We start from the raw sequence: 96,825 nt of genomic DNA on the forward strand, positions 1-96,825 counted from the left end.
CGCCAGCAGCTTCAGCAACAGATCGCCGCCATTCCCACGCAGCCGGTTGCTAAGCGGGTGCTGTTTATTCTCAGCCACGGCGGAATGAATACCCTGGTGGCCGGACAGCACACCGCGGCCGATGGCGCCATTCGCGCCGCCGGGCTGCAGAACGCGATGCAGGGCTTCGACCACTATCGCGCCATGTCGCAGGAAGGGGTCGCCGCCAGCCAGGCGGATCTGGTGGTGATCTCCGCCGATGGTCTCAAAGGGATGGGCGGCGAAGCCGGGCTGTGGAAACTGCCCGGTCTGGCACAGACCCCGGCGGGGCGTCATAAACAGCTGCTGACGATCGACGATATGGCCCTGCTGGGCTTCGGGCCGCGCACACCGCAGGCGATAATCGCGCTGCGAAACAAAGCGGAGCAGTTGCCCTGATGCGCCCTGCCCTCGCCCGCCGTTTGCTGTTGATGACGCTGCTGCTGGTCTCCCTGACGCTGTTTGCCACCACCCTCGGTGCCATGCGCTTGCCGCTGGTCAACCTGCTGCCTTCCGGGGATGAGATGCTGCGCCACATCTGGCTGACCATCCGTCTGCCGCGGGTGCTGCTGGCCCTGCTGGTGGGCGCGGCGCTGGCCCTCTCCGGCTGCGTGATGCAGGGGCTGTTTCGCAACCCGCTTGCCGACCCGGGCCTGCTGGGCATCAGCAGCGGCGCCGCGCTGGCGGTGGCCAGCTGGCTGGTGCTTCCGTTCTCCGCTACGGGGCTGATCGCCCTGTACATGCCGATGCTGGCGGCGTTTATTGGCAGCCTGGCAGTGATGGTGGTGATTTTCATCCTCAGCCGGGCGGAGGAGGGTTCGCTGTCGCGCCTGCTGCTGGTGGGGATCGCCATCAACGCGCTGTGCGGCGCGCTGGTCGGCGTCCTGTCCTGGCTGAGCAATGACGCCCAGCTGCGCCAGCTGTCGCTGTGGGGCATGGGCAGTCTGGGGCAGGCCGAATGGCCGACGCTGCTGGTGGCCGCGACCTTGATTATCCCGGCGGCGCTGGCGGTGTGGTGGATGGCGTCCCGCCTCAATCTGCTGCAGCTTGGCGATGAAGAGGCACACTATCTCGGGGTCAACGTGCAGGCGCTACAGCGCTGGCTGCTGCTGTGCAGCGCGGTGCTGGTGGCCGCCGCGGTGGCCATCAGCGGAGTCATCGGCTTTATCGGCCTGGTGGTGCCGCACCTGATGCGCCTGTGGCTGGGACCGGACCATCGCGGACTGATCCCCGGCTCGCTGCTGGCCGGCGCGATCCTGCTTCTGCTGGCCGACACCCTGGCCCGCACCGTGGCGGCGCCGGCGGAGATACCGGTCGGTCTGCTCACCAGCCTGCTGGGCGCCCCCTGGTTTCTGTGGCTGGTCTTTCGTCGGGAGAACTCCAGACATGGTTAATGAATATTGCGCCCAGGGGCTGTCACTTCACCTTGGTAAACGACAGATTATCGACAACGTCTCCGTCGCGCTGCGCGGCGGCGAGATGACGGCGCTTATCGGGCCGAACGGCGCCGGGAAATCCACTCTGCTGCGGCTGTTGACCGGCTATCTGACTCCGGACAGCGGCACCCGCCGCCTTGCAGGCAAGCCGCTGGAGGCCTGGTCCCCCGAGGCGCTGTCGCGCCGGCGGGCGGTCATGCTGCAGCGAACGGCCCTGCAGGCCGACTGGACGGTGGAAACGGTCATTGCCATGGGACGCGCACCGTGGGGCGCGACGGCAGATCCAGCGGTGCTGGCGGCGGTGATGGCCGTCACCGGCTGCGATGGCCTTGCCGGTCGCCGCTATCCCGGCCTCTCCGGCGGCGAGCAGCAGCGGGTACAGCTGGCCCGCTGTCTGGCGCAGCTGTGGCGCGACGGCGCGCCGCAGGGCTGGCTGTTTCTTGATGAGCCCACCTCGGCGCTGGATCTTTACTATCAGCAGCATCTGCTGCGCTTGCTCAAACGGCTCACCGCCGGCGGGCAACTGCATGTCTGCGTGGTGCTGCATGACCTTAACCTCGCCGCCCTGTGGGCCGACCGCATTCTGCTGCTCCACCAGGGCCATCTGGTCGCCCAGGGCACGCCGCAGGAGGTGATCCAGCAGCCGGTTATCCATCGCTGGTACGGGGCGGATGTCCGCCTCGTCCAGCACCCGGACAACGCGGTCCCCCAGGTTTATCTGGCGCCGTAACTCCCGCGCGGCGCAACTGGAATCCGGATCGCGCCGCGCGCTTTCGGTATTACACCGCATAAGTTAATGGGCGTTATACTTTCATATCTCTCAGCGCTCCCTTTTGAGGGTCCCCATGAACCGATACACGGTAGCTGGCAGCGAAGGCCAATTTGAGAAAAATTCAGATGAACGGGTTTTGGCTAATAAACTCGGGATCGCTGACGCAAATGAGATTGATAGCGTAGAACTGGTGCTTCTGGAACAACTTTATCGCTCAGTTTTTGAGGAGCACTTTCCAACTGGATTACTCAGCGTCGACATCCTGAAAAAGTGGCACTATCGCTGGTTAGGCAATATCTATGCATGGGCAGGCCAGGAAAGAACGGTCAATATCAGCAAAGGCGATTTTATGTTCGCCCCTTCAGCGCAGTTGGCGAAACTGCTAAACGATTTTGATAAGAAATACCTTGCACATTATACGCCTTGTTCAGGCATGAATGAATTGCAGCTCATAGAAGCTATCGCAGTCACCCATGTTGAATTGATCCTCATCCATCCATTCAGAGAGGGTAACGGGCGTTTATCACGATTATTAGCCGATGTGATGGCTGTGCAGGCTGGCTATAAACCGCTGGATTATCAAAGCTGGGAACAAAACAAAACCCAGTATATATCGGCTATCCATGCGGGTTTGACTCTGGACTATCGACCGATGAAACACTGGGTCAGTAAGGCCTTAAGAAGAGATTAGGCAAGACGAAGATGCGCATATTTTTTGCGTGCCGCTTCAAGACTCACTTCAACTCTGGCTGATGGTTGCCCTGTCTCGACCGCGGTTGATGTCGCAACAGAACGCGCGATGTCAGCGCGGGAAGGTCTGGCGTATGCGGCCTGAACTTTTTTGTTGTAACTCATGGCATCTCCCGTTTCATTCACCTGATGGTTTCAGTATATCAAGGATCGTCGCTAACTGCTGCCATTACGTATACCAGGGGAATATCGGATATGTCTTTTTCTGACCGGTAACCACACATCCCGATGCTGGCTTGTTATGTCTCAACCCCCTCTGCAACTGGAATCCGGATCGCGCCGCGCGCTTTCGTCGGTTTCCCTCACCTGCCCATCTCCGTTATCATGTCTCATCCATGTGATAACGACGACAACTACAAAATCGCAGCCATTTCAAATCAGGGATCTGGATAACACCCCATGAGCACAATTGACAATCTCGACGCCCACACGCCGATGATGCAGCAGTATCTCAAGCTGAAGGCGCAACATCCTGACATTCTACTGTTTTACCGGATGGGGGATTTTTACGAGCTATTTTATGACGATGCGAAACGCGCGTCGCAGCTGCTCGATATCTCGCTGACCAAGCGCGGCGCCTCCGCGGGCGAACCCATCCCGATGGCCGGCATCCCCCACCACGCCGTGGAGAACTACCTCGCCAAACTGGTCAATCAGGGCGAGTCGGTGGCCATTTGCGAGCAGATTGGCGATCCGGCCACCACCAAGGGACCGGTCGAGCGTAAAGTGGTGCGTATCGTTACGCCGGGCACCATCAGCGATGAAGCGCTGCTGCAGGAGCGCCAGGACAACCTGCTGGCCGCCATCTGGCAGGACAGCAAGGGCTTTGGCTACGCGACGCTGGATATCAGCTCCGGGCGCTTTCGCCTGAGTGAACCGGCCGACCGCGAAACCATGGCGGCAGAGCTGCAGCGTACTAATCCGGCGGAACTGCTGTATGCGGAAGATTTTGCCGAATCGTCGCTGATCGAGGGCCGCCGCGGTCTGCGCCGTCGCCCGCTGTGGGAATTTGAAATCGACACCGCGCGCCAGCAGCTTAACCTGCAGTTCGGCACCCGCGATCTGGTCGGCTTCGGCGTGGAAAACGCCCCACGCGGCCTGTGCGCCGCCGGCTGCCTGCTGCAGTATGTCAAAGACACTCAGCGCACCTCGCTGCCGCACATCCGTTCCATCACCATGGAACGCCAGCAGGACAGCATCATTATGGATGCCGCCACCCGCCGTAACCTCGAGATCACCCAGAATCTGGCCGGCGGCACCGACAACACCCTGGCCTCGGTACTCGACTGTACGGTGACGCCGATGGGCAGCCGGATGCTCAAGCGCTGGCTGCATATGCCGGTCCGCGATACCGCCGTGCTGGTGGAGCGCCAGCAGACCATCGGCGCGCTGCAGGAGCGCTATACCGAGCTGCAGCCGGTGCTGCGCCAGGTCGGCGATCTGGAACGTATTCTGGCGCGCCTGGCGCTGCGTACCGCCCGTCCACGCGATTTAGCCCGCATGCGTCATGCCCTGCAGCAGTTGCCGCTGCTGCGTGAGCTGCTGGCCGACGTTGACCGTCAGCCGGTGCAAAAATTGCGCGAGAAAATGGGCGAGTTCACCGAACTGCGCGAACTGCTGGAGCGCGCGGTGATTGACGCGCCGCCGGTGCTGGTCCGCGACGGCGGAGTCATCGCTCCGGGCTATAGCGAAGAGCTGGACGAGTGGCGTGCGCTGGCCGATGGCGCCACCGATTATCTCGATAAGCTGGAGATCCGCGAGCGCGAGCGGCTGGGCCTCGATACCCTGAAAGTCGGCTACAACGCCGTCCACGGCTACTACATCCAGATTAGCCGCGGCCAGAGCCACCTCGCGCCGATCCACTACGTGCGCCGCCAGACGCTGAAGAACGCCGAACGCTACATTATTCCTGAGCTGAAGGAATACGAAGATAAAGTGCTGACCTCCAAGGGCAAAGCGCTGGCACTGGAAAAACAGCTTTATGACGAACTGTTCGACCTGCTGCTGCCGCATCTCGCCGACCTGCAAACCAGCGCCAGCGCGCTGGCCGAGCTGGACGTGCTGGTCAACCTGGCGGAACGTGCGGAAACCCTGAACTATTGCTGCCCGACCTTTAGCGATAAGCCGGGCATTCGCATCAGCGAAGGCCGCCATCCGGTGGTCGAGCAGGTGCTGAAAGAGCCGTTTATCGCCAACCCGCTGCAGCTGGCGCCGCAGCGGCGGATGCTGATCATCACCGGGCCGAACATGGGCGGTAAAAGTACCTATATGCGCCAGACCGCGCTGATTGCGCTGCTGGCCTATATCGGCAGCTACGTCCCGGCGCAGAAGGTGGAGATCGGGCCCATCGATCGCATCTTTACCCGCGTCGGCGCGGCGGATGACCTGGCCAGCGGCCGCTCGACCTTTATGGTGGAGATGACTGAAACCGCCAATATTCTGCACAACGCCACCGAGCATAGCCTGGTGCTGATGGATGAGATTGGCCGCGGCACGTCCACCTACGACGGGCTATCGCTGGCGTGGGCCTGTGCGGAAAATCTGGCCAACAAAATCAAGGCGCTGACGCTGTTCGCCACCCACTACTTCGAGCTCACTCAGCTGCCGGAGAAAATGGAAGGCGTCGCCAACGTCCACCTCGACGCGCTGGAGCACGGCGATACCATCGCCTTTATGCACAGCGTGCAGGATGGCGCGGCCAGCAAGAGCTATGGCCTGGCGGTCGCCGCGCTGGCCGGGGTGCCGAAAGAGGTGATCAAGCGCGCGCGGCAGAAACTGCGCGAGCTGGAGAGCATCTCGCCCAACGCGGCGGCGACCCAGGTCGACGGCACGCAGATGTCGCTGCTCGCCGCCCCGGAAGAGACCTCGCCTGCGGTTGAGGCACTGGAGAATCTTGATCCCGACTCCCTGACCCCGCGTCAGGCGCTGGAGTGGATCTACCGTCTGAAAAGCCTGGTTTAGCCACCCATTAAGGTGAAAAACGGCAGCGCCGCTCAGCGCTGCCGTTTTAACAAACTAAAAATGGGTGCTAGAGGATGCGTCCTGACAACCCATACGCGGGGTTGCCCCCGCGCGGATGCTACTTCTTCGATTCGTAAGCGAGAACAGCTTTAAACTCAATATTACGCTCTTTAATACTCAGCTCGCATAGTGAGCTGTGCACCAACAGCGTAAATCCCAGTACTGTAATACAGAGTACGATGATTGCCACAAGGGCATATTTTGTCAGCATATCTTGCCTCCCTGCAAAGAAGAGACTAACATCTGAATTGTCGATGTTCATTCGCTAGCCTCAGTTGATAGAAATATCTCCTGGGGCTTTCGTCTGTCTGGGGTCCTGGTAATGCTCAAGGCCAGACAGCCTCAAGCACCCGCCGCTATTCTATACTCGTCAGGGCGTGAAATTTATCTGCAAGGAATTAATCAGACGGATTTTATAATAATCTGGAAGCAGGCTCGCAAAGTCATCCCAGTATATTAACCCCTCACGTAATTTTTTAATTTAATGAAAAAATAGCTTCCATAATTGTACTAAATATAAAAAAGGCCCGACTTAGCGGGCCCTTTTTATTAACGCTTATCTTCCGGCAATAGCGGCGGTACGTGTGGCACCTGCGGTGCCTCATCAATATCTTTCTGCGTCATGCGGAACGCTTCCGGATAGTGTTCGCGACTGGTGCGGCGCAGCGGCTCGGTATCTCGCCAGGTGTAAAGACAGTGCTGGCACTGATACACGGTCCAGACCCCTTTCACCGGCGAGGTTGCCATCACTTCAATCTTTTCATCGGCGCAACGTGGACAAATCATCTTTTTCTCCTTATTTACGGTTGGCCAGCATAGCGGTCAGTTTTTCAGCCCAGGCTTTAGTTTCCGGCAGATCCTGCACCGGCTGGCTGTAGTGGCCGCGAAGGTCCGGCGCAACCGGGGTGGTGGCGTCGATAATCAGTTTGTCGGTGATGCCTGCCGGGCTGGAGCCTGGGTCAAGTTCAAGGACCGACATGTTCGGCAACTGCACCAGGTCTCCCGCCGGGTTAACCTTCGAGGAGAGCGCCCACATCACCTGTGGCAGGTTGAACGGGTCGACGTCTTCATCAACCATGATCACCATCTTCACATAGCCGAGGCCGTGCGGAGTGGTCATCGCCCGCAGGCCCACCGCGCGGGCAAAACCGCCGTAGCGTTTTTTGGTGGAGATGATCGCCAGCAGACCATGGGTGTACATGGCGTTGACCGCCTGCACTTCCGGGAACTCTGCCTTCAACTGCTGATACAGCGGCACGCAGGTCGCCGGCCCCATCAGATAGTCAATTTCGGTCCACGGCATACCGAGATAGAGCGATTCAAAAATCGGTTTGCTGCGATACGAGACTTTGTCGATACGCACTACCGTCATGTTACGACCGCCGGAGTAGTGACCGGTAAACTCACCGAACGGCCCCTCGATCTCACGCTTACGCCCTTCAATGACCCCTTCGAGGATCACTTCCGAGCCCCAGGGCACATCAAAGCCGGTCAGCGGCGCGGTGGCGATGGGATACGGGCTCTCGCGCAGCGCGCCAGCCATTTCATATTCTGACTGATCGTATTTCAGCGGCGTGGCGCCCATCAGGGTAATAATCGGGTCGTTACCGAGGGTGATAGCAATCGGCAGATCTTCCCCACGCTCTTCCGCTTTGTGCAGATGCAGCGCAATATCGTGCATCGGCACCGGCTGCAGACCGAGTTTGCGCTTGCCTTTCACTTCCATGCGGTAGATACCGACGTTTTGCTTACCGAAATTGTCAGGATCAAGCGGATCGCGCGAAACGACACAGGCTTTATCGAGGTAGAAACCGCCGTCACCATCGTTGAGGCGGAACAGTGGCAGAATATCGAACAGGTTGATATCGTCGCCATCCACGGTGTTTTCCGCCCACGCCGGGTTGGCGCGGCGCTCTGGCGTCACCGGGAAGTTATCCCAGCGGCGAATGAATTCATCAATCTGCTTTTTCACCGGCGTGTTGGGCGGCAGGCCCAGCGAGATGGCATGGTTCTGCCACGAGCCGATGGTGTTCATCGTCACGCGGGCGTCGGTAAAGCCGCGAATATTATCGAACCACAGCGCCGGGGCGCCGTCGCCGATGCGTCCGGTGGCATTGGCGGCCGCCGCCAGATCGGGCTCAGCGTTCACCTCTTCACTGATTTTCAGCAGTTGTCCCTGGTCATCCAGCGCCTGCAAAAAGCTGCGCAAATCATCAAAAGCCATTATTCGATCTCCTGTGCAAATTGTTCTGCCGTGCGCAAGCCGTTCCAGCGGCGCGCTTTGTGATAGTCGAGGCCAAACTGATCCAGCACCCGGGTGACGATATGATTGGTGATATCGTCAACCGTCTCCGGGTGGTTGTAGTAAGCCGGCATCGGCGGCACCATCGCCACGCCCATGCGCGACAGCGCCAGCATGTTCTCCAGATGGATCGTGCTGAGCGGCATTTCCCGCGGGACCAGCACCAGCTTGCGCCCCTCTTTGAGCACCACGTCCGCCGCGCGGCCCACCAGCCCTTCGGCATAACCCGCGCGAATGCCTGCCAGCGTTTTCATACTGCAGGGAATAACGATCATGCCGTCGGTACGAAATGAACCGGAAGAGATGGTGGCGGCCTGGTCTGCCGGGCTGTGGGAAAAGTCCGCCAGCGCGGCCACTTCGCGCGCTGTCCAGGGCGTTTCCAGCTCGATGGTGGTTTTGGCCCATTTCGACATCACCAGGTGGGTTTCCACCTCCGGCATATCACGTAGCGCCTGCAGCAATGCCACCCCAAGCGGAGCCCCGGTGGCCCCCGTCATCCCAATAATCAGTTTCATTCCAGACCTCATTCACTTTGTTCGTACACGAACTTTATATTTAAATTACCCTCTCCGGACGGGGATGACAAGATCGTTCGTATACGTGCGCATTTTTAATCAAAAACGCAGAAAGGGTATAAAATGGCGTACGAACGGCTATCATAGAGGTGACAGTTTTGTTACGGAGTATTCATGGAGTTACGAAACGAAGCATTCCACCTGCTGCGCCAGCTTTTTCAACAACATACCGCCCGCTGGCAGCAGGCGTTACCGGACCTGACTAAACCTCAGTATGCGGTGATGCGCTCGGTAGCGGAGCAGCCGGGTATTGAGCAGGTCGTGCTGATTGAAGCGGCGGTCAGTACCAAGGCCACGCTGGCGGAGATGCTCAGCCGGATGGAGGCGCGCGGCCTGGTGCGCCGGGAACACGATCCCGCCGATAAACGCCGCCGTTTTGTCTATCTGACCGAACAAGGCGAGGCGTTGCTTAACCGTTCGATTCCGCAGGGCAATGAGATCGATGACGAGTTTCTCGGCCGCCTGAGCGATGGCGAACGTGAACAGTTCACCCGGCTGGTGCGCAAAATGATGGCGCCCTGAACGGGCGCTTAACCGACCTTCTCGCGCAGGAAGTCAATAAACGCCCGCACCCGGGTCGGCATATGCTGCGCATCGGGATAAAGGGCATACACGCCCTGCTGTGGGAAATGGTATTCCGACAGGAGCGGCACCAGCTCCCGCTGCGCCACTTTTTCGGCTACCAGCCATGCCGGCAGCAAGGCGATGCCGCACCCGGCCAGGGCAAAGCTCATCAGCGCCGTAGCGCTGTCGGCTGAAAAGCGCGGCGCGCTGGCGATGGCGAAATCCACCTCTGTCTGTTGATCCGTGCGCAGCTGCCAGCGCAGCGGCGCCGACAGACGCTCATGAATAATCCAGTCAGCTTGCGCCAGATCGGACAGCGTCTGCACCGGATGGCTTGCCAGCCAGGCCGGAGAGGCGACGGGCAGGATCGCGAAACTGGCTATCCGCGTCGCCCGATAGCGGGAATCGGCCAGCGTACCGAGGCGTATCGCCACATCAAATCGTTCTGAAATGAGGTCCGCATGATGGGAGGACGAAACGTGGCGCACCCGCAGCGCCGGGTGACGACGGGCAAACGCGGCCAGCGCCGGAATGATAACCTGCGCGCCATACTCCGGCGTGGTGGTGATCCGCAGCTCGCCACTTAAGCCGGTATGGCTGGCCCGCACCTCATCCTGCAGATTTTCCGCCGCTTTCAGCAGCGCCACCCCGCGCTGATAGAACAGCGCCCCGGCGTCAGTGAGCCGCAGACGACGCGTAGAGCGCAGCAGCAGGGTCACCCCCAGCTCATTTTCCAGTTGCCGCACGTTAAAGCTGACCACCGCCTTGGTCTGCCCCAGCGCCGCAGCGGCCAGGGTGAAGCTGCCGGCATCCACCACGGCGATAAACATGGTCACACGCTGAAGATTAAGCATCGTCGTCCGGATGATTGTCAAAAATATTCAGACAGTATATCCCGACTAGCCCCGTTTATCCCCCATGGCACCGGGTTTACAGTAACCGCCTGTCTGAGGGAGTGAACCATGACCTATCGCCACCGCGTTGCCACCGTTTTTCTGTTCGGCTTTTTTCTCGATTTAATCAATATGTTTATCGCCAGCATCGCCTTCCCGGCCATCAGCCGCGCGCTGGCGGTTTCCGTCTCTCAGCTGGCGTGGGTCAGCAATGCCTATATTCTCGGTCTGACGGTCGTCGTACCGTTCAGTGCCTGGCTTAGTCAGCGCTGGGGGGCGAAACGACTGTTTTTACTCTCGCTGGGGCTGTTCAGCCTCGGCGCGCTGGCGGCAGGGCTTGCCAGCAGTCTCGGCGAGCTGATTTTCTGGCGGACGCTGCAGGGGATGGGCGGCGGGATGTTAATCCCCCTTGGCCAGGCATTGACGTGGCCGCTGTTTCAGCCGCATGAGCGGGCGAAACTCTCGGCGGCGGTGATGCTGGTCGGCCTGCTGGCGCCAGCCTGCTCGCCGGCGATCGGCGGCCTGTTAGTCGAGGCCTTCAGCTGGCGCTGGGTCTTTTTCGCCAGCCTGCCTGTGGCTCTGCTAACCTTTGTGCTGGCGGTGCGATGGCTGAACGACAGCCCCGGCCCGGTTCGCCCAACTCGCTTTCTTCCGCTGTCGTTGCTGGCCGATCCCCTGCTGCGCTTCGCGATGCTGATCTACCTCTGCGTACCGGGGATGTTCATTGGCGTCAACGTGGTCGGGATGTTCTACCTGCAACGCGTCACCGGGATGGCGCCGGGGGCCATCGGTGCCCTGATGGTGCCCTGGTCGCTGGCCTCGTTTGCCGCCATCACTTTTACCGGCAGGTATTTCAACCGCTTCGGGCCCCGGCCGCTGATCGTCATCGGCTGCCTGCTTCAGGCGGCGGGGATCCTGCTGCTGCTGAAGATCGATGCGCACAGCCCGCTGGCGCTGTTGATTCTGGCCTTTACGCTGATGGGCGGCGGAGGCAGCTTATGCAGCAGTACTGCGCAAAGCAGCGCCTTCCTGCATATGCCTGCCGAAGAGATGCCTGACGCCAGCGCGCTGTGGAATCTGAACCGCCAGCTCAGCTTCTTTGCCGGCAGCGCGCTGCTCGCCCTGCTGCTGAGGGTGTTCCCGCCGGTCTACGCCTGGCAGGGGGTGTTTATTAGCGCCGCCGCCATCACCCTGTTGCCGCTGCTGTTTTGCCTGCGGCTGAACAATCGGGCGATTATCCATCGCCTGCACACCACTCTGGAGAAGTCATGAACCCTTATCTGCAGGAAGTCCTCGACGCCCATGTCCTTATTGAACGCTGGTTAAGCCAGGGGGAAGGAAGCGCTGAGGCGCTGATGACACGTTTTGCCGCCGAATTCATCATGATCCCTCCGGGCGGCGAGAAGATGGACTACCCGGCGGTGAGCCGTTTTTTCCACCATGCGGGGGCAACCCGTCCGGGATTACACATCGTGGTGGATCAGGCGAAAATCATTAGCGAGTGGCACGACGGCGCCGCAGTGCTATACCGTGAAAGCCAAACGCTGACGGATGGCAGTGAGAACGTACGCTGGTCGACGGCGATTTTTCAGCAAGCGGAAGGAAAAATGATCTGGCGTCATCTGCAGGAAACCCGACTCGGCTAGCGCAAAGAAAAAGGCCCCGACTGTCGAGGGGGCCTTTTTGAGAGAAAAGATCTTATTCGCGGAAGAGCGCTTCGATATTCAGCCCCTGCCCCTGCAGAATTTCCCGCAGGCGACGCAGACCTTCCACCTGGATCTGCCGCACACGCTCGCGGGTGAGGCCAATTTCACGGCCCACATCTTCCAGCGTGGCTGCTTCATAACCCAGCAGACCGAAACGACGCGCCAGAACTTCACGCTGCTTGGCGTTCAGTTCGAACAGCCATTTGACGATGCTTTGCTTCATATCATCGTCCTGCGTGGTGTCTTCCGGGCCGTTCTCTTTCTCATCGGCCAGAATATCCAGCAGCGCTTTTTCTGAATCGCCACCCAGCGGAGTATCCACGGAGGTGATGCGCTCGTTCAGACGCAGCATACGGCTGACGTCATCGACCGGTTTGTCCAGCTGTTCGGCTATCTCTTCCGCACTTGGCTCGTGGTCCAGCTTATGGGACAACTCGCGCGCGGTACGCAGATAGACGTTCAGCTCTTTAACAATGTGGATCGGCAAACGGATCGTACGGGTTTGGTTCATGATCGCCCGTTCAATGGTCTGGCGGATCCACCAGGTCGCATAGGTCGAAAAACGGAACCCACGTTCCGGGTCAAACTTCTCAACGGCGCGGATCAGGCCGAGGTTACCTTCTTCAATCAGATCCAGCAGCGCTAGACCACGATTGCTGTAACGACGGGCAATCTTCACCACCAGACGCAGGTTGCTTTCAATCATGCGACGGCGTGAAGCGACATCACCACGCAGTGCGCGACGCGCGAAATAGACTTCCTCTTCCGCGGTCAGCAGTGGGGAATAACCAATCTCTCCAAGATAAAGCTGAGTGGCGTCAAGTACGCGTTGTGTTGCGCCTTGCGACAGTAGCTCTTCCTCAGCCAGATCGCTATCACTGGGTTCCTCTTCTACTAAGGCCTTCTCGTCGAAAACCTCAATTCCGTTCTCATCAAATTCCGCGTCTTCATTTAAATCATGAACTTTCAGCGTATTCTGACTCATAAAGGTGGCTCCTACCCGTGATCCCTGAGCAAAGCACCTTCCACGGCACATCAACAAACGACGCCTGGACGATTTCCCCTGCCCTCTCTGTGAGAGAGGACGTAGACACCGCCCTGGCGCCTGTTAGCTGATGCTTCGCTTATCCGTACTTTGCCAAATTATCGCTGCGGTAAGTACTGCAGCGGGTTGACGGATTTCCCCTTGTAACGAATTTCAAAATGTAATCTTGTTGAGCTGGTTCCGGTGCTACCCATGGTAGCGATTTTCTGCCCCGCTTTGACTTCCTGTTGCTCCCGAACCAGCATGGTATCGTTATGAGCGTAGGCACTCAGGTAATCATCGTTGTGTTTGATGATAATAAGATTACCGTAGCCGCGCAGTGCGTTACCGGCATAGACGACACGCCCATCGGCGGTCGCGACAATAGCCTGTCCCTTACTGCCTGCAATGTCGATACCTTTATTGCCGCCTTCCGCGCCGCTAAAGTTCTCGATAACCTTGCCATCAGTCGGCCAGCGCCATGATGAGATCGGCGAACTGGTTGACGTACTGCTTGCAGTCGGCTGGGTTGTGCTCACCGTTGTTGGTGCCGTCACCGGCGCGACAACCGTTGTGGTCGTGGACGCTGGTTTATTATTAGGCAACATCTTGGTAGCACTCTGTTCACCTGAAGATTCAGAATACGTAATAGTCGGTTGTGAAGCAACCACCGCGGTCGATTTTTGTGCAGAAGTTGTGGTGGCTGTCGCACCGCCGCTCGCCCTTGCGCTGGCCTGAGAAACGGCGTTTTCACCGGTGATCGGCTGGCCTGAGGCGTTGCCGACCTGCAGCACCTGACCCACGTTCAGCGCGTACGGGGCCGGGACATTGTTGCGTTGCGCCAGGTCACGGAAATCGTTGCCGGTGACCCACGCGATATAGAACAGCGTGTCGCCGCGTTTGACCGTATAGGTACTGCCGCCGGTGTAGCTACCTTTCGGAATATCGCCATATTTGCGGTTGTAAACGATCTTACCGTTCACCGTCTGCACCGGCTCCTGCGCCATCGGCGTCGGCTGCGGCTGAATGGTCTGGGTCTGTACCGGCTGGATCGGCTGCGCCTGAGGAGCAGACTTGACGCCGGAGGATGGCGGCGTAATCAGCATGCCGGAGTTGGTGCTGGAAGAGGCGGCACCGCCGGCAGAGCTAACCGGCGCTGGCGGATTATTGGTGTTGGTACACCCGGCCAGCCAGAGTGAAACCAGTGAAAGAGCCGCAATACGGCTGACGGTAAATTTGGTGCTTCCCGCGCTCATTTATCCCCCAGGAATATGTTAACTGCCAATATCTTGCTTACCGGGCGGCGCCCGGCCAGGACACTGAAAAATGCGTCCACCCTACGCCTAAAGTCAGGCAAAAAAAACCTGGAATAATCCGGGTCTCAGGCCAGCTCCCCCTTCACCAGGGGAACAAAGCGAACGGCCTCGACGGTATCAATGATAAATTCGTTGCCCCGGCGACGGATCCGTTTGAGAAACTGATGCTCTTCGCCAACCGGCAGCACCAGCACGCCTTCGTCATCCAGCTGCGCCAGCAGCGCGGTTGGAATCTCCGGCGGCGCCGCCGTCACAATAATGGCATCAAATGGCGCCCGTGCCTGCCAACCTTGCCACCCATCGCCATGACGGGTTGAAACATTATGTAAATCAAGTTGTTTCAGGCGACGACGCGCCTGCCACTGTAAACTCTTAATCCGCTCCACCGAGCAAACGTGATGCACCAGGTGCGCCAGGATGGCCGTCTGGTAGCCGGAACCAGTGCCGATCTCCAGCACGCGCGACTCCGGCGTCAGCGTCAGCAACTCGGTCATCCGCGCCACCATGTAAGGCTGGGAGATGGTCTGCCCCTGGCCAATCGGCAGCGCGGTGTTTTCCCACGCTTTATGTTCAAAGGCTTCATCAACAAATTTTTCGCGCGGAACCCGCGCGATCGCCTCGAGGACACGCTCATCGACGATGCCCTGCGTGCGCAGTTGATTCAACAAACTTTCAACACGTTTACTTACCATTGCCCGTCAACCCCGACACGTTCCAGCCAATCGCTGACTACCTCATGCGCCTGATGGGCGGTTAAATCGACGTGCAATGGCGTCACGGAAACATAGCCTTCATCCACTGCCGCAAAATCGGTGCCCGGCCCGGCATCGCGCTTATCGCCCGGCGGGCCAATCCAGTACAGGGTGTTGCCGCGCGGATCTTTTTGCGGGATCACCTGGTCGGCCGGATGGCGGTTGCCGCAGCGGGTCACGCGAATGCCCTGGATTTGATCAAGCGGGAGATCCGGCACGTTGATGTTAAGGATCCGCCCGGTACGCAGCGGCTCGCGGCTTAAGGCGCGCAGAATGGTGCAGGTTACCGCCGCGGCGGTATCGTAATGCTGATAGCCGTTCAGCGACACGGCCAGCGCGGGGAACCCCAGATGGCGACCTTCCATCGCTGCGGCCACGGTGCCGGAATAGATGACGTCATCGCCCAGGTTGGGACCCGCGTTAATGCCGGAAACGACGATGTCCGGACGCGGGCGCATCAGCGCGTTCACGCCGAGATAGACACAGTCGGTCGGGGTGCCCATCTGGACGGCGATGTCGCCATTTTCAAAGGTAAACGTACGCAGGGATGATTCCAGCGTCAGCGAATTCGAGGCTCCGCTGCGGTTACGATCGGGTGCAACAACCTGGACCTCGGCAAACTCCCTTAAGGCCTTTGCCAGGGTCTGTATCCCCGGCGCATGGATCCCGTCATCGTTACTCAGCAATATTCGCATAGTCACCCGTTGTATTGATAAGCTCCCTGACCACGCTGGTGGCGAAGCTGCCCGCCGGCAGCCAGAAACGCAGTTCAACGGTTACGTCATCCCACCAGTTCCAGCTAAGCTGCTGCGGATAGAGGAGCATCGCCCGGCGCGCCGCCTCAACTTTCTCCCGCACCAACAGCGCCTGCAGCGACGTTTCTTCGGCGATGGCGGCCTGCTCGGCGGCCAGAGCGTCGCGCTGGCTTCCCCAGTCGCCGCTGCCCGGCAGCGCAGCCGTGTTCATCAGTTCGCGGTTGTGCACCCGTGCCTGCGAAACCTCGAGTTCTTCCGGTGTGACGACAAACCAGCTCCCACGCCCCGCTAATTGTAGCGCATCGCCATCAACAACCTGATTAAATTCCGTTTTTTTTAATCTAATACTGACTTGCTGATTAAACAACGCACTGCGGGCCGCCGACAACCAAAAACTGCGCTTATTGCGATCGCGCACCGGCGCGTCGCTTTCCGCCCAGCGCAACGCGCCCTGCAGATTACTGCCGCCAATGCCAAAGCGCTGCGCGCCGAAATAGTTCGGTACGCCCCGTTCAGCGATGGCCTGCAGACGCGTCTCCACGTCCTGGCGATGGCTAATCTCGCGCAGGATCACGGTAAACTGGTTGCCTTTCAGCGCGCCTAAACGCAGCTTACGCTTATGGCGGGCATATTCCAGTACCTGGCAGCCCTCGAGCTGAAATTTGCTCAGGTCCGGCATCTCTTTGCCGGGCACCCGCGCGCACAGCCACTGCTCGGTGACGGCGTGCTTATCCTTTTGCCCGGCGAAGCTCACTTCACGGGCATGGATCTTGAGGAATTTCGCCAGCGCGTCGGCGACAAAGCGCGTATTGCAGCCGTTTTTCAGGATCCGCACCAGCACATGTTCGCCTTCGCCGTCCGGCGCAAAGCCCAGATCCTCCACTACCAGAAAATCTTCCGGATTGGCTTTCAGCAGCCCGCTGCTCTGCGGCTTGCCGTGCAGCCAGGTCAGTTGGTCAAAGGCGATCATTTTTCGGCCTTACGCAGCAGCGCGACCGCTTCGCAGGCGATCCCTTCCCCGCGGCCGGTGAAGCCCAGCTTCTCGGTGGTGGTCGCTTTCACGTTGACGTCGTCCATATGGCAGCCGAGATCTTCCGCGATAAAGACGCGCATCTGCGGAATATGCGGCAGCATCTTCGGCGCCTGGGCGATAATGGTGACGTCGACGTTGCCGAGCGTATAGCCTTTGGCCTGAATACGACGCCACGCTTCGCGCAGCAGTTCGCGGCTATCGGCGCCTTTAAACGCCGGATCGGTATCGGGGAACAGTTTGCCGATATCGCCGAGCGCCGCGGCGCCCAGCAGCGCGTCGGTCAGCGCATGCAGCGCGACGTCGCCGTCGGAGTGGGCCAGCAGCCCTTTTTCATAAGGAATGCGTACCCCGCCAATAATGATTGGGCCTTCACCGCCAAAAGCGTGTACGTCAAAACCATGTCCAATTCGCATTAAGCTTTCTCCTGGTGTCGGGAACGGGTGAGGTAAAATTCAGCCAGCGCCAGGTCTTCCGGGCGCGTCACTTTAATATTATCCGCGCGACCGGCGACCAGTTGCGGATGGAAGCCGCAGTACTCCAGCGCCGAGGCTTCATCAGTGATGGTCGCCCCCTCGTTCAGCGCCCGGGTGAGGCAATCCACCAGCAGCTCGCGAGGGAAAAATTGCGGGGTGAGCGCATGCCACAGGTCATTACGATCGACGGTATGGGCGATAGCGGTTTTGCCCGGCTCGGCGCGCTTCATGGTGTCGCGCACCGGCGCCGCGAGGATCCCCCCGACACGGCTGGTTTCGCTGAGCGCCAGCAGACGGCTGAGGTCGTCCTGATGCAGGCAGGGGCGCGCGGCGTCATGCACCAGCACCCACTGCGCCTCCGGCAACGCCTTCAGGCCCGCGAGCACGGAATCGGCGCGCTCGGCGCCGCCATCCACGACGGTAATTTGCGGGTGCTGCGCCAGCGGTAGCTGGCTGAAGCGCCGATCGCCGGGGCTGACGGCAATCACCACGCGCTGGACGCACGCATTCGCCAGCAGTGCGGCGACGGCATGTTCGAGAATCGTTTTGTTACCGATTGAGAGATATTGTTTCGGGCATTCCGTTTGCATGCGGCGGCCAAAACCGGCTGCCGGCACCACGGCGCAAACGCCCGGAAAAGTGGCTGCCATGTCGTAATCCTGGGCCTGGTTATCGATTGTTCTGCTGTTGCCCCGATGCCTGGTTGCGTTTAGACGCATCCGGTACCAGACGATAGAAGGTTTCGCCCGGGCGGGTCATACTGAGTTCATTGCGCGCGCGCTCCTCGATCGCTTCCTGCCCGCCGTTGAGGTCGTCAATTTCGGCAAATAGCTGATCGTTGCGTGCTTTTAATTTGGCGTTAGTCGCCTGCTGGGCGGTGACGTCGTCATTAACCCGCGTGTAGTCGTGCAGGCCGTTTTTACCGAACCACAGTGAATACTGTAGCCAGACCAGCAAAGCTAATAATAGCAGCGTTAGTTTACCCATCCTGCCCCCTGAAAAACGGCATCATCATCCCAAAACTCGCCCGGGTACGCTACCGGGGCGCGCGGACGATGCCGCGTAACGCGGGGACTGTACCATATTTTTGCTGCCGATACCCATGCTTGATTCATCCCGGAAACGGGTTATCCCAACAGCCAGAGGAAGAGTAGCGCAAACATCAGCCCGACGGTCAGGATAGTCGCGCTGGCGCTATAGAGCAGTTTGCCATTGAGCAGAGAGTGCAGCGCAATACCGACCACTACCGCCACCGGCATCAACGCAAGGAAGAACGGCCAGGTGTAAAGGAGGAAGAAGAGCGTATTACTGCCATAGAGAAGGAAGGGAATACCCAGCGCCAGCAGCCATGAAATAAAGCCCACGGCAGCGCCCGACAGAGACCAGGTGGTCTCGTCGCCGATCGCCGGAGGCGGTTCTGAACGAATAATACTGAGGTTCTGGGTATTGCGCATATCGAATCCTGTAGACCGGGCAACCGGCACCCCTCGATGCCGCTGCCGTTTCAGGATCTGATAATATCGCTCTGTTGCAGCAGGTCTAATAGTTGGTGCACCAAATTTGTTACCAATTGTTCACCATCCAGATGAATTTCCGCCTTTTCCGGTGCCTCATAGACCGAGTCTATGCCGGTGAAATTGCGTAATTCCCCTGCCCGCGCCTTCTTGTATAATCCTTTCGGATCCCGCGCCTCGCAGATGGCCAGCGGGGTATCGACGAACACTTCGATAAAGCGTCCCTCCCCCACGCGCTCGCGCACCATCTGCCGTTCCGCGCGGTGTGGTGATATAAATGCCGTCAATACCACCAGCCCGGCATCGACCATTAGCCTGGCCACTTCGCCGACGCGGCGAATGTTCTCTTTGCGATCCTCATCACTGAATCCCAGATCGCTGCACAGACCATGGCGCACGTTGTCGCCGTCCAGCAGATAGGTGCTGACGCCACGCTCATGCAGCGCCTCTTCCAGCGCCCCGGCGACGGTGGATTTACCCGACCCCGAAAGGCCGGTAAACCACAGCACCACGCCGCGATGGCCGTGATGCTGTTCCCGCTGCTGCTGAGTCACAGGATGGGCATGCCAGACGACGTTTTCGTCATGCTGGGCCATTATTGGCCTCCCAGCAGGTCGCGGGCGTCCCAGTGTGGGAAGTGTTTACGGATCAGCTGGTTCAGCTCCAGCTCGAAGGCGCTGTACTGCGATGCCGAGGTCGACGCCTGCAGGTGCGGCTCGTTGACCATCCCGGCGCCCACGGTGACGTTGGTCAGGCGATCGATAAAGATAAGCCCGCCGGTCACCGGGTTTTGCTGATACGGATCCAGCACTAAAGGTTCGTCAAAGGTCAGCTCCACCAGCCCAATGCCGTTCAGCGGGAGAGACTCGACTTCACGCTGGGTCAGGTTGTTAATATCGACCTGGTAGCGGATAGCGTCGACGCGAGCGCGGGTCTTCTTGCCGGCGATTTTGATGTCGTAGCTCTGGCCCGGGGTCAGCGGCTGCTCGGCCATCCACACCACGTCGATGCTGGCGCTTTGCACCGCCGGCAGCGAGGCTTGCGCGTCAACCAGCAGGTCGCCGCGGCTGATGTCGATTTCATCTTTCAGCACAAGGGTAATGGCTTCGCCGGCGGCGGCTTCCTGCAGGTCGCCGTCGAAGGTGACGATACGCGCCACGCTCGATTCGACGCCCGACGGCAGCACCTTCAGACGCTGGCCAACGGTAACCGTGCCAGAGGCGACCGTGCCGGAGAAGCCGCGGAAATCGAGGTTCGGACGGTTAACATACTGCACCGGGAAGCGCAGCGGCTGGCTCTCGACCACCCGCTGGATCTCCACGGTTTCGAGGACTTCCAGCAGGGTCGGGCCGCTGTACCACGGTATATTCGCGCTCTGGCTGGCGACGTTATCGCCTTCCAGCGCCGACAGCGGTACAAAGCGGATATCGAGGTTGCCCGGCAGCTGCTCGGCGAAAGTCAGATAATCTTCCCGGATCTCGTTGAAGCGCGCTTCGCTAAACTCGACGAGATCCATTTTGTTGACCGCTACCACCAGGTGCTTAATGCCCAGCAGCGTAGAGATAAAGCTGTGACGGCGGGTCTGGTCGAGCACGCCTTTGCGCGCATCGATCAGCAGGATCGCCAGGTCGCAGGTTGACGCGCCGGTGGCCATATTGCGCGTGTACTGCTCGTGCCCCGGGGTGTCGGCGATGATAAATTTGCGTTTTTCGGTCGAGAAGTAGCGGTAAGCGACATCGATGGTGATGCCCTGCTCACGCTCAGCCTGCAGGCCGTCCACCAGCAGCGCCAGGTCCAGTTTTTCGCCCTGGGTACCGTGACGCTTGCTGTCGTTGTGCAGAGACGACAGCTGGTCTTCATAGATCTGGCGCGTATCATGCAGCAGACGGCCAATTAAGGTGCTTTTGCCGTCATCTACGCTGCCGCAGGTCAGAAAACGCAGCAGGCTCTTGTGCTGTTGCGCGTGCAGGTAAGCTTCTACGCCGCCTTCATTAGCAATTTGTTGGGCAATTGTGGTGTTCATGGCGGCTCCTTAGAAATACCCCTGACGTTTCTTCAGCTCCATCGAGCCGGCCTGGTCGCGGTCAATCACGCGGCCCTGACGTTCACTGGTGGTCGATACCAGCATCTCTTCAATAATTTCCGGCAGCGTCTGCGCTTCAGACTCCACTGCGCCGGTCAGCGGCCAGCAGCCAAGGGTACGGAAACGCACCATCCGTTTTTCAATCACTTCGCCCGGCTGCAGATCGATACGGTCGTCATCGATCATCATCAGCATACCGTCGCGCTCCAACACCGGGCGCTCAGCGGCCAGATACAGCGGCACGATTTCAATATTTTCCAGATAGATGTACTGCCAGATATCCAGCTCAGTCCAGTTGGAGAGCGGGAAGACGCGGATGCTTTCGCCTTTGTTAATCTGGCCGTTGTAGTTGTGCCACAGCTCCGGACGCTGATTTTTCGGGTCCCAGCGGTGGAAGCGGTCGCGGAAGGAGTAGATGCGCTCTTTCGCGCGGGATTTCTCTTCGTCGCGACGCGCGCCGCCGAACGCGGCGTCAAAGCCGTATTTGTTCAGCGCCTGCTTCAGGCCTTCCGTTTTCATGATATCGGTATGCTTAGCGCTGCCGTGGACAAACGGGTTGATGCCCATCGCCACCCCTTCCGGGTTTTTATGCACCAGCAGCTCACAGCCGTAGGCTTTAGCAGTACGGTCGCGGAACTCATACATCTCACGGAATTTCCAGCCGGTATCGACGTGCAGCAGCGGGAACGGCAGGGTTCCCGGATAAAACGCTTTGCGCGCCAGATGCAGCATTACGCTGGAATCTTTCCCGATGGAGTACATCATCACCGGGTTAGAAAATTCGGCGGCCACCTCACGAATAATATGGATGCTTTCCGCCTCCAGTTGCCGCAGGTGAGTGAGTCGTTTTTGGTCCATAACCGTTCCTTAAGCCAGATTGACCACCGAAGCGTTAAACCCTTCGGCGGATGATGTATGTTGAAACCAGGCGAGCTGCTGATGCAGCTGCACCACTTCGCCGACCACCAGCAGGGCGGGCATCGGGGCGTCTTTCGCCAGGTGTTCGAGTTGTTGCAATGTGCCGGTTATCGTCTGCTGATCGTCGCGGGTACCGCGGGAAATCACCGCGACCGGCGTAGCGCTGTCGCGACCGTGGGCGATCAGCTGGGCGCTGATTTCCGCCGCCTTCATGGTGCCCATGTAGATCGCCAGCGTTTGTTGGCTCTTCGCCAGCAGCGACCAGTCGAAGGGGGCGCTGTCCGGCTTGTAGTGGCCGGTGACAAAGACGGCGCTTTGCGCATAGTCGCGATGGGTCAGCGGAATACCGGCGTAGGCCGTCGCCCCGGCAGCAGCAGTGACGCCAGGCACCACCTGGAACGGGATCCCCGCTTCGGCGGCAGCCTGCAGCTCTTCTGCGCCGCGGCCAAAAATAAACGGATCCCCGCCCTTCAGACGCACGACGGTTTTCCCCGCCTTCGCCGCCGCCACCAGCAGCTGATTGGTTTCATGCTGCGGCACCGAGTGCTCGCCGGCGCGTTTGCCGACACAGATCAGCTCGGCATCACGGCGCACCAGCTCGAGAACCGGCGGGGTCACCAGATGGTCGTGGAAAACCACGTCCGCCTGCTGGATCGCCTGCAGACCACGAAGGGTCAGCAGCCCGGCATCGCCCGGCCCGGCGCCCACCAGAATAATTTCTCCCGTCTCGCGTTCGGGCTTATCCAGCTCATCCTGCAGCGCCTTTTCCGCCTCCGCATGATTGCCCGCCACCATCAGGCTGGCAAAGCGGCCGGTAAAGACGCGTTCCCAGAAGCGGCGACGCGCTTCGGTGGTCGTCAGACGGGTTTTCAGATGGTTGCGCCAGTAGCTCGCCGATTCCGCCAGCCGCCCGAGGTTCGTCGGCAGCAGCGCTTCAATTTTCTCGCGCAGAATACGCGACAGCACCGGCGCTTTGCCGCTGGAGGAGATCGCCACCAGCAGCGGCGAACGGTCGACGATAGAAGGGAAGACAAACGAGCACAGCGCCTGGTTATCCACCACGTTGACCAGCCGGTAGCGCGCGTTAGCCGCCGCAAACACCCGCTGATTAAGCGCCTCATCCTCCGTGGCCGCAATCACCAGAAAGACATCATCCACCAGCGACTCGCTAAATTCCGTCGCCCGCCAGCTAAGCGCCTGGCGCGCCGCCAGATCGGCCAGCGCCGGAGAGAGCGTCCCGGCGACCACCTGCACCTGCGCCTGAGCGCGCAGCAGGAATTTAATCTTGCGTTCAGCAATCTCATCGCCGCCGATCACCAGCACGGGCCTTTGTTTCAGTTCGGCAAAAAGGGGCAAGTAATCCACGGCGCAACAACTCTCTTACAATCAGCGATACTGCGACTATAGGGTGCGCCTGAGAGCAAATGAAATTACGAAATGGAATGAGTTGTGACGCAAAGGAATAACGCTGTGGAAATACAAATATCAAAAAGTGCTTAACGCGCTATTTTTCCGCTATTTAAGAGCAATTGAAATTGTTTAACCGCGGTCACAGTTTCATACTGTACGCGTCAAATTGTCTTGTTCGTGTAAGGACCCCTTATGTTTTCCGCGTTGTGCCGCCGTCTGCTTCCTCTGGCGCTCGGCACCGGTTTTGTTTTCGCCGCCGCCCCCGCTTTCAGCGCGCTGGGCGACACCGCCAGTAGCCAGGCCCGTCATATCGCCACCGTCTTCCCGGGACGAATGACCGGAACACCAGCCGAGATGTTGTCAGCCGAGTACCTCCGCCAGCAGTTCGCCCAGATGGGTTATCAGAGCGACGTGCGCAGCTTCAATACCCGCTACATCTATACCGATAACAATCAGCGTAAGAACTGGCATAACGCCACCGGCAGTACGGTGATCGCCGCCCATGAAGGCCAGTCCCGCCAGCAAATCATTATTATGGCGCATCTCGATACCTACGCGCCGCAGAGCGATAAAGACGTGGAGAACAACCTTGGCGGCCTGACGCTGCAGGGAATCGACGACAACGCGATGGGGCTCGGCGTGATGCTGGAGCTGGCGGATCATTTAAAGAATATCCCCACCCGCTATGGCATTCGCTTTATCGCCACCAGCGGTGAAGAGGAAGGTCGTCTCGGGGCGCAAAATCTGCTACAGCGCATGAGTGAGGCGGAAAAGAAAAATACCCTGCTGGTGATCAACCTCGATAATCTGGTGGTGGGCGATAAGCTTTACTTCAACAGTGGCCGCCGCACGCCGGCCTCGGTGCGTAAGCTAACCCGCGACCGCGCGCTGGCTATCGCCCGCAGCAAGGGGATTGTCGCGGCGACCAATCCAGGACTGAACCCAGCATACCCAAAAGGCACCGCCTGCTGTAACGACGCCAGCGTCTTCGACAGCGCGGGGATCCCGGTGCTGTCGGTCGAGGCAACCAACTGGTCACTCGGTAAAAAGGATGGCTATCAGCAGCGCCAGAAATCCCGCGCCTTCCCGGACGGCACCAGCTGGCATAGCGTGCAGATTGATAATCAGCAGTATCTCGACCACGCGCTGCCGGGACGCATAGAACGCCGCAGCCGCGAGGTAGTGAAAGTGATGCTGCCGCTGGTGAAAGAGCTGGCGAAGGTGGAGAAGAAAAGCTGATACGCACAAAAGAACGCGCGGTATCACCCGCGTGTTCTTCTTGAATTATCACCCAAAGAAAGCGCTAACAGCTTAACCCTCGTGCAATCCGCACTCGCGTTTAAGCCCGAAGAACCGGGTCTCTTCTTCTGCCATGCCCGGCTCCCATTTGCGCGTGGTGTGGGTATCGCCTACCGACAGATAGCCCTGATCCCACAGCGGGTGGTATTTCAGCCCGTGCTTTTGCAGGTACTGATACACCGTCCGGTTATCCCAGTCGATAATCGGCAGCACCTTGAACACCCCGCGCTGGATAGCCAGCACCGGTAAGGTCGCCCGGCTACCGGACTGCTCGCGGCGCAGACCAGCGAACCAGGTCTGGGTATTGAGCTCTTTCAGCGCCCGGTTCATCGGCTCGACTTTGTTGATCTCATTGTATTTCTCAATGCCCTCAACGCCCTGCTCCCACAGCTTACCGTAACGCGCCTCCTGCCAGGCGGCGCTCTCCTGCGCCCGATAGACCTTCAGGTTCAGCTTGAGCTTGTCGGTTAACTCATCGATAAACTGATAGGTTTCCGGAAACAGATAGCCGGTATCCGTGAGGATCACCGGAATATCCGGGCGCAGCTGATTCACCAGGTGCAGACTCACCGCCGCCTGAATGCCAAAGCTGGAAGATAAAGCATACTCGCCAGGCAGATTTTCCAGCGCCCACGCTACGCGTTCTTCGGCGCTGAGCTTCTCCAGCTTCGCATTGGTCTCCGCCAGCGCCAGGATACGTTCCACTTTCGGCAATGCATTAAGCGCGTTTAGATCGAGTACGGACATATAAACCTCGTTTGCCTGTTTTACCGGGCGGCACTGCGTTTGCCCGGCCTACGGGTTTTACAGGCCCGGGTCGCTACGCGCCACCGGGCACCAGGATGTTATTCCCAGAAATCGCGGGCTGGGTCGAGCACCGGGCGAATGATGCCCGCACGCACCGTAAAGTCGCCGAAGCCTTCACCCGCTTCGCGCTCTTTCGCCCAGCGCCCTACCAGTTCGTCTAGCGAGTCGAGAATTTCCGACTCGGTAATATTCTCACGGTACATCCGCGGGATGCGGGTGCCGCTGCGGTTACCGCCAAGGTGCAGGTTGTAGCGCCCCGGCGCTTTGCCCACCAGTCCCACTTCCGCCAGCATCGCGCGGCCGCAGCCGTTCGGGCAGCCGGTGACCCGGGTGACGATATGCTCATCGCTCACGCCGTGCTTGTTCATCACCCCTTCCACCTTGTCGATAAACGACGGCAGGAAACGTTCGGCTTCCGCCATTGCCAACGGGCAGGTCGGGAAGGAGACGCAGGCCATCGAGTTTTCGCGCTGCGGAGTAACGGCATTCATCAGACCATGATCCCGCGCCAGCTTCTCGATCCGCGCCTTCTGATCTTCCGGTACGCTGGCAACGATCAGGTTCTGGTTGGCGGTGATGCGGAATTCGCCTTTATGGATCTTAGCAATCTCCAGCAGGCCAGTCTTCAGCGGACGACCCGGATAATCGAGAATGCGGCCGTTTTCAATAAACAGCGTCAGGTGCCATTTGTCATCAATCCCCTTCACCCAGCCGATGCGGTCGCCGCGGCCGGTGAATTCATACGGGCGGATCGGCTCAAACTTAATGCCGGCCCGGCGCTCCACTTCCGCCTTGAAGGTTTCGACGCCAACGCGCTCAAGGGTGTACTTGGTTTTCGCATTCTTACGGTCGGTACGGTTGCCCCAGTCGCGCTGGGTAGTCACGACCGCTTCCGCCACCGCCAGAGTATGCTCCAGCGGCAGATAACCGAATTCGCTCGCCGTGCGGGCGTAGGTTTTCTTGTTGCCGTGTTCGATAGAGAGACCGCCGCCCACCAGCAGGTTAAAGCCCACCAGCTTGCCATTTTCGGCAATCGCCACGAAGTTCATGTCGTTAGCGTGCAGATCGATATCGTTCTGCGGCGGGATCACCACCGTGGTTTTAAACTTACGCGGCAGATAGGTCTGACCGAGGATCGGCTCTTCGTCAGTAGTGGCGACCTTTTTCTGATCCAGCCAGATCTCGGCATAAGCGCGGGTACGCGGCAGCAGATGCTCGGAGATCTTTTTCGCCCACTCATAGGCCTCAGCGTGCAGCTGCGACTCGTACGGGTTGGAGGTGCACAGCACGTTACGGTTCATATCATTGGCGGTGGCCAGCGCATCCAGCCCCACCGAGTGCAGCATCTGATGCACCGGTTTCACGTTCTTTTTCAGAATGCCGTGGAACTGGAACGTCTGCCGGTTGGTCAGACGAATACTGCCGTAAATGGTGTTGTCCGCGGCAAACTTATCGATCGCCTTCCACTGGGTGGTGGTGATCACCCCGCCCGGCAGACGGCAGCGCAGCAGCATCGCATGGCGCGGCTCCAGCTTCTGGGCGGCGCGTTCCGCGCGGATATCGCGATCGTCCTGCTGGTACATGCCGTGGAAACGGATCAGCAGGAAGTTATCGCCTTTAAAACCGCCGGTCAGACTGTCGTTTAAATCTTCCGCAATGGTGCCGCGCAGGTAGTTGCTCTCAAGCTTCATGCGCTCGGCATCGGTCAGTTTACCTTCGACCACTAAAGGCCCCGGATGTTTTTCGCTCATTAGTAGACATCTCGCTGATAACGGCGCTCAACGCGCAGCTCACTTAAAAATTCGTCCGCCGCTTCGGCGTCCATCGCGCCGTATTCGGCAATCACTTCCAGTAACGTATGCTCCACGTCTTTCGCCATACGATTGGCGTCGCCGCAGACATAAATGTGGGCGCCATCATTGATCCAGCGCCACAGCTCGGCCCCCTGCTCGCGCAGTTTGTCCTGTACATAGACTTTTTGTTGTTGATCGCGGGACCAGGCCAGGTCAATACGGGTCAGCAGACCTTCCTTCACATAGCTCTGCCACTCTACCTGATAGAGGAAATCTTCAGTGAAGTGTGGGTTGCCGAAGAACAACCAGTTCTTGCCTTGCGCCCCGTCCGCTGCGCGCTGCTGCATAAAGGCGCGGAACGGCGCAATGCCGGTGCCCGGGCCAATCATGATCACTGGCGTCTCCGGGTTAGCCGGCAGACGGAAGTTGTCGTTGTGTTCAATAAAGACGCGGACTTCGCCATCTTCTTCCACACGGTCGGCGAGGAAGCTGGAGGCACCGCCAGCCCGGGCGCGGCCTTCTATTTCATAGCGCACCACACCCACGGTGACATGCACTTCGCTCTCCACTTCCGCCTGTGAGGAGGCAATGGAGTACAGGCGCGGCGTCAGCGGACGCAGCAGACCGATTAACGCCTCGGCGTCCAGCTGTGCCGGCGAGAAACGGACCATATCGACGATCGGCGTCGCAGCAGCATACTGCTGCAGCTGAGCTTTATCGCCCACCAGCGGCAGCAGCGATTCGCTGCGGGTCAGGGTGGCGTAGTTTTCGACGATAGTCGCGGTGTTAACCGTCAGCTCAAAATGCCACTCCAGCGCTTCCGCCAGCGGCAGAGTTTTGCCATCAACGGTTACCGGCTCGTCGCCCTTCAGCCACAGCAGCTCCACCAGCTCTTTGACCAGCTGAGGATCGTTTTGATACCAGACGCCCAGCGCGTCGCCCGGCTGATAGCGCAGACCGGAATCACCGAGGTCAATTTCGATATGGCGCACATCTTTTTCGGAATCGCGGCCAGTGATTTTCTGGTTGACCGACAGGGTCGCCGACAGCGGAGCCTCTTTGGTGTACGGGCTGGTATGGATGTCGTTCACCGCGCCGCTGGTGGCCAGCTGGGCGGGCGCGGACACTGGCGCACGGGCTTTCAGCACCTCAACGACGCGCGCGCGCCATTCCGCAGCCGCGGTCTGATATTCGACGTCGGCATCGACGCGATCGAGCAGGCGTTCCGCGCCGAGCTCGGCCAGCTTGCTGTCGAAATCTTTGCCAGACTGGCAGAAGAATTCATAAGAAGTATCGCCGAGGCCAAAGACAGCGAACGCGGTCCCGTCCAGCTTCGGCGCTTTTTTCGAGAACAGGAACTTATGCAATGCGACCGCTTCTTCCGGCGGCTCACCTTCCCCCTGGGTGGACGTCACGACCACCAGCAGTTTTTCCGCAGCAATTTGTTTGAATTTATAATCGCCTGCATTCACCAGCTTCACGTTCAGCTTCGCTGCCAGCAGATCGTCGCGCAGCGCTTCGGCGACGCGGCGGGCGTTGCCGGTTTGCGAGGCGGAAATCAGCGTGATCGAGGGCACCTCAGCGGCCTGGGCAGGAACGGCCACAGCCGCGCCGGACTGCTGATTCAGCACGCCCCAGAAATAGCCAGACACCCAGGCAAGCTGAGTGGGCGTGAAGTCAGTGGTGGCCGCCTGAAGGCGCGCCAGTTGCTCCGGGTTGAGCGGCAGCAAGTTGGAAGGTGTGGCCTGTGTCGTCATGCGTCGTTTGTTCCAGTAAGCAAAGCTGTTGTTCGCGCCCTGTCAGCGCGACAAAAACAGAAGAGAATAGAAGGGTAACGGTGCTGATAGTAACAATTAAAGAAGGGATGGAAATAATAAATAACCAAATGGACTAACCTGTTTTAGTTGTAGTTATTAACAACAAAATCGATTAAATAACCACATGAAATATAACCATTTAATTCAGATAACCCAGATAAATGTGTCCATTTTCTGTTCAGGGCCGTTTTAGTTAATGCGAAAAAATGTGCTTTCCGGTACCCTACGGCGGTTTTTTTCGTCCTGTTGAGAGTCAATGATGTCCACCACGCTGTTTAAAGATTTCACCTTCGAAGCCGCCCACCACCTGCCGCACGTCCCGGAAGGACACAAATGCGGTCGCCTGCATGGCCACTCCTTTATGGTGCGTCTGGAGATCACCGGTGAAGTCGATCCCCATACCGGGTGGATCATGGATTTTGCCGAGCTGAAGGCCGCCTTCAAGCCGACATACGATCGCCTGGACCACTATTATCTGAACGATATCCCCGGTCTGGAAAACCCCACCAGCGAAGTGCTGGCGAAATGGATCTGGGATGAGATGAAACCGAGGGTACCGCTGCTGAGCGCCGTGATGGTCAAAGAGACCTGCACCGCTGGCTGCATCTATCGCGGCGAGTAAGCGAAAAAAAAGCCCAGTCAGTACGCTGCCGGGCTTTTTTTTATCAGGCAATATTCAAATATTTGTGCGTCTGCATGGAAAGGCGCCAGTTACGGGCGATGCAGGTGTCGATACACAGGCGCGTCGCGTCTTCTTTCTGACTGATCGGCTGCAGGGCGATGATCCGCGGTTTGTCATCGCTCAGCGTTTCCAGCAGTTCGTCCAGCGCTTCGATGTCGCGGACGCGCCCTACCGGATGCTTGATCTCATCCGCCCGCTGCAGAGCCTGCGACAGCACATCATACCCGCCACGCATATTAACCTTCGGGGATACCGTCACCCAGGTGTTGTGGCTGCAGCGCACTTCATGGGTGCCGCTGGTTTCAATCTGACAGCTAAAGCCGTTTTGTTCCAGAAGCGAGGTTAACGGCGTTAAATCATGAATGCAGGGTTCACCGCCGGTAATGACCACGTGGCGGGCAGTCCACCCCTGGCGCCCAATAATCGCCAGCAGATCCTCGCTGCTTGCCGGCCCCCACTTATCGCTCTCTTTGGTTTTCGCCAGGATGCTGAACAACGACACTTCCCGATCGGCCAGCTTGTCCCAGGTATGCTTAGTGTCGCACCACGCGCATCCTACCGGGCATCCCTGCAGACGAATAAAAATGGCAGGCACGCCGGTGAAGTAACCCTCGCCTTGCAGGGTCTGGAACATCTCGTTAATCGGGTACTGCATAGTCATCTCTGTTTAGGGTCATAAACGTCCATTATCGCAGATTTCAGCGCACAGGTCTTGTCCTGCGCTGCGATCCCTTTTTTACCCCTTCGTCAATATCCGTGTCGGGAATAATATTATTGATTAAAGAAACAATCTTTTCTTTTGGCTTAATTTATTAGCATGATAAGAATTAAAATAATTAATATTCTGACACGTGGACTGAAAATGTGTAACAGAAAATGTTATTCCTGTCATTCAGGATAAAATAAAAGGTCCAGACAGCAAAATAAAAAACCTTAAAATACAGTGATGTACAAACTGATACATGAAAGAGTGAATTATCTGGCCGATCTGCGAATCCAATTCAATCCGCCGGTGATAATAACCTTAAACTGGTCTTAATAAATCCCTGATCGGGCCCCTTCTTTATTTAATCGTCGTTTACTTTTGCCCGCCTAGAATCCCGCAGACCAACCATAATGAGATAGCGTTTATGACCACATTATTAATTACCGGCGTTACGGGGTTTCTGGGCGGTGCCGCGTTAGAGAAAATACTCCATCAGGAAACCCGGTTAGATCTGCTACTGCTCGTGCGTGCTGATAGCCCCGAGGCAGGCCTCGAACGGGTCAAAGAGAACATGCGTAAGTTCAACATCGCCGAGGAGAAGCTGGCGATGCTTCACCCGCAGCATATCCTGCTGGGCGATCTCGCTTCTCCGGAGCATTTTCTTAACGATCCGCGCCTCGATCAGGTGACGCATGTCCTCAACTGCGCCGCTGTCGCCTCGTTTGGCAGCAACCCGCTCATCTGGAAGGTTAACGTTGAGGGTACGCTGCGCCTGGCGCAACGGATGGCGCAGGTTGAGGGTCTGCAGCGTTTTCTGCACGTCGGCACAGCCATGTCCTGCTCACCTGAGCCGGATTCACTGGTCGCCGAAAGCGCGGAGTTTCGGGAACGCGCTGAGCACCTGGTGGAATACACCCACTCGAAATCAACCATCGAGCAGTTGATGCAGCAGCATTGCCCTACACTGCCGCTGGTCATTGCCCGCCCTTCTATCGTGGTGGGTCATACCCATCACGGCTGCCGGCCTTCCAGCAGTATTTTCTGGGTGTTCAGCATGGGGCTGATGCTGCAGAAATTTTTATGTTCCATGGAGGACCGAATCGATGTCATCCCGGTGGACTACTGCGCTGATGCCCTGCTGATGCTGCTTAACCAGCCGCTGGCTCACGGCGAAGTGGTGCACATCTCTGCCGGGGAGGAGAATAGCGTGAAGTTTGCCGAAATCGACCGGGCGATGGCTCAGGCCCTCGAACAGGCCCCGGTGGGGGATAAGTACGCCCAGGTCAGCTATGACACGCTGGTCAAAATGCGTCGTGAACTGAAAGGGATATTTGGGCCATGCAATGAACGTCTGATGCTGAAAGCCATGCGCTTATATGGCGCGTTCGCTACGTTGAATGTGCGCTTTAGTAACGACAAGCTGTTGAGCATGGGAATGCCAAAACCACCGCGTTTTACGGATTACATCGACCGCTGCGTGGAGACCACTCGCGGGCTGTCGATCCCCCAGCAAATGGCCGTCGATTTTAAATAATCGCCGACGAGGTAAAAAAAATGCCAGCCCTGAGGCTGGCATTATTATTTCACAAAGACAGGATTATGCCTGGCCTTTGATCTCTTTACGACCGTTGAACGGCGCTTGCTCACCCAGCGCTTCTTCGATACGAATCAGCTGGTTGTATTTAGCAACGCGGTCAGAACGGCTCATAGAACCGGTTTTGATCTGGCCTGCAGCGGTACCGACAGCCAGGTCAGCGATGGTCGCGTCTTCAGTTTCGCCAGAACGGTGAGAGATGACAGCGGTGTAGCCAGCGTCTTTCGCCATCTTGATGGCAGCCAGAGTTTCGGTCAGAGAACCGATCTGGTTGAATTTGATCAGGATGGAGTTAGCGATGCCTTTTTCGATGCCTTCTTTCAGGATCTTGGTGTTGGTTACGAACAGGTCGTCACCAACCAGCTGGATTTTGTCGCCCAGTACTTTGGTCTGGTATGCGAAACCGTCCCAGTCAGATTCGTCCAGGCCATCTTCGATGGAGACGATCGGGTACTGTTTGGTCAGGTCTTCCAGGAAGTGAGTGAACTCTTCAGAGGTGAACGCTTTGTTGCCTTCGCCAGCCAGAACGTATTTACCGTCTTTGTAGAATTCAGATGCTGCACAGTCCATCGCCAGGGTGATGTCTTTGCCCAGCTCGTAGCCAGCAGCTTTAACCGCTTCAGCGATAACAGCCAGTGCTTCGGCGTTAGAACCCAGGTTCGGCGCGTAGCCGCCTTCGTCACCAACGGCAGTGTTCATGCCTTTGGACTTCAGCACTTTCGCCAGGTGATGGAACACTTCAGAACCCATGCGTACGGCTTCTTTCAGGGTCGGCGCGCCAACCGGCTGAATCATGAATTCCTGGATGTCGACGTTGTTGTCAGCGTGCTCACCACCGTTGATGATGTTCATCATCGGAACCGGCATGGAGTATTTGCCCGGAGTGCCGTTCAGTTCCGCGATGTGCGCGTACAGCGGCAGGCCTTTGGACGCTGCAGCTGCTTTGGCGTTTGCCAGAGAAACTGCCAGAATAGCGTTCGCACCGAAGTTAGATTTGTTTTCAGTACCGTCCAGGTCGATCATGATCTTGTCGATGCCAGCCTGATCTTTAGCATCTTTGCCCAGGATTGCCTGAGCGATCGGGCCGTTTACCGCAGCAACAGCTTTGGTTACGCCTTTACCCAGGAAACGGGATTTGTCGCCATCGCGCAGTTCCAGCGCTTCGCGGGAACCAGTAGAAGCACCTGACGGAGCAGCTGCCATACCGACGAAACCACCTTCCAGGTGTACTTCGGCTTCAACAGTCGGGTTACCACGGGAGTCGATGATTTCACGACCGATGACTTTAACGATTTTGGACATTAGGTTTTCCTCAGTACAAGTTAAACTAAAACTCCAGACAAACAATGCACCCAGTTGGGTGCATTGCCGTTCTAACTCTTTTACTTCGCCTGACGCTTCTGGTACTCGCTCGCGGCTTTCACAAAGCCAGCAAACAGCGGGTGCCCATCACGCGGCGTCGAAGTAAACTCCGGGTGGAACTGGCAGGCAACAAACCACGGATGGTTCGGCACTTCGATGATCTCGACCAACTGATCATCCCCGGAACGGCCCGCAACGCGCAGACCAGCAGCTTCAATCGGTTTCAACAACATGTTGTTGACTTCGTAGCGGTGACGATGGCGCTCGGTGATGGTCGGCTCGCCGTACAGCTGGCGCACCAGAGATTCATCATCCAGTTGGCACTGCTGTGCGCCCAGGCGCATGGTGCCGCCCAGATCGCTCTTCTCGGAGCGGACTTCAACGTTGCCATCTTCGTCACGCCATTCGGTAATCAGGGCCACAACCGGGTATTTACAGTCTGGCACAAATTCCGTCGAGTTGGCGTTTTCCATACCCGCTACGTTGCGCGCGAACTCAATCAGCGCAACCTGCATACCCAGGCAGATGCCCAGATAAGGAATATTGTTCTCACGCGCATAGCGCGCGGTGGCGATCTTACCTTCCACACCGCGGTAGCCGAAGCCGCCCGGGATAAGGATAGCATCTAAATCCTTGAGGATTTCGACGCCGCGCGTTTCCACATCCTGCGAATCGATCAGCTTGATGTTGACGGTCACGCGGTTTTTCAGACCACCGTGTTTCAGCGCTTCAATCACCGACTTGTAGGCATCCGGCAGTTCAATGTACTTACCGACCATACCAATGGTGACTTCGCCTGCCGGATTGGCTTCTTCATAGATTACCTGTTCCCATTCGGCCAGGTTTGCTTCCGGACAAGTTAAGCTGAATCGTTTACAAATATAATCGTCCAGCCCCTGAGATTTCAACAGGCCCGGAATTTTATAAATGGAATCGACGTCTTTCAGAGAAATCACAGCCTTTTCCGGAACGTTACAGAACAAAGCAATTTTGGCTCGTTCGTTGGCCGGAACCGCGCGGTCTGAGCGGCAGATCAGGATATCTGGCTGGATACCGATGGAAAGCAGCTCTTTCACGGAGTGCTGGGTCGGCTTGGTTTTGACTTCGCCCGCAGCGGCCATGTACGGCACCAGGGTCAGGTGCATAAACAGGGTATGCTCGCGGCCGATCTCTACCGCCATCTGACGAATGGCTTCGAGGAACGGCAGGGATTCGATATCGCCTACGGTACCGCCGATTTCCACCAGTACGACGTCATGGCCTTCGCCGCCCGCCAGTACGCGCTCTTTGATAGCGTTGGTGATGTGCGGAATAACCTGAACGGTGGCACCCAGATAGTCGCCACGGCGCTCTTTGCGCAGTACGTCGGAGTAGATACGGCCGGTGGTGAAGTTGTTGCGACGCGTCATCTTGGTACGGATGAAACGCTCATAGTGGCCCAGGTCCAGATCGGTTTCTGCGCCGTCTTCAGTAACGAACACTTCCCCATGCTGGATTGGGCTCATGGTGCCCGGATCGACGTTGATATACGGATCCAGTTTCATGATGGTCACGTTGAGACCACGGGCTTCAAGAATGGCTGCCAGGGAGGCTGCGGCAATGCCTTTACCCAGAGAGGATACGACCCCGCCGGTCACAAAAATATAGTTCGTTGTCATGCTGAACCTGAGAAGTTAGGGTAAAACGATGGAATAACCAGGACGGGAAAGTAGTATACCCGAACATGCGTGACGCCACAAACTTTCATTCTTCCCCTCCCCTTCGTTCTTCAAGTTGCACCTGTGTTGCGACTCGAACAACTCGAAGAGGCAGGCTACATGGTGTTTCAACGACATAACGGAAAGAGAAAATAGACGCTTTTGGCGAAATGTTTTTGACGTAAATCAAGCGCTTGTTATTTATAAAATCACACAAATCGCGCTTGATCACGAAAACTCGTTAGAGATCAGTTTCCTGGCGTTTTACTTCCTGCCACACTTCTTCCATGGTATCGAGGTCGATGCCGGTCATTTCCAGGCCGCGGGCGGCGACAATGCGCTCGACCTCGCGGAAGCGACGCTCAAATTTGCGGTTTGCTTTCTGCAGCGCCACCTCGGCTTTGACCCCTAAATGACGGGATAAATTCACCGTGGCAAACAGCAGATCGCCCACTTCCTCTTCCAGTTTTGCTTCATCCACCACCGCCTGCTGCGCTTCATGCATCACTTCATCAATTTCTTCATGCACCTTGTCGAGCACCGGGCCCAGCGAGGTCCAGTCGAAACCGACCGCCGAGCAGCGGCGCTGGATTTTGTGCGCGCGCATTAGCGCCGGCAGGCTATGGGGAATATCGTCCAGCGCCGAGTGCTGGGCTTTTTCCGCCCGCTCCGCGCTTTTGATCTGCTCCCAGCGCGCCAGGACTTCGCTGCTGTTTCCTGCGGTAGCATCAGCGAAAATATGGGGATGGCGACGCTCCAGCTTGTCGCTGATGGCGGCGCAGATATCGTCAAAGTTAAAGCGTCCCTCTTCCTGCGCCATTTGCGCATAGAACACCACCTGGAACAGCAGATCGCCCAGCTCACCGCGCAGGTCGTCAAAATCTTCCCGCTGGATAGCATCGAGGACCTCGTAGGTCTCCTCAAGGGTGTAAGGGGCGATAGTGGCAAAGGTCTGCTCTTTATCCCACGGGCAGCCGTTTTCCGGGTCGCGCAGGCGCTTCATAATGCCGAGCAGGCGGTCGATTTGGGTCATGTGAGGATCCTGGAAATGTAAAAAATGGTAGAAATTGATATCGGTTTGCAACTTTTGAGCCCGGGAAAAGCGTTTTTCACGTGTGACTCCAGCGTACTTTGCGCTCCCGGTAAATGTTCTGCCATATGTCTCCTGTGGTACAGGGAGCGCACAGGAGGCGGCCAGTCGCCGCCGCCCCCTGTACCCCCGGGCTCCGGCCAGCAAAATCGCCGCTGCGCGGTGCCTTCGACTTATCCCTGCAGGCTTCGGGTCGGGCCGAGGCAGCGTCCCTGCAAAACACGGCCCTCAGCCCGCATCCATGCGGGCTGCCCCTGCCTTCCGGGAACGTCTCAGCGATTTTGAGGCCGCCAACGCCGGCAGTTTCAGCAGCCATTGCCCCAGCGGTCATTCATTGACCTGGCCTGGAGAGGGCTTAACCGCCGTGCAGACGGCGCGCGTCAATGACATCGGGCACCTGGTTGAGCTTACCAAGCACCCGGCCCAGCACCTGCAGGTTGTAAATCTCAATGGTCATATCGATGGTTGCCAGCTGCTGACGGGTATCACTGCGGCTGGCGACACCCAGCACATTCACCTTCTCATTGGCGAGGATGGTGGTGATATCGCGCAGTAAACCGCTGCGATCGTTCGCCTCCACCCTGACCACCAGCGAGTAGCCCGCCGAGTAGCTTTCACCCCATACCGCATCGACGATGCGCTCCGGAGCATGCGACTGCAGTTCAGCCAGCTGATCGCAGTCGGCGCGATGCACGGAAATCCCGCGCCCCTGGGTGATAAAGCCGACGATCTCATCGCCCGGGATCGGCTGGCAGCAGCGGGCAATATGGTGCATCAGGTTGCCTACCCCTTCCACCACCACCCGGCCATTGTCCTTGGTGCGGTTCTGTGGGGCGTAGGTTTTCTGCTGCAGCTGCTTCAGCGCGGCCGCATCCTGCTCAGCGGCGCTCGGTTTATTGAACTGCGCCTGCAGGAAATTGACCATCTGGTTGAGACGGATATCGCCGCCGCCAATGGCAGCCAGCAGTTCATCGAGCTCGTTGAAGTTGTAGCGCGGCAGCAGGTGTTTTTCCGCATCCTTAAGACTGATGCCCAGATGCTCCAGCTCGTCGTCGAGGATCTGCCGACCGGCGAGAATATTCTTGTCGCGGTCCTGTTTACGGAACCAGGCGTGGATCTTCGAGCGTCCGCGACTGGTGGTCACGTAGCCGAGGTTAGGGTTCAGCCAGTCGCGGCTCGGGTTCGGCTGCTTCTGGGTAATAATTTCAATCTGATCGCCCATCTGCAGCTGATAGGTGAACGGCACGATACGGCCGCCAATTTTGGCGCCGATGCAGCGATGGCCGACGTCGCTGTGGATATGGTAGGCAAAGTCGAGCGGCGTCGACCCCGCTGGCAGGTCCACCACGTCGCCTTTCGGTGTAAAGACATACACCCGATCGTCGAAAACCTGACTGCGCACTTCGTCGAGCATTTCGCCAGAGTCGGCCATCTCTTCCTGCCAGGCAATCAGCTTACGCAGCCAGGCGATGCGGTCCTCATAGCCACGGCCACCGCCGGTGCCCGCTCCCGCCCCCTCTTTGTACTTCCAGTGCGCAGCCACGCCAAGCTCAGCATCTTCATGCATCTGCCGGGTGCGAATTTGAATCTCCACCGTCTTGCCGCTCGGGCCCAGCACCACGGTATGAATAGACTGATAGCCGTTGGGTTTCGGGTTGGCCACGTAGTCATCGAATTCATCCGGCAGGTGGCGATAGTGGGTATGGACGATCCCCAGCGCGGCGTAACAATCCTGCAAACGCTCGGCCACGATGCGCACCGCGCGAACGTCAAACAGCTCGTCAAACGCGAGGTGTTTTTTCTGCATTTTGCGCCAGATGCTGTAGATGTGCTTCGGCCGGCCATAGACTTCCGCCTTGACGCCTTCGGCTTTCATCTCCGAGCGCAGGTGACCGACGAACTCGTCGATGTAATGCTCACGGTCGATACGGCGTTCGTGGAGCAGTTTAGCAATGCGCTTGTATTCTGCCGGATGCAGATAACGGAAGCAGTAATCTTCCAGCTCCCACTTCAGCTGGCCGATACCTAAGCGGTTCGCCAGCGGCGCATAGATATTGGTGCACTCTTTCGCCGCCAGCACGCGTTCATCTTCCGGCGCGTCTTTGACCTCGCGCAGATGCGCGATCCGCTCAGCAAGCTTGATGACCACGCAGCGGAAATCGTCAACCATCGCCAGCAGCATGCGGCGAATGTTATCCACCTGCTCGGAAGATACCGAGTCGTTATGGGTGGCTTTTAGCTGGCGGATAGCGGCCATGTCCCGCACCCCGTGAATCAGGGTCACGACCGATTTACCCACGCTCTCCTGCATGACCTCTTCACTAACGACTTCACCGTCCGCCAGTGGGAACAACAGCGCCGCGCGCAGCGTATCGAGATCCATACTCAGGGTGGACAGAATCTCCACCATTTCGACGCCACGCCACAGCAGCAGGTCTGCCTGCGGGTGTCCTTGCGTTTTTTCGCGACAATAATCCCAGGTTTCGGCTAAGCGCTCACACGACTGCTGGCTGGAAATCCCCAGACTCGCGATCCATTTCTTCGGGTCAAATTCACCAGCTTTATTAAGATGTGCACTTCTTACCGCAACCATTGTCCTCTCCTTAAGGGACCGGCCTGCCGAAGTCGGCAAGCCTCAACTTTCTACATGTCATCCTGCAGGTCGCGTCAGCATTGACGGCCAGGGTGGCTCTTCTGCGACGTTGTGAATGACCTTATGTAAGCCTGCGCTCAAACAACACCATTGATTCCAGATGACCGGTATGCGGGAACATATCCAGCATCGCCAGGCGTTGAATCTGATATCCAGCCTGCAACAGGGTTTCGCTGTCTCGCGCCAGCGTCGCCGGGTTGCAGGAAACATACACCACCCGCCGCGGTGCCAGTTTTATAATATGCGGCATCACGCCCGGCGCGCCGGCGCGGGCCGGGTCCAGCAGCACTTTATCAAAGCCGTGCTTCGCCCAGGCCTGACGGGTGACATCCTCTTCCAGATTTTCATGGAAGAAAGTGACATTTGATAAACCATTGAGGGCGGCGTTTTCCCGCCCCTTTTCTACCAGCGCGGGCACCCCTTCCACCCCCACCACGTGGGCGGCTCGCGTCGCCAGCGGCAGGGTAAAGTTACCCATCCCGCAGAACAGATCCAGTACCCGGTCCTCTGGCTGCAGATCCAGCCATTCCAGCGCAGTACGCACCATCTGCTGATTCACGCCGTCGTTGACCTGGATAAAATCCCGCGGACTGAACACTAAGCGTAGTCCGTCTGAGGTATACCATGGCGCTTCGCCATGAATATGTTCCAGTATCTCGCTTTGCGGCGCGAGGTACAGGGAAAGACCGTGAGTTTGCGAAAAGCGTTCCAGTTTTTCCCTGTCGCCCGCTGGCAGGGCAGCGGTATGGCGCAGCACCATCAGCGGGCCGTTGTCCGCCTGCACCAGCTCGACGTGACCGAGGTGGCGTAATGCGCTCAGCGCGCTTAAGCACTCGCGCACGGCAGGCAGCAATGCCTCAAGTTGGGGCACCAAAACAGGGCATTGCACCACATCGACGATCGCTTTGGCGTTGGCCTGGCGAAAACCCATCTGCAATTGTTGGGTCTTTGGTTGATAATTCAAGCTTAAGCGCGCGCGACGGCGGTAGCCCCACGGCACGCCGGCGATGACCTCATCCACCTCACGCTTCATCAGCCGCGCCAGCGCGGCACGTTTACTTTGCTGCTGAAGCGCGACGCTGGCATGCTGCTGTTGGCAGCCGCCGCAGACGCCAAAATGCGGGCAGCGCGGCGCCTGGCGCTGCGGGCTGTCGGTTAGACGGCGTTTCACCTGGGCGCGGGCGTACTGTTTTTTGTCTTCCACCAGCACCACCTCGGCCTGCTCCTGCGGCAGCACACCGCTCACGAACAGCGCCTTTCCCTGGTGGCGGGCAACGCCCTGACCAAAGGGATCGAGGTCATTGACTGTAACGGTTATGATCTGGCGCGTCGTCACACGCCGTTTTGCAGAGTAGAATTGCGCCATCGTAGAGAGTTGTCTCAATCAAATAAAACGAGCTCGTTCAGGGCGGCAGTGCCACGAAGCGCACCGACGCGCACAGAACGATGATGTCTATATTCTCCCATAATGGAACCGCATGACCAACTACAGCCTGCGTGCTCGCATGATGATTCTGATACTGGCGCCAACCGTCCTGATTGGGCTGTTGCTCAGTATTTTCTTTGTCGCTCATCGTTATAACGACCTGCAACGCCAGCTGGAGGACGCCGGCGCCAGCATTATTGAGCCGCTGGCGGTCTCCAGCGAATATGGGATGAATTTGCAAAACCGCGAATCCATCGGCCAGCTGATCAGCGTCCTGCATCGGCGTCATTCGGAGATCGTGCGGGCCATCTCGGTGTATGATTCGCATAACCGGCTGTTTGTCACCTCCAATTACCAGCTCAACCCCAGCGAACTGCAGATCCCGAAAGGCGAGGCATTTCCCCGCCATCTCAGCGTCATCCGCGACGGCGACATCATGATCCTGCGCACGCCGATCGTCTCGGAAAGCTATTCTCCCGATGAGTCCCCCGAATCTGACGCCAAAATGCCGGGCAATATGCTGGGCTACGTCGCGCTGGAGCTGGATCTGAAATCAGTCCGCCTCCAGCAGTACAAAGAGATTTTCATCTCCAGTGTGATGATGCTGTTCTGCATTGGCATCGCGCTAATCTTCGGCTGGCGCCTGATGCGCGACGTCACCGGGCCTATCCGCAATATGGTCAACACCGTCGACCGTATCCGCCGCGGACAGCTGGACAGCCGGGTCGAGGGTTTTATGCTCGGCGAACTGGATATGTTGAAAAACGGCATTAACTCGATGGCCATGTCGCTGGCGGCCTACCATGAGGAGATGCAGCACAACGTCGACCAGGCGACCTCCGATCTGCGGGAAACCCTTGAGCAGATGGAGATCCAGAACGTTGAGCTGGACCTGGCGAAAAAGCGCGCCCAGGAGGCGGCGCGCATTAAGTCTGAGTTCCTGGCCAATATGTCCCACGAACTGCGCACCCCGCTCAATGGGGTGATCGGCTTTACCCGCCTGACGCTGAAAACCGATCTCAACGCCACGCAGCGCGACCACCTGACCACCATCGAACGTTCGGCCAATAATCTGCTGGCGATCATCAATGACGTGCTCGACTTTTCCAAGCTGGAAGCCGGGAAGCTGATTCTGGAGAGTATTCCGTTCCTGCTGCGCACCTCGCTTGATGAAGTGGTCACCCTGCTGGCGCATTCCGCACATGATAAAGGGCTGGAGCTGACGCTGAACATTAAGAACAATGTGCCGGATAACGTCATTGGCGATCCGCTCCGTCTGCAGCAGATTGTGACCAACCTCGTGGGCAATGCGATTAAATTCACCGAGCACGGCAATATCGACGTGCTGGTGGAGCAGCGGGCCATCAGCAACTCGCGGGTACAGATCGAAATTCAGATCCACGATACCGGCATCGGCATCCCCGAACGCGACCAGTCCCGACTGTTCCAGGCCTTCCGTCAGGCCGATGCCAGCATTTCACGCCGGCACGGCGGCACCGGGCTTGGGCTGGTGATCACCCAGCGTCTGGTCAAAGAGATGGGCGGCGATATTTCGTTCCACAGTCAGCCGAACCGCGGCTCCACCTTCTGGTTCCATATCAGCCTTGATCTCAACCCGAACGCCATTCCGGATATGCTGAACACCGACGGGCTGACGGGCAAACGTCTGGCCTATGTGGAAGCCAACGCGACGGCGGCGCAATGTACGCTGGAGATGCTGGCCGCCACGCCGCTGGAGGTGATCTACAGCCCTACCTTCTCCTCGCTGGCGGAAGCGCAGTACGACATTCTGCTGGTCGGCATCCCGGTCTCAATGCGCGATTTGTCGCCGCACCGGGAAAAATTAGTCAAAGCCTGCGCGATGTCTGACAACGTGCTGCTCGCTCTGCCATGTCATGCCCAGGTCAGCGCCGAAGCCCTGAAGCGCGACGGCGTCGCTGCCTGCCTGTTGAAACCGCTCACTACCACCCGCCTGCTGCCGGCGCTGATGGCCACCAATCATGCGCCGGCTTCCGCGCCGTTGACGCAAACCGACAGCCATAAGCTGCCGATGACCGTGATGGCCGTCGACGACAATCCGGCTAACCTGAAGCTGATTGGCGCCCTGCTGGACGACCTTGTGCAGCAGGTGATCCTCTGCGACAGCGGCCAGCAGGCCGTGGACCAGGCCAAGCGGCTGCAGATGGATCTGATCCTGATGGATATTCAGATGCCGGATATGGACGGCATCCGCGCCTGCGAGCTGATTCATCATCTGTCGCATCATCAGCAAACCCCGGTGATTGCGGTCACCGCGCACGCCCTGGAGGGCCAGCGGGAGAAGCTGTTGAGCGCCGGCATGAACGATTATCTGGCGAAGCCAATCGAAGAAGAGAAACTGCACGCTCTGCTGCTGCGCTATCAGCCCGGCCTGCTCAGCGTCGCTCCGGCGGCGCTACCGCCCGCAGAGCCGGTCATCGACCATAACCTGACGCTTGACTGGCAGCTGGCGCTGCGTCAGGCCGCCATGAAGCCGGATCTGGCGCGGGAGATGCTGCAGATGCTGATCGCCTTTATGCCGGAGGTGCGTAATAAAGTGGAAGAGCAGCTGGTGGGCGAGCAGCCGGAAGGGCTGGTGGATCTGATCCACAAGCTGCACGGCAGCTGCAGCTACAGCGGCGTGCCGCGGTTGAAAAAGCTGTGCCACACCCTGGAGAGCCAGCTGCGGTCGGGTACCGCCGCCGAGGACCTGGAGCCGGAGCTGCTCGAGCTGTTAGACGAGATGGATAATGTGGCCCGCGAAGCGTGCCGGATGGGCGTGTAAACCCCGGATAGCGGCGCTACGCGCCTCATCCAGGCTACGCCCTACGGTCCAGTACTCGGTTGGTAGCCCCGGTAAGCGTAAGCGCCACCGGGGATGGTTCCCGGATCGCGGTGCTACGCACCTTATCCGGGTTACAAATACCACTGCGCCAGCCGGGTTACCGCTTATCGCCCATCTGCAAAACCGCGGCGACGTTACGCGCCGTCATCCGCAGGTTGGCGGCGGCATTGGCCAGCGCTTCATCCAGGGTACAGATGGTATATAACACGCTGAATACCGCATCCAGTCCGTGCTGATGCACCACCCCGACATCGGCGGTAAGGCTGCCGGCAATCCCAATCACCGGAACGTTAAAACGCTTCGCCACCTTAGCTACCCCCACCGGCACCTTGCCGTGGATCGTCTGGCTATCGATACGCCCTTCGCCGGTGATCACTAAATCGGCATCCGCCACCCGCGTCGCCAGCTGCAGCGCATCGGTGACGATCTCAATGCCCGGGCGCAGCGTTGCGCCACAAAACGCATACAGCGCCGCCCCCATGCCGCCCGCCGCGCCGCCGCCTTCCAGGCTCAGCACATCGATATCTAAATCACGGGCGATTATCCGGGCATAGTGCAGCAGGCCGCTGTCGAGGCGGTCGATCATCTGCGTCGTCGCCCCTTTTTGCGGGCCGAACACCGCGCTGGCCCCCTGCGGGCCGGTTAGCGGGTTGGTGACGTCGCAGGCAACCTCAATCCGGCAATCTGCCAGCCGCGGATCGAGTTCGCTAAGGTCGATACGCGCCAGCGTCTCCAGCGCGCCGCCCCCGGAGGCGATTTGCTGGCCGTCGGCGGTCAACAGTTTCGCCCCCAGCGCCTGCGCCATCCCGGCGCCGCCGTCATTGGTCGCACTGCCGCCAATGCCAATAATGATCTGCCGCACGCCGGCGTCCAGCGCGTGGCGGATCAGCTCCCCGGTCCCCCAGGAAGTTGTTAGCAGCGGATTACGCTGCGCCGGCGGGACACTCTCCAGTCCGCTGGCTGCCGCCATTTCGATAAAGGCGCACTGGCGATCGCCGGACAGCCCATAAAATGCCTCAACCGGTTCACCCAGCGGCCCGGTGACCGTCAGCGGAACCTGATGCCCGCCGGTCGCCGCCACCATGGCTTCCACCGTCCCTTCACCACCGTCGGCAACCGGCAGCTTGACGTACTCCGCGTCAGGATAAATCTCGCGAAAGCCTTGCTCTATCGCCGTGGCCACTTCCAGCGCGCTCAGACTCTCCTTCCAGGAATCCGGTGCGATCACTATTTTCATGTGCTGTCCTTACTCTGAGCCAACCCCTGGCGCTGTCGCGCAATGCCGGCCCCCGCAGAGGCCGGCGGCCATTTAGCGCACCATGCATGGACGCTTGTTGTCAAAGGTCCAGCCCGGGATCAGATACTGCATCGCCATCGCATCGTCGCGGGCGCCAAGACCATGTTTCTTATATAGCTCATTTGCCTGCATCACGCGGTCCATATCCAGCTCAACCCCCAGGCCCGGGGTACTCGGTACCTGCACCATACCGCCTTTGATTTCAAAAGGTTGTTTGGTCAGACGCTGGTTGCCCTCCTGCCAAATCCAGTGGGTATCAATCGCGGTGATTTTGCCCGGCGCCGCTGCCGCGACATGGGTGAACATCGCCAGCGACACGTCGAAGTGGTTATTGGAGTGCGATCCCCAGGTCAGGCCGAACTCATGGCACATCTGCGCCACACGCACCGACCCCTGCATGGTCCAGAAGTGCGGGTCCGCCAGCGGGATATCCACCGACTGCAGGGACAAGGTATGGCCCATCTGTCGCCAGTCGGTGGCGATCATATTGGTCGCGGTCGGCAGGCCCGTCGCGCGGCGGAACTCGGCCATCACTTCGCGGCCAGAGAAACCTTGTTCGGCGCCGCATGGGTCTTCCGCATAGGCCAGCACGCCCTTCAGCTGTTTACCAATCTGGATGGCTTCCTCCAGCAGCCAGGCGCCGTTCGGGTCGAGAGTGACGCGGGCATTCGGGAAGCGTTTCGCCAGGGCGCTGATCGCCTCAGCTTCTTCAAAACCGGCCAGCACACCGCCCTTCAGCTTAAAGTCGTTGAAGCCATATTTTTCATACGCCGCTTCCGCCAGGCGGACCACCGCATCCGGCGTCATCGCCTCTTCATGGCGCAGGCGATACCATTCGCACTGCTCATCCGGCTGGCTCTGGTAGGCCAGCGGCGTGGCGTGGCGGTTGCCGACAAAGAACAGATAGCCCAGCATTTCGACTTCGCTGCGCTGCTGGCCATCGCCAAGCAGGGAAGCGACATTGACGCCAAGGTGCTGGCCCAGCAGGTCCAGCAGCGCCGCTTCAATCCCGGTTACCACGTGAATGGTGGTACGCAGGTCGAAGGTCTGCAGGCCGCGGCCCCCGGCGTCGCGGTCGGCAAACTGGTTGCGCACCGCGCCCAGCACATTCTTGTACTCGCCCAGCGTTTTGCCCACCACCAGCGGCGCGGCATCTTCCAGGGTCTGGCGGATTTTTTCGCCGCCGGGGATTTCGCCGACGCCGGTATGCCCGGCGTTATCTTTGATAATCACAATATTGCGGGTGAAGTACGGGGCGTGCGCGCCGCTCAGGTTCATCAGCATGCTGTCATGGCCGGCAACCGGGATCACCTGCATGGTCGTAACAACGGGCGTTGAAGTGAAAGTCGTCATAGCATCATCCTTTTTAATTAGTGGCGGCCGAAAACGGGACGTTTGCGGTCGAATGTCCAGCCGGGGATCAGGTACTGCATCGGGCCTGCGTCGTTGCGCGCGCCGCCCGGCAGCGCTTTATAGGCCTCATGGGCTTTGCGCACCTGCTCCCAGTCAAGTTCCACGCCGAGTCCCGGCGCGTCTGGCACGGCAATCTTGCCGTGAATAATCTGCAGCGGATTTTTGGTCAGGCGCGCGTCGCCCTCCTGCCAGATCCAGTGGGTGTCAATGGCGGTGGGGTTGCCCGGCGCGGCGGCGCCCACGTGGGTAAACATCGCCAGGGAAATATCAAAGTGGTTGTTGGAATGGCAGCCCCAGGTGAGCCCCCAGTCGTCACACAGTTGCGCCACCCGTACCGCGCCGGAGAGCGTCCAGAAATGCGGGTCCGCCAGCGGGATGTCGACGGCATTGAGCATCACCGCATGGCCCATTTCACGCCAGTTGGTGGCGATCATATTGGTGGCGACCGGCAGCCCGGTAGCACGACGGAACTCGGCCATCACCTCCCGGCCGGAGAAACCTTGCTCGGCACCGCACGGATCTTCGGCATAAGTCAGGACATCCTGCAGCCCTTTGCACAGCGCGATGGCCTCATCCAGCAGCCAGGCGCCGTTCGGGTCGACGGTGATGCGCGCCTCCGGAAAACGCTTTTTCAGCGCCCGCGCGGTGTCGATCTCCTGCTCGCCGGGCAGTACGCCGCCCTTCAGCTTAAAGTCTTTGAAACCGTAGCGATCCTGGGCGGCTTCCGCCAGACGCACTACCGCCTCGCTGCTCAACGCCTGCTGATGGCGCAGGCGGTACCATTCATGATCGCCCGGCGTATGGTCCAGATAGCCAAGGTCGGTTTTCTGCCGATCGCCAATATAGAACAGGTAGCCCAGCACGGTGACGGCATCACGCTGCTTACCCGGCCCCAGCAGCTCGCAGACCGGCACCTTCAGCACCTGGCCGAGCAGGTCGAGCAGCGCCGCTTCCAGCGCCGCCACCGCGTTAACCTTCAGTTCGAAGGTCCATGCCCCTTTGCCGAAGGTATCGAAATCCGCCGCCTGATTGCCTTTGTGCACCTGTTGCACTACGCGATTGAGTCGGGCGACCTCCTGGCCCACCACCTGCGGGATCGCCGCCAGCAGCGTCTGGTAGATAACCTCCCCGCCGGGCGCTTCGCCAACGCCGGTGTGGCCGGCATTATCGGTCAATACCACGATATTGCGGGTAAACCAGGCGTTGTGCGCCCCGCCGATGTTCAGCAGCATGCTGTCGTGCCCGGCCACCGGAATGACCTTCATCTCTGTGATAATCGGGCTGGATTGGGTAGTCATGATGAGCGCCCCACCACAGGTTTCAGTTCGATGCGTTTGATATCGCCCACCAGCACCAGGTAGCTCAGCACCGCCACCAGGGCATGGATGCCGACGTAGATCAGCGCGCCGTTGAACGAGCCGGTGGTGCCAACGATATAGCCGATGGCGATGGGAGTGACGATACCGGAGATATTGCCGAACATGTTGAACAGGCCGCCGGAGAGACCGCTAATTTCTTTCGGCGCGGTATCCGCCATCACCGCCCAGCCGAGCGCCCCGATCCCTTTGCCGAAGAAGGCCATTGCCATAAAGCCGATCACCATCCACTCCACGTTGACATAGTTACACATCAGCATGGTCATGGAGAGCAGCATCCCCAGCACGATCGGCGTTTTGCGCGCGATGTTCAGCGAGCCGGTGCGGCGCATTAACCAGTCGGAAATCACCCCGCCCAGCACCCCGCCGACAAAGCCGCACACCGCCGGAACGGAGGCGACAAAGCCGGCTTTGAGGATCGACATGCCGCGCGCCTGCACCAGATAAACCGGGAACCAGGTGATAAAGAAGTAGGTTAAGGCGTTGATGCAATACTGACCGATATAGATGCCGATCATCATCCGCGATCCGATCAGCTGTCTGATCTGTCCCATTTTGACGCTAAACGGCACTTTCTGCGCGCTACTCTTCTGATCCATGTTGATCAGCGCCCCGCCTTCGGCGATATAGTCCAGCTCTTTCTGGTTTACGCCCGGATGGTTGTTCGGATCGTGGATCACTTTCAACCACACAAAGCTGATCACAATCCCCAGGCCGCCCATAAAGAAGAACACGTGCGACCAACCCACCTCATGCGTCAGCCAGCCCATGATCGGCGCGAAGATAACGGTGGCAAAGTACTGGGCGGAGTTAAAAATCGATACCGCCGTCCCCCTCTCCTGCGCCGGGAACCAGGCGGCGACGATACGGCTGTTGCCGGGGAATGACGGCGACTCGGCAAGGCCGACGAGGAAACGCAGAGTGAACAGCGCGATGATAATGCCAAAGCCGCTGAAGATATCGACGAAGCCCTGCAGCAGGGTAAACATCGACCAGATGAAGATCGACCAGAAATAGACGCGCTTCGAACCGAAGCGGTCAAGCAGCCAGCCGCCCGGGATCTGGCCGATGACATACGCCCATGAGAAGGCGGAGAACACATACCCCATGCCAACAGGATCGAGGCCGATATCTTTGGCCATTTCCGAACCGGCGATCGACAGCGTCGCCCGGTCACCATAGTTAAAAGAAGTGACGATAAACAGCATCACCACTATCCAGTAGCGGGCGTTGGTGCGCTTTTCAGCCGCCGTCGCCGCCTGACTTAATGAACTCATTGTTGTACTCCTGAATCATAGCGTTTAGCTACGTTCATTCTGAACAGCACAACCTGTAGGGTAATCAGAATGACGTGGTCGTGTTTTGATAGTTGTCGTTATATCTGGCACTGCATTTATCACTGGCTGGAGCAGTATATGAAGAGGCACACCGCGGCTCACCGTGCATCTACACAGCTTTTACGCCGCTATTGCAGGTGGTTTGTGGCGAATGCCTGAAAGAATGGGGGGAAGTTCACGGAAATGAAAAACCAGCGCCGCTGGAGCCGCAAAGCACAGCAAAAAGGGCCGGAGTGTGAAATACCTCACTTGACCCGGTGAAACTGGCTGGCTTAAGCCATGATATTGCTAAGGATATTGTGGCGTTTGCCTAAAGGCGTGGCGCCAGGAACGCGCTACCATTTTGACGTCCGCGTATCTGGCTGCGACGTATTGAAAGAGCGCCCTCTGCGTAGGGAGAGGGCAGCGCTTTTATTCGAGCAGGGTGGCCCACTGCTCAACCCACGGATTGGAGACGCTCTCCGGCTCCGGGTCTTCGCTGGCGTCAATCTTCAGCATCTCGCCGATGCGCTTCGCGCCCTGCTCCTGCAGTAGCTGGTCGAATTTCAGCCCGCCGCCGCAAAAGTTAGCATAGGTGCTGTCGCCGAGCGCGATAATGCCGTAGCGCAGATGGGGCTGATACATATCTTTCATCCCCTCATACAGCGGAACAATGCTGTCCGGCAGATCGCCCTGCCCGGTGGTGGAGGTGACCACCAGCACATATTTACCCGTATAGGATTCCCAGTCGTTGACCTGCGGATCCTCGTACACGGTTGCCTTGTGTCCCAGTCCGCTGAGGATCGCTTCCGCTTCTTCCGCGACCAGCAGCGAGTTGCCGTACATGGTGCCGACAAAAATTCCGACTTCCGCCATGCTATTATCTCCCTGGATTGACCTTATTCCCTTCATCCTGACCGCAGTCGTCGGCAAACTCAACCCTTTCATTTAGCGGGAGAAGCCCGCGCCAGCCAAACTGCGACAGGGCGCGCATCCAGACCTCGTCAAAACCAGCGCGCAGGGTCAGCGGCTCGCCGGTAAAAGGATGGGTCAACGACAGCTCGCTGGCGTGCAGCATCAGGCGGTGACAGCCGAAATGTTCTGCGGCGCTGCGGTTTTGCCGCAGATCGCCGTGCTTGCTGTCGCCAAGGATCGGATGACGCAGATGAGCAAGATGGCGGCGCAGCTGGTGCTTGCGGCCGGTTTTCGGCTCCAGTTCCACCAGCCCGTAGCGCGTGGTGGGATAACGCCCGGTTGCCACCGGCATCTCCACCGTCGCCAGGCCGCGGTAGTGGGTCACCGCCGGCTGCGGATCTTTGTCCTCACGAGCAAATTTATCGGCGATTTTATCCAGCTCTTCCACCAGCGGGTAATCCAGCAGCGCTTCGTCCATCAGCCAGCCGCGGACGATCGCATGGTAGCGCTTCTGGATCTGATGCTGTTCAAATTGCTGCGCCAGCAGGCGGCCCGCCTCGCTCGACAGCCCCATCAGCAGGACGCCGGAGGTGGGCCGGTCGAGACGATGAGCGGTAAAAACGTGCTGGCCAATCTGGTCGCGCACGGTCTGCATCACCACCACTTTCTCGTCGCGATCGAGCCAGCTGCGATGCACCAGCCAGCCCGAGGGTTTATTGACCGCCACCAGCCAGTCGTCCTGGTAGATAATCTCCAGCATCAGGCCTGCTCACCGGCAAACAGCGCGTCTAACAGCAGAAGTTCCGCCAGCATGGATTCGCGGACCGGGTGGGCCTGATCCAGAGCCATCTCGTAATAAGGCGCAACGGCAAAATTTTGCGGCAGCGGCTGACCGCTCTCCAGCAGCTGGTGCATACGCGGGATCAGGACCCACTGCAGCCACTCCAGCGGCTCCAGGGTATCCAGGCAAAACGGCTTATCGCTGGCGAAGGCGCTGCTGTCCGGCGCCGTCGCCTGCCAGTGCTCTGTTTCGCGCAGCAGGGCTTCAATGGCGCGCAGGCGATCGCGCACGCTATCGTGAAGAGTCATGGGGAAACCTCGATGAGTTAAAAACCGGGCGCAGGATAGCAAATCCGCAGAAGAAATAAAAAAAGGGAGCACTGTATAAACAGTGCTCCCGGTTCGTTTTGCAGCATTCCCGCTACATTGGTGCTCCCTGCTCGTCCTTGAAAACTTTTCCTGAGGTCTCCTGACCAATGTTCATCCATAAACTCGCGCATCCTGCTTTCACACCACCCCGATGCGAAATGACTTATCCTTAAGTTTGTCCCGATCTTCCTGATCCACCGTTCATCCTGAGCGGCTCTCGTTCTCCATCCTGGAGGTGTCCATTACGCGTTCCTGCGTTATCCTTGCTTCATCCTGAAGCCTGTCCTTGCAACGCCATCCTGGCGGGTCCTGCAGAAGCGCCATCATCCTGATGTTCGCTTCATTTCGCGACTTCCTGTCGACAGACATAGGATCACTGATTCTGCCTCGTCTTACAACCCTTCTTGAGACAATCTCTTAAGATTAGTCCCCACTCAAAAGGACGAAAAAATTAAGATCTGATTTGATACCAATGACTTATAAAAAAAAGAAGGGATTAAATTTGCCTTAAATGATGACGATCTCTTACAGGTTTTGTAAGAGATCTCTCACAAACGACCAGGTAGACTGGATTACAGAACCGGCTCAAGGTGGCTGAGGAAACTCGCAAGCGAGGGGGAAAGCGTAATGCGTTTGGCGGTGCCGAGGGTCTCTTTGATCACCTCGCCGCTGAGATTACAGACGGAAATCACATCCCGTTCACTCTCGAGGGTGGCGATAAACAGCGTCGGCGCCAGCTTCAAGCGCTTCTGTACCACCAGGTGCCCGATTAAGTTTTCCTGCACCCGCTGGAAATCCTCTTCACTCCAGGTCTGCAGCAGCGTCAGCGTTTCGTCGGCAAACCGGCCGGTCATGTCGCCGGCAAACTGAGTGGTATAATAAGAATGAAGCGGTTGTTGTACCACAATATCCAGGGCGCGTTCAACCGCGCTGATATTTTGCGCCAGCGAAAACGGCTGCGGCTGCCAGAATACGGCCTCGCCTTGGGTATCAACGACGCAAGGCGACGGAACGCCGTAAAGCTCTTCACTGCGCGGCAGGCTGTTGCGCTGTTGCTGCCAGGCGGCGCAGTAACGTTGGGTAAAAGCGCGCAGCGCTTCTGCGGTCTGATGGTCCACCGGTTTCTCTCTTCACGTTAGACAGGATACACTGGAGAGATAGTGTACCCGCTTTACTATGGTGAAACATGTCTTCTTACGATAATCATCAGGCGCTGGCCGGCCTGACGCTCGGTAAATCAACCGATTACCGCGATACTTATGACGCCTCGCTGCTGCAGGGCGTCCCGCGCAGCCTTAACCGCGATCCGCTGGGCCTGCATGCCGATAACCTGCCGTTCCACGGCGCCGATATCTGGACGCTGTACGAACTCTCCTGGCTGAACGGCAAAGGCCTGCCGCAGGTGGCCGTCGGCCACGTCGAACTCCCCGACACCAGCGTCAATCTGGTGGAGTCAAAAAGCTTTAAGCTCTATCTCAACAGCTTTAACCAGACGCGTTTCGCCAGCTGGCAGGACGTTGCAGAGACGCTGACCCGCGATCTGAGCGCCTGCGCGCAGGGCGAGGTCAAGGTGGCGCTGTATCGGCTGGATGAACTGGAAGGCCAGCCGATTGCCCACCTGCACGGCGCCTGCATCGACGATCAGGATATCGAGATCGATAACTATCAGTTCAGCACCGACTATCTGCAGGGCGCCGCCAGCGGCAAAATCGTGGAAGAGACGCTGGTCAGCCATCTGCTGAAATCCAACTGCCTGATCACCCACCAGCCGGACTGGGGCTCGGTGCAGATCCAGTATCGGGGGGCGAAAATCGACCGCGAGCAGCTCCTGCGCTATCTGGTCTCATTCCGCCATCATAACGAATTCCATGAGCAGTGCGTCGAGCGCATCTTTAACGATATTCTCCGTTTCTGCCAGCCGGAATCGCTTTCCGTTTACGCCCGCTATACGCGACGCGGCGGTCTGGATATCAACCCCTGGCGCAGCAACGGCGACTTTTCCCCCGCCACTGGCCGCCTCGCCCGACAATAATAAATAATTTCACAATATGCGTGCGTTTAGGCGCGCGCAAGGTTGTGGAAACGCCGCTCGCAGGGCTATTGTAATCACAGGAAGACCATAAGCGTCCTGTAAGGAGTTCACTTGATTACACATGTTAGCCCGCTTGGTTCAATGGATATGCTGTCGCAGCTGGAAGTGGATATGCTTAAGCGCACCGCCAGCAGTGACCTGTATCAACTCTTTCGCAACTGCTCGCTTGCTGTGCTCAACTCGGGGAGCCTGACCGATAACAGCAAGGAGCTGCTCTCCCGTTTTGAAAACTTCGATATTAACGTGCTGCGTCGCGAACGTGGCGTGAAGCTGGAACTGATCAACCCGCCGGAAGAGGCTTTCGTTGACGGGCGTATTATCCGTTCCCTGCAGGCCAACCTGTTCGCCGTGCTGCGCGATATCCTGTTCGTTTACGGCCAGATCCACAATACCGTTCGCTTCCCGAACCTCGATCTGGAAAGTTCGGTCCATATCACCAACCTGGTGTTTTCGATCCTGCGCAACGCCCGCGCGCTGCACGTCGGCGAAGCACCGAACATGATCGTCTGCTGGGGCGGTCACTCCATTAATGAAAACGAATATCTCTACGCCCGCCGCGTCGGTACGCAGTTGGGACTGCGCGAACTGAACATCTGCACCGGCTGCGGGCCTGGCGCAATGGAGGCCCCGATGAAAGGCGCCGCCGTCGGCCACGCGCAGCAGCGCTACAAAGACAGCCGCTTTATCGGCATGACCGAACCGTCCATCATTGCCGCAGAACCGCCGAACCCGCTGGTCAACGAACTGATCATCATGCCGGATATCGAAAAGCGTCTGGAAGCCTTCGTGCGCATCGCCCACGGGATCATTATCTTCCCGGGCGGCGTCGGCACTGCCGAAGAGCTGCTCTATCTGCTGGGTATTCTGATGCATCCGGAGAACAAAGCGCAGGTGCTGCCGCTGATCCTCACCGGACCGAAAGAGAGCGCCGACTACTTCCGCGTGCTGGACGAGTTTATCACCCATACTCTGGGCGAGTCCGCCCGTCGTCACTATCGGATCATCATCGACGATCCGGCGGAAGTGGCGCGGCAGATGAAAAAAGCGATGCCGCTGGTGAAAGAGAGCCGTCGCGAGACCGATGATGCCTACAGCTTCAACTGGTCGATTCGCATCTCGCCGGACCTGCAGATGCCGTTTGATCCGACCCATGAAAACATGGCCAATCTCAAGCTCTCCCCGGACCAACCGGTGGAAGTGCTGGCCGCCGACCTGCGTCGCGCCTTCTCCGGGATTGTCGCGGGTAACGTCAAAGAGGTGGGCATCCAGGCCATTGAGCAGTACGGTCCTTACAAGCTGCATGGCGATCCGGAGATGATGCGCCGGATGGACGATCTGCTGCAGGGCTTCGTCGCCCAGCATCGTATGAAACTGCCGGGCGGCACCGCCTATATTCCTTGCTACGAAATCATCGCCTGATTTCTCACTCTCCCGCCGGGGTATCTTCTACAGCCTGCCCCCGGCGGGCTCTCTTCCTCTGACTTCCAGAACACGCTAAAAACCTTTCTGTTATTATTCAGTCACCTGAATCATTTCTACATAGCCAATCGTTTGCGTTGGTAAAAACTGCGACAATTATCACTGCAAAAAATGGTTTTAAGCGCAAAAACGTCGACTACATCTCTTTTTTACAGTAAATCCCTCGTTATTACGCCGCTCCGCTTTTATCTCATATGCTGCAAATGGTAGCCTGCGCGCCACAAATCGCTGGCTGATCACCAGAAACAGTCTGTTGGACTAAAAATACGCACATTGAAAGTGGATTATTGCATTTGAGATCGCGATCACTGATGCATAAACCATATAAATGTATCTTTCCGGCCCAATTATTACGGAGAAAATTTCTAAAAAAACCGTAATTAAACGAATTTCATGTTACGCAATTGTATTTGTTCATTAGATTTTGTTGATTCCTCCAGGAGATACAGATGGAAACCACTCAAACCAGCACCATCGTTTCGGGCGAAACCCGCAGCGGATGGCGTAAAACCGACACCATGTGGATGCTGGGCCTGTACGGTACAGCGATCGGCGCGGGCGTCTTGTTCCTGCCGATCAACGCCGGCGTCGGCGGCATGATCCCCCTGATTATCATGGCGATTCTGGCCTTCCCGATGACCTTCTTCGCTCACCGCGGTATGACTCGCTTCGTCCTCTCCGGGAAAAATCCGGGCGAAGACATCACCGAAGTGGTGGAAGAACACTTCGGCGTAGGCGCAGGGAAGCTGATTACCCTGCTCTACTTCTTCGCTATCTACCCGATCCTGCTGGTGTACAGCGTGGCGATCACTAACACCGTCGAAACCTTCATGGCGCACCAGCTGCACATGACGCCGCCGCCGCGCGCCATTCTGTCGCTGATCCTGATCGTCGGCATGATGACCATCGTGCGTTTCGGTGAGCAGATGATTGTGAAAGCGATGAGCATCCTGGTGTTCCCGTTCGTTATCGCCCTGATGATTCTGGCGCTGTACCTGATCCCGCAGTGGAACGGCGCGGCGCTGGAGACGCTCTCCCTGAGCAGCGCCTCCGCAACCGGCAATGGCCTGCTGATGACCCTGTGGCTGGCGATCCCGGTGATGGTCTTCTCCTTCAACCACTCGCCGATCATCTCCTCCTTCGCGGTGGCCAAGCGTGAAGAGTACGGCGCAGGCGCCGAGAAGAAATGCTCCAGCATCCTGGCCCGCGCTCACATTATGATGGTGCTGACCGTGATGTTCTTCGTATTCAGCTGCGTCCTGAGCCTCTCTCCGGCGGACCTGGCGGCGGCGAAAGAGCAGAACATCTCGATTCTGTCTTACCTGGCAAACCACTTTAACGCGCCGGTTATCGCCTGGATGGCACCGATCATCGCGATGATCGCCATCACCAAATCCTTCCTCGGCCACTATCTGGGCGCCCGCGAAGGCTTTAACGGCATGGTGATTAAATCCCTGCGCAGTAAAGGCAAATCTATCGAAGTCAACAAACTGAACAAGCTGACCGCGCTGTTCATGCTGGTGACCACCTGGATTGTGGCGACGCTGAACCCGAGCATCCTCGGGATGATCGAGACCCTTGGCGGCCCGATTATCGCGATGATCCTGTTCCTGATGCCGATGTACGCGATTCAGAAAGTGCCGGCGATGCGTAAATACAGCGGCCATATCAGCAACGTCTTCGTGGTAATTATGGGTCTGATTGCCATCTCCGCGATCTTCTACTCGCTGTTCAGCTAATTCAGTCAATACCTCCCCCCGCGCCGCTTAACGGCGGCGCGCTTTCCGACAGCACGGGAATACATATGATCAGCGTATTCGATATCTTTAAAATCGGCATTGGCCCTTCCAGCTCCCATACCGTTGGACCGATGAAAGCGGGCAAACAATTCACTGACGATCTGATCGCACGCGGCCTGCTGGCCGACGTCAGCAAAGTCGTCGTCGACGTCTATGGCTCCCTCTCCCTGACCGGTAAAGGCCACCATACCGACATCGCGATTATCATGGGACTCGCCGGCAACCTGCCGGACACCGTCGACATCGACGCCATTCCGGGCTTTATTCAGGACGTTAACACCCATGTCCGCCTGATGCTGGCCAACGGTCAGCACGAAGTGGACTTCCCGGTCGATCAGTGCATGAATTTCCATGCCGACAACCTGTCGCTGCATGAGAACGGCATGCGCATTACCGCCCTGGCCGGTGACAAGGTGATCTACAGCCAGACGTATTACTCTATCGGCGGCGGCTTTATCGTCGACGAAGCGCACTTCGGCCAGATCGCCGATGCGCCGGTTGCGGTTCCTTACCCTTATAAAAACGCCGCCGACCTGCAGCGTCACTGCCGTGAAACCGGGCTGTCGCTCTCTGGGCTGATGATGCAGAACGAACTGGCGCTGCACAGCAAAGAAGCGCTGGAGCAACACTTTGCCGCGGTATGGGAAGTGATGAGCGCCGGTATCGAACGCGGCATCACCACCGAAGGCGTTCTGCCGGGCAAACTGCGCGTGCCGCGCCGGGCCGCCGCGCTGCGCCGCATGCTGGTGAGTCAGGACACCACCAACAGCGATCCGATGGCGGTGGTCGACTGGATCAATATGTTCGCCCTGGCGGTGAACGAAGAGAACGCCGCCGGTGGCCGGGTCGTTACCGCGCCAACCAACGGCGCCTGCGGTATCGTGCCAGCGGTGCTGGCCTACTACGACAAGTTTATCCGCAAGGTGAACAGCAACTCTCTGGCCCGCTATATGCTGGTCGCCAGCGCGATTGGTTCGCTGTATAAGATGAACGCGTCAATCTCCGGCGCCGAAGTCGGCTGCCAGGGTGAAGTGGGCGTCGCCTGCTCGATGGCGGCGGCCGGTCTGGCGGAACTGCTGGGCGGTAGTCCGGGTCAGGTGTGCATCGCGGCAGAGATCGCCATGGAGCATAACCTCGGCCTGACCTGCGACCCGGTTGCCGGCCAGGTGCAGGTGCCGTGTATCGAACGCAACGCTATCGCCGCCGTGAAAGCGGTCAACGCCGCGCGAATGGCGCTGCGCCGGACCAGCGAGCCGCGCGTCTGCCTCGATAAAGTGATCGAGACCATGTACAAAACCGGTAAAGACATGAACGCCAAGTACCGGGAAACCTCTCGCGGTGGCCTGGCGATGAAGATCGTCGCCTGCGATTAATCCTCAGACCCGGCACGCGTCGGCGTGTCGGGTCATCGTCCTGAATAACTCTTTTTGTTATATCAATAAAATTTTAGTTATTTAATGGTTATAAGCGCTGTTTGTTACCTTACGCAAAACCGCTAAGGAGAACAGACAATGTCCAACCGATTCCGCCCCGCCTGGCTGCTGGTCCTCGCCGCCCTCTCTACCTCCGCGCTGGCCAAAGCGCCGGAAACCGTCAACATCGGCTATCAAAAGGCGAATATCTTCGCGCTGCTGAAGTACCGCGGCACGCTGGATGAGAGCCTGAAAAAACAGGGCATTGCCGTACGCTGGGTCGAATTCCCCGCCGGACCGCAAATGCTGGAGGGGCTGAACGTCGGTAGTATCGATCTGGCCGCGACCGGCGATGCGCCTCCGGCCTTTGCCCAGGCGGCGCAAGCCGATCTGGTCTACCTTGCCCATTCCCCCGCTAACCCGAAAACGGAAGCGATTGTGGTGCCTGAACAGTCGGCAATCCACAGCGTGGCCGACCTGAAGGGCAAGCGCGTGGGGTTGAACAAGGGGTCTGACGTCAACTACCTGCTGGTTGCCGCACTGGAAAAAGCGGGCCTCAGCTATAAAGACATCACCCCGGTCTATCTGCCGCCGGCGGATGCCCGCGCCGCTTTCCAGCGCGGGGCGATTGATGCGTGGGTGATCTGGGATCCGTTCCTCGCAGAAGTGGAAACCAACGCGAAAGCCCGACAGATCCGCAATGCCGAGGGGCTGGTGCCTCACTACACCTTCTATCTCGCCAGCCGCAAGTTTGCAGATACCTACCCGGAGACAGCAAAGCAGGTGGTGGATGAGCTGGGTAAACTCAGCGCGTGGGCGAACAGCCATCAGGACGAGGCCGCCGGGCTGCTGTCGACCTCAACCGGACTGGATAAAGCCATCTGGCTGAAGACCCTGGCCCGCCTGCCCTACGGTGCCGAACGCATGACCCCGGCGGTGTATAACGAACAGCAGGCGCTGGCGGATACCTTTACGCGCATCGGCCTGCTGCCGGTGAAAGTCGACGTGCGCAGCGCCACCTGGTCGCTGGATAAACCTTGATTTTCCTGACGACGGGAAGCACTGCGCCTCCCGTCGCCGACAGGCTTACCCCGCCGTTTTCTCACCATTGCCTATCTGCCAGATAAAGGTGGGCGCTTCACCGTTCACCAGCCAGTTACCGATATTACGTGCCTTATAAATCACCGGATTATGCGAGGCAACCGTCCGCGCATTGCGCCAGTGGCGATCCAGCGCAAGGCGAGTTCGCGTATCCGACGCCCCGAGGGCATTAAACAGCTCCGTCGCCGCCCGCGGGATCCAGTCGCTGGCGATCACCTGCGCCTGCGCCGCTTCCACTTCCGCCAGCTGGTTACGCCGGGCAATCAATGCTTCGTCGTCGCTGACGTGCGCCACATAGGCCTGCTGCAGCGATTCCGCGGCCTGCAGGACCGCGGCCCGGGTCGCCCATGCCCAGCTGCTGATCTGCCCAACGACCTGCAGAACCTGAGCGTCATCGCGCGGCACGGCGGCGTTGCCGTGGCTGTACATCCGGGAGCGATGTTTGACGCCCTGCGCGGCATCCCGCTCAACCGCCAGGCCAATGCCCGCGAGGGTCGCCAGCAGCACATGCTGGTAGAAGGCGGTCTGATAGCGAAAGCGCTGGGCAAAATCATAGACATGTTCGGTTTCCACCCGAGCGCCGGTAAAGCGGGTGGTCCCGCTGCCGGTCAACCGCTGGCCAAAGCCATCCCAGTCATCTTCCCGCGCCACGCCGGTCTGCTGGGTGCTGACCAGGGCTATCACATCGCCGGCGGTATCACTGCGCCGGGCAAACACATCGATCCAGTCGGCGTACAGCGCGCCGGTGCTGTAAAACTTCTCGCCGTCGAGTCGCCAGCCGCCCTCTGTCGGCGTCACTCTGGTGTTCACCTCTCCCAGCTTAACCGCGCCGATCTCCGTCCAGCCGCTGCCCACCAGCTCACCGTCGAGGAAGCGACGAAACCAGCGGTCGCGCCCGGCGGAATCCGGCTGATTCAGCTGATCTTCCACAAAGGCAAAGTGCGCGCGCAGGGCCTGCGGCAGGTTAGAGTCCGCTTGCGCCAGCTCGATCAGCAGCGCGCTGAGCTGCGGCAGCGAAGCGCCCCAGCCGCCCTTCTCGCGCGGGATACGCAGCGTGCCGAAGCCCGCTTCTTTCAGCCAGCGGATCGGCTCATCGGGCAGAATGCGCTGCTGTTCGCGCTCCGCAGCGCCCTGGGCGATACGGGTGAATATCGGGCGGAAGGCGGCCGCCAGCGCGTCATAATCGGTGCCAGTGGAGAGCAGGGTCATTGTCAGTTCCTTATTCATGGAGTGCGTCGATATCTTCTCGCGTCGGTTCATGACGGACCGCCAGCAGGAAGAAAATGGGAATAATGGCGGCAAGCGAGACCACCCAGAACATCTGCGTGCCGAGGGAGGCCTGCAGCAGCGGCAGAATAAACAACGCCAGCGCGCTGCCGATCCCGGAGAGTGCCCGGCTGAAACCGACCCCGGTGGCGCGAATGGCAGTAGGATAGGAGAGCGCCGGGTAGATCATCAGCTGCGCCCCCGGGCCAAACCCTTCGGCGAACAGCCACAGCCCCAGCATCGCGATAGCCAGCACGATACCTGCCGTCGCGTGCGGTTGCCCCACCAGCGCCAGCACAATCAGCGCCACAAACTGCAGGGCGAAGCCGGCTATCGCCACATGACGCGAAGGATATTTCCACGCCAGATGCATACCGAGCAGCCCGCCGGTAAAAGCAAACAGGGCGTTCAGCCCCAGCGATGCCGAAATAGTTTCGAAGACGCCAGCCCCGAGGAACTGGGCAAGAATTGACGGCAGGAAAAAGGCAATCGCCGTGTACTCGAAGGAGATACAGATATTCATCACCCCGGCGACGATAGTCCGCTCGCGGTAGGGTTTTTCGAACAGCACGCGGAAGCTCACTTTCGGCGCTGGCGCGGGCTTCGCCGCCGGGACCTCATGGGCATGGATCCCCCAGGAGTCGCGTAAAATACGCACTGCAGAGGTCAGATCGCCCTGGTTCGCCGCCCACAGCGGGGATTCATTCATAAATCGACTGCGGACGGCAATAATCAGCAGTGCCGGCACGGCGCCGAACAGCAGGGAGGCGCGCCACAGCCAGTCAAGATGCTCCTGCGGCAGCAGGAAATAGAGGCCGAAGATAATGAGAAAGCAGACGGTTGAGGCGGCGTACCACATCGGGCACCACGCCGCGAGGCGAGCCGCTTTGTTGCCTTTGCCGGCAAAGCGGGAAAACTCGGCCAGATAGGACATCGCTACCGGCAGGTCGATGCCAACGCCGATGCCCATCAGGAAGCGGGCGCCAATCAACACCCAGACGTTCGGCGCCAGCCCGGCGGCGATAGCCGAAATCACGAAAAAGAACATATCGGCCATAAAAACCGAATAGCGACCATATTTATCGGTCAGCCAGCCGCCGATAATATTGCCGACGATAGTCCCGACCATAATGGACGAAGTCACCAGGCCGGTCAGCAGCGGTGAGAGCTGAAATTCACGTACAACGTCATCAATACCGTAGGAGAGCGTGGTTAAGTCATATGCGTCGAGAAAAACGCCCCCCAGCGCGAGGAAGACAATCATCCGCGCATATTTCGCTTGTTCCTTGCCGGAATTAATTAGCCGCGCCACATCCCCGACGCTACTGACCGGTACCGAAGCGATACCGGGATTATCCACTGGTAATGTACTCATTTTTTCACCTTATTATTTTGTGCAGGTCATCAGCGGTTATAGACCGCGCGCGACGAGAATCAAAACAACAAATCATTCTATAAAAATCAATATAATCAATAAGTTAATAAATATTACCAGCACAAAAAGGACGCGCTTTCGCGCATCCTCAAGGGAAATAAATAACAACGAAAATAGACGTCGTGCAGGACGCTTATTCCGCGGACACTGGAACTAATACGTCTTTTACCAGCGGGTCATCGGTGGTTTTTAACCACGTCTGGATCCGCGGGTCAGAAAAAGCCTGTTTTAATTTGACAATATTTTCCTGCGATAAATACGGTGTACCAATCACTAATTGCGAAGCAAAGGTGCGCGGCGCCGGCGGGAATAATATGCCTTTCTCACGCGGCACTTTCCCGGCGTCAAATTGCGAGACATAGCCGATGGCGGCATCCACCGAATTTAACGCCCGCGGCATGGTCAGCAGATCCAGCTCTTTAAAGACAAACTGATGCGGGTTACCGACAATATTTTTCAGCTTCGCCGTGCGCGGCTCCACCGCCGGGTCGAGCGAGATCAACCCAATGCGCTGGAGCAGCCACAGGGCCTGCCCCTGATTGGCGCCATCGTCAGGCACGACAATGGTCGCGCCGTTGGGCAACGCCTGTACCGACGAGTAGCGGTCGGAATAGATGCCAAACGCCCACTGGAACACCGGCACCGTGGTCGACAGCGCAAAGCCGTTAGCGTCCACCACCTGTTTAAGCCACCACTGATGCTGATAGATCGTCCCGGCATACTGACCTTCCGCTACCGCGCGGTCAGCCTGTACCGGATCCTGCACCCCCACCGCCTCCAGTTTCAGACCGTAATCGGGCGCAATATGCTGATTAATATACTCAATGATCCGCTGCTCGCCGGCCATCGCCGGCTCGTAGTGAATTTTTAACGTGCTGCCGAAGACCACCTGCTGGCTTTGGGTATGTCCCCGCCACCACCAGAAGGCGATGGCGAGCAGGATTATCACCGCCAGCGCCGCCAGCCAGGGCCAGCGCCGCGCTTTACGTAACTCAAATTGCTCTGTTGTCATACAAGGTTCCCCTGCGTGTGGCGTAAACGGTTGACCAGACGGTCACCCAAAAATTGAATCAACTGGATCGTGGCGATCAGGGCAACAATCGTCGCGATCATGATGTGGTTGTCGAAGCGCTGATAGCCGTACACCACGGCCAGGTAGCCGATGCCGCCGGCGCCGATGGTTCCGGCGATAGCCGAATACTCAATCATCGAGACCAGGTTTAGCGTCACCGCCGCCACCAGCGCGGGCAAGGCTTCACTGAGCTGCGCGCTGGCAATGATTTGCCAGCGCGACCCGCCGCAGACGACCCCCACTGCGGTGACCTCCGCCGGCAACTCGCGCAGCGCGTTCTCCACCAGACGGCCAAAGAACGGGACGCCGGCGGCGATCATCGGCACCACCGCGGCGGGGATGCCAATCGTGGTGCCGGTCAGCCAGTATGTGAACGGGATAATGGCGGCCATCAGCACCAGAAACGGCAGCGAACGTCCCATATTGACCACCCAGTTCAGCAGCCGGTACAGCAGTGCGTGCGGAAATAAGCCCCGCGGCGAGGCGTTAAACAACACCACCCCCACCAGCCCCCCCAGCGTGACGACAAACAGCATCACAATGGCCACCATCAGCCAGGTTTCGCCATAGGCGGGGAGCAGCAGCGAAGGGATTTCGCCCCAGGGGGTATCCTGGCTGATGACTGTCGGTTTCATACCGCCTCCCTGAGCAATGGCGCGCTGTCGAGGATCTCCGCCGTAATACCGAGCTGCGCCAGCAGGCCCTGCAGTCGCGCGGGCGACAGGCGTTCGCCCTGAAAACGCACTCCGGCCTGCAGGCGACCGGCCAGCCGACCATTGATCACCTCGACGTGACCGCCAAGGAGATCGATCTGCAGCGCCCACTGCTGGCTCAGGCGGCTGATCCAGTCGGTGGCCACCGGCACATCCCAGCGGTAGCTCAGACGCAGCAGCAGATCGCTGTGGGTCGCTGCCGCCGGCGTCAGCGGCAACAGCTGCTGGCCGAGCAGAGAATCGGGGCGCGCCAGCAGATCTTCGATCCGCCCGTACTGGACGATCGTCCCGTCGCGGATCTCCGCCACCGCATCCGCCGCCGTGCGCACCGCGTCCATTTCATGGGTGATCAGGACGATCGCCAGCTGGTACTCGTCACGCAGCCGCTTGAGCAGAGCCAGCACCGAGGCCGTGGCCTGAGGATCGAGGCCGGAGGTGGCTTCATCCGCCAGCAGAACGGACGGGCGCAGCGCCAGCGCGCGGGCAATGCCGATCCGCTGGCGCTGGCCACCTGAGAGCTGGGCCGGCCAGGCATCCGCTTTGTGGCTCAGGCCGACGCTCTCCAGCAGCTCGCCAACCCGCGCCTTGATATCGCGCTCCACCACGCCCAGCCACGCCAGCGGCAGGGCGACATTCTCCCAGGCGGTCCTGCGGCTCAACAGCGCCGAAGACTGGAAAACGGTGCCAATCGCCCGCCGTTCCCGGCGCAGCGCCTCGCCGGACAGCGCCGACAGATCCTGGCCATTGATACGAATGCTGCCGCTGTCCGGTTGCTCCAGCAGGCTGATGCAGCGCGCCAGGGTTGATTTACCGGCGCCGCTCGGCCCCACCACCGCGGTGATGGAGCGCTCAGGCACCTGCAGCGACAGCCCTTTCAGCACCGCGCTGAGCCGGCCATCCGCCGTGCGGTAACTTTTATGCAGGTCATCGATAGCGATCATGTCACCTTCTCCTCTACCGATGCCGCCGTGCGCGCATCGCGGCGGTAGCTGGCGCCCGGGTGAGGCGCGGCCAGACGCGGGCCGGCGCCGAACAGTTTTTCGCGCAGGGTCCCCTCGCGGTACTCCTGCTTAAAGACGCCGCGCTTTTGCAGCTCAGGCACCAGCAGCTCGACGACGTCGCGGAAGGTTTCGTGAGTGACGGCATAGGCGAGGTTAAAGCCATCGACGTCCGTCTCTTCGACCCAGGACTGCAGTTCGTCCGCCACGGTTTGCGCGCTGCCAACCACCAGCGGACCGAAGCCGCCGATCCCCGCCCAATCGGCCAGGGCCTGCACCGTCCACTGGCGGTTCGGATCAGCGGTCGAAAAGGCCTCCACCGCCGACTGAATGGCGTTGGTGTGCAGATACTTCAGCACCTGATCCGGCTGATACTGGCCGAAATCGATCCCCGTCCAGCCGGAGAGCAGCGCCAGCGCGCCTTCATAGCTGACGTACTGCTTATATTCCTGCCACTTCGCCTGCGCCTCACGGTCGGTGTCGCCGACAATCACCGTCTGCAGGTTGAAGATCAGGATGCTGTGCGGATCGCGCCCCGCCTCAACTGCCCGGCGGCGAATATCCGCCACCGTCTTCTTCAGCAGCACCTTCGACGGCGCTGCGACGAAGACGCATTCGGCATGGCCGGCGGCGAACTGTTTGCCGCGGCTGGACGCCCCCGCCTGATACAGCACCGGCGTGCGCTGCGGGGATGGCTCGCAGAGGTGGATCCCCGGCACGGAAAAGAACTGTCCCTGATGGTTAATGGGATGGATTTTCCGCGGATCGCTGAAGATCTTCCGCTCTCTGTCGCGCAGCACCGCCCCGTCCTCCCAGCTTCCCTCCAGCAGTTTGTAGATCACCTGCAAATACTCATCGGCATAGTCATAGCGGGTGTCATGATCGGTCTGAGTCTGCTGGCCGATATTGCGCGCCCCGCTCTCCAGATAGGAGGTGACGATATTCCAGCCCACCCGCCCTTTGGTCAGATGATCGAGCGTCGACAGACGACGAGCGAAGGGGTAAGGATGCTCAAACGACAGCGAGGCGGTCAGGCCGAAGCCCAGATGCTCCGTCACCAGCGCCATCGGGGTGATCAGTGCCAGCGGATCGTTGACCGGAACCTGCGTCGCCTGGCGGATCGCCGCGTCGCCGCTGCCGTTCAGTACGTCATAGATCCCCAGCACGTCGGCGATAAACAGCCCGTCGAACTTGCCGCGCTCCAGCAGCCGCGCCAGATCCACCCAGTACTCCAGATCTTTATACTGCCAGGAGCGATCCCGGGGATGCGCCCACAGGCCCGGCGACTGATGGCCGACGCAGTTCATATCGAAAGCGTTAAGACGAATTTCACGTTGTGATGACATAGCAATCTCCATAGCGCGGCCCGTCGCCGGGGCGCACGCGGCAAAATGAATCAGGGAAAATAAAGGGAGGTATTCAGTACGCAGGACATCGGGAGTCCAGCGGGATCCCGAGCGTGAGTAACGCTTGCGCCGCCACGTCGGCGGCATGGTCGGCTACCTGCGGCAGGCCCATCAGTTCGCCAAAACGCCCGCGGGCGGCCGGACCGGCCACCAGCACCGGCGGCGCCTCAACGTGCGGCTCAGCCACTGCCCGGGAACGGCTGTCCACCTCCAGGCCCATGCCGAGGGCATCGGCGCGAATCAGGCCGCGGCGGGCGAGGTCCTGTAAAAATGGCTGGCTGTCGGTCAGGGCGCGGTGTGCGGGTCCGGTCGTCAGGATCAGGTGATCGACGCTCAGGGTCTGCACGCCGCCGCCGCGCCGCGCCAGCGTCAGACGCAGCGTTTCGCCTTCACCGCTTATCGACAGTAGCCTGGCCGCCTGCACCTGTAGACTGCCCGTGCGCTGGCGCGCCTCCAGCACCTCGGCGACCTGCGGCGCCACGCGGTAGCGGTGGACATCCCAGTAATGGCGCAGATGGCGCAGAAAACGCTGGCGATCGGCGACGCTGAGCGCCTGCCAGATCCGCTGCCCCTGCTGACGAACCGCATCCAGCACCACCTGCCAGCTCAGGCCCTGCTGCGCCGCATACGCGACGTCGAGGCGGATCTGACGCAGGCGCTGACGCAGGTTGCCCTGCTGATAGTCGCCGGGCCAGGTTGTCCCTGCGCCGCTAAGGTTGCCGCGCGACAGCAGGCCGTGGCGCGAAAAGGCGACGATACTGCCGCGGTGGCCCAGCCGGTCCAGCGTCGCGACCGTATCGGCCATGGTTAATCCGGTGCCCATCACCGCCACCCGGGCGTGCGGGGCGATGGCATCGAGCGCGCCGGGCTGCCACGGGTTGGCAATCAGCGCCGGATGATGACGCCAGGCTTCGGCCTGCGGCGGCAGCGAAGGCGGTGGATGACTGATCGCCAGCACCAGCAGATCGGCCTTAAGCTGCAGGCCGCCGTCGGTGGTCACCGTCCCCTGATGAAAAGCGAGCGCCCGATCGCGCAGGTGGCGAAGCCGTCCGCCGCTGGACGCCACGGCGTCGGCAAAACGCTGCGCCACATAACGACCAAACTGGCCGCGCTGAGGGTAGACGGAACCGTCCGGGCGCAGCGCCTGCACATCGACGTCAAAGGCAGGCTGATGGCGGTACCAATGATCGAAGGCGCCCTCTTCGTCGCCGGCCAGCTGCATGCGAGCGGCCGGGACGTTAATCCGGTGCGTCGGCTCCGCAGTGGAGTAGGCCACCCCTGCCCCGGGGGACTGGCGCGGCTCCAGCAGCGTCACGCGCACCCCGTTCGGCGCCAGGCGCAGCAGCTCAATCGCCACCGCCGCGCCGCTAAAGCCGCCGCCGATAATCACGATATGCGGTTCTGCACTCATCGCAGCCCTCCTCCGGTATGCTGTCTCATGGTCGCGCTCCGGGCCATCAGCTGGCGCTGACCTGGCGCACCGGGCGCTTATCGCCGCCGATGGTTTCGCCAAACGGACCGGTGTTCACGCTACGCGCCTTCGACGAGGCCGCGTTTTCCAGCGGCAACAGAGGCATCACCAGCTCAGCAAAGCGGTGCGCTTCTTCCAGATGTGGGTAGCCGGAGAAGATAAAGTTGCTGATGCCGAGCGCCTGATATTCGCGGATGCGTTCCGCTACCTGCTGCGGATTACCTACCAGCGCGGTACCCGCGCCGCCGCGCACCAGTCCGACGCCGGCCCACAGATTGGGCGCAATGCGCAGATTATCGCGCGACCCCTGATGCAGGGCGCTCATCCGCGCCTGGCCGGCCGAGTCCATGCGGGCGAAGATCTTTTGCGCCTGGGCAATGGTATCGTCGTCAAGATGGGCGATCAGCCGGTCGGCGGCGGCCCATGCCTCTTCTTCCGTTTCGCGCACAATGACGTGCAGACGAATGCCGTACTGCAGGGTGCGTCCGCGGGCCGCGGCGCGATCGCGCACCACCGCCAGCTTCTCCGCCACCAGTTCCGGGGGTTCGCCCCAGGTCAGATAGCTGTCGATCTGCTCGGCCGCCACATCAATGGCCGCCTCAGAAGAGCCGCCGAAATAGAGCGGCGGGCCATTCTCCTGTACCGGCGGGAACAGCACTTCAGCACCTTCCACATGAATATGCTCACCGTGATAGTCCACTTTTTCCCCGCGCAGCAGGCGGGTGTAAACATCGAGAAATTCGCGGGTCACCTGATAGCGCTCGCTGTGGCTGAGGAAGATACCGTCGCCTTTGTTTTCCACCGGGTCGCCGCCGGTAACGACGTTGATCAGCAGCCGACCTTCCGATAAACGGTCGAGGGTGGCCGCCATCCGCGCCGCCAGGGTTGGCGGCTGCAGGCCCGGCCTGACCGCCACCAGATAGCGCAGACGGCGGGTCAACGGCGCCAGCGCCGAGGCCACCAGCCACGAATCTTCACAGCTTTTACCGGTGGGGATCAGCACGCCGTAGTAGCCCAGACTGTCGGCCGCCAACGCCACCTGCTGCAGATAAGGTAAATCGACCGGGCGTCCACCCTCGGTGGTACCCAGATAACGGCCATCGCCATGGGTAGGTAAGAACCAGAAGACATTGATCTTGTCGGGAGCTTGCTGCGTCATTATCTATTTCCTATATAACCATATCCGATATTTATCGAAGAGATGTTTTAATTTGGTTATATGAGTGTTAGCGATAATCATGCCAATGGTGAATAAAAAATTAATCTTTTAAAATCAATGCACTGAAAACGGCTTCGCCGCGCCACGCTGTTGCAAATCGCGCAGCCGCCGCGCATCCGCTGGCGCATTTGCAACAGCCGCGGGCCTTCCCCCTCTGGTTTCTGCGGCCGCCGCAGGATAAGTTCAGAGCGTCAACGATCGGAGGCCCGCTATGCTGAACCCAGAATCCCCTTCCACCGCTCCCGCGCTGATCGACCCGGCGTCGAAGGCCTTCCAGAGCCTGCTGGACAAGCTCGCGCCAACGGAGGCGACCGTGCTGATCGTGGGCGAAACCGGCACCGGCAAGGAGGTGGTGGCGCGCTATCTCCATCATCACAGCGCCCGTCGCCAGCAGCCGTTTCTGGCCGTTAACTGCGGCGCGCTGACCGAGAGCCTCGCCGAAGCCGAACTGTTCGGCCATGAGAAAGGCGCCTTCACCGGCGCGCAGCAGGGACAGCCCGGCTGGTTTGAAGCCGCGGAAGGGGGGACGCTGCTGCTGGACGAGATCGGCGAATTAAGCCTGCCGCTGCAGGTCAAGCTGCTGCGAGTGCTGCAGGAGCGTGAAATTACCCGCGTCGGCTCACGCAAAGCGATTAAAGTGAATGTCCGGGTGATTGCCGCCACCCACGTCGACCTGGCCCAGGCGATCCGCGAGCGCCGCTTTCGCGAGGATCTCTACTATCGACTGAATATCGCGGTGGTGCCGCTGCCGCCGCTGCGCCAGCGTCGGCAGGATATCCCGCTGCTGGCGCACCACTTTTTATCACTCTACGCCCGGCGCCTCGGGCGGCCAACCCTGCGTCTGGCGCCGGAATCACTGGCCCGGCTGATGGACTATTCGTGGCCGGGCAATATTCGCGAGCTGGAAAACACCCTGCACAACGCGGTGCTGCTCAGTAAAGAAGAGGAGATCAGTCCTGCCCAGCTGCGCCTGGCGACGCTCAACGACGCCCCGGCGCCGGCGAGCGATCATGAACTGGACGACTTTATTCGCCACCAGCTGGCGCTTCCCGGCGAGCCGCTGTGGCAGCGAGTGACCAGCGCCCTGATTCGCCACGCCATGGCGCATTGCGACGATAACCAGAGCCAGGCGGCCGCGCTGTTGGGGATCAGCCGGCATACCTTGCGCACCCAGCTCGCTAACCTCGGGCTGATCAAAAGCCGCCGCCGCCCGCCTGCGCCGCCGCGGGCGTTCGCCAACGCAGCCGGGGCCGATCGCGAACTGCGCATTGGCTACCAGCGCTTCGGCAGCCTCGGGATCCTGAAAGCCCGTCAGAGTCTGGAAACCGCCTTCGCCAGCCTCGGCGTCAACGTGCTGTGGAGTGAGTTTCCTGCCGGACCGCAGCTCCTCCACGCCCTCGCCTGCAACGAGATCGACTTCGGCACCACCGGAGAAGCGCCGCCGGTGTTTGCCCAGGCCAGCAATAGCGAACTGATGTACGTGGCGTGGGAGCCGCCGGCGCCGCGCAGCGTGGCGATGGTCGTCCCGCAGGAGAGCGACATTCGCCAGCTCAGCGATCTGCGCGGTAAACGCATCGCCCTCAATAAAGGGTCGAATGTCCACTGGCTGCTGCTGCAGATCCTCGAGGACGCCGGCCTGGGTCTGAACGACGTGCGGGTGGTCTATACCCCGCCGAAATATCCGCTGACCGCCAGCGACTACCTGGCGGTTGACGCCTGGATGATGTGGGACCCGCTGCTCAGCGACGCCGAACACACCGGCGAGCTGCGGGTGGTCGCCAGCGGCGAAGGACGAGTCAACAACCATCAGTTTTATCTTTCGCGACGGGACTACCTCGCTCAGCACGGCGATATCATGCGCCGTCTGCTGACGGAGCTGACCCACACCGGGCAGTTTATCGACTCACATCGTGGCGAAGCGGCCCGCTTACTCTCGGCAGAGCTGGGGATTGACGCCCGGTCGCTGAGCATGGCCCTCGCCCGCCGCAGCCATCGCCCGCGGCCGATGGATCTGTCGGTGATCCGCGCCCAGCAGACCATCGCCGATCGCTTTTACGCCCTCGGGCTTATCGCCAAACCGGTCCCGGTGCGCGAAGCGGTGTGGTACGGCGAACCCGCGCCGGGCGTCATCAGCCCGCTGATGGCGGTCAGTTAGCGAAATTTGCGCGTTATCTTCCTGATTGTTCAGGCGCAGATAGCCTCGATCCGATGGCGATGTTACCCTAAAGACGCTGAGAATAAGGGGGTATCTGTGGCTGTTCATCTGTTAATCGTCGACGCGTTAAATCTGATCCGCCGCATTCATGCGGTGCAGGGTTCGCCCTGCGTCGATACCTGCCTGCATGCGCTGGAGCAGCTGATCGTCCACAGTCAGCCCACCCACGCGGTGGCGGTGTTCGATGATGAGGATCGCGCCCACGGCTGGCGCCACCAGCGCCTGCCGGAGTACAAAGCCGGCCGCGCGCCGATGCCGGAAACGCTGGTGGCCGAGATGCCAGCGCTGCGGACCGCCTTCGAACAGCGGGGGATCCGCTGCTGGGCCTCGCCGGGCAGCGAAGCGGACGACCTCGCCGCCACCCTGGCGGTAAAGGTGGCCCAGGCGGGCCATCAGGCCACCATTGTCTCCACCGACAAAGGCTACTGTCAGCTGCTGTCGCCCACCATCCGCATCCGCGACTACTTTCAGAAGCGCTGGCTGGACGCGCCCTTTATCGCCAGCGAGTTCGGTGTCACTCCGGAGCAACTGGCGGATTACTGGGGGCTGGCGGGGATCAGCAGCTCGAAGGTGCCGGGCGTGGCGGGCATTGGCCCCAAAAGCGCCGCCCAGCTGTTGAACGAGTTTCAGGACCTGGAGGGGCTGTACGCCCGTCTGGCCGAGGTGCCGGAGAAGTGGCGCAAAAAGCTGGCCGCGCATCAGGAGATGGCCTTCACCTGCCGGGAAGTGGCCCGCCTGCAGACCGACCTCCAGCTGGATGGCAATCTGCAGCAGCTGCGGCTGACGCGCTAACCATCGTTAAGAGGTGCGCCGGTGCAGGGTAACTGCCTCCGGCACTGCCTGCTTTACCCGGGCCAGGCAATCACCAGGCCGCCTGATATAACCCGACGATATCGGCCAGGCTCGCCTCACGCGGGTTACCGCCGGTACACACATCCTCCAGCGCCGCCTGCGCCAGCGCCGGAATATCCTCTTTCCTGACGCCCACCTCGCGCAGATGGCCGGGAATACCGACATCGCGGTTTAGCTGGCAGACCGCCTCCACTGCCGCCTCGCGCGCGGCAGTCAGGCTTAACGCTTCCACCCTGACGCCCATCGCCCGGGCGATATCGCGATATTTTTCCCCCGTCGCCTCAGCATTAAAGCGCATCACGTGCGGCAAAAGGATGGCATTCGCCACGCCGTGCGGCGTGTTGTAAAAAGCGCCGAGCGGATGCGCCATGCCGTGCACCAGCCCGAGCCCGACGTTGGAAAATCCCATCCCCGCGACGTACTGGCCGAGCGCCATGGCTTCGCCCGCGCCGGCATCCCCGGCAACCGAGCCGCGCAGCGCCCCGGCAATGATCTCGATGGCCTTGAGGTGCAGCGCATCAGTCAAAGCCCAGGCGCCGCGGGTGAGATATCCTTCGATAGCGTGCGTCAGGGCGTCCACGCCGGTGGCCGCCTTCAGCGCCGGCGGCATGGCGTCCATCATATCGGCATCGATAAAGGCCACCTGCGGGATATCATGCGGATCGACGCAGACGAACTTACGCCGCTGTTCTTCATCGGTGATGACATAGTTAATCGTCACCTCCGCCGCGGTACCCGCGGTGGTCGGCACCGCGAAGATCGGCACGCTGGGCTGACGGGTGGGCGACAGCCCCTCGAGGCTACGGACATCGGCGAATTCCGGGTTACGCTGAATAATACCGATCGCCTTACAGGTATCCTGCGGCGAACCGCCGCCGATGGCGATCAGGTAATCCGCCCCGCTGCGCTGAAAGGCCTGCAGCCCCTGCTGGACCACGGCAATGGTCGGGTTTGGGATCACGTCGCTGAACATATCCCATGCCAGCCCGGCGGCATCCAGTTTGTCGGTGACTTTCGCCGCCACGCCGCAGCGGGCGAGGGTGCTGTCGGTGACGATCAATGCTTTGCGATAGCCGCGCCGCGCTACTTCATCGGTTAATGCGTTTATCGCCCCCCGGCCAAACCACGCCGTTTCGTTGAGGATCATTCGGTTTGCCATCGCGTCTCTCCTGTTAGCGTTGCGGCATCACTCTTCAATACGTAATCCGTAGGTTTTGAACTTCTCCAGCACGATGGCGATCGCCTCGTCATCCAGCACCGGTACCGGGTCGATAATCGCCAGGGTGCTGAGGTAGAGCTGGGCCAGGACTTCCACTTCATGCGCCAGCCAGAGCGCTTTCTCCAGGCTGGCCTCGCAGGCGATCAGGCCATGATGCTGCAGCAGCGTGGCTTTGCGGTGCTTCAGCGCTACCGCGACATGCTCAGACAGCTCGCGGGTGCCGAAGGTGGCATAGGGCGCGCAGGGGATCGAATTCCCGCCGGCCGCGGCGATCATATAGTGGATGGCCGGGATGGGCCGGTTGAGGATCGACACCGCCGTACAATGGACAGCGTGATTGTGGACCACCGCCTGGGCATCGGGCCGCGTCTGGTAGGCCGCCTGATGAAAACGCCATTCGCTGGAGGGCAATTTTCCCTGCTCATGCTGGCCATCGGCATCAATAAAGACGATCTTGTCTTCCGTCAGCTTTTCATACGGGATACCGGTGGGGGTGATCAACATTCCTCCCTGATAGCGCACGCTGACATTGCCGGCGGTCCCCTGATTTAACCCCAGGCGGGTCATTTCCAGGCAGGTATCGATAATCTGCCGGGCCAGTCTGTTTCTTTCCATTGCGTTCCTCTTGTGGTGACTCATCATCCGTCAACGGCAGGGCAACAGAAATATCGTCGGCTACCGTGGGATAGGGTGAATAATGGTCTTCATCATCAACCTGAATAATCAAAGGGGAATTTTCATGACTATATTTTGTGAGCCGCGTCAATTATTCCAGCATAAATAAAGGAATTATGCCGGTTAAGAGAGTGTTTAAAATGCCCGTTCTTAATAATATTTCATCAAGCGGGCATTTTATTTCTTTGTAACATTTGCCCGTTTTCCACGATATACATTCATTCGGTCATTAGCGTTGTGGTTTTGTGAATTTATTTTCTCAAACGGTCAGCGTTTTTGAAAAATTAAAGTGACAATTATCACATAAAATGGCCCGCAGATCGTTAAGTGTGACCATCATCATATTAACAGGCGGTTTTTATTTGAAAATGAAGTCATGAGTTCCGCCGTGACTTTCATTTCACTCACCGGCGCGTCACCTGAGCTCACTTAATTTTGCGGTCTGCTGCAGCACCAGACTGCGCCCTGAATGCTGTTGTAAATGCTTCTGAACTGATGAGGACGCTATGGGAAACACAACGATACCAACGCAAAGTTACCGCGCCATGGAGAGCGGGCAGAGTAAGAGCTACATTATTCCTTTTGCTCTGCTGTGCTCCCTCTTTTTTCTGTGGGCGGTGGCTAATAATCTGAATGATATTTTATTACCGCAATTTCAACAGGCCTTTACCCTGACTAATTTCCAGGCCGGATTAATTCAGTCGGCCTTTTATTTTGGCTATTTTATTATTCCCATCCCCGCTGGGATGCTGATGAAAAAATTCAGCTATAAAGCAGGCATTCTTACGGGTCTGTTTTTATATGCCTGCGGCGCCGCGCTGTTCTGGCCTGCCGCCGAAGTGATGAACTACACTTTATTCTTGATTGGATTATTTATTATCGCCGCCGGGCTTGGCTGCCTGGAAACGGCGGCCAACCCGTTTGTGACCGTTCTCGGTCCGGAAAGCGGCGGTCACTTCCGCCTTAATCTGGCCCAGACCTTTAACTCATTTGGCGCCATTATTGCCGTGGTATTTGGCCAGAGTCTTATTTTGTCTAACGTCCCGCATCAGCCGCAGGATGTGCTGGATAAAATGACGCCAGAACAGCTCAGCGCCTGGAAGCACAGCCTGGTCCTGTCGGTACAAACCCCCTATATGATTATCGTGGCCATCGTCCTGCTGGTCGCCCTGCTGATCGTCTGCACCCGCTTCCCCTCCCTGCAGAGCGATGACCACAGCGACAGCGCGCAGAGCACCTTCCTCGCCTCGCTGACGCGCCTGATGCGCATCCGTCACTGGCGCTGGGCGGTGCTGGCCCAGTTCTGCTACGTCGGCGCGCAAACCGCCTGCTGGAGCTACCTGATTCGCTACGCTATCGAAGAGATCCCGGGCATGACGGCCGGTTTCGCCGCCAACTACCTGACCGCCACCATGGTCTGCTTCTTTATTGGCCGTTTTACCGGCACCTGGCTTATCCGCCGCTTTGCACCGCATAACGTGCTCGCTATCTATGCGTTTATCGCCATGCTGCTCTGTTTGCTCTCCGCCTTCAGCGGCGGCCACGTCGGTCTGCTGGCCCTGACCCTGTGCAGCGCCTTTATGTCCATTCAGTACCCGACCATCTTCTCGCTGGGGATTAAGCATCTGGGCCAGGACACCAAATATGGCTCGTCCTTTATCGTCATGACCATTATCGGCGGCGGGATCGTCACCCCGGTGATGGGCTTTGTCAGCGACGCCGCCGGCAATATCCCGACCGCCGAACTGGTCCCGGCGCTGTGCTTCGCCATCATCTTTATTTTTGCCCGTTTCCGTTCACAAGCGGCGACGAACTAAACCTGTTATCCGCATAACCTGAGGGATCTGTAATGAAAAAAATCAGCTTACCGAAGATCGGTATCCGCCCGGTAATCGATGGTCGTCGCATGGGGGTCCGCGAGTCGCTGGAAGCGCAAACCATGAACATGGCGAAAGCCACCGCCGCGCTTATCAGCGAGAAACTGCGCCACGCCTGCGGCGCCCGGGTGGAGTGCGTGATTGCCGATACCTGCATCGCCGGCATGGCCGAGTCGGCCGCCTGTGAAGAGAAATTCAGCAGCCAGAACGTCGGCGTCACCATCACCGTCACCCCCTGCTGGTGCTACGGCAGCGAAACCATCGACATGGATCCGCTGCGCCCGAAGGCCATCTGGGGCTTTAACGGCACCGAACGTCCGGGGGCGGTCTATCTGGCCGCCGCGCTGGCGGCCCATAGCCAGAAAGGGATCCCGGCGTTCTCCATCTACGGACATGACGTGCAGGATGCCGATGACACCTCGATCCCGGCGGATGTCGAAGAAAAACTGTTGCGCTTCGCGCGCGCCGGCCTGGCCGTCGCCAGTATGAAAGGGAAAAGCTATCTGTCGCTGGGCGGCGTCTCAATGGGCATCGCCGGCTCCATCGTCGACCACAATTTCTTTGAATCCTGGCTCGGCATGAAGGTCCAGGCTGTCGACATGACGGAGCTGCGCCGGCGAATCGATCAGAAAATCTATGATGAAACCGAGCTGGAGATGGCGCTGGCGTGGGCGGATAAACACTTCCGCTACGGCGAAGATCAGAACGCTGAGCAGTATAAGCGCAATGAAACACAGAGCCGCGCGGTGCTGAAAGAGAGCCTGCTGATGGCGATGTGCATCCGCGACATGATGCAGGGCAACCCGAAACTGGCGGAAAAAGGGCTGGTGGAGGAGTCGCTGGGCTACAACGCCATCGCCGCCGGTTTCCAGGGTCAGCGCCACTGGACCGATCAATACCCCAATGGCGATACCGCCGAAGCGCTGCTCAACAGCTCTTTTGACTGGAACGGGGTGCGCGAGCCATTTGTCGTCGCTACCGAAAACGACAGCCTCAACGGCGTGGCCATGCTGATGGGTCATCAGCTCACCGGCACCGCCCAGGTGTTTGCCGACGTGCGCACCTACTGGTCGCCGGACGCCGTTGAGCGGGTCACCGGGCAGCCGCTCACCGGGCGGGCGGAGCACGGCATTATTCACCTGATTAACTCCGGCTCTGCGGCGCTGGACGGCTCCTGCCAGCAACGCGACGCGCAGGGCAACCCGACGATGAAACCTCACTGGGAGATTGAACAGAACGAGGCGGATGCCTGCCTCGCGGCGACCGAATGGTGCCCGGCGATCCACGAATACTTCCGCGGCGGCGGCTTCTCTTCCCGCTTCCTGACCGAAGGCGGCGTGCCGTTCACCATGACCCGGGTGAACATCATCAAAGGTCTGGGGCCGGTGCTGCAAATTGCCGAAGGCTGGAGCGTGGCGCTGCCCAAAGCGATGCACGACCAGCTCGACGCCCGCACCAACTCCACCTGGCCCACCACCTGGTTTGCCCCACGCCTGACCGGCAAGGGTCCGTTCAGCGATGTGTACTCGGTGATGGCTAACTGGGGCGCCAACCACGGCGTGCTGACCATCGGCCACGTTGGCGCGGATTTCATTACCCTCGCCGCCATGCTGCGCATTCCGGTCTGCATGCACAACGTGGAAGCGGCGAAAATCTACCGCCCCTCCGCCTGGGCTGCGCATGGCATGAATATCGAGGGCCAGGACTACCGCGCCTGCCAGAACTACGGGCCGCTGTATAAGCGTTAACAGGTTGGTTTCGCCCGGTGGCGCAGGCTTACCTGGCCTACAGATGCGCGCGGTCTGTAGGCCGGATAAGCGCCGCGCCATCCGGCGATGTTGTTTCGGGAGTCACTATGAAGCAAGACGTTATCCTGGTCCTCGACTGCGGCGCCACCAACGTGCGGGCGATGGCCGTTGACCGACAGGGAAACATTATCGCCCGCGCCGCAACGGCGAACGCCAGCGACATCGCGGCGGAGAACAGCGACTGGCACCAGTGGTCGCTGGAGGCCATTATGCAGCGCTTTGCCGACTGCTGTCGGCAGATCCATGACCAGCTGGCCTCCTGCACGGTGCGCGGCATCACCGTCACGACCTTTGGCGTCGATGGCGCGCTGGTGGATGAGCAGGGTGCCCTGCTGTATCCGATCATCAGTTGGAAATGCCCGCGCACCGCGGCGGTGATGGAGAATATCAGCCAGTATATGCCAGCACACCAGCTGCAGCAGATTGCCGGCGTCGGCGCGTTTGCGTTCAACACCCTGTATAAGCTGATCTGGCTGAAAGAGTGCCACCCGCAGCTGCTGGCGCAGGCCCATGCCTGGCTGTTTATTTCGTCGCTGATCAACCATCGGCTGACCGGGGAGTTCACCACCGACCTCACCATGGCGGGCACCAGCCAGATGCTCGATCTCCGGCAGCGCGATTTCAGCGCGCCAATCCTGCAGGCGACCGGCCTGCCGCGCCGCCTGTTCCCGCGGCTGGTTGAAGCAGGCCAGCCGATCGGCGCCCTGCTGCCGGAGGCCGCTGCGCTGCTGGGCCTTCCCGTCGGGATCCCGGTTATCTCGGCCGGGCATGACACCCAGTTCGCTCTGTTTGGCGCCGGCGCCGGGCAGGATGAGCCGGTGCTCTCCTCCGGGACCTGGGAGATCCTGATGGTGCGCAGCGCCCAGGTCGACACTTCGCTGCTCTGCGACTACAGCGGCTCCACCTGCGAGCTGGACAGCCAGCCGGGCCGCTATAACCCGGGAATGCAGTGGCTGGCCTCCGGCGTGCTCGAATGGGTGCGCAAGCTGTTGTGGAGCGCTGACACGCCGTGGCAGACGCTGATTGCCGAAGCGCAGGCGATCCCGCCCGGCGCCCAGGGCGTCAGGATGCAGTGCGACCTGCTCGCCAGCCAGCACGCCGGCTGGCAGGGCGTCACGCTCAACACCACCCGCGGCCATTTTTACCGCGCCGCGCTGGAGGGGTTAAGCGACCAGCTGGCGCAGCATCTGCAAACCCTGGAAAACATCGGCCGCTTCAGGGCGAAAGAGCTGCTGCTGGTGGGCGGCGGCAGCCGCAACGCGCTGTGGAACCAGATCAAGGCCGACCGGCTTGGAATACCGATCAAAGTTCTCGATGATGCCGAAACCACGGTGGCCGGCGCGGCGATGTTTGGCTGGTATGGCGTGGGCGAGTTCTCTTCGCCGGAACAGGCCAGAGCGCAGGTCGCGTACCGCTACCGCTATTTTTGGCCGCAAACTGAACCTGAATTAACAGAGGAAGCCTGAGATGCTCAAAACCATTTCCCCGCTGATATCGCCGGAGCTGCTGAAAGTGCTGGCCGAAATGGGCCATGGGGATGAAATCATTTTTTCCGATGCCCATTTCCCGGCGCACAGCATGGGGCCACAGGTGATCCGCGCCGATGGCCTGCGGGTCAGCGATCTGCTGCAGGCGATTATCCCGCTGTTCGAGTTAGACAGCTACGCGCCGCCGCTGGTGATGATGGCCGCCGTCGAAGGCGATGCGCTGGACCCGACGGTGGAACAGCGCTATCGGCAGGCGCTATCGGCGCAGGCCCCCTGCCCGGATATCGTGCGGATTGACCGCTTTGCCTTCTACGACCGGGCGCAAAAAGCCTTTGCGATCGTTATCACAGGAGAGCGTGCTAAGTACGGAAATATCCTTTTAAAAAAAGGAGTCACGCCGTAATCTCATGCCGGAGCGTCTGCCTGATGCAGACGCTCAATCAATGATGGGATGAGAATAAATGAAAGCAGCCCGCCAGCAGGCGATCGTCGATCTCCTGATCAACCACAGCAGCCTGACCACCGAAACCTTGTCAAAACAGCTCAACGTCAGCAGGGAAACCATTCGCCGCGATCTGAGCGAGCTGCAGGCGCAGGGCAAAGTGCTGCGCAACCACGGCCGGGCCAAAGTGATCCATCAGCGCAGCCAGGACAGCGGCGACCCTTTTCACATGCGGCTGAAAAGCCATTACGCGCATAAAGCCGATATCGCCCGCGAAGCGCTGGCCTGGATTGACGAAGGGATGGTGATCGCCCTCGATGCCAGCTCCACTTGCTGGTATCTCGCCCGCCAGCTGCCGGACCGCCCGCTGCACGTCTTTACCAACAGCCAGCCCATCTGCCAGGAGCTGGCCAAACGCGACCAAATCACGCTCACCTGCTCCGGCGGCACTCTGCAGCGGAAATATGGCTGCTACGTGAACCCGGCGCTGATTTCCCAACTGAAATCGCTGGAGATCGATCTGTTTATTTTTTCCTGCGAAGGCATCGACCCGCAGGGCGCGCTATGGGACTCCAATGCGTTCAATGCCGACTTTAAATCGATCCTGCTTAAGCGCGCGGCGCAGTCGCTACTGCTGATCGACAAAAGCAAGTTCAACCGCTCCGGCGAGGCGAGGATTGGTCATCTGGATGACGTGACGCATATTGTGTCGGATGCGCCGCAGCCTTAAGGGGAAGGCCGGAGGACGCGCACGCGTCTCCGGCCTGAGGGGGAAGGATTAACGCTCGTCGCGACGTCCGCCGACGGCGGCCCACAGGCGACGCACATGAACGGTCACCTCTTCACGATCGTGATACAGCTGACGCGCCTGGATCTGGGCGTTGATGCCGTGCTCGTCCAGTTGGGCCTGAATATAGGCCAGATTCTGCGACACCTCTTCATAGCGCTTTTTCATCGGCAGCTTGAGGTTGAAGATGGTCTCCCGGCACCAGCCGTTGACCAGCCACTGCGCCATCAGCGCCGCCACCTTCGCCGGTTTCTCCACCATATCGCAGACCATCCACGAGATGTTGTTGCGGTTCGGACGATAGCGGAAGCCATCTTCGCGCAGCCAGGTCACCTGGCCGGTATCCATCAGGCTCTGGGCCATCGGGCCGTTATCGACCGAAGAGACCCACATGTTGCGCTTCACCAGCTGATAGGTCCAGCCGCCCGGGCAGGCGCCGAGATCGACGGCATACATGCCGTTCGCCAGGCGCTCGTCCCACTCGTCCGCCGGAATAAAGACGTGGAACGCCTCTTCCAGCTTGAGGGTGGAACGGCTCGGGGCATCGGACGGAAACTTCAGCCGCGGAATGCCCATATAGAACGGTGAGTTGTTGTTGCTGTACGAGTAGCCGGTATAGCAGCAGCCGGGTGCGATAAAGAACACATGCACCACCGGTCGCTTTGGCGTTTCATAGTTGGTCAGCACGCCCGCCTCGCGCAGCGCCGCGCGTAACGGCACCGTGAACTTGCGGCAGAACTTCATCAGCTCTTTGCTTTCGTTGGTATCCGCCACTTCCACACGCAGCTCGCCACCCTTCTCCACCACGCCCTGCAGCATGCCGACGATCGGGGTAATGCGATCCTCCGGCGGCAGGTCGCGCAGCAGTTCGCCGACCACGAACATCTGACGGGCGAAAATCAGCGAGCTGAACGGCAGATCGCGTACCAGCTTCTCACCGTCGTCTTGCTGATAACCTTCAAAAATCACATAACCAGAGTCTTCTTTGACCCGGGCAAAACCAAACACCTCAAGGCGGGCGGCCTTATCGGTAATTTCTGCTGCGCACTCTTTCTCAAACCCAGGGCGACAATAGAGGACAACCTTATTCATGAACAACGCCCTTACGTTTCAGACGAATTGCACCAATTAACATTAAAACCCAACCGGCGAGGAAGCTTACGCCGCCCACCGGGGTCACGAACGCCCACAGACGTAAATGAGACAGCGCCAGACAATAGAGGCTGCCGCTGAACAGCACGGTCCCTAACGCCAGAAACACGCTGCTCCAGTAGAACCAGATGCTGATCCGGCGCTGCATCGCCACCGCCAGACCAAAAATCGCCAGGGTATGGAAGGCCTGGTACTCCAGGCCGGTATGGATCCAGGCCATCTCCGCCGCGCCGAGCGATTGACTTAATACATGCGCGCCAAAGGCACCCAGAGCCACAAAGATAAAGCCGCTAATCGCGGCGAATATCAGCATAAAACGGCTGGTCATGTTTTTACCCTACAAGTATTTATTGTTCATAACGAAAGCGGAATTTTTCTTGCTCACTTGCCGCTTTCGCCAGGATCCATTGCCGGAAAGCGGCTATTTTACCCAGTTCTGCCTGACTGTCATGGCAAACAAGGTAAAACGCATTCTTACTGACCAGAACATCATTAAACGGACACACCAGGCGACCGGCTTCAATTTCGGACTGCGCCATCACGTTGTTGGCCAGCGCCACACCCTGCCCGTGAATGGCCGCCTGCAGCACCATCGCGCTATGGCTGAAAATCGGCCCCTGTTGCACATTAATATGGCTTAGACCAAGCTGGCGGGTATAAGTTTGCCAGTCGCGACGGGACGCATCGTGAAGCAGCGTATGTTGCGCCAGATCGGCAGGCGTTTTCAATGCTTTGTCGCCGGTGAGCAAGAGCGGGGAACAGACCGGCAGCAGATACTCGGCGTACAATTTTTCCACACGCAGGCCCGGCCAGTTGCCGCGGCCGTAAAAAATCGCCACATCGACATCGTCCGCCAGCTTATCCTCCTGGCGGTCCACCGCCTGGATCCTGACGTCGATTCCCGGATAAGCTGAGTTAAAGCTTGTCAGTCTCGGCACCAGCCACTGAATGGCGAAACTTGGCAATAAACTGACCGTTAATGCCCCTTTGGCGCTGCGCGCCTGCAGTTTACGCGTCGCTTCCGTCAGTTGCGAAAAAATCTCTTTAATATCCTGAAAATAGCTCTGCCCTTCTTCCGTTAACAGCAGCGAACGATTGCGCCGCCGGAACAGCTTAAGGCCCAGAAAATCCTCGAGAGACTTGATTTGATGGCTGACTGCGGCCTGCGTCACAAAAAGCTCATCGGCTGCCCGAGTGAAGCTGAGATGACGTGCGGCTGCATCAAAAACACGTAATGCATTCAGAGGTGGTAATCGCTTCGACATGGTTATTCTGGCTTAGATGTTAACTCAATTTAACAAATAGGAAACAATGATTAACCTATTAGTTTTTTTTATCTGAGCCATTATAAATTGTCCGTTGAGGTTCTACCAGCAAATACCTATAGTGGCGGCACTTCCTGAGCCGGAACGAGAAGCTTTTTTTGGAATGCGTGTTCCATCAAGCTTTTGGCTTACGGTTGTGATGTTGTGTTGTTGTGTTTGCAATTGGTCTGTCTTTGCAGACCCTGGTAGCAAAGCTACCCCTTTTCACTTCCTGTACATTTACCCTGTCTGTCCATAGTGATTTAATGTAGCACCGCAACGCGCGGTGCTTTTTTTTGCCTTTTTACTGCCTTACTCGTCCAGCTCACCCAGCTGTTTCACGTCAGAGCGATTGATCTGCTGTTTGTTGCCCCACGCGTCCTTATACGAGATCATGCCAGTATCATTATCGGTTTGCGGTTTCCCGTCGGTAACGATGGTTCGCCCATCATTGGTATGCATCACATAGTTAGAGGAACAGGCGCTCAGGCCTAAAGTCAGCATACAGGCAGAGATAATCGCAGCGGCCTTAGTCATTTTCATTTTTCTCTCCTTACGGCTATTTATACTATTCGTGACTCGTTAAGTAATAGGTTAAAACACAAACCCAACACTTTTCAGCATAACCCTCTTTGACCCACCTGAAGTCACATTCGGACAATTCCACAGGGCGCAGAGGCCTTGTCACGCCCGGCAAATTGCGCGACGATCGCGGGATTGATACGAGGAATTCCATGAACGCATTCAACCCGGCGCACTTTCGCGCGCAGTTTCCGGCTCTGGCCGATGCCGGCGTCTATCTCGACAGCGCGGCGACCGCGCTCAAACCGCAGGCGGTGATCGACGCCAGCGACCAGTTTTATCGCCTGAGCGCTGGCAACGTCCATCGCAGCCAGTTCGCCGCCGCCCAGCGGCTGACCGAGCGCTACGAGGCGGCCCGCGAGCGCGTGGCGGCGTGGCTTAACGCCCCGTCCGGCAAAGATATCGTCTGGACGCGGGGAACCACCGAGGCCATCAATATGGTGGCGCAGAGCTACGTCCGGCCGCGCCTGCAGCCTGGCGATGAAATTATCGTTAGCGAAGCCGAGCATCATGCCAACCTCGTGCCCTGGCTGATGGTAGCCGGGCAGACCGGCGCCCGAGTCGTCAAACTGCCGCTTGGCGCCGACCGCCTGCCGGATATCGCCAGCCTCAGCGCGCTCATCACCCCGCGCAGCCGGGTGCTGGCCATCGGCCAGATGTCCAACGTCACCGGCGGCTGCCCGGACCTGGCGCAGGCTATCCGCCTTGCTCACGCCGCCGGGATGGTAGTGATGGTCGATGGCGCCCAGGGCGCGGTGCATTTCCCCGCTGACGTGCAGGCGCTGGATATCGATTTTTACGCCTTTTCCGGCCATAAGCTATATGGCCCGACCGGGATCGGCGCCCTGTACGGCAAAAGCGAGCTGCTGGCGGCGATGTCGCCCTGGCTCGGCGGCGGGAAAATGATCGCCGAGGTCAGCTTTGACGGCTTTACGCCGCAGCCGGCCCCTTATGGTCTCGAGGCCGGCACGCCGAATGTCGCCGGGGTAATCGGCCTTAGCGCCGCCCTGGAGTGGCTGGCGCAGAGCGATATCGGCCAGGCGGAAAACTGGAGCCGCAGTCTGGCGAGTCTGGCGGAAGAGGCGCTGGCGAAACGGCCGGGCTTCCGCTCTTTCCGCTGCCAGCAGTCAAGCCTGCTGGCCTTTGAGTTCGACGGTGTTCATCACAGCGATCTGGTGACGCTGCTGGCGGAGTCCGGCATTGCTCTGCGCGCCGGGCAACACTGCGCCCAACCGCTGCTGGCGGCCTTAGGGGTCAGCGGCACGCTGCGGGCCTCTTTCGCCCCCTACAATACCCAAGACGATGTTGCGGCGCTGGTCCACGCGGTGGATCGCGCCCTGGAAATTCTGGTGGATTAATGACAACTCTGCACCCCTTCGGCACAACCATTACCGACGCCACGCTGCGCCAGACCTTCGCCCCGCTGAACCAGTGGGAGGATAAATATCGTCAGCTGATTTTATTGGGCAAAAAGCTGCCGACGCTGACCGATGAGCGCAAAGCGCAGGCCCGGGAGATTGCCGGGTGTGAAAACCGCGTCTGGCTGGGCTATGAGGAGGATGCCGAGGGCAGGCTGCACTTCTTTGGCGACAGCGAAGGCCGGATTGTGCGCGGTCTGCTGGCGGTGCTGTTGACCGCCGTGGAAGGAAAAACCCGCGCCGGGATCCTGGCGCAGGATCCGCTGGCGCTGTTCGACGAGCTGGGGCTACGCGGCCAGCTCAGCGCCTCGCGCAGCCAGGGCCTCAGCGCCCTCAGCGAGGCGGTGCTCGCCGCCGCCCGCGAGGTTGAGGTTTAAGCTCATCCCGGGGGCGGCGCTTGACGCGCCTTGCCCGGGCTACGGGCTCATGCAGTTTTGTCGCCCGGACAGGTGCGCAGCGCCGCCTCCGGGGAATTGTCCTGTAGACCGGGTAAGGCGCCTGCGCCGCGGCCCGGGATTTACGTCGTCTGCCGCTCCGCCTTCGCCAGCATCTTCTTCAGAGCATGCGATACCGCGACGAAGCCAAAGGTCGCGGTCACCATGGTGGCCGCGCCAAAGCCGGAAGCGCAGTCCATCCGTTTCGGCCCTTCCGCCGTGCTCTTCATCGCGCAGACGCTGCCGTCCGCTTGCGGGTAGACCAGCGCTTCCGTAGAGAAGACGCAGTCCACGCCGAGCTTGCCTTTGCTGTTTTTCACCACCCCAAACTGGCTTTTCAGCCGCTCGCGCAGTTTAGCCGCCAGCGGATCCTGGATGGTCTTCGCCAGGTCAGCGACCTGGATCTGCGTTGGGTCAATCTGACCGCCCGCCCCGCCGGTGGTGACCAGCGGCACTTTGTAGCGGCGACACCAGGCGATAAGCGCCGCTTTCGGCCGGACGCTATCGATCGCGTCGATAACATAGCTAAAGCCGACGCCAAGATATTCCGCCACGTTTTCCGGGGTCACGAAATCATCCACCACCGTCACCCGACACTCCGGGTTGATGAGACGAATACGCTCTGCCATCACTTCCGCTTTCGCCAGCCCGACGTTGCCGCTCAGGGCGTGGATCTGACGATTGGTGTTGGTGACGCAGACATCGTCCATATCGATAAGGGTGATCGCCCCGATGCCGGTTCGCGCCAGCGCTTCCGCCGCCCAGGAGCCGACCCCGCCGATCCCGACCACGCAGACGTGGGCATCGGCAAAACATTGCAGCGCTTTTTCACCATATAAACGTGCCGTACCGCCAAAACGCTGGCGCCAGGCATCGCTGATTACAACAGACATAGAACCTCAGAACAAAATGACAGCGCCCGGAGGCCGCCGTAAACGGCGTCATCCGGGCGCCCTGGTCAACAGGCAGGGCCAGGGGAGTTAGCCGCTAAAAACATTCCCCGCGCCCGGGGCGTTTTTCAGCACCCATACGCGGCCATAGTGGTTATACCAGCCGGCACGGTGGCCTGCGTCAGGCCCAATGCCCTGATAGATGTCGAAATGCTGGCCTTTGATGGCCCCGCCGACGTCGAGAGCGACCATCAGGCGCAGTTCGTACTGGCCGTTAAACTTGCCGTTATTATCCAGCAGAGGCACCTCGGCCAGCAAGGTGGTTCCCGGCGGAATAATCGACCGGTCAGAGGCCACCGAGGCGCGGCCGATCAGCGGCACAGCGCTGGCCCCTTTCACCGGCGCGAAAGACTGCGGTTTAAAGAACACGAACGACGGGTTCTGCTCCAGCAGCTCGCGCACTTCCGCTTCGCTGTGCTTTTCACCCCACTCGCGGATCGCCTGCATCGACATATCTTCTTTCTTCACTTCCCCGCGGTCGATCAGCACTTTGCCGATGCTGCGATAGGGCCAGCCGTTTTTCCCGGCATAGCTAAAGAAGTTGAGCGGCGAACCATCGCCAAAGTCGATATAGCCGCTGCCCTGCACGTCCATGATGAAGTTATCCATCAGCGAATTGCTGTACGCCAGCACATAGTTATCGCTCAGCGCGCCGGCATAGATGCTGGCGCGGGACGGCAGCTTACCGCGTTTCGGCGGCATACGGTAAATGGGGTACTGGAATTCGCCCTGACGGGTGTGGCGCGCCTGCACTACCGGCGTGTAATAGCCGGTAAACTGGACGTTGCCATAGTTGTCGGTGCCCTGCATCTGCCAGGCGTCGATGCCGAACTGGCGCAGCGTGCGGGTGTCGCCGCCGGCGCGCAGCCACTCCTGCAGCGCGTTATAGACGTTGCTCTGGCTATTATAGAGGCGCGGCGAGGCGTTACGAATTTGATTAACCTGCTCGGAGAAGTCGCCGGCGTTGATCGGCGCCCCGACGGCATCCGGCTGGTTTACCAGTGAAAACGGCTGGGTGAACTTGCCATCGCTATATTGCTGACCGCGGTCGGTCGGTTTTGAGGAACAGGCGGCGAGCATAGCCAGCATTGCCCCCGTCGCTACATATTTTGCCCAACGTCCTTTCATGGTGTCTCATCTTTTGCTGCGAAGCCTTAGTGCGTGTTGAAGATAACAAAGCGCCGGGGCTATTGAAATGCGCGATCTCATCGATGGCACAGATTTGTGTAAAAAAAGACCACAAGATGGCGTTTTATAAGCCAATTCTTACAAAAATGTCGATTTGGTCGAAAAAAGGTTGCATCATCTCGCTAGCGGAGTATAGTGCGCTTCCACGGACGCGGGGTGGAGCAGCCTGGTAGCTCGTCGGGCTCATAACCCGAAGGTCGTCGGTTCAAATCCGGCCCCCGCAACCAATTAAAATTTGATGAAGTACAAAGCAGTACGGTGACGCGGGGTGGAGCAGCCTGGTAGCTCGTCGGGCTCATAACCCGAAGGTCGTCGGTTCAAATCCGGCCCCCGCAACCAATCAAATTTGACAAAGTAAAGCAGTACGGTGACGCGGGGTGGAGCAGCCTGGTAGCTCGTCGGGCTCATAACCCGAAGGTCGTCGGTTCAAATCCGGCCCCCGCAACCAATTAAAATTTGATGAAGTACAAAGCAGTACGGTGACGCGGGGTGGAGCAGCCTGGTAGCTCGTCGGGCTCATAACCCGAAGGTCGTCGGTTCAAATCCGGCCCCCGCAACCAACATCATAAACACCCTCAAGGGTGTTTTTTTGTTTCTGCCGCCGGCAAACCTCTGCCGAAAACGGGAACGGCCATTGCCGCCCCCTCGCCGGTTTGCTTTATGTCATCCGTAACAGCCCCTGAAATACAAGAAACCGCAATTTATCAACGTCTTTTTATACTTTCCTGTATCTCTCAGGAGATCCACAGATAATGCGTGGACAAATGAGTGTACGGCTAAAAGCCACTAACTTAATCCACTCATTTAGAGTTTTGCGCAATAAAAGGACTAAATTCCCGGAACTACCGTTATCTTTACGTTTGTAATCGGCCCCTGGCCAACAAGAATGAAGATAGCAGACTTGATATAATGATTATATTTCGGTGCTTATCTTGCCAGACAGGGCACTGCAACAAACAGGATTTAATTGAGATAGTGTATCTATGATAGTTTTCATTATAAGTCAGCACCATACTTTCATTACTGAATAAATCATGATAATTGATGCAAATGTTATATTTTTGATACCAGAGCTTCTTCTGATTGTTTTAAATTATGGTATTAATTCCATCTTTTCCCCTTCTGTACTTCACTAATCTCGCAGTAGATGGTCGAACTTTTTGCCACCAAATCATTCACAGCAAAAATATCATTTATTAAAGAAGCTTTTATTTATTCCGAAAAAGTGGCGTTGCGATATTATTACGCGATCGTTTATCGGTATTTTATGCTTATACTTATCCATAACCAAGCAGATTGCCCTTGATGGTCAATAAATTGAGAAACTTCATATAAATAAAACCATCTTAGGATACGAGCCAAATTATTTATAGTAGTAATAATAACGATCTTTCAGACACTGACCACATTGCACCACGCTTTATTTAACTGTTAAATTGGATCAAGGTCAGATACTTAAACAGGGGTTAGTTAGACAGGGAGAAGCAACATGGCTAAAAAATTTCTAAACAATGTTCCCGAAACTCGCTTTAACATAAAGCCGGGCCTGAAAACAGGAAGTGCCATGAATGTGAAGTTACCTCTACATCTTCTCTCCGCCAGGGATTGTAGTGTCCACCAGACATTTATTAACTATAGCCCCAATAATTGGCCTTAATTTAAACCAAAACAACTTCACTAACGCCATGACTGAACCTAGAGCGATGGAAGAATTAACAAGAATGTCGTTACAGGAGAGGGGTTAACCTGCACGCCTGGGAAAGTCATTGGGCAAAACCGGATAAAAGTTTCAAAAGGGAAATTTTGATGTCTGCAAAGGAACATATTTCTTCATCTGCGGCTATGTCAACAATGATGGGATCAGGCGGCATTTATCAGTCGTTGTTTAAAAAAATACATCTGACGGTAGCTATCCATACTCCACTTTCCTGTCTGGCGAAATCTGCGGAGGATGTGGTTATGCATCAGCCAGACGTCCAGCACGTTAAGTCACGCTGGCACGGTCTCAGGTTTCTCAAATGCCAAAAGCAAAAACCTGACCGGGCGGTGGTGTAGTATGAAAATTCATCGACCACTATGGGCTGAGGGAACGTTCCTGTCCTCACAACAGTTTCAGCAGCAGGCCCGCTGGGAAACGTACAGTAACAACAGCATTGCACAGTTGGGTATCCGTCATCCATGGGGTGTGGCGAGGGTCGAGTTTGACAGAGAAGCACTGGCGTTAGGGAAGTTAAAATTACGTACCCTGCGCCTGCGTTTTTCCGATGGCTCGTTGATCGACTCCGAAGTTTCCGATGCGCTGCCTCTGGCTTGTGATTTACATACTCTGGCGGTGGAAAATACGGCAATAGTTGTCCTGGCGTTACCGCTGGAACATGCGAATGGCGGTAATCTGGGACAGGAAAAGCATACTGAAAGACCCCTGCGTTATCGTCAGGAATGGCATAAAGTACAAGATATTTATGGCAGCGACAGTGAAGAAATGGCCGTTGAATGCCATGCGCTGTCATTGCGTTTCGCCCATGATAACAATCAGGATTACATCACCTGCCCGCTTGCACGTCTGACGCGGAATGGTCAGGGTAACTGGTCTCAGGATGAAAGCTACATCCCGCCGCTGCTGGCCCTCAGCGCACATATTGGTCTGGTGGAGCGACTGGATACGTTGCTGTTGCAGCTACAAGCGAAGTGCCGGCGTCTGATGGCCCTGCGCCGGGAAAGCAATCAGCGTATGGCGGACTTCGCGGTAGCGGATGTGTCCCTGTTCTGGTTACTCAATGCGTTGAACAGCGCTGAACCGGTTCTAAGTGATTTTTTACGGTATCCGAGCATCCATCCTGAACTCGTCTGGCGCGAACTGGCTCGTCTGGCCGGCGCGTTGCTGACCTTTTCCCTTGAACACAACGTGAGCGCCATTCCCGCATATGTCCATGATGCTCCAGCCTCCGTTTTTCCGCCGCTTTTTACCCTGCTCAGCGAACTGCTCGAAGCCAGCCTGCCGTCGCGGGTGATTGCGCTCGAGCTGGAATCCCTTCCCGGCAACCGCTGGAAAGCCGAACTTCACGATCCACGCCTGCGGGAAGAGGCGGATTTTTACCTTTCTGTTCGCTCCTCGCTGCCGACGCACGTCGTTCTGCAACAGTTACCACGGCTCTGCAAAATCGGGGCGCCGGATGACGTTACGTTGTTGGTTAATGTTGCGCTGAACGGTGTCCCTGTTGTTCCGCTGACGCAGGTTCCGGCTGCATTGCCATTACGGCTGGAGAATCAGTATTTTGCGCTGGATATGCAGAGCGCTCCGGCTAAAGCCATGCTGGATGCTGGGTGCTGCATGATTTACGCGCCGGGTACGCTGGGCGATCTGAAACCCGAGCTTTTTGCGGTACTGCGGTCATGACACAGGAACGGAAAATCGACATTGACGTACTACTTCGCGACACCTTTCTGACGGTGGTGGAACTGCGTCAGGGCACTTCTGCAAGACACGGACAGGAACTATATCGCCATTGTCTGCAGCAGGTGGAAGGGGTACGCGAGCGTCTGACAGCGGCCGGATTCAGCCAGCAGGACATAGAACATATCATGTACGCTCAGTGCGCGCTGCTGGACGAAACCGTTCTCAGCCGGGACGGGATGGATGATGGCCAGATGGTCTGGCTAAAAAACCCTCTCCAGTCGCATTTTTTCAATACCCTTCAGGCGGGCGAACTACTGTATGAGCGTATGAAGCGGGTTTTACAGGAGCCAGCCCCCACGCCGGCGGTCCTGACCTGTTTTCATCGCGTGCTGTTGCTGGGGTTTCGCGGGCGCTATCAGGACCCCGAATCTGATGAACGGCAGCATCTCATTGCGATGTTCAGCAAGCGGGTTGAGCCATTCAGGGTGCAAGAAGATTCGGCAGTGCTGAACGTGCCTTTGACCAGGCGTCAGCATTACCTGTGGCAGTCTCCTTTTTGCTGGCTGCTACTGCTAATGCTTGTGCTGGTTGGCGTCTGGTGGGGGTTGCATAGCTGGCTGAATGTACTGGTGGATGAACTGCTGCCAACAGGCAAGTCTTGAAGATGAGCCGGGTGAGTAACACGCTGAAACAGGCGCTTTTGCTGTGGGGCATGCTGCTGGTGCTGGCGCTATGGCTGGGATTCAATCAGGCCTCTACGGCGATGAAATTTGGCGTGACAGTGGCGCTTATCGTCATCGCAGTAGGCCTGCTGGCGTGCTGGCGCGGAAAAAAAAGACAGACTGAGGCCGACAGCGTATGGCTGTCCCGATTGCCGCCCAAAACATATCGGCAGCCCGTAGTGCTGGTGTGCGGCGACGCGGCAGCATCGTTATTCACAGAAAACCCGCTGCGGCAGGTCGCGGGAGGGCTGTACCTGCACATTGCGGATGAAGAGCAACTTATCAGACAGGCTGAAGTGCTGCTGGCTGACCGCCCCGCATGGGCTTCTCAGTTGTGTGTGGCCTGCACGGTCGTGCCGGTTGTTCATCTGGATATGGCTGTTCTGGCGGGACGATTGCGACGCTTTGTCGGCGGTCTGGCGACAGTGCGCCGCAGGGCGGGCATAAAAGTGCCGCTGCTGCTGTGGAGCTGGCTGCCCGGCACAGGGCGAGAGGATGATCTACCGTGGTTTATCTGCGCCGGCGGCAAGGTTCAGGTGGTGACGCTCGCCGGAGAAAGCTCTCCGACGGCATGGGCGGCACAGCCCGGAACCGATGGGAGCAGCCTGCGGCTTTGCCATCTTCTGCGGATGGAAAGCCTGATGCAATGGCTCAATCAGATGGTATTACCAGAGCTGAACGGGTATCCGCCGCTGGCGGCATGCATGGGGCAGGCACCATTGCTGCCTGCGGTAGAAGGCAATCTGTGGCAGAAATGGACAACGGCGAAAACGGGACTGACGCCGGAGGCGATACCGAAGTTCGGCGCATCTCCCCTGCCGTTCCCGGACATGATGCTGCCGCTGTTACCACGTCAATCAGGATTTACGCCAGTGCGCCGCGCCTGCGTGGCGGCGCTGCTGATGACCACCGTGGCAGGAGTGGCTGCGCTCTGTCTGTCAGCAACCGCAAACCGCACCCTGCTGCTGCAGGTGAGCGACGATCTACATAAATATGATGCCGTTCCGGCAGACAAAGACGCCGCTAAAGCCCACCACCTGTCGGTCCTGAAGGACGATGCAAATATTCTGGATAGCTATTTTCGCGAAGGAGAGCCATTACGTCTCAGTCTGGGTTTATATCCCGGCGAACGGCTACGTCAGCCGGTATGGCGGGCTATTCGCGATTACCGTCCACCTGAGAAAAAAAGGTATGTAGCAGACGCATTACCGGTACAGAGCGTGCGTCTCGACAGCATGGCGTTGTTTGACGTCGGACAGGCCCGTCTGAAAGACGGCTCGACAAAAGTGCTGATTAACGCGCTGGGAAATATTAGGGCAAGGCCGGGCTGGCTGATTGTGGTCACCGGATATACCGATACCACCGGCAATAAAAAAGCCAATCAGCAATTGTCGCTGCGACGCGCGGAAGCCGTGCGAGACTGGATGCTACAGACCAGCGACATTCCGGCCACCTGTTTTGCCGTACAGGGGCTGGGTGAAAGCCATCCTGCTGCACCTAACGACACGCCGGAAGGCAGAGCCGCTAACCGGCGCGTCGAAATCAGTCTGGTTCCCCGCACTGACGCCTGTCAGGACGTGAAACAGAACATGCTGCCAGAACCGGCGTTATCTCAGTTAAATCCACAAGGAGTTTCAGCCAGCTAACCATGGCTGGCAGGAAGCCTTCTGCTTTTTTGGCACGGGTTCGATATGCGGCTCGCTGAATATCGGTGGTACCGGTACCGAGCAACCGCTATTCACAATTTAGCCTGATGTAAACCTGATGGGCACGAGGTCATGGCTATGGGCGGTAGCGTGCCTGAACAGGGCTCCGCAAGAGGAACTTCTGTGGAATTTGTTACGAAATAAGGAAGCCCACGATGGATGCACAGAACTTCGACCACTCACACCACGCGTTAAAAATCCGCGGCCTGAGCAGCGGCGTGGACGTACTGTCCTTTGAAGGCAAGGAGCAATTAAGCGCCCCATTCCGCTATGACATTCAGTTTACCAGCAGCGATAAGTTTATTGCGCCGGAGTCGGTACTGATGCAGGACGGGGCATTCAGCCTGACCGCCCCGCCGGTGCAAGGGATACCGACGCAGATTCCCCTGCGTACCTTGTACGGGGTGATCACCGGTTTTAAGCAATTGTCTTCCTCACGGGACGAGGCGCGGTATGAGGTGCGGCTGGAGCCCCGTCTGGCGCTACTGTCCCGCAGTCATCAGAACGCGATTTATCAGAACCAGACGGTGCCGCAAATCGTGGAGAAAATACTCCGCGAGCGGCATGAGATGCGCGGTCAGGACTTTGTGTTTAACCTGAAAAGCGACTACCCGTCACGCGAGCAGGTCATGCAGTACGACGAAGACGATCTGACATTCATCTCACGGTTGCTGTCGGAGGTGGGTATCTGGTTCCGGTTCAGTACCGACGCCCGACTGAAAATCGGGGTTATCGAGTTTTACGACGACCAGAGTGGCTATGAGCGCGGCCTGACGCTGCCGCTGCGTCACCCTTCGGGGATGAGCGACAGCGGAACCGAAGCAGTGTGGGGTCTGAACACGGCCTACAGCGTGGTATCGAGGTCCGTCACGACGCGGGATTACAACTACCGTGAAGCGATGGCGGAGATGACAACAGGCCAGTTTGACGTAACAGGCGGGGATAACACCACCTACGGTGAAGCCTATCATTACGCTGACAATTTTCTGAAAACGGGTGACAAAGCGACGCCGGAGAGTGGTGCATTCTATGCGCGTATCCGCCACGAACGCTACCTGAACGGACGCGCCATCCTGAAAGGACAGAGCACCAGTTCTCTGCTGATGCCGGGACTGGAGATAAAGGTCGAGGGTAATGATGCGCCAGAGGTATTCCGCAAGGGCATTCTGATAACCGGGATTACCGCCAGCGCAGCACGAGACCGCAGTTACGAACTGACATTCACCGCCATCCCCTATTCCGAACGCTACGGCTACCGCCCTCCTCTCATCCGCAGGCCTGTGATGGCAGGGACACTCCCGGCGCGGGTGACCAGCACCACGGCAAATGATATCTACGCTCATATCGACAAAGACGGGCGCTATCGAGTGAACCTGGACTTTGACCGGGATACGTGGAAGCCGGGTTTCGAGAGCCTGTGGGTACGGCAGTCACGCCCCTATGCGGGAGATACTTACGGTCTGCACCTGCCGCTGCTGGCGGGAACCGAGGTTAGCATCGCGTTTGAGGATGGCAACCCGGACAGGCCATATATCGCCGGGGTGAAACACGACTCGGCGCACACCGACCATGTGACCATCCAGAACTATAAGCGCAACGTGCTGCGCACCCCGGCGAATAACAAAATCCGGCTGGACGATGAGCGGGGTAAGGAGCACATCAAGGTCAGCACAGAGTACGGCGGAAAGAGCCAGCTGAACCTGGGACATCTGGTGGATGCTGGGAAGCAGCAGCGCGGTGAGGGTTTCGAACTGCGCACCGATATGTGGGGTGCGATAAGAGCGAAAAAAGGTGTCTTTATCAGCGCCGATGCGCAGGAAAAGGCGCAGGGGCAGGCGCTGATGATGGATGAAGCGTTAAGCCAGCTCCAGGAAGCGCTGTCTTTAGTGGAAGCACTGCATAGCGCCGCTGAAGTGGCAAAATCAGAACTGGCGGATTTACAGACACAAAAAACGCTATTGTCAGAAACGCTGACCGAGCTGAAAAAATCAGCGCTACTGTTTTCTGCTCCCGCGGGGATTGCACAGGTTACGCCCAAAAGCCTGCAATTATCCTCAGGGGAAAACCTGATTAGCACCAGTGGGAAAAATACGGATTTCAGCGTATTTAAAAAATTCACTGTAGCGGCGGGAGAAGCAGTAAGTCTGTTTGCTCAAAAGCTTGGTATTAAAATTTTCGCCAGCAAAGGCAAAGTGGAGATTCAGGCACAAAGCGATGAAATGCTCCTGGATGCATGTAAAGATCTGCGCATAAGCAGTAGCGACGGAAAAATTCTTATTAGCGCAAAAAATGAAATCATCCTAACCAGTGGTGGTGGATATATTCGAATTGGAGGCGGCACGGTGGAATGTGCCGCACCAGATAAAATTATAGAGCGTGGAGCGGTTTGGCAAAAATTCAGTGGTCAGAGTATCAGTCAGGCCATGCAGGATTGGGATTCCACTGATTTTGCCATCACCCCTGAGATCCTCTGGAAGCAAACCGGCAAACCGGCAAAGAATCAAAAGGTACGCGTTACCCGCGGCGATGGCACTACCGTTGAAATGACGACTGACGATCAAGGGAAACTACCTGTGCAGAGCGGGCTTTTTGTTGAATCAATAAAAATTGATCTCTTAGATAATCAGGAATATTAAGGATATTCGGAGGGAATATATGTCTACGACGATGCATATGGATCGTGCCGATAAAAATAAAGTTGGCACCGCGGAGATTGAGGATCTGCGGGTAATTCCGGTTATTTTTCTGCCAGGAATAATGGGAACAAATCTTAAAGAAAACTCTGAAAAGAACAATGCAAAAGCTGTATGGCGATACGATAGTGAAACCTCCTTGTTGGGCTGGACACTTCCATCTTCGGGGCCAAAGGAGAGAAAACGGCTACTTCATCCTGAACGGGTGAAAATAGACAACCGGGGAAGAATTCTGCTGTCGTCTGGAATACAGGAGCAGGTCTCAGCCATTCGTCCCTACCCCTCCTCCAATTATGATGAGGAGGGAAAGAAGCGTTATGCTGAAGCGCTGAATAAGATAATGGATAATAACGAGCCGGAAAAAAAACTCTTTGGCTCGCGGCATGATCGAGGCTGGGGTGAGGTAGCCGCCCCAAGCTACGGCGCTTTTCTTGATGCGCTACAGACTGCACTGTACCGGGATAAGCCAACGAAAAAAGACAATACGCTGAGTGCGATTTATCAAAAATTAGTTGATGAACCACTGGGGCTGGAATTTGGTGTGGATTCCCTGGATGAAACATACCTTGAAGTCATGAAACTGTACCAGTTTCCAGTACATGTCGTGGGCTACAACTGGCTGGGCTCCAATATACTGTCGGCAAAAAGACTTGGCGAAGAAGTCGATAGGATTATTGACAAGTATCAAACTCAGGGCATGAAGTGCAGCAAAGTCATTCTGGTGACCCATTCAATGGGGGGGCTAGTGGCACGATATTATTCAGAATGTCTGGAGGGCAGAGATAAGATTTACGGTATTGTTCACGGTGTGATGCCGTCTATTGGCGCGGCGGCGACCTATACCCGCATGAAGCGCGGTACTGAAAATACAGAGTCCGGTTTGGCTGGCGCTGTAGGATATCTCACCAGCCATATCCTTGGCCGCAACGCAGCAGAGATGGTGGCGATTGGCTCTCAGTCTTCCGGCGCGCTGGAGTTACTCCCTGCCAACGATTATGGTGACGACTGGCTTAAGGTCGTTGACCGTGACGGTAGTATATTAACGCTGCCCGCAGATCTTCCGGTCGGAGAGGACGGTAAGAAAGAAAATCGTCTTTATAACGGGCTTTATCTGAACCGAGAGAAATGGTGGAAGCTAATGGATGAAAATTTGTTGAATCCGTTTAATACCACATTGAATAAAAGGCAGATCGACGGCGACTGGTTGGAATATGAAAATCTGATTAAGGATAATGTAAAACCATTCCAGGAGCAGTTAGCTGGCAAATACCATCCGTATACCTACTCATTTTATGGAAAATCAAAAGGGGGAGAATTACCCGCAGCGCATCGGACTCAGGAGACGGCGATCTGGAGCGGAGCGCTGGCAAGCGGCCAAATAGGTGAGACGCCGCCAGCACCAAAAATGAATGACGAACGCCTTTATTTAAGTGAAGTCAGTGCCGATCGAACGGTGAAAGATGAGCTTTCCCCGGAAGAGCAGGCATGGACATTCAAAGGCGATAACAACGTAGTATATGGCTGGGTAGGACAACGTTTTACACTACGGGATGCCTGTGAAAATGGCGACGGTACGGTGCCTTTGCGCGCCGGTCAAATCGTTCATAAGAATATTCGGGGGCGTCTGGCAGTACAGGTTCTCCATGAAGCCGCTTACCGGGATACTCTCAGTCAAGCTTTTGTCTTACGCTCTATTATAAAAATTGCCCAGCAGGTCAATAATGATAAAGAAATGTTTTTTGCTTAATGGCCCACATCGCCAGAGAAACGGCCTGCTGCTGGCGACGGCGATATTTATCACGGGATGGCTGGCATTCAAACCCGGCGCGTATCAGTATTCATTAAATGACAGGGAGAAAGTGATGGTCACCTCATTATTGCAGC

General features: G+C 58.5%; 85 protein-coding genes and 4 tRNA genes (1 of these 89 running past the window's edge). 36 read left to right on the plus strand and 53 right to left on the minus strand.

Annotation, left to right across the window (positions count from 1 at the left end):
* The 4 genes from A1WC_RS05760 to A1WC_RS05745 form a co-directional block, all read left to right on the plus strand.
* Positions 1-417, plus strand: partial view of a heme/hemin ABC transporter substrate-binding protein gene (locus A1WC_RS05760; protein ID WP_012540746.1) — the 3' portion only. 402 nt of this gene lie to the left of the window's left edge; only the last 417 of its 819 coding nucleotides appear in the window; the start codon falls outside the window, past its left edge; its stop codon occupies positions 415-417.
* Positions 417-1,412, plus strand: a complete 996-nt coding sequence (locus A1WC_RS05755; RefSeq protein ID WP_012540745.1) for a FecCD family ABC transporter permease — start codon at positions 417-419, stop codon at positions 1,410-1,412. The genes A1WC_RS05760 and A1WC_RS05755 overlap by 1 nt, the downstream gene beginning before the upstream one ends.
* Positions 1,405-2,184 (plus strand): heme ABC transporter ATP-binding protein, encoded by a 780-nt coding sequence (locus A1WC_RS05750; protein WP_016161714.1) that lies wholly within the window; start codon positions 1,405-1,407, stop codon positions 2,182-2,184. The genes A1WC_RS05755 and A1WC_RS05750 overlap by 8 nt, the downstream gene beginning before the upstream one ends.
* 115 nt (positions 2,185-2,299) lie before the next feature.
* Positions 2,300-2,917: a Fic/DOC family protein gene (locus A1WC_RS05745; protein WP_016161715.1), complete on the plus strand. Its 618-nt coding sequence runs from the start codon at positions 2,300-2,302 to the stop codon at positions 2,915-2,917.
* On the opposite strand, the gene A1WC_RS28045 is transcribed toward A1WC_RS05745, so the two are convergent.
* A complete protein-coding gene (locus A1WC_RS28045; protein WP_165451328.1) occupies positions 2,914-3,081 on the minus strand; it encodes a hypothetical protein in 168 nt (55 codons plus the stop codon). The two genes, A1WC_RS05745 and A1WC_RS28045, sit on opposite strands and share 4 nt — an antisense overlap.
* A 294-nt stretch (positions 3,082-3,375) precedes the next feature.
* On the opposite strand from A1WC_RS28045, the gene mutS reads away from it, so the two are divergent.
* Positions 3,376-5,937 carry a DNA mismatch repair protein MutS gene (mutS, locus tag A1WC_RS05740; RefSeq protein ID WP_012967342.1) on the plus strand — a complete coding sequence of 854 codons (2,562 nt, stop codon included), beginning with the start codon at positions 3,376-3,378 and terminating at the stop codon, positions 5,935-5,937.
* Between the two features lie 118 nt (positions 5,938-6,055).
* Here mutS and A1WC_RS05735 read toward each other — a convergent pair whose 3' ends face one another.
* The 4 genes from A1WC_RS05735 to A1WC_RS05720 form a co-directional block, all read right to left on the minus strand.
* The gene (locus tag A1WC_RS05735; RefSeq protein WP_002915097.1) at positions 6,056-6,208 is read right to left on the minus strand and encodes a Hok/Gef family protein; all 153 of its coding nucleotides are present in this window, start codon (positions 6,206-6,208) and stop codon (positions 6,056-6,058) included.
* Positions 6,209-6,546: 338 nt separating this feature from the next.
* Positions 6,547-6,783, minus strand: a complete 237-nt coding sequence (locus A1WC_RS05730) for a non-oxidative hydroxyarylic acid decarboxylases subunit D (protein ID WP_002915098.1) — start codon at positions 6,781-6,783, stop codon at positions 6,547-6,549.
* A gap of 10 nt (positions 6,784-6,793) precedes the next feature.
* Positions 6,794-8,221, minus strand: a complete 1,428-nt coding sequence (locus A1WC_RS05725) for a non-oxidative hydroxyarylic acid decarboxylases subunit C (protein ID WP_004205612.1) — start codon at positions 8,219-8,221, stop codon at positions 6,794-6,796.
* Positions 8,221-8,814 (minus strand): non-oxidative hydroxyarylic acid decarboxylases subunit B, encoded by a 594-nt coding sequence (locus A1WC_RS05720; RefSeq protein WP_002915099.1) that lies wholly within the window; start codon positions 8,812-8,814, stop codon positions 8,221-8,223. Before A1WC_RS05720 ends, A1WC_RS05725 begins: the two co-directional genes overlap by 1 nt.
* Positions 8,815-8,988: 174 nt before the next feature.
* On the opposite strand from A1WC_RS05720, the gene A1WC_RS05715 reads away from it, so the two are divergent.
* Entirely contained in the window at positions 8,989-9,396 is a 408-nt protein-coding gene (locus A1WC_RS05715; RefSeq protein WP_008806213.1) for a MarR family winged helix-turn-helix transcriptional regulator, read from the plus strand.
* An 8-nt stretch (positions 9,397-9,404) separates the two neighbouring features.
* Here the strand turns inward: A1WC_RS05715 and A1WC_RS05710 are convergent, their stop codons facing one another.
* Positions 9,405-10,292 (minus strand): LysR family transcriptional regulator, encoded by an 888-nt coding sequence (locus tag A1WC_RS05710; RefSeq protein WP_016161716.1) that lies wholly within the window; start codon positions 10,290-10,292, stop codon positions 9,405-9,407.
* A gap of 108 nt (positions 10,293-10,400) precedes the next feature.
* On the opposite strand from A1WC_RS05710, the gene A1WC_RS05705 reads away from it, so the two are divergent.
* Together A1WC_RS05705 and A1WC_RS05700 are read left to right on the plus strand one after the other, a co-directional pair.
* Positions 10,401-11,603 carry an MFS transporter gene (locus A1WC_RS05705; protein ID WP_016161717.1) on the plus strand — a complete coding sequence of 401 codons (1,203 nt, stop codon included), beginning with the start codon at positions 10,401-10,403 and terminating at the stop codon, positions 11,601-11,603.
* Positions 11,600-11,977 carry a DUF4440 domain-containing protein gene (locus tag A1WC_RS05700; protein ID WP_016161718.1) on the plus strand — a complete coding sequence of 126 codons (378 nt, stop codon included), beginning with the start codon at positions 11,600-11,602 and terminating at the stop codon, positions 11,975-11,977. The genes A1WC_RS05705 and A1WC_RS05700 overlap by 4 nt, the downstream gene beginning before the upstream one ends.
* 52 nt (positions 11,978-12,029) lie before the next feature.
* Here A1WC_RS05700 and rpoS read toward each other — a convergent pair whose 3' ends face one another.
* The 13 genes from rpoS to cysG all read right to left on the minus strand — a co-directional run bounded on the left by rpoS (position 12,030) and on the right by cysG (position 23,261).
* The gene (gene rpoS / locus A1WC_RS05695) at positions 12,030-13,022 is read right to left on the minus strand and encodes an RNA polymerase sigma factor RpoS (RefSeq protein WP_002915106.1); all 993 of its coding nucleotides are present in this window, start codon (positions 13,020-13,022) and stop codon (positions 12,030-12,032) included.
* A 158-nt stretch (positions 13,023-13,180) separates the two neighbouring features.
* Positions 13,181-14,317: a murein hydrolase activator NlpD gene (nlpD, locus tag A1WC_RS05690; RefSeq protein ID WP_016161719.1), complete on the minus strand. Its 1,137-nt coding sequence runs from the start codon at positions 14,315-14,317 to the stop codon at positions 13,181-13,183.
* Between the two features lie 125 nt (positions 14,318-14,442).
* A complete protein-coding gene (locus tag A1WC_RS05685) occupies positions 14,443-15,069 on the minus strand; it encodes a protein-L-isoaspartate(D-aspartate) O-methyltransferase (protein ID WP_008806219.1) in 627 nt (208 codons plus the stop codon).
* Positions 15,063-15,824, minus strand: coding sequence for a 5'/3'-nucleotidase SurE (gene surE / locus A1WC_RS05680; RefSeq protein WP_016161720.1), 762 nt, complete (start codon positions 15,822-15,824; stop codon positions 15,063-15,065). Before surE ends, A1WC_RS05685 begins: the two co-directional genes overlap by 7 nt.
* Positions 15,805-16,854, minus strand: a complete 1,050-nt coding sequence (truD, locus tag A1WC_RS05675) for a tRNA pseudouridine(13) synthase TruD (protein ID WP_016161721.1) — start codon at positions 16,852-16,854, stop codon at positions 15,805-15,807. Before truD ends, surE begins: the two co-directional genes overlap by 20 nt.
* Positions 16,851-17,330 carry a 2-C-methyl-D-erythritol 2,4-cyclodiphosphate synthase gene (gene ispF, locus A1WC_RS05670; RefSeq protein ID WP_008806222.1) on the minus strand — a complete coding sequence of 160 codons (480 nt, stop codon included), beginning with the start codon at positions 17,328-17,330 and terminating at the stop codon, positions 16,851-16,853. The genes truD and ispF overlap by 4 nt, the downstream gene beginning before the upstream one ends.
* Positions 17,330-18,040 (minus strand): 2-C-methyl-D-erythritol 4-phosphate cytidylyltransferase, encoded by a 711-nt coding sequence (gene ispD, locus A1WC_RS05665; RefSeq protein WP_008806223.1) that lies wholly within the window; start codon positions 18,038-18,040, stop codon positions 17,330-17,332. Before ispD ends, ispF begins: the two co-directional genes overlap by 1 nt.
* Positions 18,041-18,059: 19 nt before the next feature.
* The gene (gene ftsB, locus A1WC_RS05660) at positions 18,060-18,377 is read right to left on the minus strand and encodes a cell division protein FtsB (RefSeq protein WP_002915156.1); all 318 of its coding nucleotides are present in this window, start codon (positions 18,375-18,377) and stop codon (positions 18,060-18,062) included.
* 140 nt (positions 18,378-18,517) lie between these two features.
* Positions 18,518-18,844 (minus strand): DUF3561 family protein, encoded by a 327-nt coding sequence (locus A1WC_RS05655; protein ID WP_008806224.1) that lies wholly within the window; start codon positions 18,842-18,844, stop codon positions 18,518-18,520.
* A 50-nt stretch (positions 18,845-18,894) separates the two neighbouring features.
* Complete coding sequence (gene cysC, locus A1WC_RS05650; protein ID WP_016161722.1) at positions 18,895-19,500, minus strand: adenylyl-sulfate kinase; 606 nt, start codon at positions 19,498-19,500, stop codon at positions 18,895-18,897.
* Entirely contained in the window at positions 19,500-20,927 is a 1,428-nt protein-coding gene (gene cysN, locus A1WC_RS05645; RefSeq protein WP_012967340.1) for a sulfate adenylyltransferase subunit CysN, read from the minus strand. The genes cysC and cysN overlap by 1 nt, the downstream gene beginning before the upstream one ends.
* A 9-nt stretch (positions 20,928-20,936) precedes the next feature.
* A complete protein-coding gene (gene cysD, locus A1WC_RS05640) occupies positions 20,937-21,845 on the minus strand; it encodes a sulfate adenylyltransferase subunit CysD (protein WP_002915160.1) in 909 nt (302 codons plus the stop codon).
* 9 nt (positions 21,846-21,854) lie between these two features.
* On the minus strand, positions 21,855-23,261 hold the full coding sequence (gene cysG / locus A1WC_RS05635; RefSeq protein WP_162494494.1) for a siroheme synthase CysG: 1,407 nt from the start codon (positions 23,259-23,261) through the stop codon (positions 21,855-21,857).
* A 246-nt stretch (positions 23,262-23,507) separates the two neighbouring features.
* On the opposite strand from cysG, the gene A1WC_RS05630 reads away from it, so the two are divergent.
* Entirely contained in the window at positions 23,508-24,554 is a 1,047-nt protein-coding gene (locus A1WC_RS05630; protein WP_012540734.1) for an aminopeptidase, read from the plus strand.
* A gap of 72 nt (positions 24,555-24,626) precedes the next feature.
* Here the strand turns inward: A1WC_RS05630 and cysH are convergent, their stop codons facing one another.
* The 3 genes from cysH to cysJ all read right to left on the minus strand — a co-directional run bounded on the left by cysH (position 24,627) and on the right by cysJ (position 28,971).
* Positions 24,627-25,361, minus strand: coding sequence for a phosphoadenosine phosphosulfate reductase (gene cysH, locus A1WC_RS05625; RefSeq protein ID WP_008806238.1), 735 nt, complete (start codon positions 25,359-25,361; stop codon positions 24,627-24,629).
* Positions 25,362-25,459: 98 nt separating this feature from the next.
* Positions 25,460-27,172, minus strand: a complete 1,713-nt coding sequence (gene cysI, locus A1WC_RS05620) for an assimilatory sulfite reductase (NADPH) hemoprotein subunit (RefSeq protein ID WP_016161723.1) — start codon at positions 27,170-27,172, stop codon at positions 25,460-25,462.
* Positions 27,172-28,971: an NADPH-dependent assimilatory sulfite reductase flavoprotein subunit gene (gene cysJ, locus A1WC_RS05615; RefSeq protein ID WP_016161724.1), complete on the minus strand. Its 1,800-nt coding sequence runs from the start codon at positions 28,969-28,971 to the stop codon at positions 27,172-27,174. Before cysJ ends, cysI begins: the two co-directional genes overlap by 1 nt.
* Positions 28,972-29,287: 316 nt before the next feature.
* Here cysJ and queD point away from each other — a divergent pair, with 316 nt between their 5' ends.
* Entirely contained in the window at positions 29,288-29,653 is a 366-nt protein-coding gene (queD, locus tag A1WC_RS05610; RefSeq protein WP_012967329.1) for a 6-carboxytetrahydropterin synthase QueD, read from the plus strand.
* A 43-nt stretch (positions 29,654-29,696) separates the two neighbouring features.
* Here queD and queE read toward each other — a convergent pair whose 3' ends face one another.
* Positions 29,697-30,368 carry a 7-carboxy-7-deazaguanine synthase QueE gene (gene queE / locus A1WC_RS05605; protein ID WP_008806241.1) on the minus strand — a complete coding sequence of 224 codons (672 nt, stop codon included), beginning with the start codon at positions 30,366-30,368 and terminating at the stop codon, positions 29,697-29,699.
* Between the two features lie 475 nt (positions 30,369-30,843).
* Between queE and A1WC_RS05600 the strand changes: the two genes are divergently transcribed.
* Entirely contained in the window at positions 30,844-31,953 is a 1,110-nt protein-coding gene (locus A1WC_RS05600) for an SDR family oxidoreductase (RefSeq protein ID WP_008806242.1), read from the plus strand.
* A gap of 63 nt (positions 31,954-32,016) precedes the next feature.
* Here the strand turns inward: A1WC_RS05600 and eno are convergent, their stop codons facing one another.
* The 5 genes from eno to rlmD all read right to left on the minus strand — a co-directional run bounded on the left by eno (position 32,017) and on the right by rlmD (position 40,181).
* Positions 32,017-33,315, minus strand: coding sequence for a phosphopyruvate hydratase (gene eno / locus A1WC_RS05595; RefSeq protein ID WP_008806243.1), 1,299 nt, complete (start codon positions 33,313-33,315; stop codon positions 32,017-32,019).
* Positions 33,316-33,395: 80 nt separating this feature from the next.
* Complete coding sequence (gene pyrG / locus A1WC_RS05590) at positions 33,396-35,033, minus strand: glutamine hydrolyzing CTP synthase (protein WP_008806244.1); 1,638 nt, start codon at positions 35,031-35,033, stop codon at positions 33,396-33,398.
* Positions 35,034-35,313: 280 nt separating this feature from the next.
* Entirely contained in the window at positions 35,314-36,105 is a 792-nt protein-coding gene (gene mazG, locus A1WC_RS05585) for a nucleoside triphosphate pyrophosphohydrolase (protein ID WP_016161725.1), read from the minus strand.
* 412 nt (positions 36,106-36,517) lie between these two features.
* Positions 36,518-38,755 (minus strand): GTP diphosphokinase, encoded by a 2,238-nt coding sequence (gene relA / locus A1WC_RS05580; RefSeq protein WP_008806246.1) that lies wholly within the window; start codon positions 38,753-38,755, stop codon positions 36,518-36,520.
* A 121-nt stretch (positions 38,756-38,876) separates the two neighbouring features.
* Positions 38,877-40,181, minus strand: a complete 1,305-nt coding sequence (rlmD, locus tag A1WC_RS05575; RefSeq protein ID WP_008806247.1) for a 23S rRNA (uracil(1939)-C(5))-methyltransferase RlmD — start codon at positions 40,179-40,181, stop codon at positions 38,877-38,879.
* 112 nt (positions 40,182-40,293) lie between these two features.
* Between rlmD and barA the strand changes: the two genes are divergently transcribed.
* Positions 40,294-43,044, plus strand: a complete 2,751-nt coding sequence (gene barA, locus A1WC_RS05570; RefSeq protein WP_012967327.1) for a two-component sensor histidine kinase BarA — start codon at positions 40,294-40,296, stop codon at positions 43,042-43,044.
* Positions 43,045-43,201: 157 nt separating this feature from the next.
* Here the strand turns inward: barA and A1WC_RS05565 are convergent, their stop codons facing one another.
* The 8 genes from A1WC_RS05565 to syd form a co-directional block, all read right to left on the minus strand.
* A complete protein-coding gene (locus A1WC_RS05565) occupies positions 43,202-44,341 on the minus strand; it encodes a glycerate kinase (protein ID WP_008806249.1) in 1,140 nt (379 codons plus the stop codon).
* Between the two features lie 72 nt (positions 44,342-44,413).
* The gene (gudD, locus tag A1WC_RS05560) at positions 44,414-45,754 is read right to left on the minus strand and encodes a glucarate dehydratase (RefSeq protein ID WP_008806250.1); all 1,341 of its coding nucleotides are present in this window, start codon (positions 45,752-45,754) and stop codon (positions 44,414-44,416) included.
* A gap of 17 nt (positions 45,755-45,771) precedes the next feature.
* Positions 45,772-47,112, minus strand: a complete 1,341-nt coding sequence (locus A1WC_RS05555; RefSeq protein ID WP_012967325.1) for an enolase C-terminal domain-like protein — start codon at positions 47,110-47,112, stop codon at positions 45,772-45,774.
* Positions 47,109-48,467: an MFS transporter gene (locus A1WC_RS05550; RefSeq protein WP_008806252.1), complete on the minus strand. Its 1,359-nt coding sequence runs from the start codon at positions 48,465-48,467 to the stop codon at positions 47,109-47,111. Before A1WC_RS05550 ends, A1WC_RS05555 begins: the two co-directional genes overlap by 4 nt.
* A gap of 471 nt (positions 48,468-48,938) precedes the next feature.
* Entirely contained in the window at positions 48,939-49,382 is a 444-nt protein-coding gene (locus A1WC_RS05545; protein WP_008806253.1) for a flavodoxin, read from the minus strand.
* A gap of 4 nt (positions 49,383-49,386) precedes the next feature.
* Positions 49,387-50,181 carry a tRNA pseudouridine(65) synthase TruC gene (truC, locus tag A1WC_RS05540; protein ID WP_008806254.1) on the minus strand — a complete coding sequence of 265 codons (795 nt, stop codon included), beginning with the start codon at positions 50,179-50,181 and terminating at the stop codon, positions 49,387-49,389.
* Positions 50,181-50,510 (minus strand): YqcC family protein, encoded by a 330-nt coding sequence (locus A1WC_RS05535; RefSeq protein ID WP_008806255.1) that lies wholly within the window; start codon positions 50,508-50,510, stop codon positions 50,181-50,183. The genes truC and A1WC_RS05535 overlap by 1 nt, the downstream gene beginning before the upstream one ends.
* A 632-nt stretch (positions 50,511-51,142) precedes the next feature.
* Positions 51,143-51,688 carry a SecY-interacting protein gene (syd, locus tag A1WC_RS05530; protein ID WP_008806256.1) on the minus strand — a complete coding sequence of 182 codons (546 nt, stop codon included), beginning with the start codon at positions 51,686-51,688 and terminating at the stop codon, positions 51,143-51,145.
* A gap of 68 nt (positions 51,689-51,756) precedes the next feature.
* Between syd and queF the strand changes: the two genes are divergently transcribed.
* The 5 genes from queF (at position 51,757) to A1WC_RS05505 (ending at position 58,393) form a co-directional block, all read left to right on the plus strand.
* The gene (queF, locus tag A1WC_RS05525) at positions 51,757-52,602 is read left to right on the plus strand and encodes an NADPH-dependent 7-cyano-7-deazaguanine reductase QueF (protein ID WP_008806257.1); all 846 of its coding nucleotides are present in this window, start codon (positions 51,757-51,759) and stop codon (positions 52,600-52,602) included.
* 111 nt (positions 52,603-52,713) lie between these two features.
* Entirely contained in the window at positions 52,714-54,081 is a 1,368-nt protein-coding gene (gene ppnN / locus A1WC_RS05520) for a nucleotide 5'-monophosphate nucleosidase PpnN (RefSeq protein WP_008806258.1), read from the plus strand.
* Positions 54,082-54,590: 509 nt separating this feature from the next.
* Positions 54,591-55,880 (plus strand): HAAAP family serine/threonine permease, encoded by a 1,290-nt coding sequence (locus A1WC_RS05515; RefSeq protein ID WP_008806259.1) that lies wholly within the window; start codon positions 54,591-54,593, stop codon positions 55,878-55,880.
* 65 nt (positions 55,881-55,945) lie between these two features.
* Entirely contained in the window at positions 55,946-57,313 is a 1,368-nt protein-coding gene (locus A1WC_RS05510) for an L-serine ammonia-lyase (protein ID WP_016161726.1), read from the plus strand.
* Between the two features lie 138 nt (positions 57,314-57,451).
* Positions 57,452-58,393: an aliphatic sulfonate ABC transporter substrate-binding protein gene (locus A1WC_RS05505; RefSeq protein WP_002915261.1), complete on the plus strand. Its 942-nt coding sequence runs from the start codon at positions 57,452-57,454 to the stop codon at positions 58,391-58,393.
* 45 nt (positions 58,394-58,438) lie between these two features.
* On the opposite strand, the gene A1WC_RS05500 is transcribed toward A1WC_RS05505, so the two are convergent.
* The 9 genes from A1WC_RS05500 to A1WC_RS28050 all read right to left on the minus strand — a co-directional run bounded on the left by A1WC_RS05500 (position 58,439) and on the right by A1WC_RS28050 (position 68,167).
* A complete protein-coding gene (locus tag A1WC_RS05500) occupies positions 58,439-59,662 on the minus strand; it encodes an acyl-CoA dehydrogenase family protein (RefSeq protein ID WP_016161727.1) in 1,224 nt (407 codons plus the stop codon).
* 10 nt (positions 59,663-59,672) lie between these two features.
* Entirely contained in the window at positions 59,673-61,094 is a 1,422-nt protein-coding gene (locus A1WC_RS05495) for an MFS transporter (protein ID WP_004151071.1), read from the minus strand.
* A 193-nt stretch (positions 61,095-61,287) separates the two neighbouring features.
* Positions 61,288-62,166 (minus strand): MetQ/NlpA family ABC transporter substrate-binding protein, encoded by an 879-nt coding sequence (locus A1WC_RS05490; RefSeq protein WP_002915265.1) that lies wholly within the window; start codon positions 62,164-62,166, stop codon positions 61,288-61,290.
* Positions 62,163-62,861, minus strand: a complete 699-nt coding sequence (locus tag A1WC_RS05485) for a methionine ABC transporter permease (protein WP_008806263.1) — start codon at positions 62,859-62,861, stop codon at positions 62,163-62,165. The genes A1WC_RS05490 and A1WC_RS05485 overlap by 4 nt, the downstream gene beginning before the upstream one ends.
* Positions 62,858-63,880 carry a methionine ABC transporter ATP-binding protein gene (locus A1WC_RS05480; protein ID WP_004174621.1) on the minus strand — a complete coding sequence of 341 codons (1,023 nt, stop codon included), beginning with the start codon at positions 63,878-63,880 and terminating at the stop codon, positions 62,858-62,860. The genes A1WC_RS05485 and A1WC_RS05480 overlap by 4 nt, the downstream gene beginning before the upstream one ends.
* Positions 63,877-65,283 carry an LLM class flavin-dependent oxidoreductase gene (locus A1WC_RS05475; RefSeq protein WP_012540717.1) on the minus strand — a complete coding sequence of 469 codons (1,407 nt, stop codon included), beginning with the start codon at positions 65,281-65,283 and terminating at the stop codon, positions 63,877-63,879. Before A1WC_RS05475 ends, A1WC_RS05480 begins: the two co-directional genes overlap by 4 nt.
* A gap of 73 nt (positions 65,284-65,356) precedes the next feature.
* On the minus strand, positions 65,357-66,754 hold the full coding sequence (locus tag A1WC_RS05470) for an FAD/NAD(P)-binding protein (RefSeq protein WP_016161728.1): 1,398 nt from the start codon (positions 66,752-66,754) through the stop codon (positions 65,357-65,359).
* A 46-nt stretch (positions 66,755-66,800) separates the two neighbouring features.
* Positions 66,801-67,973, minus strand: coding sequence for an FMNH2-dependent alkanesulfonate monooxygenase (gene ssuD / locus A1WC_RS05465; protein ID WP_016161729.1), 1,173 nt, complete (start codon positions 67,971-67,973; stop codon positions 66,801-66,803).
* A gap of 77 nt (positions 67,974-68,050) precedes the next feature.
* Complete coding sequence (locus tag A1WC_RS28050; RefSeq protein WP_046882366.1) at positions 68,051-68,167, minus strand: hypothetical protein; 117 nt, start codon at positions 68,165-68,167, stop codon at positions 68,051-68,053.
* A 77-nt stretch (positions 68,168-68,244) separates the two neighbouring features.
* On the opposite strand from A1WC_RS28050, the gene A1WC_RS05460 reads away from it, so the two are divergent.
* Positions 68,245-70,188, plus strand: coding sequence for a sigma-54-dependent Fis family transcriptional regulator (locus tag A1WC_RS05460; RefSeq protein ID WP_008806268.1), 1,944 nt, complete (start codon positions 68,245-68,247; stop codon positions 70,186-70,188).
* Between the two features lie 96 nt (positions 70,189-70,284).
* Positions 70,285-71,040 (plus strand): flap endonuclease Xni, encoded by a 756-nt coding sequence (gene xni / locus A1WC_RS05455; RefSeq protein WP_016161730.1) that lies wholly within the window; start codon positions 70,285-70,287, stop codon positions 71,038-71,040.
* 70 nt (positions 71,041-71,110) lie between these two features.
* On the opposite strand, the gene fucO is transcribed toward xni, so the two are convergent.
* Positions 71,111-72,259, minus strand: coding sequence for a lactaldehyde reductase (gene fucO, locus A1WC_RS05450; RefSeq protein ID WP_016161731.1), 1,149 nt, complete (start codon positions 72,257-72,259; stop codon positions 71,111-71,113).
* Between the two features lie 27 nt (positions 72,260-72,286).
* A complete protein-coding gene (gene fucA / locus A1WC_RS05445; protein ID WP_008806270.1) occupies positions 72,287-72,934 on the minus strand; it encodes an L-fuculose-phosphate aldolase in 648 nt (215 codons plus the stop codon).
* A gap of 566 nt (positions 72,935-73,500) precedes the next feature.
* On the opposite strand from fucA, the gene fucP reads away from it, so the two are divergent.
* The 5 genes from fucP to fucR all read left to right on the plus strand — a co-directional run bounded on the left by fucP (position 73,501) and on the right by fucR (position 79,338).
* Complete coding sequence (gene fucP / locus A1WC_RS05440; protein WP_008806271.1) at positions 73,501-74,811, plus strand: L-fucose:H+ symporter permease; 1,311 nt, start codon at positions 73,501-73,503, stop codon at positions 74,809-74,811.
* A 32-nt stretch (positions 74,812-74,843) separates the two neighbouring features.
* On the plus strand, positions 74,844-76,619 hold the full coding sequence (gene fucI / locus A1WC_RS05435; RefSeq protein ID WP_016161732.1) for an L-fucose isomerase: 1,776 nt from the start codon (positions 74,844-74,846) through the stop codon (positions 76,617-76,619).
* A 107-nt stretch (positions 76,620-76,726) separates the two neighbouring features.
* A complete protein-coding gene (fucK, locus tag A1WC_RS05430) occupies positions 76,727-78,145 on the plus strand; it encodes an L-fuculokinase (protein ID WP_016161733.1) in 1,419 nt (472 codons plus the stop codon).
* A gap of 1 nt (position 78,146) precedes the next feature.
* The gene (gene fucU / locus A1WC_RS05425) at positions 78,147-78,569 is read left to right on the plus strand and encodes an L-fucose mutarotase (RefSeq protein WP_008806274.1); all 423 of its coding nucleotides are present in this window, start codon (positions 78,147-78,149) and stop codon (positions 78,567-78,569) included.
* A gap of 58 nt (positions 78,570-78,627) precedes the next feature.
* Positions 78,628-79,338: an L-fucose operon activator gene (gene fucR, locus A1WC_RS05420; RefSeq protein ID WP_012540709.1), complete on the plus strand. Its 711-nt coding sequence runs from the start codon at positions 78,628-78,630 to the stop codon at positions 79,336-79,338.
* Positions 79,339-79,386: 48 nt separating this feature from the next.
* Here fucR and rlmM read toward each other — a convergent pair whose 3' ends face one another.
* From rlmM to A1WC_RS05400, 4 genes are all read right to left on the minus strand, one after another.
* On the minus strand, positions 79,387-80,487 hold the full coding sequence (gene rlmM / locus A1WC_RS05415) for a 23S rRNA (cytidine(2498)-2'-O)-methyltransferase RlmM (protein ID WP_008806275.1): 1,101 nt from the start codon (positions 80,485-80,487) through the stop codon (positions 79,387-79,389).
* Positions 80,480-80,875 (minus strand): DUF423 domain-containing protein, encoded by a 396-nt coding sequence (locus tag A1WC_RS05410; protein ID WP_002915543.1) that lies wholly within the window; start codon positions 80,873-80,875, stop codon positions 80,480-80,482. The genes rlmM and A1WC_RS05410 overlap by 8 nt, the downstream gene beginning before the upstream one ends.
* 19 nt (positions 80,876-80,894) lie before the next feature.
* Positions 80,895-81,812 (minus strand): glycine cleavage system transcriptional regulator GcvA, encoded by a 918-nt coding sequence (gene gcvA / locus A1WC_RS05405; RefSeq protein ID WP_002915545.1) that lies wholly within the window; start codon positions 81,810-81,812, stop codon positions 80,895-80,897.
* Positions 81,813-82,163: 351 nt separating this feature from the next.
* The gene (locus A1WC_RS05400) at positions 82,164-82,388 is read right to left on the minus strand and encodes a YgdI/YgdR family lipoprotein (RefSeq protein WP_002915549.1); all 225 of its coding nucleotides are present in this window, start codon (positions 82,386-82,388) and stop codon (positions 82,164-82,166) included.
* Positions 82,389-82,585: 197 nt separating this feature from the next.
* On the opposite strand from A1WC_RS05400, the gene csdA reads away from it, so the two are divergent.
* Together csdA and csdE are read left to right on the plus strand one after the other, a co-directional pair.
* Positions 82,586-83,791: a cysteine desulfurase CsdA gene (csdA, locus tag A1WC_RS05395; RefSeq protein WP_008806276.1), complete on the plus strand. Its 1,206-nt coding sequence runs from the start codon at positions 82,586-82,588 to the stop codon at positions 83,789-83,791.
* Positions 83,791-84,228, plus strand: coding sequence for a cysteine desulfurase sulfur acceptor subunit CsdE (csdE, locus tag A1WC_RS05390; protein WP_012967316.1), 438 nt, complete (start codon positions 83,791-83,793; stop codon positions 84,226-84,228). The genes csdA and csdE overlap by 1 nt, the downstream gene beginning before the upstream one ends.
* A 140-nt stretch (positions 84,229-84,368) precedes the next feature.
* Here csdE and tcdA read toward each other — a convergent pair whose 3' ends face one another.
* Together tcdA and mltA are read right to left on the minus strand one after the other, a co-directional pair.
* On the minus strand, positions 84,369-85,178 hold the full coding sequence (gene tcdA / locus A1WC_RS05385) for a tRNA cyclic N6-threonylcarbamoyladenosine(37) synthase TcdA (protein WP_008806278.1): 810 nt from the start codon (positions 85,176-85,178) through the stop codon (positions 84,369-84,371).
* A gap of 87 nt (positions 85,179-85,265) precedes the next feature.
* Positions 85,266-86,363, minus strand: coding sequence for a murein transglycosylase A (gene mltA, locus A1WC_RS05380; protein WP_008806279.1), 1,098 nt, complete (start codon positions 86,361-86,363; stop codon positions 85,266-85,268).
* Between the two features lie 210 nt (positions 86,364-86,573).
* Here mltA and A1WC_RS05375 point away from each other — a divergent pair.
* The 10 genes from A1WC_RS05375 (at position 86,574) to A1WC_RS05335 (ending at position 96,688) form a co-directional block, all read left to right on the plus strand.
* A tRNA-Met gene (locus A1WC_RS05375) sits at positions 86,574-86,650 on the plus strand.
* Positions 86,651-86,685: 35 nt separating this feature from the next.
* Positions 86,686-86,762, plus strand: a tRNA-Met gene (locus A1WC_RS05370).
* Between the two features lie 32 nt (positions 86,763-86,794).
* Positions 86,795-86,871, plus strand: a tRNA-Met gene (locus A1WC_RS05365).
* A gap of 35 nt (positions 86,872-86,906) precedes the next feature.
* A tRNA-Met gene (locus A1WC_RS05360) sits at positions 86,907-86,983 on the plus strand.
* 1,246 nt (positions 86,984-88,229) lie between these two features.
* Positions 88,230-88,478, plus strand: a complete 249-nt coding sequence (locus A1WC_RS0125330) for a hypothetical protein (protein WP_004142899.1) — start codon at positions 88,230-88,232, stop codon at positions 88,476-88,478.
* A 1-nt stretch (position 88,479) separates the two neighbouring features.
* Positions 88,480-89,820, plus strand: a complete 1,341-nt coding sequence (gene tssK / locus A1WC_RS05355) for a type VI secretion system baseplate subunit TssK (RefSeq protein WP_004142901.1) — start codon at positions 88,480-88,482, stop codon at positions 89,818-89,820.
* Positions 89,817-90,482, plus strand: a complete 666-nt coding sequence (gene tssL / locus A1WC_RS05350) for a type VI secretion system protein TssL, short form (protein WP_016161734.1) — start codon at positions 89,817-89,819, stop codon at positions 90,480-90,482. Before tssK ends, tssL begins: the two co-directional genes overlap by 4 nt.
* Before the next feature lie 2 nt (positions 90,483-90,484).
* The gene (locus A1WC_RS05345) at positions 90,485-92,188 is read left to right on the plus strand and encodes an OmpA family protein (protein ID WP_016161735.1); all 1,704 of its coding nucleotides are present in this window, start codon (positions 90,485-90,487) and stop codon (positions 92,186-92,188) included.
* Positions 92,189-92,403: 215 nt separating this feature from the next.
* Positions 92,404-94,884 (plus strand): DUF2345 domain-containing protein, encoded by a 2,481-nt coding sequence (locus tag A1WC_RS05340; RefSeq protein WP_016161736.1) that lies wholly within the window; start codon positions 92,404-92,406, stop codon positions 94,882-94,884.
* A gap of 19 nt (positions 94,885-94,903) precedes the next feature.
* Positions 94,904-96,688, plus strand: coding sequence for an esterase/lipase family protein (locus tag A1WC_RS05335; protein ID WP_016161737.1), 1,785 nt, complete (start codon positions 94,904-94,906; stop codon positions 96,686-96,688).
* The last annotated feature ends 137 nt before the right edge of the window (positions 96,689-96,825 follow it).

This window comes from Klebsiella sp. KTE92 (assembly GCF_000398905.1).
Taxonomy (GTDB): Bacteria; Pseudomonadota; Gammaproteobacteria; order Enterobacterales; family Enterobacteriaceae; genus Klebsiella; species Klebsiella variicola.

What these genes read in the sequence shown, in the direction of transcription:
- fucK (WP_016161733.1), top strand. Translation starts at nt 76,727, where the DNA reads ATGAAGCAAGACGTTATCCTGGTCCTCGACTGCGGCGCCACCAACGTG.
- A1WC_RS05460 (WP_008806268.1), top strand. Translation starts at nt 68,245, where the DNA reads ATGCTGAACCCAGAATCCCCTTCCACCGCTCCCGCGCTGATCGACCCG.
- cysN (WP_012967340.1), bottom strand. Translation starts at nt 20,927, where the DNA reads ATGAACACCACAATTGCCCAACAAATTGCTAATGAAGGCGGCGTAGAA.
- nlpD (WP_016161719.1), bottom strand. Translation starts at nt 14,317, where the DNA reads ATGAGCGCGGGAAGCACCAAATTTACCGTCAGCCGTATTGCGGCTCTT.
- tcdA (WP_008806278.1), bottom strand. Translation starts at nt 85,178, where the DNA reads ATGTCTGTTGTAATCAGCGATGCCTGGCGCCAGCGTTTTGGCGGTACG.
- mazG (WP_016161725.1), bottom strand. Translation starts at nt 36,105, where the DNA reads ATGACCCAAATCGACCGCCTGCTCGGCATTATGAAGCGCCTGCGCGAC.
- A1WC_RS05735 (WP_002915097.1), bottom strand. Translation starts at nt 6,208, where the DNA reads ATGCTGACAAAATATGCCCTTGTGGCAATCATCGTACTCTGTATTACA.
- csdA (WP_008806276.1), top strand. Translation starts at nt 82,586, where the DNA reads ATGAACGCATTCAACCCGGCGCACTTTCGCGCGCAGTTTCCGGCTCTG.
- pyrG (WP_008806244.1), bottom strand. Translation starts at nt 35,033, where the DNA reads ATGACAACGAACTATATTTTTGTGACCGGCGGGGTCGTATCCTCTCTG.
- ispF (WP_008806222.1), bottom strand. Translation starts at nt 17,330, where the DNA reads ATGCGAATTGGACATGGTTTTGACGTACACGCTTTTGGCGGTGAAGGC.
- A1WC_RS05490 (WP_002915265.1), bottom strand. Translation starts at nt 62,166, where the DNA reads ATGACAACAGAGCAATTTGAGTTACGTAAAGCGCGGCGCTGGCCCTGG.
- fucI (WP_016161732.1), top strand. Translation starts at nt 74,844, where the DNA reads ATGAAAAAAATCAGCTTACCGAAGATCGGTATCCGCCCGGTAATCGAT.
- A1WC_RS05470 (WP_016161728.1), bottom strand. Translation starts at nt 66,754, where the DNA reads ATGAGTGCAGAACCGCATATCGTGATTATCGGCGGCGGCTTTAGCGGC.
- A1WC_RS05340 (WP_016161736.1), top strand. Translation starts at nt 92,404, where the DNA reads ATGGATGCACAGAACTTCGACCACTCACACCACGCGTTAAAAATCCGC.
- A1WC_RS05515 (WP_008806259.1), top strand. Translation starts at nt 54,591, where the DNA reads ATGGAAACCACTCAAACCAGCACCATCGTTTCGGGCGAAACCCGCAGC.
- A1WC_RS05535 (WP_008806255.1), bottom strand. Translation starts at nt 50,510, where the DNA reads ATGACTCTTCACGATAGCGTGCGCGATCGCCTGCGCGCCATTGAAGCC.
- A1WC_RS05555 (WP_012967325.1), bottom strand. Translation starts at nt 47,112, where the DNA reads ATGACTACCCAATCCAGCCCGATTATCACAGAGATGAAGGTCATTCCG.
- A1WC_RS05500 (WP_016161727.1), bottom strand. Translation starts at nt 59,662, where the DNA reads ATGACCCTGCTCTCCACTGGCACCGATTATGACGCGCTGGCGGCCGCC.
- A1WC_RS05550 (WP_008806252.1), bottom strand. Translation starts at nt 48,467, where the DNA reads ATGAGTTCATTAAGTCAGGCGGCGACGGCGGCTGAAAAGCGCACCAAC.
- A1WC_RS05745 (WP_016161715.1), top strand. Translation starts at nt 2,300, where the DNA reads ATGAACCGATACACGGTAGCTGGCAGCGAAGGCCAATTTGAGAAAAAT.
- A1WC_RS05565 (WP_008806249.1), bottom strand. Translation starts at nt 44,341, where the DNA reads ATGAAAATAGTGATCGCACCGGATTCCTGGAAGGAGAGTCTGAGCGCG.
- queE (WP_008806241.1), bottom strand. Translation starts at nt 30,368, where the DNA reads ATGCAGTACCCGATTAACGAGATGTTCCAGACCCTGCAAGGCGAGGGT.
- rlmD (WP_008806247.1), bottom strand. Translation starts at nt 40,181, where the DNA reads ATGGCGCAATTCTACTCTGCAAAACGGCGTGTGACGACGCGCCAGATC.
- A1WC_RS05700 (WP_016161718.1), top strand. Translation starts at nt 11,600, where the DNA reads ATGAACCCTTATCTGCAGGAAGTCCTCGACGCCCATGTCCTTATTGAA.
- A1WC_RS05705 (WP_016161717.1), top strand. Translation starts at nt 10,401, where the DNA reads ATGACCTATCGCCACCGCGTTGCCACCGTTTTTCTGTTCGGCTTTTTT.
- A1WC_RS05730 (WP_002915098.1), bottom strand. Translation starts at nt 6,783, where the DNA reads ATGATTTGTCCACGTTGCGCCGATGAAAAGATTGAAGTGATGGCAACC.
- tssK (WP_004142901.1), top strand. Translation starts at nt 88,480, where the DNA reads ATGAAAATTCATCGACCACTATGGGCTGAGGGAACGTTCCTGTCCTCA.
- A1WC_RS05510 (WP_016161726.1), top strand. Translation starts at nt 55,946, where the DNA reads ATGATCAGCGTATTCGATATCTTTAAAATCGGCATTGGCCCTTCCAGC.
- A1WC_RS05545 (WP_008806253.1), bottom strand. Translation starts at nt 49,382, where the DNA reads ATGGCGGAAGTCGGAATTTTTGTCGGCACCATGTACGGCAACTCGCTG.
- A1WC_RS05710 (WP_016161716.1), bottom strand. Translation starts at nt 10,292, where the DNA reads ATGCTTAATCTTCAGCGTGTGACCATGTTTATCGCCGTGGTGGATGCC.
- csdE (WP_012967316.1), top strand. Translation starts at nt 83,791, where the DNA reads ATGACAACTCTGCACCCCTTCGGCACAACCATTACCGACGCCACGCTG.
- queD (WP_012967329.1), top strand. Translation starts at nt 29,288, where the DNA reads ATGATGTCCACCACGCTGTTTAAAGATTTCACCTTCGAAGCCGCCCAC.
- A1WC_RS05725 (WP_004205612.1), bottom strand. Translation starts at nt 8,221, where the DNA reads ATGGCTTTTGATGATTTGCGCAGCTTTTTGCAGGCGCTGGATGACCAG.
- A1WC_RS05655 (WP_008806224.1), bottom strand. Translation starts at nt 18,844, where the DNA reads ATGCGCAATACCCAGAACCTCAGTATTATTCGTTCAGAACCGCCTCCG.
- barA (WP_012967327.1), top strand. Translation starts at nt 40,294, where the DNA reads ATGACCAACTACAGCCTGCGTGCTCGCATGATGATTCTGATACTGGCG.
- A1WC_RS05480 (WP_004174621.1), bottom strand. Translation starts at nt 63,880, where the DNA reads ATGATCGCTATCGATGACCTGCATAAAAGTTACCGCACGGCGGATGGC.
- gudD (WP_008806250.1), bottom strand. Translation starts at nt 45,754, where the DNA reads ATGACGACTTTCACTTCAACGCCCGTTGTTACGACCATGCAGGTGATC.
- cysH (WP_008806238.1), bottom strand. Translation starts at nt 25,361, where the DNA reads ATGTCCGTACTCGATCTAAACGCGCTTAATGCATTGCCGAAAGTGGAA.
- A1WC_RS05485 (WP_008806263.1), bottom strand. Translation starts at nt 62,861, where the DNA reads ATGAAACCGACAGTCATCAGCCAGGATACCCCCTGGGGCGAAATCCCT.
- A1WC_RS05685 (WP_008806219.1), bottom strand. Translation starts at nt 15,069, where the DNA reads ATGGTAAGTAAACGTGTTGAAAGTTTGTTGAATCAACTGCGCACGCAG.
- mutS (WP_012967342.1), top strand. Translation starts at nt 3,376, where the DNA reads ATGAGCACAATTGACAATCTCGACGCCCACACGCCGATGATGCAGCAG.
- A1WC_RS05495 (WP_004151071.1), bottom strand. Translation starts at nt 61,094, where the DNA reads ATGAGTACATTACCAGTGGATAATCCCGGTATCGCTTCGGTACCGGTC.
- fucO (WP_016161731.1), bottom strand. Translation starts at nt 72,259, where the DNA reads ATGGCAAACCGAATGATCCTCAACGAAACGGCGTGGTTTGGCCGGGGG.
- A1WC_RS05475 (WP_012540717.1), bottom strand. Translation starts at nt 65,283, where the DNA reads ATGTCATCACAACGTGAAATTCGTCTTAACGCTTTCGATATGAACTGC.
- fucA (WP_008806270.1), bottom strand. Translation starts at nt 72,934, where the DNA reads ATGGAAAGAAACAGACTGGCCCGGCAGATTATCGATACCTGCCTGGAA.
- cysJ (WP_016161724.1), bottom strand. Translation starts at nt 28,971, where the DNA reads ATGACGACACAGGCCACACCTTCCAACTTGCTGCCGCTCAACCCGGAG.
- truD (WP_016161721.1), bottom strand. Translation starts at nt 16,854, where the DNA reads ATGATCGCCTTTGACCAACTGACCTGGCTGCACGGCAAGCCGCAGAGC.
- cysD (WP_002915160.1), bottom strand. Translation starts at nt 21,845, where the DNA reads ATGGACCAAAAACGACTCACTCACCTGCGGCAACTGGAGGCGGAAAGC.
- fucR (WP_012540709.1), top strand. Translation starts at nt 78,628, where the DNA reads ATGAAAGCAGCCCGCCAGCAGGCGATCGTCGATCTCCTGATCAACCAC.
- A1WC_RS05335 (WP_016161737.1), top strand. Translation starts at nt 94,904, where the DNA reads ATGTCTACGACGATGCATATGGATCGTGCCGATAAAAATAAAGTTGGC.
- cysC (WP_016161722.1), bottom strand. Translation starts at nt 19,500, where the DNA reads ATGGCCCAGCATGACGAAAACGTCGTCTGGCATGCCCATCCTGTGACT.
- queF (WP_008806257.1), top strand. Translation starts at nt 51,757, where the DNA reads ATGTCTTCTTACGATAATCATCAGGCGCTGGCCGGCCTGACGCTCGGT.
- surE (WP_016161720.1), bottom strand. Translation starts at nt 15,824, where the DNA reads ATGCGAATATTGCTGAGTAACGATGACGGGATCCATGCGCCGGGGATA.
- fucP (WP_008806271.1), top strand. Translation starts at nt 73,501, where the DNA reads ATGGGAAACACAACGATACCAACGCAAAGTTACCGCGCCATGGAGAGC.
- relA (WP_008806246.1), bottom strand. Translation starts at nt 38,755, where the DNA reads ATGGTTGCGGTAAGAAGTGCACATCTTAATAAAGCTGGTGAATTTGAC.
- A1WC_RS05715 (WP_008806213.1), top strand. Translation starts at nt 8,989, where the DNA reads ATGGAGTTACGAAACGAAGCATTCCACCTGCTGCGCCAGCTTTTTCAA.
- gcvA (WP_002915545.1), bottom strand. Translation starts at nt 81,812, where the DNA reads ATGTCGAAGCGATTACCACCTCTGAATGCATTACGTGTTTTTGATGCA.
- ftsB (WP_002915156.1), bottom strand. Translation starts at nt 18,377, where the DNA reads ATGGGTAAACTAACGCTGCTATTATTAGCTTTGCTGGTCTGGCTACAG.
- fucU (WP_008806274.1), top strand. Translation starts at nt 78,147, where the DNA reads ATGCTCAAAACCATTTCCCCGCTGATATCGCCGGAGCTGCTGAAAGTG.
- A1WC_RS05345 (WP_016161735.1), top strand. Translation starts at nt 90,485, where the DNA reads ATGAGCCGGGTGAGTAACACGCTGAAACAGGCGCTTTTGCTGTGGGGC.
- rpoS (WP_002915106.1), bottom strand. Translation starts at nt 13,022, where the DNA reads ATGAGTCAGAATACGCTGAAAGTTCATGATTTAAATGAAGACGCGGAA.
- eno (WP_008806243.1), bottom strand. Translation starts at nt 33,315, where the DNA reads ATGTCCAAAATCGTTAAAGTCATCGGTCGTGAAATCATCGACTCCCGT.
- mltA (WP_008806279.1), bottom strand. Translation starts at nt 86,363, where the DNA reads ATGAAAGGACGTTGGGCAAAATATGTAGCGACGGGGGCAATGCTGGCT.
- A1WC_RS05400 (WP_002915549.1), bottom strand. Translation starts at nt 82,388, where the DNA reads ATGACTAAGGCCGCTGCGATTATCTCTGCCTGTATGCTGACTTTAGGC.
- ssuD (WP_016161729.1), bottom strand. Translation starts at nt 67,973, where the DNA reads ATGACGCAGCAAGCTCCCGACAAGATCAATGTCTTCTGGTTCTTACCT.
- cysI (WP_016161723.1), bottom strand. Translation starts at nt 27,172, where the DNA reads ATGAGCGAAAAACATCCGGGGCCTTTAGTGGTCGAAGGTAAACTGACC.
- A1WC_RS05630 (WP_012540734.1), top strand. Translation starts at nt 23,508, where the DNA reads ATGTTTTCCGCGTTGTGCCGCCGTCTGCTTCCTCTGGCGCTCGGCACC.
- A1WC_RS05750 (WP_016161714.1), top strand. Translation starts at nt 1,405, where the DNA reads ATGGTTAATGAATATTGCGCCCAGGGGCTGTCACTTCACCTTGGTAAA.
- A1WC_RS05755 (WP_012540745.1), top strand. Translation starts at nt 417, where the DNA reads ATGCGCCCTGCCCTCGCCCGCCGTTTGCTGTTGATGACGCTGCTGCTG.
- A1WC_RS05505 (WP_002915261.1), top strand. Translation starts at nt 57,452, where the DNA reads ATGTCCAACCGATTCCGCCCCGCCTGGCTGCTGGTCCTCGCCGCCCTC.
- truC (WP_008806254.1), bottom strand. Translation starts at nt 50,181, where the DNA reads ATGCTGGAGATTATCTACCAGGACGACTGGCTGGTGGCGGTCAATAAA.
- tssL (WP_016161734.1), top strand. Translation starts at nt 89,817, where the DNA reads ATGACACAGGAACGGAAAATCGACATTGACGTACTACTTCGCGACACC.
- A1WC_RS0125330 (WP_004142899.1), top strand. Translation starts at nt 88,230, where the DNA reads ATGTCTGCAAAGGAACATATTTCTTCATCTGCGGCTATGTCAACAATG.
- rlmM (WP_008806275.1), bottom strand. Translation starts at nt 80,487, where the DNA reads ATGAATAAGGTTGTCCTCTATTGTCGCCCTGGGTTTGAGAAAGAGTGC.
- A1WC_RS28045 (WP_165451328.1), bottom strand. Translation starts at nt 3,081, where the DNA reads ATGAGTTACAACAAAAAAGTTCAGGCCGCATACGCCAGACCTTCCCGC.
- A1WC_RS05720 (WP_002915099.1), bottom strand. Translation starts at nt 8,814, where the DNA reads ATGAAACTGATTATTGGGATGACGGGGGCCACCGGGGCTCCGCTTGGG.
- ispD (WP_008806223.1), bottom strand. Translation starts at nt 18,040, where the DNA reads ATGGCAGCCACTTTTCCGGGCGTTTGCGCCGTGGTGCCGGCAGCCGGT.
- A1WC_RS05410 (WP_002915543.1), bottom strand. Translation starts at nt 80,875, where the DNA reads ATGACCAGCCGTTTTATGCTGATATTCGCCGCGATTAGCGGCTTTATC.
- A1WC_RS05600 (WP_008806242.1), top strand. Translation starts at nt 30,844, where the DNA reads ATGACCACATTATTAATTACCGGCGTTACGGGGTTTCTGGGCGGTGCC.